This window comes from uncultured Mucilaginibacter sp. (assembly GCF_913773635.1).
Classification (GTDB): domain Bacteria; phylum Bacteroidota; class Bacteroidia; order Sphingobacteriales; family Sphingobacteriaceae; genus Mucilaginibacter.
Map to the genome: position 1 here is coordinate 1 of NZ_CAJYGQ010000010.1, position 115,343 is coordinate 115,343.

Here is a 115,343-nt window from a genome sequence, read left to right on the forward strand (position 1 = left end):
TACCTTTTTGTATAAGGCGCCGAGTATGAAAACAACAGGTATTAAAAATAATAAAAGGTTACTTGCAACTTTTGACACTATGCTTATCTCATCTTTTGATAAGTACGCCGAAAAGTACCAAACTATCAATCCAATAAACGCCGTAAATCCACCTATCCATGCCAGTACAACTTTATTAATCAAATTAATACGTTGTTTGACAGCAACGGCAAGCATACCTACAATGGTGGCTACATATGTGGCTATAATGCATGGTATAAAAATATCTGTTGGGTCGGTAGCTTTAAATATAGCCCTTTGTGCAATAATGCTCACAGGCAACAGGGTAAGCCCCGATGTGTGAAGCACCAAAAACATAATTTGTGCATTTGACGCCGTGTCTTTACTTGGGTTAAGTTCTTGAAGGCTGCCCATGGCTTTTAAACCAAGTGGTGTTGCGGCATTGTCTAACCCCAGCAGGTTTGCCGAAAAGTTCATCATCATTTGCCCTGTAGCCGGATGATCTTTGGGTACTTCGGGAAAAAGCCGGTTAAAAAAAGGGCCAACAATACGAGACAAGAATCTGATCGCACCGGCTTTCTCTCCAATATTCATTACACCCAGCCAAAACGCCATAGTGCCAATTAAAGGCAAGGCAATACTCATTACCGCTGTTTGGGTCGAATCAAACAACCCTTCAACTAAATGCTGAAAGGCATCAACATCGCCCAAAAAAATAAGTTTAGCAAGAGCTACAAAAAATGCAATGATGAATAAGGCAATCCAAATATAGTTTAGGGCCATTTTATGAATAAAGAATGATTAGTTGTAAGCAGTAATATTTCTATCAGACACGATGCGTATGTCGTAATCTTTTTTTATGGGATTGAAAGGCACCTTATCAGTAACCATTATATAAATGTTACCCAAGTCTTTCACCTTGTAATTAACTACGCCCGATGTTTCTTCGGCTCCCAGTAAGTAGGGAGCAATGGAGTTGTTAACGAGATTAAGCTGCTGCAATTCGTCGGTTGCTATGTAAATATATAAGCGTCTGCCATCGGCACGTAACTCAACATCGGTAGATGAATTACCGGGTAAAGCCATATGGTACTTTAGGTTGGTAGCTTTTTTTGATTTTAAAAGAGTGTACCCCTTGCTTTGCATAAAATCATCAGCTTTTTGTAAGTTGTTATTTATAAGATACACAAGGTCATCATAAGACAGCAGATTTTGCTGAGCCATGCATAAAATTGATGATAAACACAGCCCTAACAATAAAAGCAAACTTTTCATGGGAAAACGTGGAGATAAATCTATCATTTTTATAGACTGTAAACAAAACTTTCAACTCAAAATAATAATTTAGCCTTTTTACAAAGCAAGAAGATTATGCCTCAGATAGAATTGGTACGCGTAAGCGGCGATTATGGCTTTGAAGCCAAAGACGAATACGGCCATAGTATTAAAATGGATAGCAGCCCTGAAAGTGGCGGCCAGAATTATGGTGTGCGCCCTATGCAAATGTTGCTTATGGGTTTGGGAGGTTGCTCGGCTATTGATGTGATAAGCATACTTAAAAAGCAACGCCAGGAAGTGCTTGATTACAGCATGAAAATTAATGGCGACCGCGAGGCTGGTGTTGAACCTTCTTTGTGGCAAAACATTACTATTGAATTTCATTTAAAAGGTAACATTGATGAGGATAAGGCTAAACGGGCCGTTGAATTATCTTTACATAAATACTGCTCGGTAGCTGCCACGCTTGAAAAGGCCGGTGCCGAAATATCGTGGAAGGTGTTTATTCACCCTGCCGTTTAATTATTAAAAATCAAACAGATGTCAACAGATCATTTGCATCCCTTAAGTAAAGCAATACGCATAAGGGCTGCCAAAACACTACAACAGGAACACTCAACACCTTTATACTTAACCAGCAGTTTTACGTTTGACGAAGCTGAAGCCATGCGCGCAGCCTTTGCTGATGAAACTGAGGCAAACATTTACAGCCGTTTCAGCAACCCAACGGTTGATGAATTTATTGCTAAAATGTGCGCACTTGAAAATGCCGATTCCGGTTTTGCAACATCAAGCGGCATGAGCGCAGTTTTCTCATCAATGTTTGCGCTGCTGCAACAGGGTGACCATTTAATATGCTGCAGCTCGGTATTTGGAAGCACCTTTACTGTTGTTACTAAATATTTACCTAAGTACGGTATTACCTGCACCCTTGTGCCTGCCAATGATAACGCAGCCTGGGAAGCAGCTGTGCAGCCTAACACTAAAATGGTTTACCTGGAAACACCTACGAATCCTCAGCTCGAAATTTTAGATTTGGAATGGGTAGGACAGTTTTGCAAAAAGCACAAGCTTGTTTTTAATGTAGATAATTGTTTTGCCACACCTTTACTTCAGCGCCCAACCGATTTTGGTGCCGATTTAGTAGTACATTCTGCCACCAAGTGGATTGACGGCCAGGGCCGTGTAATGGGAGGCGTTATCGTTGGACGTGAAGATTTAATTAAGGAGATTTATCTATTTTGCCGTAATACAGGGCCATCATTATCGCCGTTTAACGCGTGGGTGTTAAGTAAAAGTCTTGAAACGCTTGACGTGCGTATGCAACGTCACTGCGAAAATGCACTTCAAGTAGCCGAAGCCTTACAAAGCCATCCGCAGGTTAGCTGGGTGAAATATCCTTTTTTGCCTTCGCATCCTCAATATGAAATTGCCAAAAAGCAAATGGCCGCTGGCGGTGGTGTATTATGCTTTGAAATAAAGGGTGGGTTAAATGCGGGCCGTAAATTTTTAGATAACCTGAATATGTTATCAGTTACTGCTAACCTGGGTGATAGCCGCAGTATAGCATCGCATCCGGCCAGTACAACCCATTCAAAGCTTACTGATGAGCAGCGTGCCGCGGTAGGAATTACCCCGGGTTTGATTCGTATATCAACCGGTTTAGAAAAAGTTGATGATATTATAGCAGATATTAGCCAGGCACTTGAAAAAAGTGCGTTGTAAAGTTCAAAGTGTTTTATGAGTACTCAGGTTCCGATTCCGACACTGCATTTATTTGCCAAGCTTGATCAACTGCTTCTTGATGTTTTAAGGCCATTATCTATTGACGCCTGGGATTCGCCGACTCTTTCACCGCAGTGGACTATAAAAGATATTGCGGCACATTTGCTTGACGGTAACTTGCGTACGTTATCAATTTTACGCGATGGATTCAGAGGTGACCCTCCTGTAAACATCAGCAGTTATCGTGATTTGGTTAACTATCTTAACGACTTAAATACCATTTGGGTATTGGCTTATAAGCGTATTAGTCCGCGGTTGTTATTGCAAATGTTAGAGACTACGGGGAAAGAGTACATTGAATGCCTTGAAAAATTAGAACCCTTTACGCCGGCAATGTTTTCGGTAGCCTGGGCGGGGGAGAGCGAGTCGCAAAACTGGTTTCACATAGCAAGAGAGTACACAGAAAAGTGGCACCATCAACAACAGATACGTGAAGCACTCGGGTTGCAGCAGGAGTTGATGTCGGCAGAGTTGTTTCATCCGTGTATTGAAACTTTCATGAAAGCGTTACCAAACGCTTACAGGTCTGCAGACGCTGTGGTGGGCACCATTGTTAAGGTTGAAGTAATGGGAGAGGGCGGCGACATTTGGTATATTGAAAAGACATTAGCAGGCTGGCGCTTTATAAACAACATGGCTATGGTACCCCCGGCCGCTTACATATGCATGCCCGATCATATTGCATGGAAACTTTTTACCAAGGCGTTAAAGCATGCAGATGTCGAGGGGTTAATCAAAACAGAGGGTGAATTGAGCTTAGTAAGTCCTGTTTTAAATATGCTTACTGTAATGGCTTAAATCCAACTTGTATACTTAAGCACACACCTAAAAGAAAGACAAAAGCCGGAGTTAAAATTCCGGCTTTGTTGTTTTACAACTTTTGGATGTAAATTATAATAAATAATTAAACGTCTCATTTACAGAATTATTGTTCATGATTTTAATCATTTTTTAATATGTTATTTAACATGTTACAACACGTTTAAATAGCTACATGGCATCAATGTTGAATTTAAAATTCCAACAGAGCGACACAAGCGCTCTAAGTAAAAAATCAACATTGTATTTATGAAGCTACATTTAAGAAAAGCCGGACTGCTACTCACAGGAGTGGTAGTTAGCAGCAAATTATTTGCACAAACTCCCGATTCTACTAAAAATTATGTACAGCCATTTTCAGGCGAGAAGAATTTCAGAACATGGTCAATTGGTGCTCATGGAGGTATGATGTCACCTTATACTATTTTCAGAGGAAGCGAAGATTACAAAACACCTAATGAAAGATGGGGATACGGTGGTTATGTAAAAAAACAAATACTACACTCTTTTGGCTTACAAGCTAACTTTTTCAGAGGACACGTACAAGGAACTAACCCTGATGGTATAAATCCTTTTCAACGCTTTGAAACGAAGATTAAATATGCAGTTGACATCAGCGCTAATATTACGCTGGCTAACATCAACTGGAAAAATCATAAAAGCTTTATGCAACCATACCTGAGCGTTGGTGGTGGTAGCATGAATTACAGCACATCATTGTACGCACAAGGTGCATCATCACCAACAACCCGTACAGATGATTACCAACAATTTTATATTCCCCTGGGTGCCGGTTTAAAAGTAAACCTTGCTCCGGGTATAAATTTAGATTTGGGTTACCAGGTTAACTTCGTTCAAAGCGACAACCTTGATGGTTACAACTACGGTGGCCGTAATGACAAGTTTTCATACGCTCACGCCGGTTTAGAGTTTGCTTTAGGCAGAAAATCAAAACCACAATTAGCTACTCACAACCCGGTTAATTCAATGCGCACCGAGTATTTAATGGCCGAACGTGCATTGCAAATGCAATTGGATCAGCAAAAAGCTGAAAATCAAAAACTACGTGAAGATTTAAATACTACTAATTCAAACATCGCCCGTTTAACAGTTGACTCTGATGGTGATGGTGTATTAGATGTGAACGATAAATGTCCTAACACGCCTCCAGGTACTAAAGTTGACGGTTCGGGTTGTCCGCTACCTGCTCCGGTAACTAAGGTTTATGTAACTGAGGAAGATAAAAAAGTAGTTAAAGACGCAATTGCTAATCTTGAGTTTGACTTAGGTAAAGCTACAATCCGTCCTAAATCATTCCCAAGCCTTGATCGTGTAGCTCAATTATTAATCGATAAAAACTTCAGTTTAAAACTTGCAGGCCATACCGATAACACCGGTTCGGCTGAGTTGAACATGAGATTATCAAAAGACAGAGCTGAATCAATCAAAGCTTATTTGGTAAGCAAAGGCGCAAATGCATCACGTATTGAAGCTGTAGGTTATGGTAAAAACCAGCCTATTGCATCAAATGCAACTGCTGCCGGTCGTCAGCAAAACCGTCGTGTAGAGTTTACTCTTTATTAATAGAGAATAAATTCAACACCAAAAAAGGCCTGCTTAATTAAGCAGGCCTTTTTTTATTAAATACTTTCATAAAACTCAGCTATACTGCTGAAGTATACGGTGTTCCAACCGTCCACAATATCATCATAAGCTTCGTCGGGTATGTTTGTATGCCTTAGCTCACATGAGGTTCCGTTTTTGTCGGCGTGCAGTTTTATGGTAACTATTGAAGGTTCGTCCTGCCCGTCAAAGTACCATTGTTGAACAATCTTTTTGCCTTCTTCAAATTCAATGTTTTTGCCAACAATACTGCCGTCCCACATACTAAATTCACTACCTGGCTCGGTTGACATTTCTGCCGGTTCGCCGGTCCAAAGTTGTATGGTTATGGGGTTGGTTATAGCCGCATAAATTTCTTGCGGCGTAGCACCTATCATGTAATATTTTTTGTAATCCTTCACAAGGCAAACTTAACAATAATGTAGCTTATTTTGCTTCAACCGGCCCAATAGGTAATATTGTTTTGCCATATACATCATTAAGTACACCGGCAATGCCTGTATAAATAGCCGATGCACCACAAATTATTCCCTCATAACCGGCCAAATGCTTTATTCCGGTATCTCCACTTGCATCACCCCAAACCAGTAACCCAAACAAAATGACTAATGAGGCAAATACGAATTGCAAGGCTCTGCTAAGTCGCAAGGTGCCAAAGAAAAGACATAATGTAAAAATGCCCCACATGCTAAGATAAGCAACCATGCTGCCGTTGCTTGCAGGTTCGCACCAACCCAATTTTGGCATAACTATGAGCGCTACCAATGATAGCCAGAAAAAGCCGTAGGAAGTAAAGGCTGTAAGGCCAAAAGTGTTGTTCTTTTTAGCCTCAATTATACCGGCAACTACTTGTGCCAGGCCGCCATAAAAAATGCCCATTGCTAAAATCATGGAGCTTAACTCGGTGAAGCCAGCATTATGAATGTTCAGTAAAACGGTAGTAAGGCCAAAAGCACAAAGGCCTAGCGGTGCAGGATTGGCGGTGCCATCCTTTACCACCACATGGGTAGTTGGAATCATAATTTAAACCAGGTTTATAAACGGTTAGTGATGGCAATATAAACTATTAAATATCAAATCACAACAAAATGACAAACCCCTTTAGCTTGCAAGCGTTATGTGGCATATGGCTTTACAATTGGTACTATTAAGGCACGGTGAAAGTGAGTGGAACAAAGAGAACCGTTTTACCGGGTGGACTGATGTTGACTTGTCAGAAGAAGGAGTAAGGCAGGCAAGGCATGCCGGAAAGCTATTGAAAGAACATGGCTTTACCTTTGATGTTGGCTTTACATCGGTGCTCAAGCGGTCAATCAAAACGTTGCATAACGTATTAGAAGAGTTAGATCATTTATGGATACCCGTACAAAAATCATGGCGGTTAAATGAGCGCTTTTATGGTGCATTGCAAGGGCTAAACAAACAGGAAACCATAGATAAGTACGGTGAAGAACAGGTACACAAGTGGCGCCGCGATCCACGTGAACATCCGCCTGCAATAACGGAAGATGATGAACGTTTTCCGGGCCATTATTTGCGTTACAACGATTTAACTTACCGTGAATTACCCCTTACTGAAAACTTAAGTGAAACAATGACGAGGGCTTTACCCTTTTGGCATGAAACCATCGTGCCTGCACTAAGGCAAAACCAAAAGGTTATTATTTGTGCACATGGCAATAGCTTAAGGGCTTTGGTGCAGTATATTGATAATTTAAGTGACGATGAAGTTTCGAAACTAGATATACCTACTGCAACCCCCTGGATATATGAGCTTGATGATCGCTTGAACCAAATCAAGCATTACTATTTGTAACGTAAGCCAAGATTTATCCAGCAGTTATAATTATTGCTATAAAACACAAATGCCCTTTCTGAATGAAAGGGCATTTGTGTTTTATGTGTTTGATGATTACTTGGCGCTATCGCTAATGGCCAAGCCCCAATCTTTGCCTTTATCAACGGCAGGCACACCTTTGTCCATCCATACTGGCATTGGTTTGCCTTTAAGGAAGTGGTCAAAGAACTGTGCTTCACGTATGGTAATGTCTTTACGGTTTTTACGCTGCACTAAATTATGTGCTTCGTCATTATATTGAAGCATCCAAACAGGTTTGCCTAAACGGCGTAAAGCAGTAAACATTTCAATACCCTGGTACCAAGGCACAGCTCCGTCGGCATCGTTAGCCATTACAACAACCGGTGTGTTAACTTTAGGGAAATGGAATAAAGGTGAGTTCTCGATGTACAATTCAGGTTTTTCCCACAAGGTAGCACCAATACGACTCTGAGTTTTTTCATATTGGAACTGACGGTTTACACCGCTTTCCCAACGTATACCACCGTAAGCCGATGTCATATTTGCTACCGGTGCGCCAGCCCATGCTGCTGCATACATGTCATTTTGAGTAATGAGGTATGCAACCTGATAACCGCCCCAGCTTTGTCCTTGTATGCCAATGTGCTTACCGTCAACCCACGGGTTTTTCTTCAGTGCTTCAACACCTGAGTTAATAAACTCAACAGCTGATTGCCCCGGGTGGCCAACTTCATAACTAATATCAGGTGTAAACACCAGATAACCATTACTTGCGAAGTAAGAAATAGGTAGTCGTGATGGGGTAGGAGCCGGAGATTGGTAGCCATACAATCCGTCAGAAACCTTTTCATAAAAATACACCAGCATAGGGTATTTCTTGTTCGGGTCAAAGTCTTCTGGCTTGTAAAGTACACCTGTTGATTTGTAGCCTTTTGGTGTGGTCCAGTGTACAAGTTCTGCGGTAAACCAATTGTAATTGGCTTGCTGCGGATTAATTGCGCTTAGCTTGGTTTCCTTTTTTAAATCAGTTGATACGTATAAGTCGGGCGATTTATCAAAGCTGCCTTTAGTATAAATATATACGTCGGCGTTTTTTGCCTTATTAACGCTGCCGTAGCTAAACGGACCCATCACTACCATTTGCGGTGCTTTTTTTGCACCGAATGATTGCGTGTAATATCCCCATTGCTTACTTTCTTCGTTTTGGACAGAAAGGATTAAAGGTTTTTTGGTAGAAATGTAACGATCATCTTCATCACCGCCGCCAAAGCCACCAAAACGACCTCCGGCTGCATTAGGTGATACATAGCGGAACACTAATTTATTTTTACGGCCGGCGCCATTAGTAACGCTTGTTGAAGCTCCTGTTGCAGGGTCAATGCTCCAAATATCGTAACGATCATAAATCAAAACGTTCTTATCGCCGGTGGTCCAGCCTGCAATTCCATAAGGTGATGGATCATCTGGTACGTCGTTATCCTCATCGCCAACTTTAACCCCTAATGCTTTAGTAAGATTTACTTTTTTGCCATTAGCCATGTTGTAGCTATAGTAGTTTTGATCTTTTGAGTCGAACCAAACAACATAGTTACCGCCCGTTGAAAATTGGTATCGAGCTTTTGTACGGTCAATGATTTTTTTGCGTTCGCCGGTTTTGGTATCAATCAAATACGCTTCTGAACGGCCTCCGCCTTCCCATTGAGATTGTACACGGCTACCAGTATCGGTTACCCCAAGCACGTAACGGGCATCATTGCTCATTGGCTGCGATATGTTTTCAATGAACTGATCGGCAAGTTGAACTACTTTACGGTCGCCTTCATTCGGACGAATAACAGCGAGGTAGTTACGACGCAAATCACGTTGAAGCGTTCTTAATTGTTGCGGTTGTAAGTATTCATCCTTGTAATTCCATACATCGAGTTTTGCAGTCTCAAATTCAACCAGCGAAGTATCTATAGGCTTTGGAATCGGCGCTGTTCCAAAAAATAAATTGTTACCGCTTTTACTAAAGTAAATACGTCCGTCGCCGCTAACAGCCCATTTTGGTTTCATGCCGCCCATATCAGCACCGGCTATTACTACAGCGCTATCTTTTCCAGTGTTGTAGTAGTAAAGTTTATAAGGCTTAACACGCGCACGCTCCGGATTTTTTTCGGCTGCGAAGGCAAGTTGTTTTCCATTTTCGTCAAAAGCCAAAGCTTTATAGGTGCCGCGTCCGGTGCTTATTTTTTTAACAGCATCTTTGTCAATTTCGTAAAGATAAACGCCCGACAGGACATTTTCTTTGTTACGGCGTGGGGCAGTTACGGCGTAGGCTACATATTTACCATCTTTAGATAATTGGTATTCTGTGACATACTTAAACGTACGCTGTTTATTGTTGACTAACTGTTTAATGGTTAAATCGGCACCTTCTCGGGTTGGTGGGGCTATTGTGTTGGCAACGGCCCTGCGTGAAGTATCGCCAGCAGCCGGGCGGCGAACAGTGTCAGAGGGTGCCAGATAAGCAAATACCGGAGCTTTCTCTGCAATTTTGAACGAACGTACACCAGCAACTTTTGTAATAGCGTTACCGCCAAGTGTTAAAATGCCTAGGGTGTCTTTCGGCATTTCATCAGGGCGTTTCTTTTTAATTCGTGCTGCTCTGGTTACTGCGTAGGGAGCGCGTATCAGGAATACAGCATATTTTGAATCGGCAGTGAAACGTGCCGTATCAGCACGTGTAACTGTGAATTTACCGGTGTTTTTTGAGGACGTGATTACCATATTGGCATCACCTTGTTGTGGTTTAACCACATAGGCCACCCATTTGCCATCATTAGTTATAATTTGGTTGGCGACTGCTTGCCAGCCGTCATAAACCGAATGGTCGAGCGGTTTTTTAGCAGCTTTTTGAGCAAAAACGCTCATGCTTGCTGCTGAAAACAAGCTTAAGAGTAAAACTTTACGCATTTTGAGTTTGAGTTTTTGTTTAAATCAATCTAAAAATGCGCAAAAAAGAAAAGAGATGAAAGAGAGCTATGAAAAAGTTACATAACCCCTTTATTATTGAGGAGCAAATAAGCATTGAGTGTAAAGTTTAACACTTTTGTATAAAACTTTACACTCTATGCTTATTGAATTTTGCCTTTAATTATGCCATGCCTTTGTTTAACGCTATAACTGCATTATCAAAGTCTTCGCGGTTTACTAAAAACTGAATATTTACCTGGCGCAGTGCAAACCCTGCACTCTTAATGTTAATACCGTCCTGAGCCAATGCATTGGCTGCACGTGCCAGTAGGCCTGGCTGATCCATATTAGAGCCAATAAGGCAAACTATGGCAACTTTTTCAACGGTCACCTTCTCAAAATTTGTTTGCAGATCCTGGAACAGCTTGTCGGTGTAATCCTTTTCCCAAATCACTATTGATATGCTGTTGGCACTGGTTGCCTTAAAGTTGTAGCTAACACCATTATCGGCAAAAATTTGCATAATGTGTAGGTCGGTGCCCACATTTCCAACCATAAGCGGGTCGTAAATGTCAACCATAATCAGCTTATTGGTGCCCGTAATAACCTCAACCTTTTTCTCAGGAGATATGTATTCGCGTGTAATCAAAGTTCCCGGGTGCTCTGGCTCAAAGGTGTTTTTTATACGCAGGTTGATATTATTTATTTCAAGGGGTTTTGATGCTTTCGGGTGAATAGCTTCCATACCCACATCGGCCAGTTGATCGGCTACGTCATAATTTGTGAAACCTACAGGTGAGCAGTTGTGCACGCCAACCAAAACCGGATCTGCCGAGCAAAGGTGGTATTCTTTGTGAATGATGGCCTCCTGAGGTTGCACTGCAACGGCTATCTTGCTGAAGGTAACCTCAGAATATCCACGGTCAAACTCACGCATAATACCCTCTGTGCCTTTTGTATACCCGGTGGCAATACAAATAGTATTTGCAAAGTCAATATCTTTAAACGCCTGTTTTATACGCTGGTCAATAGTGTATGGCTCATGATCATGAAAGCCGCTTAAATCAACCAAAGTGGCATTAATGCCCATGTTTTGCAGAATATTAGTAAATGCAAAAGCTGAATGAGTTTCGCCAATAGAAGCTAAAATTTCACGCGCTGCTTGTAAAATTCCTTCGGTACTTACATAACCAGAAGCTAGAATACCTGTAAGGTTCTCTAAAAAACCTTCGGCATGGCGTACATGACCTTCAATAAAATTGTTGGCAGTATTCAAATCTAAACCCAAAGGCTCGTATTGCTTGTTAAGCTCTTTAAGCTTCACAATGAGCTCTTCAAGTGCAATCTTAAAGTCTTGATGTTTGGCAATTAAATGGTATACGCCTGGTGCACCGGTTTTCTTATTCTCTAACAAAAGGTTAGTTACACCCGAAAATGCCGATACCACAAATATGCGGTTATAAAGCTCGCTGCCGGTACGGTTATACTGGATGATGTTTTTGATTACATCGCCCAGGGCACTCATTGATGTGCCGCCAATTTTTTCTACAGTTAACATGGATAAGTTAGTATATTTAGAAGGCATCATTCACAGATCAAAGATGTGCTTTGCCTTATATATTCAAATTGTTAAAGGGCCCGAATATAACGCTTCGGAGTTAATTGAACGGTTTTATTATCCGTTTAACCTTCTTTGCTATATAGAACCCCGGCTTTGTCTGCAGACAGCCTTATGCCTTTAATCATTGCCGAACTGAAACCGTGATGTTCCATTTCATTTAAGCCTGCAATTGTACAGCCTTTAGGTGATGTAACCTTGTCTATCTCCTGTTCGGGGTGCGAGGCCAGCTGCAGCAGCAAATCGGCAGCGCCTTTGGCAGTTTGTGCGGCCATTTTAAGTGCATCATGTGCATGGAAGCCAATTTCGGTTCCGCCTTGAGAGGCTGCCCTTATTGAACGCAAAAAGAACGCAATACCGCAAGCGCATAAGGCAGTTGCCGATGTCATGAGTTCCTCATTGATTTGTACGGTAATGCCAACAGTATCAAAAAGGTCTTTTACACGTTGTATGTTTTCTGTAGATGCCTTGTCGGTACCTATACAAGTCATAGAATGGCCAATGGCGATAGCGGTGTTAGGCATGGCCCTTACCACCTGTACATCCATATCCAATTGCTTGCAAATATCATCACAGCTAACTCCGGATATAACGGAGATAAACAGCTGGCTGTTGGCTTTGACAGCCGGCTTAATTTCATTTAGTAATTTATTAAGTTGCTGCGGTAAAACCGCTAAAACCACAATATTTGCATCGCTGACAGCCTGCAAATTATTAGCCGTGGTAATTACGCCAGTTTGTGCTAAATCAGCAAGTGCAGCTACATTACGACGGGTTAATATTACTTCTTCAGGTTTGTACTTCCCAGCTTTAATAAGTCCTTTGGCTAACGAAAGACCAATATTGCCGCTGCCTAATATGGCAATTCTGTTACTCATATTTAATTACTTAATCGTGTGCCAAACGGTTGATTGTTGCCTAGTTTACCTAACTCGTCAGATTTTCCGATAACCACGGCCTTAACACCGCATGATATGGCGGCAAAGGCGTTATCTAGCTTGGGCAACATTCCGCTGTGTATAATTTGTTGTTTTTTAAGCTCATCATAACGTACCGGATCAATTTCACGAATCAACGACTCTTCATCATTAATATCTTTCAATACGCCTTTTTTCTCAAAGCAATAAATCAATGTAGTGTCATAGTAGTCGGCCAGCGCCACGGCAATTGCTGATGCAATTGTATCGGCATTGGTGTTAAGCATTTGGCCGTCGCCATCATGAGTGAGCGCGCAAAAAGCAGGAGTGAAGCCGGCTTCCATCAGTTTGCTTATGTTTTCAGCATTTACTGATTGGCTGTCCAGGTCGCCCACATAACCATAATCTATTGTTTTTACCGGTCTCTTGGTAGCTTTTATAAAATTTCCGTCCGCTCCTGTCAAACCAATTGCATTTGTGCCAAAACGCTGTAACTGCGCAACAATGTTTTTGTTAATTAAACCGGCATAAACCATGGTAACTACCCTAAGTGTTTCAATATCGGTTATGCGCCGGCCGTCAACCAATTTGGCTTCAATACCTAATTGCTCAGACATTTGGGTTGCAATTCTGCCACCGCCATGTATTAATATTTTATGGCCATCTAAGGCTGTAAAATCTTTTAAAAAGTTGTACAGGTTCTCAGAGTTATCAATGACGTTGCCGCCAATTTTTATAACATACAGTAATTTCATGGTGTTGGGGGCTAAAAATAGCATTTTCCGGGTAATTAATCTACTGTTTTTATAGTCTATCAAACATCTGCAAAAAATAGGGGTTGTACTACATAAAAATATTGAAAAGTCAGCATGGCAGAAATGTATTTAGGCAAATCAACCGGTAAGCCCCGCGTTGTTATTATTGGCGGTGGTTTTGGCGGTGTTAACCTAGCCCGCAAACTAAAGGGTGCCAACGTTGAAGTGGTAATGCTTGATAAGCATAACTATCATACTTTTCAGCCCTTACTTTATCAGGTAGCCATAGGTGCCATAGAAAGTGATTCTGTTGCCTTCCCTATAAGAAGGTTGTTTACCAAACAAAAAAATTTCAGCTTTCATATGGCTGAAGTACTGAACATCAACACGACAGGAAATACGGTAAGTACAACCCTTGGCGATGTTCATTATGATTATTTGGCAATTGCAACGGGTGCCGGAACCAACTTTTTTGGTAACCAGCAAATGGAGCATTTCACTATGCCGATGAAAAACCTGCCCGAAGCACTTAATATTCGTAGTCTTATTTTACAAAATCTGGAAAAGGCTGCTGTAACAACTGACCTTGCCGAGCGTAATGCCTTACTAACCTTTGTTGTGGTAGGAGGCGGGCCAACCGGTGTTGAACTTGCCGGTGCCCTTGCCGAAATGCAAATAAATATGCTTTGTAAAGATTACCCCGACTTAAAACCAGAACATATGAAGGTATATCTGGCCGAGGGTAAACCCAAGCTTATTGCAGCCATGTCTGAGCAGGCATCAGTAAAAGCAAAAGAGTTTCTGACGGAGATGGGCGTTATAATTTATAATGATGTACATGTAACCAGTTACAACGGTTTTGATTTGGAAATTGACAATGGCGTAAGTTTGAAAACCCGAAGCGTGTTTTGGGCAGCTGGCGTAAGGGGAGAGGTGCCGCAAGGTATACCTCAGAATGTTGTTTTACGTGGAGCACGTATTCAAACCGATGAATTTAGCCGCGTAAGAGGCTTTGAGAATGTGTTTGCTATAGGCGACGTTGCCGCAATGATTACAGCTCAATCGCCAAACGGGCATCCGGGAGTGGCACCTGTTGCTATACAACAGGGCGGACATTTAGCAAAAAACATTGTTAAAATGATAAATGGAACCGCACCGGAGGCCTTTGTTTATAAAGATAAAGGTTCATTGGCAACAATTGGACGTAACAAGGCAGTTGCCGATATAGGTAAATTGCGCTTTCAAGGATTTTTTGCATGGCTGGTTTGGTTGTTTGTTCACATAATGACGTTGGCGGGCTTTAGTAACAAGCTGGTTGTTTTTTGTAACTGGATAATTAATTATTTTACAAAAAACACCGACAACCGTTTAATAATACATTACTTCAATAACGAAACCATGATGACAGAACAGGTTGCCAAATAAAACGAACAAAATTGATTGCCTGAATGCAGTATTATTGTTTTGACAGCAATAGAAGATCAATTTATAGTGGTTTGAATTTTGCAATTAATGGTTTGAATTGTTTAATGATGTCTGAACATATGTTTTTAATTTTGTTGTAGAATTAAAACGTTTACTATGATACAAACAAAAGGATACGCTGCACAAAGCCCGGAAGTTGATTTGGCACCCTGGGATTTTGAACGAAGGGAAGTAGGTGCACATGACGTGCAAATTGAGATTAAGTTTTGCGGAGTTTGCCACTCTGATTTGCACCAGATCAAAAACGACTGGTTTCCGGGCATATTCCCTATGGTTCCGGGGCATGAAATTGTAGGGCGTATTGTTAAAGTGGGCGACCATGTAAAAGATTTTAAAGTTGGTGAGCTTGCTGGCGTGGGTTGTATGGTTGACTCGTGCCAGGTGTGCGAAAATTGCCAAAATGATTTAGAACAGTACTGTTTGGAAGGAAACACCCAAACCTATAACAATAAAGACCGCCAGGGCGTGCCTACCTATGGAGGATACTCAAATACCATAGTGGTGCGTGAGGAGTTTGTTTTGCATGTTTCAGAAAAGCTTGACCTCGCTGCTACAGCGCCATTGTTATGTGCTGGAATTACTACCTATTCGCCATTGCGTCATTGGAAGGTTGGAAAAGGTCACAAATTAGCAGTAGTGGGCTTAGGTGGTTTAGGCCACATGGCTGTTAAATTTGGGGTTGCTTTTGGTGCCGAGGTTACCGTTTTAAGTACATCAGCTTCAAAGGAACAGGCAGCTAAACAGTTAGGTGCTCATCATTTTGTTGTAACTAAGGATGAAAACCATATAAAAGCCGTTAAGGGTACATTTGATTTTATACTTGATACCGTTTCTGCCGATCATGACTTTGACATGTACATATCGCTTTTAAAAACCGATGGTACGTTGATAGGCGTTGGTGTGCCAAGCCAATATGTGCTACATCCATTCTCATTAATTGGCGGCCGTAAAACTATGGCCGGATCAAATATTGGTGGTATTAAGGAAACTCAGGAAATGCTTGATTTTTGCGCTGAACATAATATAGTTTCTGATATTGAACTAATTGATATTAAAGACATCACCACTGCCTACGACCGTATGCTGAAGGGCGATGTGAGGTACCGATTTGTGATTGATATTGCAACTTTGTAAATATATTCATATAAAAAAAAGGTCCTTTCATTAGTTGAAAGGACCTTTTTTTAGGTTGCTTTAAAAGCCCGACGTTTCAAAATATTGCAGGGAACTTCCCGGGATTGTTGTCATGCATTATAGTGTATATAGCTTCAATTATATCATCAACAGAGGGTTTGGTGAAGTAATCGCCATCCGATCCGTATGGCGGGCGATGTTCTTTGGCACAAAGTGTTTTAGGTGCTGCGTCAAGAAACGAGTAGCCACCCTGCACTTCGAGTACCTGTTGCAATATATAAGCCGATCCGCCGCCAGGAATATCTTCATCTACCACCAGCAGTTTATTTGTCTTCTTAAGTGAATTAACGCAATCGTGGTCTAAATCGAAAGGATAGAGTGTTTGCGGATCAATAATTTCTATATTGATTCCCATTTGGCTTAGTTCAACAGCAGCTTCTTCAACAATGCGTAACGTTGAACCATATGAGACAACCGTTACATCCGTTCCCTGCTTTACCACCTCAGCCTTACCTAATGGTACGGTGAACTCTCCAATGTTTGACGGCATTTTTTCTTTTAAACGGTAACCGTTCAAACTTTCAATCACAATGGCGGGTTCATCTCCCTGTAAAAGGGTATTATACATGCCGGCAGCCTGTGTCATATTACGTGGAACACAAATGTGAATACCCCTTAACGCATTTAATAATGCGCCCATTGGCGAACCTGAGTGCCATATACCTTCTAACCTATGACCGCGTGTACGAACGATTAAAGGAGCTTTTTGGCCACCTTTAGTGCGGTAGCTGAGGCTGGCAATATCATCACTTAAAACAGTTATGGCCCAAATCCAGTAATCCAGATATTGAATTTCTGCGATGGGTTTCAGTCCGCGCATAGCCAGACCCATACCTTGCCCAATGATGCTTGATTCGCGAATGCCGGTATCGGTTATACGTAAATCGCCAAATTTTGCCTGTAAACCTGCAAAGCCTTGGTTTACATCGCCAATGGCACCAACGTCTTCTCCAAAGGCAACAATACGTTCATCGCGTTCAAATGCAGCATCAAATGCAGCGTTAAGTATTTCCCTGCCATCAATCATTTTAGCATCATGCGCATATTGGGCAGCAATAGCTTTAACATGGAGTGGCGATAATGGTGTATCACTAAACAATTTCGAGTTGTAACGTTCCTTATTGGCTTTATTTTCTTCCGTAAGCCAGTCGGTAAGGGCCTTGCGTTCGGGTTGATGTTCTTTAGCTGTTAAGCGTAAAGCTTTGCGTATGGCACCAACTATATCGCGCCGTCCCGGGTCAACGCAGGCACGTAATGATGAAGCAACTTTGCCCAACTCTTTAACTGATGAATGTCGCGCCAGTTGTTCTATCAATGCTGCACCTTCCTTAAGTTCCGCCTTAATTTCGGCCGAAAGCTCGTTCCAAGCTTCTCGTTGACTATTCCGTACATGCTTTTTAGCAGCATCTTCCAAGTCATCAAGTTCTGCCTCGGTGATTACCGCCGAATTGATCATCCATTTGCGCATTTGCAGCAAGCAGTCATGTTCGGTTTCCCAGGCCAATCTTTCGGCAGGTTTATAACGCTCATGTGAGCCTGATGTTGAATGGCCTTGTGGTTGAGTAATTTCGGTAACGTGAATTAACACGGGTACATGTTCCGTTCTGCACATTTCAATGGCAACCGCATAAGTTTCGCAAAGGGCAACATAATCCCAACCGCGAACTTTAAATATTTCGTAGCCATTGGTGCCCGCTTCGCGCTGAAATCCTCGTAATGCTTCTGATATATCTTCTTTTGTTGTTTGCAGGCTTGCCGGTACCGAAATAGCGTAGGCATCATCCCAAACAGAAATAGCCATAGGCACCTGAAGTACACCGGCAGCATTAAATGTCTCTAAAAAAATACCTTCAGAAGTTGCTCCGTTACCAATACTGCCAAATGCCACCTCATTGCCGTTAACCGAAAATTGCTTCAAGCCCTCAAGCTCTTTATTTTGGCGATATAGCTTTGATGCATAGGCCAAACCCAGTAAACGTGGCATATGGCCACCTGTGGTTGATATATCGGCAGAGCAATTCATTGTATCGGCCTGGTTAACCATGCTGCCATCGGGGTTGGCAAAGCGTGTAGCATAATGGCAATTCATTTGCCTGCCGCCTGATGCTGGATCTTTTTCAATATCGGGATGGGCATAGAGCTGTGCAAAAAATTCTTTAAGCGTGCTCATACCTGTAGCAAACATAAAAGTTTGATCGCGATAGTAGCCGGCACGCCAGTCGCCCTTTTTGAAGGCTTTGGCCATTGCCAGTTGTGCAACCTCTTTTCCATCACCGAAAATGCCAAATTTGGCCTTTCCGGTAAGCACTTCACGGCGGCCCAGTATACTGGCCTGCCTGCTTTCGTAACCTATACGATAATCGTTTATAACAATTTGTCTAAAATCGTTAAAACTCAATTCGTGCTCTGTAAAGTTGCCGGTTGCGGGTAGTGTGCTTTCTGGCATATTAAATTTCTTTAGGCGGTAAAATTAACAAATTCTATGTTGAAAATAGTTATTGCCGCGTTTATCAAATTAACGCAAAGTAAGCACGGTTTTTGTTATGAACTTTAAACTATTAAATTATATTTGTGTCATAACTACAATCATTATGAAAAAACTAATCATACTTTGCGCTGTACTTCTGGGCTTTAGTGTTGCCGTACGCGCTCAAAGCGACTCCAAACCTGAATTTAAATTCAACGAAGAGAAACACGATTTTGGTAAAATTGCCAAAGGCAAACCTGTTACAACAATTTTTGAATTCACTAATGTTGGTACCGAACCTTTAATACTTACCGAAGTTAGACCTACCTGCGGTTGTACTATTGCCGATTACACTAAAACTCCGGTTAAGAAAGGTGATAAGGGTAAAATTTCAATTACTTACAACGCCGCAGTAGCATCACCGTTCAGCAAAACAATCGTGGTTACATCTAACGCTAAAACCCCCGTTAAAAACCTGATCATTTTAGGCGAGGTTGTTGAATCGGCGGCAAGCAATACGAAATAGTATAAACTAAATAATTTATAGAAAAGACCGCTTTTTAAAAGGCGGTCTTTTTTGTTTACAACTCTTATACTTTAATAGCTATATATCGCGCTTTGGTGCAAAATTTATATCTGGTTGCTGGATTAAGGGTATTCCAAAGATCTTAATAAGATATATGAGGCTTATGCAAATTAGTTATAAGTTCATGCTTATTGTCAGTACTTTAAGCTGCTATTAAATTTATGTTCTACACAAAATAATGTTTTGTAATTTTGGCGCATGCCAAAAATTTCAAACAAAGGCCAAACTATACCGGCTTCACCTATACGTAAATTAACCCCATTCGCCGAGCAGGCCAAACTTGACGGTAAAAAAGTTTACCATCTGAACATTGGTCAGCCTGATATTGAGACGCCCGAAGGTATGTTGAATGCTGTTAAAGGTATTGATTTCAAGGTTTGGGCTTACACAGCTTCTGAGGGTACTTTGTCGTACCGTAAAAAATTAACGGAGTATTATAATAAGCTTAATTACGGCATAAATTCATCAGACATTATAGTAACTACAGGTGGGTCTGAAGCCATAACTATAGCTATGATGACATGCCTTAACCCAGGCGATGAGGTAATTATACCTGAGCCTTTTTACGCAAACTATAATAGTTTTGCTGTACAGAGTGATGTGGTAGTGAAGCCTATACTATCATACATTGATAATGGTTTTGCGCTACCGGCAATTTCCGAGTTTGAGAAACTGATAACAGAACGTACCAAGGCTATCATTATTTGTAATCCTAATAATCCTACCGGATACCTATACTCTAAAGAGGAGATGGAAGCGTTAAAAGCTTTAGTATTAAAGTATGATTTGTATTTATTCTCTGATGAGGCTTATAGAGAGTTTTGTTACGATGGCCGTGAGTTTATATCGCCTATGCATTTGGTGGGAATTGAAAAAAACGTAATTATAATGGACACGGTAAGCAAGCGTTACAGCGCCTGCGGTGCGCGTTTAGGATGCTTAATTACAAAAAATAAAGAAGTGCTTCAAGCTGCATTAAAGTTTGCGCAAGCAAGGTTAAGCCCCGGTTTGGTAGAGCAAATTGCAGGCGAAGCAGCTGTTGATACGCCTGATGCTTACTTTGAAACGGTTAACGAGGAATATACTCACCGCCGAGATGTTTTGGTGAACGCTTTAAATAAAATGGATGGAGTTTATTGCCCTAACCCAGGCGGAGCGTTTTATGTTGTTGCCAAACTACCGATTGATAATTCAGACAAGTTTTGCCAATGGATGCTCGAAAGCTTTAGCTATAACAACTCAACAGTGATGATGGCGCCGGCAACAGGTTTTTACAGCACTAAAGGTGCGGGCGTAAATGAGGTGCGTATGGCGTATGTACTTAACAGCGCAGATTTGCAAAATGCCATGACCTGCCTTGAAGAGGCTTTAAAAGTTTATCCCGGAAGAGTTCAATAGTATTGCAAAAATGTGATGGTATACTGTGTTAATGTACTCCATCAACATTTTTAGCTAAGCTTCTTACAAAATTACCCGCACAAACACAGTGCTATGATATCAAAATTAAAAAGGGGCTATTCGCCCCTTTTTAATCCAAATTTCTCAATTTTGCTGTATAAGTGACTACGTTGTATGTCAATGTCGTCTGCAGTTTTTGAAACGTTCCAGTTATTTTTCTCAAGCTTGAACTTAATGTATTCACGCTCAGCATAGTCTTTATACTCCTGGAAGTTTTTAAACTTCTCATAATCGGTCTGAGGAGCAGCCGCTACCGGTGCGGAAGCGGTGCCTGCAGCCATAGTAACAGGTGCCGATGGGTTAGCAAATGCTCGCACATCATTATCAGTAATTACCTTATCACTTAATATAATAAGGCGCTCAATCATGTTGCGCAGCTCGCGTATGTTGCCTGTCCATGGCAGTGCTTTAAGGGCATCTAATCCAGCCTCGCTTATGCGTTTGGTTGGCATGCCATACTCGCTGCATATCTCTTCTAAAAAGCTGTTTGCTAATAACGGAATATCATCACGGCGCTCGGCCAGCGGCGGTACGTGTATTAAAATAACACTTAACCTATGGTACAAGTCCATACGGAAATTACCATCTTCAATTTCCTTTAGCAAGTCTTTATTAGTTGCCGCTACAACGCGTACATCAACCTCAATTTCCTTTTCACCACCAACACGGGTAATTCTGCTTTCTTGTAATGCACGCAACACCTTAGCTTGGGCTGAATGACTCATATCGCCAATTTCATCCAAAAATAATGTCCCGCCGTTTGCCGATTCAAATTTACCGATGCGCTGTTTTACAGCTGAAGTAAACGAGCCTTTTTCATGGCCAAAAAGTTCACTTTCAATAAGTTCTGACGGGATGGCAGCACAGTTAACCTCAATAATAGGTGCGTTTGAGCGGTTTGATTTTTCGTGTAACCAACGTGCAACCAACTCCTTACCGCTACCATTGGCTCCGGTAACTAAAACACGGGCATCTGTAGGAGCAACGCGGTCAATGGTTTCTTTGATTTTTAAGATGCCCTGAGATTCGCCCAAAATAGGACGTACTTTCGAAACTTTTCTTTTTAAAACCTTAGCTTCGGTCACTAAGCTACCGCGATCTAGCGCGTTTCTTACCGTAATAAGCAAACGATTTAAATCGGGCGGTTTTGATATAAAGTCAAACGCACCTTTTTTGCTGGCTTCTACAGCCGTTTCAACCGTACCATGACCAGAGATCATGATGAAAGGAAGATCAGGTTTTAGTGCCAAACCATCGGTAAGCACCTCAAGACCGTCCATGCGGTTCATTTTAATATCGCACAGTACTAAATCGTAATCGTTTTTCTGTATCAGTTGCAGGCCGTCAACGCCGTTGTCAACGTCTTCAACCACATAATCTTCGTATTCTAAAATTTCGCGCAGGGTGTTGCGAATTGCGCGCTCGTCATCAATTATTAAAATTTTCGCCATGTTTTTCTATTCAAAGGAGGTAGTAGTAACGGTGCTAATATAGGATTTTGTATAGTAAAACAAACACTTGGCAAATTGTTTGAAAAAAAATAACCCTTTATGCCAAAAGCATAAAGGGTTTAAATACAGCTGCAAAATTATAAGCCGGGTTTTGTGCTGTCTTTCAACAGTTTCTATCATTAATCTTGGCTTGTTATCGCTAACAGGCTCAAACAGCCTACCCATTACAGTTATACGTGAGTATACAAAGCGAGCAACTCTATTACTGTAACCTATTTGGCTTTTCAACTCCTGAGGTTTACCGCAAACATGGTTGCCCATGCAAGCCGTGAGCTCTTACCTCACGTTTTCACCCTTACCGGCTGGGCCGGCGGTATATTCTCTGTGGCACTTGCTGTCGCCCGCTGCGTGGCGCCTTCCCGTTAGGAAGCAGGATGCTCTGTGTTGCCCGGACTTTCCTCCGCCTTTTAAAGGCAGCGATAGAACATTTTGCGTTGCGAAGATACGCATTTAAGGTGCATATCTCTATTCTTTAAGTTGATGTTACGTGAGTATTAAGCATGTTTAACGCTAATTATTTTATTTAGAGTTAAAAACAATAGCAATATATTGATGGTTATTTATATAGCACCATAAACGATAGAACCTATGTTAGCATTTGATCAAGATACCTGGGCTACTGAACAGGATACACAGACCCGATTACGCCGCAGTTCTGATGATGAGTTGGACCGCGAAAGATTATTGAGAGCTGAATCTCCGGATCCTGAAGATGAGGATTACGATGACGAAGATTTAGACCTGGATGAAGATGATGATTTGGATTTAGATGAGGAAGATGACCTGGACGATGATGTTGTACCAGGTTATGACACCGACTTAGATGACGAAGATGAAGATTTGGATGATCCGTTGAGAGCCCAACTGGATGGTGATGACGATCTGAATTCAGATGATAATGAAATTCCTGAGCACGAGGAAACGAATGATCAGGATTTCGGATATCCAAATGAGCAGGAGGTACGTCAGCCTCAGGAAGGCAGCGATGGTTCATACAGCGAACAAACTGATGTTACACCACCACGCCCTCATGAGTTTCCTTCAGAAGGAAGTCCGAAAACTGATTTCAGCTCACGCCCGCAAGGTCGTACCACTGGTCGCATGGTAGGACATGAGCCAGGCACTGAAGGTATTTAAGTGATTTACTAAATAGTTTTTTATAGCCGCTTCCTGTTGGAAAGCGGCTTTTTTTTGTGTTTAGTCGTCAGTCGAGGGTTAAGGAATCTCTGAGAACAAAAAGTGTTTTGAGCTTACTGCTTTGGTTCGCTCATTGCCGCGGTGGCTATTACTTTTGGCATAGCCCCAAAAGTAACAAAAGGGCCTAGCCATGGCAATCCCTGCCACCGCTCAGGCCATACTTCCGGCCGGGTGCCATGGCGGGCCGACGCTCTATTTAAGGCTACAAAGCAGTGCAGCCTATGGTGGACAATTTACAAGGAGCGAACGAAGAAATTAAGGTGCAATTAGCAACTACGCTGTGAAAAAGACGATTAAGAGAATAAGAAATTAAACTTGTCATGCAAAAGCACTGACTCGAATTAACCGTTTTTCGCGGCATCAGTGTTTTGCGGTTAGCACAAACCTAAGTTAAAGAACAGCAGGAACGTAGCAAATAAACGTAGCCGCAAGTTTTCTTTTTGGTACTTGTTCTTTTGTATAAAAGAAAAAGTACATCCACAGGCGTAGGTGTAACCACTTTACCTGTCCTAACAGGGCACTGCAAGGAATTATAGCACCAAGCGACATTTGCCGCTTATTTTTTTCACAAGATTTAAATCGTTTTGAAAAGATTTCTCCTCAGGTCGAAATGACAGTATATATAACGCCCGACTATAATTCTAAATTAAAATACCGTCATTCCCTTCATTTTTCTAATTTTGCGTTTTCATCCATCAAAACACAATATAGTGGAGCAAGACCAACTTACTACTGTTGACACGGCCAAAGATCTTGGCCTCTTACCCGAAGAGTTTGAGCGTATAAAAGAAATACTGGGCCGCGTTCCCAACTTTACCGAGCTGTCTATATTTTCGGTAATGTGGAGCGAGCACTGCTCGTATAAAAACTCTATTAAATGGCTTAAAACTTTACCGCGCGATGGTAGCCGTATGCTGGCCAAGGCAGGTGAAGAAAATGCCGGCGTGGTTGATTTGGGCGATGGTATTGGCTGTGCATTTAAAATTGAATCGCATAATCATCCATCGGCTTTAGAACCATATCAAGGTGCTGCAACTGGCGTAGGTGGTATTAACCGCGATATTTTTACCATGGGTGCACGTCCAATTGCGCAGTTAAACTCACTGCGTTTTGGTGACCTTAACCTCGACCGTACCAAATGGCTGGTTAAAGGCGTGGTAAAAGGTATTGGTGATTATGGTAACGCGTTCGGTATACCAACCGTAGGCGGAGAGCTGTTTTTTGACGAGTGCTATAACGTTAACCCGTTGGTTAACGCCATGTCGGCCGGTATATTAATGGCTGGCGATATGGTGTCGGCTACCTCATATGGTGTGGGTAACCCGGTTTACATCGTAGGTTCGTCAACCGGTAAAGATGGTATACATGGGGCTGCTTTTGCCTCAAAAGATATAACCGAAGATTCGGTGAACGATTTACCAGCTGTTCAGGTGGGTGATCCGTTCCAGGAAAAATTATTATTAGAAGCATCGTTAGAAGTAATTAAAACCGGTGCCGTGATTGGCATGCAGGATATGGGCGCGGCAGGTATCATTTGTTCAAACTCCGAAATGTCGGCAAAGGGAGAGCATGGTATGGTAATTTGGTTGGATAAAGTACCAACCCGCCAGGAAAACATGAAGCCGTTTGAGATCCTTTTATCAGAATCACAGGAGCGTATGCTTATCGTGGTGCAAAAAGGCCGCGAAGCTGACGTACAAGCTGTGTTTGATAAATGGGATTTGAATTGCGTACAAATAGGCGAGGTTACCGATACCAAACGCCTGGAGTACTTTATGAACGGCGAAAAAGTTGCCGACGTACCAGCCGATGATTTAGTGTTAGGTGGCGGTGCACCGGTTTACGAACGCGAATACCGCGAACCAGCTTATTACGCCGAGTATCAAAAGTTTGATATCAACTCGGTGCCTGTTCCAGAAAATTTAGTAGACGTTGCTGAGCACTTAGTTGCTCATCCAAATATTGCCTCAAAACGTTGGGTAACTGACCAGTACGATAGCATGGTTGGCACATCAACCATGACTACCAACCGCCCAAGTGATGCAGCTGTGGTAGCCGTTAAAGGCACTAACAAGGCCATTGCTTTAACGGTTGACTGTAACTCGCGCTACGTAAACGCCGACCCGCAAAAAGGTTGTGCTATTGCCGTAGCCGAGGCTGCCCGTAACATTACCTGCTCTGGTGGCGAGCCGGTGGCTATAACCAACTGCTTAAACTTTGGTAATCCTTACGTGCCTGAAGTATTTTGGCAATTTGTTGGCGCTATTAAAGGCATGGGCGAAGCTTGCCGTAAGTTTGATACTCCGGTAACAGGCGGTAACGTAAGTTTCTATAACCAATCGAGCGATGAAGGTCCGGTGTTTCCAACGCCAACTATTGGTATGCTGGGCGTGCTGGATGATAAAGACAACATCATGACCGCCGACTTTAAACAGCCGGGCGACTTTATTTACCTTATAGGCCAATCGCAAAACGATATTGCTTCATCACAATACCTTGCTTCTTACCATAAAATATCAGCGTCACCAGCTCCTTATTTTAATTTAGATGAGGAGTATAACATGCAGCAGGTGATTAAGCAATTAATCTTGAGCAAGGCTATCCAATCGGCTCATGACGTGGCCGATGGTGGTTTGTACATTGCACTGTTGGAATCATCAATGCCTTTAGGTTTAGGTTTTGATATTGCTACCGATGTTGATTTCCGCAAGGATGCATTTTTATTTGGCGAAGCTCAAGGCAGGGTAGTAGTGAGTGTATCACCGGAAGAGCAAGACCGCTTTACCGAGCTGATGGCTACCAGCGAAGTGGAGTACACGTTATTGGGTACTGTAACCAATGGCGGCTTAAACGTTGATGAGGAGCTTTACGGTCACATTACCGATATTAAATTAGTATACGATAACGTTTTGCACGTAGCACTGGGCGAGTAAATGCTTGAATTAAAGCGCATACATCACATAGCCATTATTTGCTCAAATTATGAGCAAAGCAAACGCTTTTATGTTGAAATACTGGGCTTAACCGTAGTACAGGAAATTTATCGTGCCGAAAGGCAATCATATAAGCTCGATCTGGCTGTTGCAGGACAATACCAGATCGAGCTTTTTTCGTTCCCTAACCCCGCTGCCAGGCCATCACGGCCCGAGGCTGCAGGTTTACGCCATTTGGCATTTGCAGTTGAGGACATAGAAGCATCAATTTCTCACCTTAGCCGCTGGGGTGTAGCTACCGAAGACATTAGGGTAGACGAGCACACCGGCCGCCGCTTTACCTTCTTTGCCGACCCGGATGGCTTGCCACTGGAGTTGTACGAACAGCGGTAGGAGTGAGTGAGATTATCCTGTAAAAGCTGCTTGTCATCTCGAACGATAGTGAGAAATCTTTTCGAACTGACAAGCTGATCGCCTTGAAAAAATTCCTCTAACGTCGAAATGACAAGTTGCTTTTGGTTAGAAACAGCTTTCCCCCATGTCCATATTCCATTTCAAACAATTTAGTGTAGACCAAACTGGTTGCGCCATGAAGGTGAATACCGATGGTGTACTCCTGGGCGCCATTGCAGATGCAAGCCGGGCAGAAACTATATTGGACATTGGAACCGGCACAGGCCTTATTGCATTGATGCTGGGGCAGCGTTTTGAGCAAGCCTACATTAGTGCTGTTGAACTGGACGCTACCGCCGCGCAGACCGCCGAAAGTAATTTTGCAGCTTCGAGCTTTGCTTCTAGAGTTGAAGTGCACGCGCAATCGTTTCAGCAATATTTTACATTGAATCCCGAAAAGCGGTTTGATATTATTGTTTCCAATCCACCATTTTATATACAATCCTTACCATCTGCCGGAGCACAAAAAACCTTGGCAAAACACGCCGATGATAATTTCTTTGGAGAACTGATCAGTAACAGCGCACGTCATTTAAATGATGATGGCGTTTTGTGGCTCATACTGCCTCTTGCCACATCGACACTGGTAAAACAACTGGCTTTGTCTAAAGAATTATACTTACAGTCGGTAGTCAGTATCCATTCTTACCCACATTCAGATGCTCACCGCGAAATCCTTGCTTTCGGCAGGCATCAAACTAATACTGAATATTGGCGTTACAGTATTTACAGCGAGCCGAAACTTTATACTGATGAATACCGGAATTTGCTGAAAGACTTTTTGACTATATTTTAAACAGGGATTCTTATAAGATCCTTATTGTTACTTTGAATGGCAGTGAGAGCACTTTTGGAACTAATAAGTTAATTGCTTCAAAAAGATTTCTTCCCTTTTTTGGGTTAACAAGGTAAGCTAACCATTGTGTTTAAATACATAGCAGCCAGCTCAATCCATTTGACCACCTTATAATTAAACTACATGACCCGTATAGGTTTACTATCTGATACTCACGGCTATTTAGACGATGCCGTATTTAAACATTTTGCCAACTGTGATGAGATTTGGCACGCCGGCGATTTTGGCACTTTAGAGTTGGTTGAGCAATTGGCTGCATTTAAGCCATTAAAGGGCGTTTATGGTAATATTGATGGCAAAGAAATACGACAAACCTTTCCAGAGCATTTGCGTTTTATGTGCGAGGACCTCGACGTTTGGATGACGCACATTGGTGGTTATCCCGAAAAATACAGCCCTGATGTAAAGCGTACTATTTACACTAAGCCTCCCGGATTATTTATTAGTGGACACTCACATATATTGAAAGTTATTTTCGATAAAAAGATAAATTGTTTGCATTTAAACCCCGGGGCGGCCGGAAAACAGGGTTGGCATAAAGTTAAAACATTGATGAAATTTTGCGTTTCCTCAAAAAATATTCATAACTTGGAAGTCGTAGAACTCAAAAATAATATGTAATTAATACACTAAGCCTATGAAAGCAGCAAAAACTTTAGGACAATTTATCATTGAGAAACAGGCCGACTTTCCTTTTGCCAAAGGTGAGTTGTCGCGCTTGCTGCGAGACATAGGTATAGCTTCCAAAATTGTAAACCGCGAAATTAATAAAGCCGGTTTGGTTGACATACTTGGCGAAGCAGGAACCACCAACGTGCAGGGTGAGGGGCAAAAAAAACTTGACGTTTATGCCAACGAGCAGTTCATAGCCGCGCTGCAAAGCGGAGGGGAATGCTGTATAGTGGTATCAGAAGAAAATGATGAGTATGTTTACATAGACTCTGAAATATCAAAAAACGCCAAGTATATTGTGGCTATTGACCCGTTAGACGGCTCATCAAACATTGATGTTAACGTAGGGGTGGGTACCATCTTCTCCATATATCGCCGTAAATCAACGGAGGGCAAAGCTACAATGATTGATGTATTGCAGCGTGGGGTTGAACAAATTGCAGCCGGATATGTGATATACGGCTCGTCTACTATGTTGGTATATACCACCGGTAAAGGGGTGAATGGTTTTACGCTCGATCCTTCAATAGGCGAATTTTGTCTATCGCACCCAGACATGAGCGTACCTAAAGACGGCAATATTTATTCAATCAACGAGGGCTACTATGCGCATTTTCCCGACGGTATAAAAAAATACATTAAGTATTGCCAGGTGGAGGACGATGCCACGCGTCGCCCTTATACTTCAAGGTATACCGGTTCAATGGTGGCAGATATTCACCGTACGCTAATAAAAGGGGGTATATTTATGTATCCTATTACAGCGCAGGCGCCAAATGGTAAACTTAGATTGGTGTATGAGTGTAACCCAATTGCCTTTATAGTTGAGCAGGCAGGAGGCAAGGCAACAAATGGCTATGAACGCATTATGGAGCTTGAAGTAAAGGAATTGCACCAGCGTTCGGCTATTATTATAGGATCAGAAAATATGGTTAAGAAAGCGGAGGAAATGCTGGCCTGTTTTTCGCCTCAAATAACCAAACGCAATTTTGAAGGTGAATTGGTAATTCAATAGTGCTTTAGGCGTTACCTTTAGCGTTTTCCATTTCGAAAACTGAGTCGATTAATAAGTCTTTTTGTTTCGATGCGGCCACTGCAAGTTGGTCGCATCTTTCATTTTCAGGGTGCCCGGCATGCCCTTTAACCCACACAAAGCGCACTTTGTGCAGTTTGCTGATCTCCACGTAACGCAACCACAGGTCTTTGTTTTTTTTGCCTGCAAACCCTTTAGCCAGCCAGCCATTCAGCCAGCGTTTTTCAATAGAGTCAATTACATACTTTGAATCAGAGAAAACGGTAACCTGTTGCCCTGGCGCTTTAAGCGCTTCAAGACCTTTAATAACGGCCAGCAGCTCCATGCGGTTATTGGTGGTTTTACGAAAGCCTTCAGAAAGCTCCTTGTAGTGCTGTCCTGCACGTAAAACTACACCATACCCACCCGGACCAGGATTGCCGCTTGAAGCACCGTCTGTAAAAATCTCTATCATATATTAAGCTACAATGATAGCATGAATTATGCTTATTTAACACGCTTAATATTTTTTAAAAAATCTTTTGCAAATGTTGTTCTAATTTCTACTTTTGTACCCACAAACACGGTAGGTATAGCTCAGTTGGTTAGAGCATCGGTTTGTGGTACCGAGGGTCGTCGGTTCGAGCCCGATTACTTACCCAGTTTTTCTAAAGCCTCTTTCATATCTGTGAAAGAGGCTTTTTTGTATTCATAAGGTTATGATCTCCATAACAAAGCATCCGCAATAATTATTATTCAGCAAGCAATGTATTTACTCAGCAAAAACTGTTTTATTACTATATGACTGATAGCGCTTTTGCAAATAGCTGAAATACTCCTCTACTCAAAAAATTTCATCTCATTAAAATCAAGGGTTTTCCTTCCATATAGCTAAGGCTCTGTTTGGGCTATTGCGCATTGAATTTTCTTAGGTCATCAAGTCACCATTTTGATGATTTTCGAATTTGATAGACCTGATTATATAATTTATGTGATGCAGTTTGATAGTGCTATATGTCTTGATGAACATTCCACACAATATCCTAACGTTCAACTTAAGGCTAGCAAGAACTCGATGAAACTTTAAAATAAACTTTTTGAAAATTTAATTAAAGTAGCTAAACTTACATAAAATTTAACGTAAGTTTAACTTATAATGAGTAAGGTAGAAGGCTACATTAAAAACATGATCAAAGAATTATATTTTGGTCAGGCACTTTCTTGTACAGATATCAGCAGGAAAACGAACAAAAGTTTACCTGTGACTACTAAATTATTAAACGACTGTATTGAGGAAGGATTTGTTTTTGAAACCGGTTACGCTCCATCAACCGGCGGCCGGAGGGCTCAAACCTATTCTTTGAAAGCCGATGTTATCTATATAGTATCAGTTGCTATGGATCAGTTGGTTACCCGCCTGGTTATTATGGACGGCCAAAATAATCATGTAACAGCAATTCAAAAGCTTGATCTTGCTTTAAAGCAAGGACAGGAAGGTTTATTGGTGTTAACCAACGCAATAAGTCAGCTTATTAAAGATTCGGGAGTAAGTAAGGAAAAGATAGTTGGAATTGGAATAGGCATGCCCGGTTTTGTTGATATAGCCAAAGGAATAAATCATACTTTTTTAAATAATGATGGTCAAAGCATTACCTCATATATAAAGAAAGCCACCGGATTACCCGTTTTTCTTGATAACGATTCGAGCTTGATTGCACTGGCCGAACAAAAGTTTGGACACGCTCAAAATCAGCAAAATGTTATGGTAGTAAATATTGGCTGGGGTATAGGTTTAGGTATGCTTATTAATGGCCATTTGTTTCGTGGTGACAATGGGCTCGCTGGTGAGTTTAGCCACATTCCGGTTTTTATAAATAATAAGCTTTGTAGTTGCGGTAAAACAGGTTGTCTTGAAACGGAAGCATCCATGTTGCTCATTGTGGAAAAAGCTAAAAAAGAGATTGAAGGCGGACGCATGTCTATGCTAACGCAAATGAATTTAGGAAGCACTGAAGATGCAGCCAATGCCATCATGGAAGCAGCCCTCAAAGGTGACACTTTTGCGGTAGAACTTTTTTCTGAGGCCGGTTACAACATCGGTAGAGGAGCGGCAATACTTATTCACTTGCTTAATCCTAAGTTGATTGTGTTAAGCGGCCGGGGTGCGGCGGCAGGTAAGTTGTGGCTGGCTCCGGTTCAGCAGGCAATAAACGAGCACTGTATTCCCAAAATAGCTGAGCATACTGAAGTTATAATATCCGAACTAGGTTACCATGCCGAGCTAATTGGCGCTGCAGCACTGGTGATGGAACACTACAACGAGATAAGTCACCATATTCAAAGTCTACGTAAAGCAGTATTAAACTAACAATAAACACACATACACAATTAACCAATCATTATGAGGTATACTATTACCAAAAAAACACTTCTCAGTTTTTTGCTGAGCTTTTGTGTGGCTATAGCATTAGCCCAGCAAAAAAGGACCGTTACCGGTACGGTAAAGGATGAGTCAGGACAGCCTATTGTTGGTGCCATTTACAAAGTAAAGGGTACGGATGTAGGTGGCGCAACAAATGCCGAAGGTCGTTTTACAGTTTCAGTCGAAGGCGAACGACCGGTGTTGGTATTCAGCTTTATAAGCTTCAAAACACAGGAAGTAACTGTAGGGGCCGATAATACCGTTAATGTTACCTTGCAAAACAACAATCAGGCTTTGAGCGAGGTTGTGGTAACCGCATTAGGTATAAAGCGTGAGCGTAAATCTTTAGGTTTCGCCGTACAGGAAATTAAAGGGGAAACTTTAGTAGCCGCGCGCGAACCGAACGTTACCAATGCCTTATCAGGGAAAGTGGCCGGTTTGCAGGTAATTCGTTCAAGTAACGGGCCTGCTGGGTCTTCTAAAATTACCCTGCGTGGTAATAACTCCTTAACCGGTAATAATCAGCCTTTAGTTGTTGTCGATGGTATTCCTATCAACAACTTCATTGGTACACCTAATAATGACTTTTACAACCCTGGACAGGATTTAGGTAACGGTTTGTCCGATATCAACCCTGAGGATATTGAAAGCATGTCGGTTTTAAAAGGTGGTGCAGCTGCCGCTCTGTACGGCACCAGGGCTGGTAATGGCGTTATCTTAATTACAACCAAATCGGGCCGTGCGCAAAAAGGTTTAGGTATCAACGTATCATCATCGGTTGGTTTCGAAACTATATTTATGAAACCGGAGTTTCAGAACGAGTTCGGTCAGGGTACTGAGGGAATTTTTGACAATCGCTCTAGATTAAGCTGGGGACCTAAAATTACAGGTCAGGTATTGCCAAACTGGGATGGGCGTGAGTTACCATTAACGGCATATGACAACCTGGGTGCTTTTTTGCAAAAAGGAATACAAAACACACAAAGCGTTTCCTTGCAGCAACAGTATAAAAGCACGTCTGTTTATACGTCATATAATCGTTTAAATAGTACTAGTATCATTCCGGGTGTTAAATATGAGCGTCAAAATATCTCAACTCGTGCAGTAAGTAAATTCGGTAAAAATGATCGCTGGACGGCAGATACTAAAGTGCAATTTTCAAATACTAATGCTGTTAACCGACCAATTGGCGGTACCCGCACAGATAATCCGTTCTACACAACTTATTTGTTGCCAAGATCTTTAAATATCAAAGATTTCTCTAATGCCGTGGATGCAAACAACAATATGTATTGGTATGGTGATCCGGGACCCATAAACCCTTACTGGACTGTGCGTAACAACAGAAACCAGGATATCAGGGATCGTTTTATCATGAATGCATCATTGAAATATGAATTCACATCATGGTTAAATTTGGAGGCCAAAGCCGGTGCCGATATGTATACTACCGACTATGAAGAGAAGCTTTATGGTGGTAGCCCTATTGCTATGAATGGTAGATATTCAACCGGTAAGCAAACTTTCCAAGAAACTAACTACAGCACACTGCTGAGTGCCCGTAAAGATAATGTATTTGGTAAATTGGGTGGATCGGCTACCTTGGGTGGTAACTTGATGTCCCAAAAATCAACAAATTTACGTGCTTCATCGGGCGAATTAAATGCACGTGACTTTTTTTCATTAACGAATGGAAAAAACAATCCTACGATTGACGATCAGTCTCGTCCGAAACGAGCAATCAACTCTGTGTATGGGTCATTAGGAGTTAACTGGGATGGCTACTTATTTTTAGACGGAACCTTCCGAAATGATTGGTCATCTACGCTAAGTCCGAAAAACCGCTCGTTCTTTTACCCTTCAATAAGTGCATCGTACGTGTTTACCGATATGTTGACCAGATTTGGTAAAACATTGCCTTCGTGGTTAACCTACGGTAAAATCAGAGGATCGTACGCGCAGGTAGGCAATGATTTAGCCTTCAATCAGCTATACAATACCTATAATATTAACAAAGACCCTCTTGGAAACACAACGGCCGGCCGTAAACCAACTTTGTTTGACGAAAACGTAGTTAACGAGCTGATTAAAACTTTTGAGTTAGGTGCCGAAATGCGTTTCTTTAACGGCAGGTTAGGGTTTGATTTCACTTATTATAAAACCAATGCCGTTAACCAGTTACTTACGTTGCCTTTAGACCCATTAAGCGGTTACAGCAACAAAATAATTAATGCCGGTAACATACAAAATAAAGGAATTGAAGCTACAATTGATGGACGTATTCTACAAGGTCAGCGTTCATTAAACTGGAATGTAAGCGCCAACTTCTCAAGAAACGTCAACACCATCGAAGAGCTTTCTCCGGAAGTAAAAAGCTACCAGCTAGGCGGTTTTGATGCGGTAAGTATTGTAGCCGCGGAAGGACAAAAATATGGTGATATTTACGGTAATAGGTTCCAACGCGTAACTGATGCATCTAGCCCGTATTACAATCAATTAATATTAAGCGCTGATGGTTACCCACAAATATTGAATGCGGATGCCGCAAAATTAGGAACACAGCAGCCCTCTGCACTATTAGGTGTCACCAATAGTTTCAGCTATAGAGGATTATCCTTCTCCTTTTTGTTTGATGCACGCTTTGGCGGGCAAATTTACTCGGGTACAAACCTTAATATGCAAAGAGCGGGTACCGCTGCTGTAACCGTTATTAACGGCGACAGGGCTAACTTTGTACCGCAGGGTGTAGTGTTAGTTAATAACGCTTATCAGCCAAATACTAAATCTGTGTTGCCGCAACGCTATTGGGAAGCGGTTACCAGCAACGGAAACTTAGGCGTTATTGAGGCGAATATTTACGATGCCACCAATATTCGTTTAAGAAACGTACAACTTAACTACCAATTGCCGTCTAAGTTGCTTGCCAAATCACCTATACAACGTGTAAACGTAGGTGTGTCATGCAACAACGTTTGGATGATAAAAAGTCATTTAAACGGTATCGATCCTGAATCGGTTTATGCTACAGGTACTAACGCCGTTGGTTTTGAAAACTCCAGTGCGCCAACCACACGTTTATTGTTATTTAATTTAACATTAGGTTTTTAAATAAAAAAATCATGAAAAGCTTTAAAATTAAATCATATATACTGCTTACAGCCGCGCTTCTGGCAGGCTCTTGTAAGAAATTCGACGATGTTAATACAGATCAATTCTCTGCCACCGGCGAACAAGTCCAAATAGAATATTTTATAAATAGCTCAATTATTGAAGCGCAAATGAACCCCGATGTTGCAGAACGTTCATTTGTGTTGTATTGGAAAACAGCTGGGCATCAGCACAGCAATACCACATTTGCACTTGCTAACTATGATGATGGTTGGACCAGCGCTTATTACAATCAGGTTGCAGGATGGTTAAACAGTGCGAATACCGCAATTTCTATAGCCGCAGATAAAAAAGCTGCAGGCTTAGAAAGACCTTATGATAACAACCTTGTACAGGTAGCCCGCATTTGGAGAGCTTACTTGATGAGTGAAATGTCCGACAATTTTGGACCTATACCGGTTAACGGCTTTCAGGGTAAAAATCCTGATTTTTCGGACGTGAAAACGGTTTATGCGTATATTTTGACTGAATTGAAGGATGCGAACGCTAAGCTTAACTTATCGGTAACTAACGTGGCCGGCCTTGAAAAACAGGATCCTGCTTACGGTTACAATTACACTAAATGGAAAAAGTTTGGTAACTCATTACGCATGCGCTTTGCCATGCGCCTTTCAGAGGTAGATGCTACCACTGCCAAAGGCGAATTTGAGTCAGCTGCAGCATCACTAAATGACATTATAACCAAAACGGATGAAACGTTTCAGGTTCAGGAACTTGATGGTTGGAGCCCTTTAACCGGGGTAATGAGCCGTCCTTGGAACACGCAACCTATATCGGCCACGCTAAACAATTTATACTCCGGTTTGGGCAGTATCAAATCTCAGGATCAGCTTGGCGCTGAATTTCAATCTAAAATAAAACCGGCTGATTGGATGGGGCAACGTTACGAAAACCATTTTACTACTTTAACCAACGATCCATCGGCTGGTTACTGGTTTGATGGCTTACCATTTACTATTGACCCAAGGGCTTATAAAACATTTATAATACCGGGAGACATTACCAATCCAAACTTTACCAATAGCGGTACGGCCGCAACAACAACTAAACGTAATTTGATAGATGATGCGGGCGGTATTGTAAAAGAAATTGATGCTAAATATACCTGGAATGCTCGCACCGCCGGAAACTGGGGGACCAAAGGAGCGCGTAACCAGGTACTTACTTACGAAGGAACTATGCCTCGCTTAAGTAATCAATTCAGAACCAGCCGTAGTAAACGCGTATTCTTTGCACCTTGGGAAACTTATTTCTTGCTGGCAGAAGCTGCGGAACGTGGCTGGACAACGCCAATGAACGGAAAAGCTGCTTATGAAGCTGGTGTGGCCTCAAGCTTCGAATACTGGGATTTAACTCAATATTTAGGTACATATCTGGCTTCACAAGACTACAACCGTGTAGGTACATCGGTAAGCTGGGATCATATCACTGAACCTCCGGCTACTTACACCAAAAGATACCAGAACGGATACACCGGTGCAGAAGGTGTGGTAACATTAAGTTATCCTAAAAACGAACTTTATAAAAACGGTACAGTGAAAAATGATCGTTTAACTAAAATTATAACTCAAAAGTTCATTGCTCAAACTCCATGGTTGCCGTTGGAAGCCTGGAGCGATCAGCGAAGATTAGGATTGCCATTTTTTGAAAATCCGGCCATTGAAACGCCTGCACAAACTTTACCGGCCTTAACACCGGCAAATTATACTACCAGCAGCGTAAAATTCTTTCCTCAGCGCTTAAGGTATCCATCAAGTTTACAAAACTCCAATAAAAATGGTTACAACCAGGCCGTTGGATTTTTAAACGGAGCCGATGCTACTTTGACGCCACTTTACTGGGCTAAAAAGCAATAATATTTTATCGGTGACTTAAAGCAAATAAAAGCGGCAAATAGCCGCTTTTATTTTAAATGGATTTTCAGAAAATCTTGAAACTATATGATCAAAATTGAAATATGTGCAGGTTCTGTAAATTCTGCGCTTATTGCACAGCAGGGCGGTGCTTACCGGGTTGAACTTTGTGATAATCTTAAAGAAGGCGGAACCACGCCATCTTACGCGCAGATAGCAATGGCCCGTAAACTATTAAATATAAAGCTATATGTTATTATAAGACCAAGGGGCGGCGACTTTTTGTACTCGGACCTGGAGTTTGAAATAATGCGGGAAGACATAAAATGCTGTCAGGAAATTGGATGCGATGGTGTGGTTTTCGGTCTTTTAAAAAGTGATGGACATATTGACATAAAACGATGCCTGAAATTAAAGGAGGCAGCCGGCAACATGGGCTTAACATTTCACCGGGCATTCGACCGCTGTAAAGATCCGTTAGCTGCATTAGAGGACATCATTGATTTGGGTTTTGAACGCATACTAACATCCGGACTTGAGGAGGACGCTTTAACAGGTGCACGTTTAATATCAAATTTAGTGAAGCAGGCGAAAGGACGTATAAGCATAATGCCGGGTGCCGGTGTTCGCACGAGCAATTTAGCTCAACTTATTCAACTTACCGGTGCAAATGAGTTTCATAGCACCGCAAAAGGTTTTATAGAAAGTAAAATGCTGTTTAGGGATGTGAAAACAGGTAGTAATCAAGATGAGTTTCATTACGAGCAAACCGACTTACAAACAGTAAAGACCCTTGTTAGTATTGCCAAAAGTTTTGATTAAATTGAGCAGTTTATAAAATTTAAAACTACATCTGCATATATAAAATTTATGAGAAGAAATTTAATTGGGTTTTTACTATTAACCTTGTTGACCGGGGCATTGCAGACCAGCCAGGCCCAACAAAAAAAGTTAAAGCAAAAACAAACAAGCCTTACGAAGTATGTTGATCCATATATTGGCACCGGGTTTCATGGACATGTTTTTCTTGGCGCTAACGTGCCATTTGGTGCTGTACAATTAGGGCCTACAAACATTTCGCAGGGATGGGACTGGTGTTCAGGTTACCATATTTCCGATTCTACAATCGTAGGATTTCAGCATACACACTTAAGCGGAACAGGTATTGGAGACTTGGGAGACATATCTTTAATGCCAACAACCGGACCGATCAAAACCATGAAAGGAAGCATTAAAAATATGCAAAATGGTTATGTGTCTACCTTTAGCCATCAGCAGGAAAAAGTAAGCCCGGGCTATTATGCCGTCATGCTTAAACGTTATAATATTGGCGTGCGCTTAACGGCAACCCAAAGAGTAGGATTTCATGAATATACTTTTCCAAAATCAGATCAATCAAACATCATCATTGATCTACAAGAGGGCATAGCATGGGATGCACCTGTAAAAGCATCTATACAACAAATTAATGACAGCACTATAGCAGGATATCGTTTCTCCAAAGGTTGGGCAAATGATCAGCGGGTTTTTTTTACCGCTGTTTTTTCTAGACCCATTAAAACATTTGCCATATATGACAGCACAGCGGTCAAAACAAGCGAAACATATGAAGGCAGGAAGGTTAAAGGTGTCATAAGTTTTAGTACCGAAGCAGGCGAAAAGGTGCTGGTTAAAGTTGGTATATCGCCTGTAAGCGAAGCCAATGCTTTGGCGAATATTAAAGTGGAATTACCTGGCTGGAATTTCAACAACACCCTTAGTGCAGCTGATGCCGCCTGGAACAAAGAGCTACAGAAAGTACAGCTCAAAACCTCCAGTGAAACGAATAAACGAATTTTCTATACCGCTTTCTATCATACCATGATAGCGCCATCTATTTTTAACGATAATAACGGCGACTACCGCGGTACTGATAAAAAAGTATATCAATCACCAAGCTTTACTAACCTTACTACCTTTTCCTTATGGGATACCTATCGTGCCGCAAATCCGTTGTATACAATATTGCAACCTGAGCGGGTGAATGATATGGTTAACTCTATGCTGGCCATTTATAAACAGCAAGGGAAATTGCCTGTATGGCATTTAATGGGTAATGAAACAAATACAATGGTTGGTTACAGCGCGGTGCCAATTGTAGCAGATGCGTTTTTGAAGGGTTTTAATGGCTTTGATAAAAAGTTGGCTTACGAGGCCGTTAAAGCATCTGCTATGCAAGATGCATCGGGCTTAAAGTTTGTTAAAGAACGTGGTTATATACCAGCAGATAGTTTAATAGAATCGGTAGCGATGGGGCTGGAGTATAGCCTTGCCGATTGGTCAATTGCTCAAATGGCAAAAAAAATGGTTAACGCCGCCGACTATCAATATTTCAGTAAGCGCGGAAAGAACTACCAGAACTATTTTGATAAGCAAACCCATTTTATGCGAGGACGACTTTCTGAAAATACATGGCGTAGTCCATTCAGCCCTTTTGAGTCGAGGCATCGTAAAGATGATTATACAGAGGGCAACGGATGGCAATATACCTGGCTGGTACCACAGGATGTTGAAGGTTTGATAGCGTTACAGGGCGGCGATAAGCCTTTTATCAATAAACTGGATTCTTTGTTTACTGTTAAGGGCAGCTTAGGAGAAGAAGGCTCACCTGATATATCGGGCTTAATTGGTCAGTACGCGCATGGTAATGAGCCAAGTCACCATATTAGCTATTTGTATGCCTACGCAGGCCAGCCCTGGAAGACGGCTGAAAAGGTTAGATACATTTTAAAGAACTTTTATACCGATAAAACTGATGGCATTATTGGCAACGAGGATGTAGGACAAATGTCGGCCTGGTACATCTTTTCATCATTAGGTTTATATCCTGTAAACCCGGCTAACGGCACTTATGTATTTGGCAGTCCCTTGTTTGATGAAGCCACCATAAAACTGCCGGGTAACAAACTAATGCACTTTATAACAAAAAACAACAGCGATAAAAACATTTACATACAACGCGTAATATTAAATGGTAAAATTTATGCTAAATCCTACATCTCACATGCAGACTTGATGCGAGGCGGCAAACTGATTTTTGAGATGGGGAATAAGCCGAACTCAGACTGGGGTAAATTACCGCAGAACAGGCCATACTCCGAGAAGAAATAATGTTAGTTCATGTAGCTTCTGTATAACAATGTGTTCATTTGAATATTAAAACCAGGTAGTTTCATTTTTTGAGGGGATAACTAAACAGTTATCCCTCTTTGCGTGGGGTGGGATAGGCGAAATCAATTATACATAATTATGTTTTTTTAGCTCTCAAGGCAAATATTGCAAGCGACCCAATGCACACCGAGGCACTCTCCAAATTAATTACGGGAATAGGAGAGTAAGCTTACTACTGCCTGATAATGGCACAACGGTAACAGCCAACATAAATTAGTCAAGATTTAAACAATGGCTATTTATTTTTAAAGAAAGGCCAAACGCGACCATCAATAAAATATTCTACATGATTTACGTGGCAAAATTCAACCTTATACAAATTCAGTTGATATTGCATATTAATTAAATAGGTATTTAATCATTTTAGAGGTCAAATCCCTATATTAGGGTAACTTAATCTGTGCACCTTGTTAAATAGCAATATTCTTTACTTAAAGTTACTGTTGATATTCTTTGTAGCCGCTACGAATTTTTCATACGCACAAAAAATAGGGCAGGCGCGTATTGATTCTTTGCTAAGCCAGCTACAAATTAGTAAAGAAGACACTGCCAAAGTGGTGCTTTTGGTACGCATTGGTAATAACTATAAAAGGCTAAATTCACCAAACGCCGGCCATTATTACCATCAGGGTATTGCACTCGCTGAGAAGTTGCGCGTTTCAAAGTATATTTATCTTACTTATGAGGCCATGCGATCGCTAAGCTTCGCTAATAAGGATTACCCCGCGGTCGAACGGTATATCTCCCGTTCGCAAGCTATAGCTGATGTTGATCTGCGCTGTAAATTTTTATTGTCAGCGGGGTATGATTATTATCTGGAAGGTGACTATGTACGTGCTCAACGATGTTATATGAAGGCATACAAATTGCCTCATTTATCTACAAAAAACACAGCAATGGTTGATTTTTATATCGGCTCTACGTATTATTCAAAAGGAGATACGTTGGCTATCCGGTATTATGCTGCAGCGTTAGCAGGTTTTACTAAAGTAAACGATCGCAGCTTTATGCGGCGAATTAATCAAAATATTGGTGGCTTGTATTTGTCACTCAAAAGAGATTTGAAAACGGCAATGCAGTACTACCAGCAAGCAGTTGCCCTCAGCCGTAATCTGCCTGAAGATAATTCATCAGCAGGCTTAAATCAAAGCCTTGCATCGGTCTATCAGGCCATAGGCGATACCTTGCGTGCCCTTACTTATTATGCAGAAGCTTTACGAACGGTAAAAAAAATCGGAGATTCAAAAAGCACGCTGTTATTACTTGATCAGATTTCGCTCCTGCATTATCAACAAAAAAGTTATAACCGAGCCTTGGAAGAAAGTCTTGAGGCGTTAAAATTGTCGGCAAACAATGCCACAAAGGAGCAATTGGACAACCGATATAATACTATTGCATGGATTTATTACGCCAAGAAAGATTATACTAACGCTTTAACTTATTTACAAAAAGCGCTTCCTAGTAAAAATATCGGCGTTTTAGGAACACTGGGCAGTATCTATCGTGAAGCGCCCGATGGTGTTCTTGCCGAAGCCGGAGTTGACCCGGCCCATCGGTATTCCCTCGCATTATATAACCTCGAAGAGTCAATGCGATTAGCGGCTAACACTAAGGAGGCAACTCCTTATTTTTACCAGGAAGCATATCAGGAGTTGAGCATGACTTTTGAGAAAATGAAAGACTATCCCAGGGCTTACGCTGCTTTTAGTCGCTATGTATCTATAAAAGATAGCCTGGCCCGCGTTAACAATAATAAGGAGTACATTAAAATAGTTGCCGAGTCAAAGCATTTCCATACCGAAGATTCTTTAAAATTGCAGCAGCAAATAGCGAAAGCCAAACTGGACCGCCAGACACTTATTGCAACTCAACAACAACAAGCTTTATTGCTTAACCGCCAACAGCTTTCATTGGTTAGCAAAGAAAAGGATCTTCAAAAATTAAACTATCTGAAAACACAAGCTTTTTTAGAGCTGGAGCAGGGAAAGCGCAAAGCCAGAGAACAGGAATTAAATACCGCCCGCCAAGCCCAAAAATTAAGCGAAACAAGGCTGCTGCTACAAAAAAGCGAACTAAGCGCACAACAAACCAAAGGCAAACTATTTATGGCTGGTATTGGTGGCCTTATTTTGCTTTCATTGGTCATTGGTAAAAGCTACATAAACCAGCGCCGGTCAAACAGGTTACTTACTAAAGCAAATGCGGAAATCAGCGAAGCGAATGCAAGGATTTCGTTTGAACAACAACGCTCAGAAAATCTGTTGCTTAATATTCTTCCTGCAGACGTAGCAGAAGAGTTAAAAGAGAAGGGAAGTGCGAATGCCCGCCTGTTTGATGAGGTAACTGTTCTGTTTACCGATTTTGTAAACTTTACTACCTTAAGCCAGCAACTTACCCCTGAGGAGTTGGTAGCAGAGTTGCACTTTTGCTTTATGGCTTTCGATAAAATTATTTCTAATTATAGTATTGAGAAGATAAAGACTATCGGTGATGCATACTTGGCTGTGGGCGGCCTGCCAAGCCCCGATAATTTGCATGCAGAGAACGTTGTAAGGGCAGCCCTCGAGATTGCAGCTTTTGTACGCCAGCGTAAAGCAAGTTTAGGCGACAAAACGTTTGATATCCGCATTGGAATTCATTCCGGCAGCGTAGTTGCCGGTATTGTTGGAGTAAAGAAATTTGCGTATGACATTTGGGGCGATACTGTTAATACTGCAGCACGCATGGAACAAAACTCTATGCCTGGCAAAATCAACGTATCTGAGACAACTTATAGGCTTGTTAGAGATAGCTTTACGTTTACCTATCGTGGCAAAATTGAAGCGAAAAACAAAGGATCACTTGACATGTATTTTTTGGATCAATCTGAGGTATTCGATGGTAATTTGACGGCCAACCCATCAGTTGTATTTGACGCAGTTACATTTGAGTAATTTCATTTATTATAGAATAGCTATTAAATTGATAATCAAACTTCAACCACTCTTGCAAAAGGACAAACTCTAAATAAAAACACTCAACAAATGATGTTGAACCTAATTGATAGTGATTTAGCACAAAGTGTTATGTTCAGTCACTATTTAGTCTCAATGTTTAAGACATTTTCGTCAGTATCACTTGGGAATAAATTGTCCTAAATCAATTTTGTAACTATACAGGTAATATTACTAATCGTTCATTAACAATCTGTCAGCTGATGATTTTTAATTTTTACTTTGAACGATAAATTATGAATTAACGCTTACTTTTACCTTTTATCTGCGTTAATCACTGCAGAATTGATACCTCGTATGATTTCTAAAAGTTTCTCTTTTGAAAGATGTGTTCAGCTGCTTGCTGAATCTATAAATTTCTATCTGGTTAAGATTGATACTAAAGGCAACTATGTTTACATGAATGACCTATTCATCAACCGGCACAGCTCATTTTATAATAGATCTGAGATTCGCTCTGCCGCATTAGCCTTGCATCCGGATGATCATGCGACGAGCTATCAGACCTACCAGCGTTGCGTTGCACATCCTGATCAAACGTTTGCCGCTACCTTAAGAAAGTTGGATGGTAAAGGTGGCTATATAATAACCTACTGGGAGTACAAAGCAGACATCAATAGCGATGGAATCATGAGCGGCGTCATTGGGGTTGGCCATGACGTTACCGCATTTGAATCGCGTAAAGAACATCTCCGTTTCCTGACAGAGACACTTAACAATCTGGCTGAGCAGCAATCACATGATCTACGCCGTCCGCTGGCGAATGTGCTTGGTTTGGTTGAAGTGCTTAAAGTACTGGGCGAAGACAGTGAGCAGGTAAATGAAATCGCCGATAAGTTAATTCAAAGTTGCGAACAGCTTAACCAGGAATTTGAAGCCTTTATGATAAGAGACCTTACCGAAAAACCACAATAAGCGTAAACAATCAAAGGCTTTTACTTCATGATAATTACATATTCGTCATGCGAGTAAATGGAATATTGCTAACTATACTGGCTTGATTAACGTCTTAAAACAACGTAACAAAAAGTGCCGCCTGTTTACAGGCGGCACTTTGCATTGTAAGATATTGTTAGATTTTACAGGCTAACTGTGCCTTTGAGCTTAATGTCTCTTGATGAACTGCCTATTATAATATCAAATTGTCCAGGTTCTGTAATCCAGGAATTGGTTACATCATTAAAATATTGAAAAGCATCGGCAGAAAGTGTTAATGTAATCTGCTTTTTTTCGCCGGGCTTCAAATAAACTTTCTCAAACGCTTTCAATTCCTTTTTGGGCCGTGGAAGCAATGATTTTTGCTGATGTATATAAAGTTGTGCTGTTTCAGCTCCCGCTATTTTGCCAGTGTTGGCAATGGTAAAAATCACCGTAGTGTTACTAACGCCTTTCTGTACCTCTAAATTACTGTAAGCGAATTGTGTGTAAGACAAGCCATGACCAAATGAAAACTGTGGCTCCACCTTATAAGTGTCATAGTAGCGATAGCCAACATATATATCGTCAAAATAACATACGTTGTTGCTATCCTTATCGGCCGGAAACTGGCCAAGCTTATGGTCGGGAGCATCAGACAGGTATTTAGGAAATGTCATAGGCAATTTGCCTGATGGATTAACTTTCCCGTACAGTACGCTTGCTATAGCATTGCCGCCTTCCATACCCGGATACCAGGCTTGTAGCACAGCAGGAGTGGAGTTAATCCATTGATTCATTTCAATAGGTCCGCCGCCTAATAATACCACCACGGTTTTGGGGTTTGCTTTAAGCACAGCCTTAATCAATTCATCCTGCCCAAAAGGCATTTTTAAATCGGGTTTATCGGTATCTTCTGCGTCATATGCATTGTCACTCCACTTACTGTAGTCGTAACCATGTGTACTGCCACCAACAATAACGGCAACATCAGCTTTAGCTGCTGCGTTGGCGGCTTGTTTTATAAGGCTTTCATCGGCCTTCGCACCACGCTTAATATTATAACCTTTAGCGTAAGTAATCTTAGTTCCTTTAGCAGCCAGTTTTTTTAATCCCTCTAATGCGGTTATTTCATATAAAGCCTTAACCTGTGAACTACCGCCGCCAAAAGCCTGAGGCCGGTTGGCATTTAAGCCAACAACGGCAATAGATTTAATTGATGACGATAACGGTAAAATATTACCTTGATTCTTCAACAGAACAATACCCTCCTCAGCAATTTGCCGGGCTGTTTGCTGGTGCGCTTTAGTGTTATAAGCCCCTCTGCTGCGTTGTTTATCTATTACATGCGTTTTAAGCATCACATACAAAATGCGCCTCACTTTATCATCAATAAGATACTCCGGAGCTTTGCCGTTCTTAACAAGCGCAAGCACCGTATCGCCCATAAAGTACTTACGATAATCAGGCTTTTCACCTAAGGAAAGATCAGTGCCCATTTCTACATCGGTACCGTTCCAAAGCGCTTGCTGCGTATTATGAACCGCACCCCAGTCGCTTATTACAGCACCTTTGAATTTCCATTCTTTTTTAAGAATCTGATTTATAAGGTAGTTGTTGTGAGTAGCCCATTCGCCCCGTACCTTATTGTACGAGCCCATAAGTGTATACACATTCCCTTGTTGAACGGCGGCCTTAAACCCTGGCAAGTAAATTTCGCGTAGCGCACGTTCGCTAAGCTCAACGTTGATGTTGTTGCGGTTGGTTTCAATATTATTAGCTGCATAGTGCTTCACGCAAGCTGCAACACCCTGATCCTGGACACCCTTGATATACCCAACTGCCATTTGCGATATTAAGTAAGGATCTTCGCTCTGATATTCAAAGTTGCGCCCGTTAAGTGGCGAACGAATGATGTTGATACCCGGACCCAAAATTACGTCTTTACCACGGTAGGCTGCCTCGCTGCCTAATACTGAGCCGAAGGCGTAACCTAGTTTAGGATTCCAGGTGGCTGCCAGGCAAACTCCTGTTGGTAAATAGGTTCCGGCATCGTTTACGCCAACACTGTCTTTATAAGTGCGGCCATGTTCTACACGAACGCCGTGTGGCCCGTCAGACATTACCCACTCCGGAATGCCCAGCCTGGGCACGCCGCCCGAAGTAAATGAGGAGCTGCCATGTATCATATTTACCTTTTCCTGCAGCGTCATTTGTTTAAGCAGGGCATCGGCTTTTTGATAAATTTGTTCATCAGATTGGGCCAAGGCGGCAGTATGTAAAAGCAATAACAAGCCCGCAACCTTACAGGTGCAAATAATTAAACTTTTCTTCATGAAATGGGGCTATATTATTTTTCAATCATTTTATAAACCCTGACGTAATCCACCTCCATAGCTTTCGGAAAAACAGTATCATCAACGCCTTGCGCACCGCCCCAGTTACCACCTACAGCTACGTTAAGTAGCAGGTGAAAGCGTTTATCAAACGGCCAGGTAGATGAGCCTTTGCCATCGTTGACATATTCAAATACTTTTTGGTCGTCAATGTAACCACGAAGTGCATAAGGTGTCCAATCAACCCGGTATAAGTGAAATTCGGTAAACGCCGTTGCTACATTTTTAAAATCTCCTTTTTGCGTTCCCTGGGCGCCGTTGTAAGAATCAGTATGAATGGTGAAATGCACTTTCATAGGATCATAACCCACATGCTCCATAATATCAATCTCGCCCGATTTAGGCCACTGTCCGTAAGCGTTATCAGTAGGTAGCATCCATATAGCAGGCCATGTGCCACGGCCTGATGGAAGTTTGGCTTTTATTTCCATGCGTCCGTACAAAAAGTCGCCCTTGCCTTTAGTAACCAAACGTGCCGATGAATAAGCATTTGTTCCGGAGTTTTCTTTGCGGGCGGTAATGGTAAGTACACCGTTGGCTATGCCGGCGTTGTTCTGGCTGTTGGTATAATTCTGCAGTTCGTTGTTGCCCCAACCTGTGCCGCCTAAATCGTAACCCCACCTGGCTGCATCAGGCGCACCATTAGTGTTAAATTCATCGGCCCAAAGCGGCGTAGTTTCAAAGGCCCAGCCTTTGTCGGTTGGTTTTCCGTCCCCGGTGCCGGTTGTTGGTTCGGTAGGAAGTGGTTTGAGTTCATCGCCGCCGGCGCATGATAACAGAAAACCTGCCATCAGCACTTTCCCAATAAATGATGTATACATTTTTATTTTTTTGCTTGTGTTCATATAAGTTGCTTTACTCACGTGTCGGTAAAAAAGTAGAAAGCATAAGCCGCAACCTACGCTGCGGCTTATGAGTAATTTATTTTGCTAGTTCAAAACTTCCCACGTAGAATATACCCGGTACAGTATGGCCCTCGCTGCCAAGTTGTAATACAATTTGATCATAAATGGTAACAGTTGAGATAGATGAGAAATCAAATTCCAACTCTACCCATTGGTTCAGCGGAACTTGTTTAACCACTTCCGTTTGTGTTTGCCAGGCATTACCACCGGCAAGCGAGTTTTGTAGCTTCACCGATACCTGGGGTTTCAACGTTCCGCTATAATCATTACCACCCGGGAAAAATACTTTCACTTTAAATTTATTACGGGTGCTTAAATTTAAGCGGTAGTCTAAAGTAGTTTGCAAGTTGCCATATTGATTGGCATCACCGGTAAGGCGCTGATAAAAGCCAACCTTGGCTGCAGTATTAGCACCTTGAGGGAACGGGTTGTCAAATGCGTTTTTAAAAGTGATTGCATCAGCACGCCACGCTATGTTACCGGTGCCGTCAAACTTATCAGTAATATCATTAGCCCTAAGTGGCTTTTCTACCACAGGGCGGGTATAACCTTTAGGTGCCAAACGTAAATACCAGGCGTTTGCAGCATTTGCTTTGTCGGCCACACGCAGGTACATTTCGTTTTCGGTTAAGGTGATGATCTGATATTTTGAAACTCCGGTGTAGTAGGCTATAAATCCATTATTTGATATAGTAAGATATTTTTTATCACCTTCTTCTGTAATGCTCCAGCTTAGGTTGGTAGGAGGGGTGTAATTAACCGTAACATCACCACCGGTAGCACCGCCAATACCTGCTGCATTGGCACCATTGGCAAATGTACTGCCATGGTTAATATAGGTGTACTTAAGGTTATTGCTTAGGGTAAATACCATTTCATCATCATAGAAACCTTCCAAAGCCTTTTCATTTGGTGCAGCATTATACCACTCGGCGGTTTGTGAAGTTGCCGGACCTACACCTAAATGACCCGACACGCCCTTTTCAATTACCCAGGTTTTGCCCGCAGTATTGCTGCCGCCACCAGTTAAAAAGTTATAATCAGGACGGTTAAGCATCTCGGGCTTGGTGTTGGCAATTGTTACAGTTTGGGTGCTTGATGCAAAGCCGCCGCTGGTGTAAATGGTAAGCTTAACGGTATAAGTGCCGGCCAAAGGATATGAGCCGGTTATTTCCTCGCCCGAGCCTGTTTGTCCGTTACCCAAATCCCATACAGCTTTTGTTACCGCACCCGACTGATTTTTAAATACAACTATATTGGCATTTGCAGCAGTTGGTGTTGCGTTAAATTTTACCTGAGCATTTTCAGGAGCTGCGCCAAGCTCAGGGTCGTCAACCTTACAGCCCATCCAGGTAAGTACAAGCAGTAAACCTGCAAGTGTTTTATATAAATAGGTTCTCATCTTTTTATGGTTATTGAGATAAATTAAAAATTAGGTTTTAACACACTCGAACATTGGTCAAGCTCGCTTTGCGGAATTGGGAATAAACCGCGTGTAGCTTGATTAAAGGTTACGTTGTAGTCAACCTGATCGCCGGTGTAACCCGGGCCCTTTTTACCGGTTATGGTAATAGCTTGTGCTGCCACAGGTAAGCCCTGGCGAAGTAAATCCCAGTAGCGAACGCCTTCAAGAGCTAACTCAGCCCTACGCTCCTGATAAATGGCGGCTAATGAGACAGTTTTGCTGCCTAAACTAACCCGGTTGCGTACGCGGTTAAGGTAGTTTTGTGCCTGGCTTCCACCGTTAGTTAAGTCAAGTTCGGCAGCCATAAGTAAAACATCGGCAAAACGTATTGAACGATAGTTGTTACCCCAGTTTAATTCGTACTGTCCGGTTGTAGGTCTGTACTCTGCTGTGGTAGTGTACTTTTTGCTAAAGAAGCCTGTGTGCTGATAGCCGGGAGATACCTTGCCTTTCAACTCGGTTTCCATATTGATGATGGTTGCTGCGCGGCGCGGATCGTTAGCCTCATAGCTATTGTAAAGCTCCTGCGTTACCGGTGCAAAGCTCCAGCCTGTGCTGTATAGCGGATCGCCTTCAATACGTGGTGCCTGCATAAGCGGCTGCATATTGCCCTCGCCACCTTGTATGTAATTCCAATCATACCACGGGTTATCATTAGAGTATGATATTTCCCAAACCGATTCTTTGCTAAACTCGTTGGCCTTTGTAAAGTTATCAGCGTAGGTGCTTAACAAGTCATGACCGCTATTAGAAATAAGGTCTTGCAATTGAGTAAGAACATATTGAGCATTTACTGCAGTGCTACCTGCCTGCAATTCGGCTTTGTAAACGCCTTTGTAAAAAAGATAAACACGACCCAGCAAACCTTCTGCCGACCAGCGGGTGGCATGTGCCTTACTGGTACGTAAATCAGATTTGTCTAACACCTGAATGGCATCAACTAAATCTTGCGCTATTTGGTTAAATGTTTGAGCCGGACTAGCATTTGCCACACAATACTCACCTGGGTTTTGCGGTACGGTAATCAACGGAATGCTTCCAAACCACTTAACCAGATCAAAGTAGAAAAACGCTCGCAAAAATTTACATTCTGCAGCCATTTTGGCTTTCGCTGCTGCAGGCATATTAATATCGGGCAGTTTTTGCAGCAGCAGGTTTGCACGATAGATACCAGTATAGTGATTACTCCAGTAAACACGGATTAAGGAATTGGTAGCAGCTATCTTTTGCTGATCAACCTGTATCATATCAGGTGAATCGGAACGGCTGGCGCCCCCTGCATAAGAATCATCAGAAGCAATATCAGCCAGCATCGGATCAGGGCTAAAGCCGCCGCCTCCGGCGTTAGTGTGCCACTGTAATGCATCATAAACGCTGTTCAAGGCTTCATTAGCGTCTTTTTCAGTTTTATAAAAGTTTTCAGCAACCCGGTTATCTACAGGTTTCATTTCCAAAAACTTTTTGCAGCCGCTACCTGCAACGGTGAGCAGGCCGGCTAATATAATGGTGGAGGTGTATTTAATATTTTTCATTATAACTGGTCAATTAAAATGTTGCACTTAAACCTAAGCGGTAAATACGGGCCTGTGGATATATACCACGGTCAATACCAATATCAAGACTGCTGCGTGCACCAATCTCAGGATCGAAGCCAGAGTATTTGGTGAAAGTTAACAGGTTATCGCCCGATACATAGATGCGCAAGCCCTGCAGCTTAATTTTTGACATAAGCGCTTTGTTGAATGAATACCCCAGCTGTAAGGTTTTAAGGCGTACATAATCGCCTTGCTCTAAATACAGGTCAGATATTTTACTGTAGTTTCCGTTGGTATCGTTCCAGGTAAAACGCGGGTTAGTATTTGTGCTGCCCTCGCCGCTCCAACGGTTTAGGTAAAGCGTTTGCATGTTGGCAGTAGGAAAGTCATGACGGCGTGTACCGTTAAAAATTTGATTGCCAAATGCACCGGTAAAGAAGCCATTAAGGTCAAAGCCCTGATAAGCTAAACCAAAGGTAAAACCACCTGTAATTTTAGGGGTAGGGTTACCAATAATGGTACGATCCTCGGGGTCAATAACACCATTGCCATTCAGGTCCTTAAACCTAACATCGCCAGGTACCGCATCAGGTTGGATTTTTGTGCCGTTGAGGGTATATGCATTTACTTCGGCTACGTTTTGGAATATGCCATCGGTTTTATAACCGTAAAAGTATGAGAACGGCTGACCAATGGTACTGCGCTCAACCTGTCCGTAGGTTGATATACCTGCACCACCTAAAATCCTTTCGGCGTTGTTGATCTCGGTAACGGTGTTTTTATTAAAGCTACCGTTTATACCGGCATTAATTTTAAACTTACCAATGTTTTGCTGATAGTTTAACGTTAACTCAATACCCGAGTTGCGTACAGTACCACCATTGGCAGTTCCGGGAGGTACGCCTACGCTTAGTGGGATTGGTACCTGCAATAGCCAGTCTTTAGTGGTTTTTACATAATAATCGGCAGTAAAGGTAAACATGTTACGCAGGAAGGTTAGGTCTAAGCCGATATCACTTTGTACCGATTCTTCCCAGCGGATGTCAGGGTTAGCTATGAACGATGGTGAAGCGCCGCTAATGTAGCCATTGCCGCTTCCGTTATAATAAGTATAACCACGACCTACACCAATTATGGCCGCCCAAGGGTAATTGCCTATGCGGTCGTTACCGTTTTTACCCCACGATGCACGTATTTTACCAAACGTGATAAAGTCATTTTTAGGTATGAAATTTTCCTCGGTGAAAATCCAGCCGGCAGATACAGCCGGGAAGTATCCAAATGGGTAATTTGAACCAAATTTCGACGAACCGTCACGGCGTAAAGAAGCAGATAACAAATATTTATTATCGTAGTTATAGTTCACCCTTCCAAAAAGTGAGAACAAAGCATTGCCGCCTGCTCCGCCTGTAGCTTTAGCTGTGCCTGCATCAACGGCAAGGTCAAGGTAAGCCATGTTAGGATCGGTAACAACAAGGCCGGTATTGGAACCGTAAAGCGTTTCAGAGTTTTCGCGACGATGAGTGGTACCCAGCGTAACACCTAACGTATGTTTGCTGAATGTTTTATTGTAATTTAAAACGTTCTCAGCTTGCCAGGTATAGTAGCGATCAGTACCTTTTGATACGCTGGAGTTATTGTTTTGCTGCGCTGCGTTTAGGTAAAATATAGGACTGTAATTATTACTGTTAACGTAAGCCAAATCAATACTGAAAGATGAACGGAACGTTAGTTCTTTCAGGATGTTGATTTCAGCATAGGTATTTCCCACTAATTTGTCAACACGGGTAAGTCCGTTGGTAACAGCAAGGCGCGCAAGCGGGTTTACAATTTCCTGAGCTACATAGGGTGAAATACCATAAAGATTGCCGTTGCCATCACGTACAGCATTAGCGTTATATGTTGCCGCCCGGGTAGGGTCGTTCTCAATAACCGGTGTAATAGGGTCAAGGTTAATGGCGTTATTTAAAAGACCGCCAAACTCCTGGTTAGGGTCAATCGCCGTACGTCGGATGTGAGAGTAAGCTACGTTAGCACCAACCTTAAGGTAATCTTTAATTTTGTTGTCACTATTAGCGCGGAAGGTGTATCGTTTGAAGTCAGATTTGTCGCCGCCAATCAAACCTTTTTGGTTGAACAACGAAAAATTGATAGCATAGTTGTTTTTGTCGGTACCACCGTTTACGGCAAACTGGTGATTATACGTAGGCGCATTTTTTTGAAATAAGGCGCGTTGCCAGTCGGTACCCGTACCCGCCGGATATTTACTCAAATCGGGATAAGGGATAGAGTTGCCTGCGTTGGCAGCTCCCTCATTCATCATTACTGCATACTCACGGGCATCAAGTAACTTCATGTAACGCCATGCGTTTTGTATACCCATGTAACCATCATAAGTAAGGCGTGTTCTTCCGTCTTTCGAGCCGCCCTTTGTAGTAATAAGTACCACACCATTACCACCGCGCGCACCGTAAATTGCAGCAGATGCGGCATCTTTCAGGACATCCATCGACTGAATGTCGGCGGGGTTTAAGTAATCAATTCCACCTACCTGGAAGCCATCGACGATGTAGATAGGGGAGGCGTCGCCATTGGTGCCAATACCACGTATGCGCACTGTTGGTGCATCACCCGGTTGTCCGGAAACATTGGTTACCTGCACACCGGCTATCCGGCCCTGCATGGCTTGCTCAATACGCTGCACAGGGGTTTGTGTGATTTGATCGGGCTTAATTGATCCAATAGCGGATGATACATTCCGGCGAACCTGGGTACCATAACCAACTACAACCACATCACTAAGATTGGTTGATTTTTCAGACATTACAATTTGAATGAAATTGGTTGAGTTTACAGTGTAGCGCTGCGGCTCCAATCCAATTTGGTTAAATACCAGCACCGAGCCTTGTTTGGGCACCTTAATACTGAATTCACCGTTGGGGCCGGTTGCTACACCGTTCAATCCGCCTTCAACAGATACGGTTACTCCTGGTAAAGCAGCTCCGTCGCTTTTTAGAGTAACCTTGCCTGACACTTGCAGCTCCTGAGCTTTAAGCCCAAAGGCATGCAATAGCAGAACTAATAGAAAAAAAGTAATTTTTCCTTTCATAGAAGATCATAAAATGGTTTACAAAATGGTTTAATTGGTACAGGCGGGTGCCTGTTGGTTGAGGCAAATATAAACTCACAATTAACTACACCTAATTTTTAACGCACTATATAACCCATACAACGGTATTTTTACCCCTCAAAATGCCCCTACTTTAACACTACAGGAGAGTGATGGGTAACTTGCAATTATCTGTTTGTGAGGTATTTGAATTTTATTGTCAAGCCTACATTTAAAATAAATTTGACACTACACGATGTTGAACAAAATCTATTATTTAGTTTTACGCTTATTCAATGAAAAAAGCATTACTAACCATAATAACCTGCTTTTCATTTATCTTTTTCCTGTATGCTCAAAACCCGGTAGGACTGCCCCAAATTGTTAATTATACCAATTTGGAATACAAAGGCGGTATCCAAAACTGGGCTGTTGATCAGGACAAGGATGGTAGGGTATACTTTGCTAATAATGAAGGTTTGCTATCATTTGATGGTAAGCATTGGAGACTATACAGGTTGCCTAACCGTACAGTTGTGCATGCCTTAAAAATTTTTAAGAATGGAAAGATATACGTTGGCGGACAAGATGAAATAGGTTACTACAAACCTAATAAGGAGGGTATACTAACATATCAATCATTAAAACCACTTATACCTCAGCCAAGCAGGCAATTTGCTGATGTGTGGAATATATGCGAAGCCAATGGTGAGACTTTTTTTCGTACAGTAGAAAAAATCTTTTATTTAAAAGATGGAATTATAAGCGTTTACAAAACCAATACCGAGTGGACTTATTTGGGATGTGCTCAAAAACGTATCTATGCGCAACAAAAACATAAGGGGTTAATGGTTTTTGATAATGGTATTTGGAAAACTGCTTGCGAAAATTCGATACTTAAAGAGGGTATAGTCACCTCTGTTTTGGATTATGAACCCGGAACGCTATTGATAACAACTCTTAAAAATGGGTTGTTTTTATTAAAAGATGGTGTTCTTACGCCGAAAATAACAGCTGCAGATAATATCCTTAAATCAAGTTATGCCTATTGTGCAATTGCCGTCAATAAAGACTGGTTTGCCATCGGCACTACTACTTCTGCATGTTATATCATTGATAAAGAGGGGAATATAATTCAGCACTTTTCGAGTGATGAAGGGTTGCAGAAAAATTATATACGTAATCTCTTTACTGATAAAGCTAAAAACCTTTGGCTTGCTTTAGATGATGGTATTGATTTTATAGCGTTTAATAGTGCTATTAAGCAAATCTTTCCCGACAATAAAAAGCAGATAAGCAGTTATACATCATGTGTGTTTAAGAATGAGTTATATGTGGGTGCATCAAACGGTCTTTTTAAGCTTCCGATCGATATACAAACTATAGACCTAAGCTATTCACGCGGTCATTTCAAAGAGGTAGGAAAATTACGCGGTCAGGTGTGGGGGTTGAATGAAATTAACCGTAAACTGTTGCTCGCCCATGAAGACGGTGCTTTTGAAGTACAATCCCTCAATTTAAAACCCCTAAGCCAAAGCACTGGTAACTGGTTGTTTGAACCATTATCACCTATTGAGCCCGCCCCTGTAGCTGTTGCAGGTACATATGAAGGATTACAACTACTTAGCTACAAAGATGGTAATTTCATTAATGACGGCCCAATCAACGGCATAGATAAACTATCGTTACGTTTTTTAGCCTATGATGATAACAGTAACATTGTTTGGACTTCGCATCCTTACAGGGGAGTATTTAAGTTAACACTATCAGCAAACCACAAGCAGGTGATTAAACGGGAAGTGTTAGGCGTTAAACAAGGCTTACCGGAGGCATTAGGAAATTACATTTTTCGAATTAAGAACAGAATTGTAGTTGCCACCTTAAAGGGCATATATGAATATAACGATGAGACAAGGCGCTTCCAGCGTTCAACTTTGTTTGAACCTTACACGCATACTACAGCTATACACTACCTCCATGAAGATGCTGCCGGAAACGTATGGTTTGTAAATGGAAAAAAACTTGGAGTTATTGATTTTTCCAGTAATGAATCTCACCCTACGGTAGTTTATTTTCCTGAGCTTACTTCCAAGCTTGTATCAGGTTTTGAACATGTTTATCCGTACAACCAGCAAAATATTTTTGTAGGTGCGAACAAGGGTATTTACCATATCAATTTCCTAAAGTATCGCGAGCAAAGTCGTTTACCTATTAATGTTCTACTTACGCAGGTTAAGCTAATAAATGATAAAGATAGTGTAGTTTTCGGTGGCTATTCTCGAATAAAAGGCAATGCGCAAATTAAATTGCCTCACGAGCTTAATTCACTACAGTTTGAATTTGCGTCTACTTTATATGAACAGCAAAATACGCTGGAGTTTAGCTACCAGTTGGAGGGATTTGACAAGCAATGGTCGGCTTGGAACACAAAAGCCGAAAAGGAGTATACCAATTTGCCTGCGGGTACTTATACTTTCAAAGTAAAGGCCCGTAATAATATGGGTAACGAATCGGTACCTGTTGAGCGGCAGTTTGTTATTGAAGCAGCCTGGTACCAAAGTTGGTGGTTTTATGCGCTATGCATGGCTGTGGTTACGGGCGGCGTTCACGTGTTTATTCAAAAACAACAGCGTAAACACATCAAAGAACAGGAAAAGCTCAAGTATTTGCATCAATTGGAATTGGAGCACAATGAGCGCGAGATAATGAAGCTGCAAAATGAAAAGCTGGTAGCCGATGTTAGTTACAAGAATAAAGAACTGGCCTCAACTACCATGCATTTGGTACAGCGTGGTAAACTGCTTGCTAAAATTAAAGATGAACTTTTACCTTTGGTTGCCAATGGTAAGAGCGAAAAGTCAACCGACTTTAAACGCGTTATACGCTTGCTAAATGAAGCTGAACGTAATGATGGCGACTGGGAGCAGTTTGCTATGCACTTTGATCATATACACTCCAATTTTTTAAGCCGGCTCAAAGAGCGCTTTCCTGAGCTGAGTTCAAATGATTTGAAGTTGTGCGCTTACCTTAAAATGAATCTTACTTCAAAAGAAATAGCGCAGTTAATGAGTATTACCATCAAAGCAGTGGAGGTGAGTCGATACCGTCTTCGTAAAAAAATGCAGATACCGTCAGACGTACCGTTGTTTGATTATTTAATTAAAGCAATAGCTCAACCAGTCAAGCCGGATGTACTTAAGTAAATAGTATCATTACCTTCAATACTTACATAGTCTTCTTAAGTTTATAAGGCGCAAAATTGCTCCATTTTCTATCTTTGCTCATCAATTCATAAGTACTGTGATTAACGTAAACAATATTTCCGTTTCATTTGGCGGAACGACCCTTTTTAGTGATGTTACCTTTTCAATTAATGAAAACGACAAAATAGCCCTTATGGGCAAAAACGGTGCAGGCAAGTCCACAATTCTTAAAATAATTGCCGGTGCAGCCAAACCCACTACGGGTAACGTAACCGGGCCCAAAGAGGCTGTAATTGCTTACTTGCCGCAGCATTTGTTAACGCAAGATAACGTAACGGTTTTTGAGGAAACCATGAAAGCTTTTGCAGAGGCTAACCAAATGCAAAAGGAACTGGATGAAGTTAATGAGCAGCTTAACATCCGCACCGATTATGAAAGCGATGAGTACATGAAACTCATTGAAAGAGTATCGGAATTAAGCGAAAAGGTATATACAGTAGAGGAAACTAATTATGATGCAGAAGTTGAAAAAGTACTTAAAGGACTAGGTTTTGAACGGAAAGACTTTAACCGGCAAACTTCTGAATTTTCGGGCGGATGGCGCATGCGTATTGAGCTGGCCAAAATTTTATTGAAGAAGCCCGATCTAATATTACTGGATGAGCCCACTAACCACATGGATATTGAAAGTATACAGTGGCTGGAAGAGTTTTTACTAAACTCAGCAAAGGCTGTAATGGTAATATCACACGACCGTGCCTTTGTTGATAATATTACCAACCGCACCATAGAAGTAACTATGGGGCGCATATATGACTACAAAGCTAAATACAGCCACTATCTTCAATTACGTGCCGACCGCCGTTTACATCAGCTGAAGGCTTACGAAGAACAGCAGCGTTTCATTGCTGATAACCAAGAGTTCATCGACCGTTTTAGGGGCACGTATTCAAAAACTCTGCAAGTGCAATCACGCGTTAAAATGTTAGAGAAGCTGGAGGTAATTGAAATTGATGAGGTAGATACATCAGCTTTACGACTCAAGTTTCCTCCATCGCCACGCTCGGGACAGTACCCGCTTATGGTTGAGGAAATGAGCAAAAGCTACGGAGATCATGTGGTTTTTCAAAACGCATCGTTGGTTATTGAGCGTGGTGAAAAGGTAGCCTTTGTGGGTAAAAATGGTGAAGGTAAATCAACCATGATTAAAGCTATCATGAATGAGATTGATTTTGACGGAAGCCTAAAAGTTGGTCACAATGCTAAGATTGGCTACTTTGCCCAAAATCAGGCGGCCCTGCTTGATGAGAATCTTACTGTATTTGATACCATCGATCAAATTCCTTTATCTGACAATACTGTTAAAATCAAAGATTTGTTAGGTGCATTTATGTTCAGCGGTGATGATACCACCAAGAAAGTCAAAGTGCTATCAGGAGGGGAGAAAACCCGTTTGGCTATGATCAAATTACTTTTGGAGCCCGTAAACCTGTTGATTTTGGATGAGCCTACCAATCACCTGGATATGAAAACAAAAGACATCATCAAAGATGCCTTGCGCGATTTTGACGGTACATTAATTCTTGTATCTCACGACCGTGACTTCTTAGACGGCCTCGTTACCAAGGTATTTGAATTTGGCAACAAGCGGGTACGTGAACACTTTGAAGATATCAAAGGATTTTTGGCTTATAAAAAGATGGATAGTTTGAAGGATATTGAACAAAGCTAACATTAGTTTAACTTTGAATATTTACTTAATAGGTGCTGATATTCCTGACGCATAATAGTATTATGTTTTGAGGGTTTTGCAGCACCTTTTTTTATGGCCGAATCTGAACTTAGCTTATTAGTCAACAATTAAAAGGTTATGCTCAATTATAAAATTTACAGCTGCTACCTGCTTATACTGGCAATTATAGCGCTAACATGTAATAATGCTGTTGCAAGTAAGTTAGTAAGCCCACCGCGCCATAAGCAGCTAAAAAATATTGTTTTGATTGCCGGTACTAAAAGCCATGACCCTGGCGAACATGAGTATGTAAAAACGGTAAAGCTTATAAAGGTAATGCTTGATCGCTCAAATGTTAAAGGCATCAAAACAAGGTTTTATTTAAACGGCTGGCCGCCTGCAGATTCATTACTTAACAAGGCCGATTTAATTTTATTTGTGACTGATGGTGCAGATGGTATAAATTTCAAAGACTCACCATTTTTGACAACCGACCGTATGGCGGTTTTGCAACAGCAAGTAGATAGGGGATGTGGTATAGCATTACTACACTTTTCTACGTTTGCTGATTATGAAAATGGCCAAAAACTTTTGGAATGGGCCGGAGGATATTATGATTGGCAAGACTCTACGGGCGATAAACGTCATTATTCAGATTTAAAGGTTGCCAATGCACAGGTAACACTTGCCAGTCCAAAGCACCCAATAAGTAATGGAGTAAAGTCTTTTAATATTAAGGATGAGTTTTATTACAATATGCGTTTTATGGCCGAACGAACGTATATTATTCCTGTACTTAATGTGCCCTCGTTAGGAGGTAGTGAACCACTGGGCAATGTAGTTGCCTGGGCTTATAAGCGTAAAAAAGGCGGAAGGGCATTTTGCGCTACTATGGCACATTACTATTCAAATTGGCATAATGAAAACTTTAGAAAAGTACTTTTAAACGGATTGATTTGGGCTGCGGGCATAAAAGTTCCAACTAATGGCATGAGTTCAGTTTTTTATACCGACGAAGAAGTTGCCAAATTTCTGCATACAGCCGATTGATCTGTCGGGGTAAAAAAGTATTATAAACTGGCAAAAAAAAGTAAACGCATTTTTAAAGATTTTCATTGCTTTGCATATCACCAATTCAAAGCTAAATGAAAGTTTCTTACCTCGGGTTAACATTACTGGCGGTAGTGTGTAAAATCGGAGTGGCCATTGCCCAGCCTGGTTTGCAAAGCAACGCCATAAAAAAAGACTGGTGGCATATTGATGCCATAAAGCCCTATAAGCTTCCTGCCACTGCAAGTAAAATGTCTTACATAAAAGTTCAGGGTAATTCTTTTGTTAACGATAAAGGCAAGGTAATCGTTTTTAAAGGGTTGTCCATTTCCGATCCCGATAAGCTGGTAAAAGACGGGCATTGGAACAAAAAGCATTTTGATGTAATCAAAAGCTGGGGCGCAAATTTAATACGTATCCCTGTACACCCTGTGGCCTATCATCAGCGTGGGGTAGAGGCTTACATCAAACTCTTAGACGAAGCCGTTAACTGGTGTTCAGAATTAGGTATTTATGTGTTGATTGACTGGCATGCTATTGGCAACCTGCAAATGGAGGTGCTATCGCAAGACATGCATAAAACCACTAAAAGCGAAACATTTAACTTCTGGAGAAACATTGCAGAACATTACAAAGATATTCCAACCGTAGCATTTTACGAGTTGTTTAATGAGCCTACCACTTATGATGGGCAATACGGCACCGCCAGTTGGGATGGTTGGAAAACGCTAATGGAGCAAATGATTGATTTGATTTACGTTTACAACAAAAATGTAGTTCCGTTGGTTGCCGGCTTTAATTGGGCATATGATCTTACTCCCGTAAAAGACAACCCAATTGCCCGCCCCGGTATTGGTTATGTAACACATCCTTACCCTGGTAAACGCGCTGTACCGCGTGAAGATAAATGGGAGCTGGACTTCGGCTTTGTGGCCGATAAATATCCGGTTATAGCAACCGAGCTTGGCTTTATGCCCGGAGATGAAGATGAGAACTTGAAGGACGATGGCATTTACGGGCCGTCAATTATGAAATACTTTAATAAAAAAGGAATATCATGGGTGGTTTGGGTTTTTGACCCCGATTGGATACCACAAATGATTAAGAACTGGAATTATGAGCCTACATCACAAGGTAAGTTTTTTAGTGATGTGATGAAAGGTAAGTAATATGTTGGTTATACATTTTTTTGGTTTGGCCGCCGGTAATTTACCGGCGGCTTTTTTTGTTGATATGTTTACGACTCAAAAAACAATATTATTAAGCTAAAAAAGTATTAGTGTCATTTTGCTAATAATCACACATTTACGTATACCTAAAAGGCGCTTATTTTTCTCATTTATCAAGTGTCTGCTTACATCTAAACCAAGTTATTTAACCAATTAATAAATCAAATTATGAATGTTGGAATTGATAGTTACTGTTACCACCGGCTTTTTGGCGAGGTGTATCCCGGCCAGGATAGGCCCGAAAAAGAGCTTTCATTTGATGCTTTTCTAAAAGATATAGGCAAGCTGGATATAAAGGGCATATCACTGGAGTCATGTTTTATTCCCCGGTTTAATAAAGAATACTTACTTGATGTAAAACAGCAACTTGATGATAACGATTTGGATAGGGTTTACGCGTGGGGGCACCCTGACGGTTTGGAAGGTGGTAAAAATGAAGCTGCATTTGATGAAATGCTTGAGCACATTGAGTACGCCAGTTATATAGGTGCAAATGTAATGCGTGTAGTAGGCAGCAGCCTTCAGTTCAGGTTTGAAGATCATACTCCACAGCTTGAAAAGTTAAGCCACATGTTTACTGAAGCCGCTAAAGTTGCCGCACGTTACAATGTAAAGCTGGCGGTGGAAAATCACATTGATTACAACTCCGACGAAATACTTCAATTAATTAAAAACGTTAACTCGCCATATTTCGGAGTTAATTTTGATACCGGCAATTTTTTAAGAGTACTTGATGATCCTATTCAAGCTATGGAGAAGTTGGCACCTTATGTTTTGGCTACTCATATTAAGGATCTTAAACCGGTTAAAGGCGTGCCTGTAAATGAATGGTATTTCTTTTCATGCGTACCAACGGGCGAGGGTTTAATAGATAATGCCCGGCTTGCTCAAATTTTAAAGCAGCACAATTACAAAGGCTTCCTGGCAGTTGAAATTGACTTTTTACACCCCGATTATACCAATCAGGAAGAAGACGTTGTAAAAGAGAGTGTTGCTGAATTATGGAAAATAGCCGGAAGATTAGAGTATGCTTAAAACATTGAACGTAGGTATTGTAGGCTATAAATTTATGGGCAGGGCGCACAGTAACGCCTGGCTTAAAGCACCGTTGTTTTTTGATGTTGCGGCAAAACCTATTCTGAAGGTTGCCTGCGGAAGACACGAACCCTCACTGAAAGAATTTGCCGAGCGCTGGGGTTGGCAGGAAACGCAAACTGATTGGAAAAAACTTATCAGCAGACCTGATATTGATATAGTTGATATTGCCCTGCCACAGCACCTGCATTATGAAATTGCCATTGCTGCAGCTAAAGAAGGTAAGCATATTTTTTGCGAAAAGCCGTTGGCCATGAGCGTTAAGCAAGCCGAGGAAATGCTGCGCGTGTGTGAAGATAACAAAGTAATACACTATTTAAATCACAACTATCGGCGTGTGCCTGCTGTAGCATTGGCAAAAAAAATGATTGATGATGGTCTGCTGGGTAGGCTGTTTCACTGGCGCGCTGCCTACCAGCAAGATTGGATAGTTGATCCTGAGTTTCCACTTACATGGCAATTGCGCCAGGAAACTGCTCAGGCGGGTCCGCACTGGGATTTAAATTCGCATTGCGTTGATTTGGGGCATTATCTGATAGGGCCAGTTGATTCGGTGACAGCAATGAGCACAAACTTTATTACCGAACGGCCTTTAGCCGATGAAGCAAGTACAGGAAATTTACAGGCCGAAGTGAAAGGTAGCGAACGCGGACAGGTAACCGTTGAAGACGCTGCTTTAATGATTGTAAAATTTGCAAACGGTGTTATGGGTTCATTTGAAGCCACACGTTTTGCAACAGGTCGTAAAAACAAGCTTTCATTTGAAATATACGGAAGCAAAGGGAGCCTGACATTTGATCTAGAGCGAATGAATGAACTCATGTTTTTCTCCTCAAATGATGCTGGCGATACACAAGGCTTCCGAAAAATTATTGCTACTGACCAACAGCACCCATACATTAAAAGCTGGTGGCCACCCGGCCATATAATTGGCTACGAGCATTCCTTTGTTCACGCGGTAGTTGATTTCATTGATGCCATTGAGAAAAAGAAGCAGGTAACTCCCAATTTTAATGACGGACTCAATATCATGAAGGTGCTTGAAGCAGGACTGCTATCGGCTCAAACCAAACAACAAATAACTTTGAATATATAGCGTATGCAAACCCTTAAAGAGAAGTTTTTACAAGATGGATACGTAATAATAGACGTATTAACGCAACAAGAGATTGACGACTTCAGGCAAATAATGGATGCCCTTATCAGTCCTCAGGTAAAAGCCGGTAATAATGAAAAGAAGAGTTCCTCATTTCAGCACTTAGGCGATGAACTGAGCGATTTTGGTAAAGAAGCCCGACAGTATTATTTCCATTTGCTAACAAAGCCGGGTACCGAACCAATACATCACGCTTTTCATCACCCGGTAATTTTAAAAGCCGTTGAAGAGATTATTGGTCCTAACCTTATCGTTAATAACGCCTCAATACTTGCAGCTAATGAAGGTACGGAGTATTCATTAGGCTGGCATCGGGATATTATCCAAATACCTCAGGATGAAATTGCCGATTGGCTTTTCTCACCGGAGCGTTTTCATAACAGCGTTCAAATCAATCTCCCGCTGGTTGATGAAAATTCTTTATGGATTGTTCCTGCAAGTCATAACCGCCCAAACACAGAAGCGGAAAATGCAGCATTTAATGGATCTAAGCACTATGCACCAGTAGGAGCTGAAATGCCTGGAGGTGTACCTGTTAAGTTGAAAGCTGGGCAGGCAGTGCTGTATAATAATAACCTTATACACAGAGGGTTTACTGAGAAAATGACTATACCACGTCGCACCTTGCACATGGGGTATCATAGCGCTGCATATCCTCCAACCTGGCATTTTTATCTACTAAACGGAGATCTGCTTACTCCCCAATACCTGGAAACTTTAAGCCCCACAATGCGCACAATGATGCAAGAGTATCTTGAGTGCCGTGCCCAATATCCCAACATGGCCGAAACCTGGAAATGGGAGTATAATTTTCCTGAAAAAGAATATACCGCTTAGTATTTGAGGCGGATGCACAGCTCTATGCATCCGCCTTGAAAATTTAAGTCGGCTTAATTTCAAATGATGGTTATCTAATAGGTTGCAAATATTAAAATTCAAGCTAAAAAAGTATCATTAAAGTAAAGCTTGATTACGGAATTTTTAAATTTAAATAATCGCTCAATATTAAACTTATAAGTTGTCAGCACTTTTATTGCCAATTTATTTTGTAACCGTTATTGAAATTTTAAACCGCACTTATTGAATATGCTACGTATTTTAGATAAAAAAGTATTAGAAATGCGTATAAAAAACTTCCATTTTTAGTGATTATAAACCAAACGCTTTTTTGTATCAAATAAACCAATGATGATACACGCCGAAGCGAATTTTGATAAACCAGCAAGAGCTCGAGACTTGTTGCCCTAAAATGTAAATTATGAAGAAACAAACTTTTACTCCATCTCAGAATAGCGGTATAAGTTGCGGTTAATTTAAAGCTCCATCGAAGCATTAACTGTAATTTTTTAATACCGACTAACCAATTAAACACATGAACTATTTAAGTCACAAATTTGATGGCATTGCTGTTTGCGGCCCAATCTCGCCGCCTAAAAGCAACTTCCGGTCAAAACTTTACGAACGTAATTTGCTCAAATCTTTACTCATTTTATTTTTAGCTATAGTAAGCGTGGTATATCCATTTACCGGTGCCTTTGCACAAAACGCTGCTGCCGGCATAAGCATCACCGGTAAAGTCACCGATGAAAAGGGAGAACCACTTGTTGGTGTAAGCGTGAAGGTAAAAAACGGCCAAACCGCTGCACAAACAGATGTAAGGGGTCAATATACAATCAAAGTCCCCAATCAATCGGCAGTGCTTGTTTTTATTTACATGGGTTACGGCACAGCCGAAAAACCTGTGGGTGCAAACAAAACTATCAACGCGCAATTGGCGGTATCAAGCAGCAGGCTTGATGATGTCGTTGTAATAGGCTACGGAAGCGTTGCCCGCCGCGATCTTACAGGTTCGGTTGCCTCCGTAAAAGGCGAAGACCTTACCCGTAACGTGCCCATAAGTGTAAACCAGGGTTTACAGGGTATGGTAGCTGGCGTGCAGGTAAACCGTAATGATGGTGCTCCCGGAGCAGGTATCAGTATCACAGTTCGCGGCGCAAACTCTTTTACCGGTAGCGAGCCATTGTATGTTATTGATGATATTCCGGTAGTATCGGCACCTACACCCGGTGGCGCCGAGGATAACTTTCAAACCATCAACGGTCTTTCGTTTTTGAACCCGCAGGATGTTGAAAGCATTGAGATATTGAAAGATGCGTCGGCCACAGCTATTTACGGTTCAAGAGGTGCTAACGGTGTTGTATTGATTACCACTAAAAAAGGCAAAGCCGGAAAAGATAAGGTTAACCTTATAGCTAATACAAGCTGGGCAACAATATCTAAAAAGGTTGACATGCTTGGAGCCTATGAGTACGCGGTGTTACAAAACGAGGCGGCTCAAAACCTAACCACCTATTACGGTTCTCCGTTGTCTCTGCCTTTCCCAGGTAACTTCGGACGTGACCCTATTACTCTTGCAAACAACGTATACCGCCCTAAGCCGGAAGATTACATCAACGGTTTACCCGCAGGTAGCGTTTATCCGGAAGGCTTTAAAGGTGAAGACTGGCAAGATCAGGTATTCAGAACTGCAATGACCAAAGACTATACTTTGCAGGTTGCTGGAGGTAATGAAAAAGGCAGTCACCTCATTTCAGGTAACTACCTCGATCAGGAAGGTATTATTAAGCGTACCGGTTTCAAACGTTATGGTTTGCAGCTAAACATAAACCGCAACGTAAGCCGTTTTTTCCAAATTGGAACAAACAGTAACGTTACTTACACCAACTATGTATTAGGTAAAACCAATACATCAGGTGCACAGCCAAGCTTAATAAGCTCAGCGTTGTTTTTTCCGCCAACGTGGCCTTTGGATGATCCTTATGCCGATGCCAGGCAGCAATACGTAAATGCTTCAGGCCTAAGTAACCCAATATTGTCGATTGATAATTCAGATGACCGTACAAAATCTGTGCGTGTGTATACAACCGGCTATGCGCAGTTGAACTTTACGCCGTGGTTAAACTTTAGGCAGCGTATTGGTTATAACTACAACACCAATATGCGTCAAACTTATTACAAACGTAATATCCCTGAAGGTCGCATTCCTGGTGGCCAGGCATCTGAGGCAAATAACAGCTACGCCCAATTAACACTTGAGTCATTGTTAAATTTCAAGAAAACCTTTAATAAAGTACATACAATTAATGCCGTAGCAGCCTTCACTTATGAAAAAGGACAGGCATATTGGAATGAACAGCGCGCAAATGGTTTTCCTAACGATCTTACTGGTTACTGGAACCTTGCAGCCGGACTAAACCAGGCATTACCTTACAACTATCGCGAAGACAATGCGCTGATGTCTGTATTAGCACGCATAAATTATAGCTATAAAGGCAAGTACTTGTTCACTGCAAACTTCAGACGCGATGGCTCGAGTAAATTTAGTGAGCTTAATAAGTTCGCAAACTTTGGTGGCTTGGCTTTCGCCTGGACCGCAAGTGAGGAAGAATTTATACGCAATCTCAATACATTTTCAAACCTGAAAGTTCGTGCAAGCATTGGAGGCACAGGTAACCAGGGTATAGGTCCTTATGGTACGCTTAACAGAGTAGTATCAGCAAATGCAATCGTTGATAAGGATGGCTCTATCGGTTCGGGCTATCGTTTGGATGATGGCCGTGGTATAGTTGATCCCAATTTGAAATGGGAAACAACACTACAAAGCGACGCAGGCATAGATATGGGTTTCTTGAACAACCGCTTAAACGTAACAGTTGATGTTTACTACAAAAAAACTAAAGATTTGTTGCAAAGCATCAACGTGGCCCCAAGTACAGGATATCGCACCAAGCTAACCAACTTCGGTACAGTTATAAACCGTGGTTTAGAAGTAAGCGTACAAGGCGGCATTATTCAAAGCAGTAAGTTTAAGTGGGGGGTAAATGCTAACATAGCATTTAATCGCAACAAAATAATGGACTTACCAGCCGATCAATTTGCACAGCGTTTGTATCACGGTGTCGATCAAGTGCTTATACAACGTAACGGGCAGCCAATTGGTGCAATCTATGGTTTAGTTGAAGACGGCTTTTATGATAATATAGCTGAGGTACGTGCCGATCCGCGTTGGGCAGGCTTAGATGACGCTCAACTTAATCAGAAGCTGGGAACCATCAAATACAAAGATACCGATGGTAACCGCGCCGTTTTAAGCCAGTCTACCGACCGTTTAATAATTGGTAGCACCCAGCCCGATTATACTTGGGGTATTACTAACACCTTTAATTACAAACGTTTTGACTTTAGCTTCTTCATACATGGGGTGATGGGTGCTGACGTTATCAATACTAACTTACTTAAAGTTAGGTTGAGCAACACAGGTAACTCTACGGTGGCTGCTTTCAATGGTCGCTGGACACCGGCAACTGCGGCAACCGCAACCTGGCCACGTGCTGATGCATCTTCAACTATGGAGTACTTGTTTTCAAACAGATATATTGAGGATGGAACCTTCATCCGTTTAAAAACAATTAATCTTGGTTACACCTTTAAAACTCCTGCTAAATTCTTAGGCGATATAAATGTGTATGGCAACGTAAGCAACGTGTTTACCATTACCAACTATAGCTGGTTTGACCCTGATGTGAACTCGTTTGGTGGTGATGCCTCACGCCGTGGTGTTGATATGAACTCGTATCCTAACGCCCGTACATTCACTTTAGGTGTAAGAGCTTCATTTTAATCAATAAGGAACCTACAAAATGAAAAGAAGAAATATTAAAATAGCTTTCGTTGCTTTCTGCGCCGTAATGATGTGCGGCTCATGCCGAAAAGCCCTGGAAGAAACTCCATATTCATTTATTGCGCCTGAGCAACTTGGCGATTCAAAAGAAGCTGCACAATTATGGGTTAACGGTGTAAAAAGCTCGTTTACCACGGGAGGGTTTTTTGCCTACGCTATATTTAACCGCGTTTATGACGTTGATAGTGATGATTCATCGGGACCAAACTGGGCTTTTGCTGCCACAGGTGCCGGTAACTTCCAGGAGAATACCGATATCAGGGCTTACTGGTTTGACCTTTACAACTTAATATCAAGGTCAAACAATGCCATAAGCCGCATTAACGCAATGACAGCTATTGACCAGGCATCAAAAGATAATGCCTTGGGCGAACTAAACTTTTACCGTGCGTGGGCATACTTTACTTTAGTAAGAGGCTTTGGTCCGGTTCCGTTATATAAGTTTTCGGTAACAGATGGTGAAGATCCTGATCAACCACGTGCACCGGTAGCTAGTGTTTACGCGTTTATTGTCGAGTGCCTCAAGCAATCAGAAACCCAATTGTTTAGCCGTAAAAATGCTGCTTACAAAGCCGGTACCCTTAGTCAGGAAGCTGCGAAAACACTGTTAGCCAAAGTGTACTTAAACATGGCCTCGGGTGCCCTGGCCGGTGCGCAGGTAACTGTTTACGGTGGCCCGCAGGGCTCTCGTGGTGCAAGGCGTAATCCGGTTGCTACAACCTACACAAAATCAGTAGTGGCCGGTCATGAGGGTATCAACGCCCGTGAGTACTTTACACTTGCCCGCAACAAAGCTAAAGAGGTAATGGATGCGGCTGACGGTAATTTAGGTCTTTTTTCAACCTGGGAGCAGGTTTGGCAAAAAGGTAACCGCGGTGGCAAAGAGCATCTTTGGATGATGTATGGCAAAAGCAATAGCGAAGACTTTGGTAACTTTTTAACTTACCATTACTCTGGTATTGAAGGAGCTAACGGAGCGCGCGTGCAAAGTGGTGGAGGCTTCTATGGCTTGTCTGACCATTGGTACAATTTGTTTGAAACAAAAGATGCACGTATAAGGCAAGGTGTAACTCATAAATGGCTTAACTATCGCGGTGAAAAACAGTGGTACCCGGCCAAAGAAGTTGGCAGTACTGATCCGGCAGTTGGATATGACCCAACCTATATGTACTCTGATGATGACAGCCATATTGCCTTGGTTACCAAGTTTTATGACGTAGCCGACCGTACTGTGTTCCGTACTGATGCAGCATACCCTTGGTTGAGGTTTGCCGAAACACTTCTAATATTTGCTGAAGCCGATAACGAAGTTAACGGCCCTACAACCGACGCGCTTAATGCTGTAAATCAGTTACGCACCCGTAGCAATGCCACCCCGGCAAGCGTAGCCGATTTTAATCAGCAAAGCCTGCGTTCATATATACTCGAAGAGCGCCGCCGCGAACTGGCAGCAGAAGGAAGCCGCGCCTGGGATTTACGCCGTTGGGGAATTTATCTGCAGGTCATGAATGCAATTGGCGCTGTTGATGCAAACGGTATTGTAAAAAGCCGCCAGCAAAGACACCTGTTGTTCCCGTTACCAATTGATGAGATTAACGGTAACAAAAACATTGACGGCAATAACCCGGGTTGGTAAACAACTCAGCAATTAACTACTGTAACTTTTAATAGTACACGTTATTATGAAAAAATTAAGATTTACCAATCATATTGTGGCTTTGAGCATGGCTTTTGTAAGCCTGCACTTAGCCGCCTGTAAAAAAGACAAGGATAATAGCGGTAATTGTGATGGCACACCAACCATTACAAAGGTTGTAAAACCCACCGATAGAACAATAACCGTTACATCAGGCAATTTACGTGAGTTTGTTACTATCCAGGGTACCAATCTATGCGGTGTTCAGGAAGTAATGTTCAACAACATTAAAGTAACCTCAGCCGATTTTTATGCCACGGCTGACGAGGTAACAGTACGCATCCCGACAAGCGTGCCAAACCCTGATCAGATAACCAATAAGTTAACGGTAACTACGCCAACGGGTAACGCTACAACAACTTTTGCTGTTAACATACCGGCCATAAGTATAACCGGTGTGGATAATGAATATGCGCCGGCAGGTACAACCATGACGCTGTTTGGACCAAGCTTCGGCATTTACGGGTTTACCGGTGGTAAGGGTAAGGTATTCTTTGGCAATACAGAGGCAACCATTACAAAAGCAACTGCAGATACATTGCAGGTTACCGTACCGGCAGGCGTTGCGCAAAACTCGCCTATAAAGGTTGTAGCTGATAACGGTAGCAATGCTACTTACGCCTATCCATATATGGACAACACCAACATGATGTTTGATTTTGATACTAAAACCGGTACTGCTGCCGGCTTTATTACAAACAGTGCAACACCTGGTGCCATAAGCGGAAAGTATATGCGAATTGCGAAAAGTACCGGTACATGGGCTGCGGATGAAATTGTTAGAGGAACGGCCAAATTACCGCAAGATGTGGTTGACCATCCTGATCAGTATCTCTATAAGTTTGAGATTAATACACAGGTGCCGTTTAACCAGCAAGGTATACGTATGTGGGCTGATTATGGCGATAGTGGTACTTATTACTTATGGAATCCTACCGTGTCACCGTTTGATACCCGGGGTAAATGGATAACCTATTCAATACCGTTACTTGATATTGTGAAGAAACCAACTATAGTGGCACGTACCAATAACGATTATACCTTCAGGTCAATTGTTTATGGTCCAACGCCTTTTACTATTGATTTATCAATGGATAATATACGCATAGTGCACAAATAACCCCTAGTAAATTTAAACATGAAAAAAGCTTTAAGTTTAACCGGCATGATGCTGGGTGGCCTTGCCATGGGCTTTGCGCAAAGTAGTTCGTTTACGCTTACCAAAATGCTTAACGAGTATGCACCCGTAGGTAGTAACATGGTAATTATAGGCTCCCAGTTAAAAAGTAATGTTGTTCCCGGTAAAGCAAAGGTGCTGTTTGGTAGCACCGAGGCAGCCATTGTAAGGTTGACCGATGATAGTTTATACGTTAAGGTGCCTGAAAATGCACAGTCAGGCAACACCATCAAAGTACTAGCAGGCGGCACTGAAAAAACAGTTCCTTATCAGTATAAAGATAAGCGTAACATGATATTTGATTTTGAGTCGGGTTCGGTAAGTGAGTTTACCACTAAAAGTTCCAAACCAGGGGCTATTGATGGTAAGTACATCCGGGTGGAAAAGGAGATACCATCATGGTCGGTAATTGACTTCGTACAGGGTAATGTGCCTTTACCTGCAGATGTAGTAAAAAATCCGGAAAATTATGTGTTTAAATTCGAAGTAAACACACTTAAACCATTTGACGCCAACATGATCAAATTTATGATTGACGGCGATTATCATGAGGTAAACACCTACTTGTGGAAAAGCAGGCAGACGTTTGATACACGCGGGCAGTGGCAAACCTTTTCTATTGATTTAGGCAAAATGATCAATACTCCGCTTAAGGAGTCGTCAGCCAAGCACAAGGTTAAGTTTTCGTATCACGGCAATGGCATTTTGGATGCCGATATGTCGTTCGATAATTTCCGCATAGTACCTAAAGAAGATTAATATTTTTACACAGGGGCATATCAATGTCCCTGTTTTACTTTTTACCATGTTTAAAAACATCAAATCAAATACACCTGCGCTATTCGTTGCACTTTTAGTTCTAATAATAGGTGGCTTTGCCAGCAACACGCAGGCTCAGGATCAAAAATCTTATTACTGGAATACTATACGCAACTTCCGTAAGCAAGACAGTTTGCAGGCATTGCCGCAAAACGCTATACTGTTTGTAGGCAGTTCATCGTTTACCAACTGGCATAACGTGCAGCAAATGTTTCCTGATTACATCATTGTAAACCGGGGCTTTGGTGGTTCGCAACTGCCTGATGTTAAGCAGTATTTTGAACAAACGGTTTACCCCAAAAAACTCAAACAAATTGTGCTTTACGCCGGCGATAATGACATTGCAGCAGGCGCTAAGCCTGAAGAGGTATTTGACCGTTTTAAGCAGGTTTACAGCTTAATACGGAAAGATCAGCCAACATTGCCAATAGCATATTTGTCTATTAAAGGCTGCCCAGGCCGCGCACGTTCGATACGTACCGTGCAAGAAACTAATGCCCTTATTAAAGCATTTTTAGTTAAGGAAAAAAATGCAGCCTATGTTGATGTTTATACGGCAACTATGGATAGCGAAGGCCAGCCACTTAAACAAATATATGTGGAAGACGGCGTTCATATGAACCAGCAGGGATATGACATATGGGCCAGGGTGCTGAAACCATACCTTAAAAAATAATCTGCTTTACAAACCTGCATTATGCTACCGTTGACCTGGTAGCATAATGTTCAAATAATTTGCATAATATGAAAAAGCAAGTGTTGTGCTTATTGGGCATTGCTATGTCCGTATTTTTTGCTTCCTGTAAAAAGAAATCGGCCGAGGGCGAAAGCAAGCCCAAGCCTGAGCCTCAAACCTACACAGCACCCGCACAGCCTTTTGGTGTAAACCTGGCCGGTGCCGAATTTGGAAACACCTATCCGGGTACCATTAATCAGCATTATGGTTACCCAACTGCTGCAGATCTTGATTACTTTAAGTCCAAAGGCTTAATGCTTATCCGTTTCCCGTTTAGGTGGGAACGTATACAGCGTTCGCTTTACGCGGAGTTAGATGTTACAGAGCTGGCGCGTATGAAAACCTTTGTTGATGCCGCAAAAGCACGTAACATGTTTGTTTTGCTAGATATGCATAACTATTGCCGCCGTAAGGTAGGCGATGTATTCGAGGAAATTGGCTCAACCGCTGTTCCGTTGGAGTCAGTAGGCGATGCCTGGGCAAAGCTGGCAGCAGCGTTTAAAGGTTACGATAACATTTGGGGTTACGGTATTATGAACGAGCCATACGGCTTAACCAAACTTACCTGGTTCAACATAGCGCAATCTATCATCACCAAAATCCGGGCAGTTGATAACAAAACAACCATTGTGGTGGGCGGAGATTCATTTAGTTCGGCATCAAGGTGGCCCGAAGTGAGTAATAATTTAAAAGACCTCAACGACCCGTCAAGCAACCTTTTTTACGAGGCACACACGTACTTTGATAATGATTCATCAGGTAATTATGACCAGTCATATACCGACGAGAAAGCCAATGAAAATACCGGTGTGCAACGAGTAACCCCGTTTGTACAATGGCTAAAAAATAACAACAAACGCGGCTTTGTAGGCGAATACGGCGTACCGCGCAATGATGCCCGCTGGCTGGTGGTGCTGGAAAACATGTTGAAGTATCTTAACGCCAACTGCGTTAACGGCTGCTATTGGGCCGCGGGACCACGCTGGCCCGAGGATGAGCATCTTTCTATCCAACCATGGCATGGTGATTTGCCTCAAACTGCTATATTGCAAAAGTACCCAAAAACCAATCCCGAAAATTGTAAATAGCCATTTGGCAGACCGAAAATGATAAACAGACTTTTTTTACTGCTTGCTTTCTGCATTTTCTCATCGGTAGTGAGTGCCAATGTAACTTTACCAAAGCTTTACAGCGATGGTATGGTATTGCAGCGTAATAAGCCTATCAGTTTGTGGGGTTGCGCAAGCAAGGGGGAGAGAATAACGGTAAATTTCAAAAATCAAAAGAAAGCAACGGTTACCGGTAATGATGGCAAATGGAAAATCATTTTAGGTGCCGAACCCGCTGGCGGACCATTTGTGCTTACCATAAAAGGTACTAATGTTATAACCGTTAGTGATGTTTTACTGGGTGAAGTTTGGGTATGTTCCGGTCAATCAAACATGGAATTTTCGGTAAGGGGGAGCATTAATGCCAGCAGAGAAATACGCGAGGCCGATTACCCGCAAATACGTCACTTTAAAATACACAACACCATTGCCAAGCAACCACAAGATGATTTTAAAGGCGGCAATTGGAAGAGTGCAACGCCCGAAAATGTGGGCGATTTTACAGCCGTAGGTTACTTTTATGCACGCGAATTATATAAAAAGCTTCAGGTGCCTATTGGCTTAATTAATGCCAGTTGGGGCGGAACAGATATTGAGCCCTGGGTAAGCCGCCCTGCATTGGAAAACAGCGAAATTTTTAAAGCTATGGCGCAATCGCTTCCGCCTGCGGCTAATCTTGATGTGATTATTAAGGAACGAAAAGTACAGCTGATGAGAACTATCAACCGCCTTCAGGGAACTTTACCTAAAGACTCGGCTGCAGCTTCGGTTTGGCGCAATGCAGATTTTGATGACTCAAAGTGGACTGAAAGCCCGGTGCCTGCCTTTTGGGAACAATCGGTAGAAAACTTTGACGGAACCGCCTGGTTACGCACCACATTCAGCATCAGTCGTAAAAATGCTGGTAAGCTTGCCGAATTGCATTTAGGTATGATTGATGATGCCGACATAACTTACCTGAACGGTATTAAAGTAGGCGGTATGAAAGATGGTTACAACACACAACGTATATACCCAATAAATGCCGGTATGCTTAAAGAAGGCATAAATACGATAGCCGTACGCGTAGAAGATGCAGGCGGTGGCGGTGGTATAACCGGTAAGCCCGATGATATTAAACTTTTAGTAGGAGAAGACACCATCAACCTGGACGGTAAATGGAAATTTCAAATTGAATCATTGTGGAAGGGTAGCAGCAACGCGGCAGATCCGAACTTGTTTCCAAGCTTGCTGTACAACGGCATGATCAATCCGCTTGTGGGTTATGGAATTAAGGGTGTGCTTTGGTACCAGGGCGAAAACAACGCGCAAAGGGCTTACCAGTATCGGGCGGCCTTGCCTTTACTCATAAACGACTGGCGCAAAAATTGGCAGCAAGGCAATTTTCCATTTTACATAGTTCAAATTTCGAGCTGGAAAGCCTCTGGTGGCGATAGCCGTATTGGCAGCCAATGGGCAGAACTGCGCGAGGCACAAATGCAGGCGTTAAAACTACCCAACACCGGCCTGGCTGTTACCATTGATGTTGGCGAAACCAATGACATTCACCCAAAAAATAAGCAGGATGTAGGCAAGCGGCTGGCAGCTATAGCATTAAATCAGTCGTACGGTCAAAATGTAGCTTTCAAAGGGCCATTATATAAAAGCATGGAGGTTAAAAACGGGGAGGTTGTTGTAAGCTTTAACGATGATAATGGCGGCTTGTGGATAAAGGATAAATACGGCTATATCAAGGGGTTTGAAATAGCAGGTGCCGACCAAAAATTTCATTACGCCAAAGCAATTTTGAAAGAAGGTAATATTATATTAGCTAACGATAGTGTTAGCAATCCGGTTGCTGTGCGTTACGCATGGGCCGATGATGCCTTAGAGGCTAATGTTTATAACAAAGATGGGTTTCCGCTTATGCCTTTCCGCACTGATGAATGGAAGGGCGTAACAGAAAATGTAAAGTATACCATAAAGTAAATGAAGTGGATTAGTGCAATTGCCGTAGTTGTTTCGGTTTTGGGTGCATCAAATGCAGGTTTTGCGCAGTGCAAACCAGCGCATTTGCAGTGTGAAAACCTTACCAGCCCATTAGGGATTGACGTGCAGCAGCCGCGTTTAACCTGGAATTTGTTGGGTTGTACGCCTGGTGCTCGGCAGGAATCATACAACATTGTGGTTGGTACAGACTCAGTAGCAGTATCGGTAGGTAAAGGCAATGTTTGGCATTCGGGCAGTATCAATAAGGATGATATGCTTGCCGTCGTACCCGTGGGCTTATTGAAATCGTTTACGCGCTATTACTGGCAGGTAACGGTTAATAATAATGGAGGTGCCTCATCATCGTCTGCTGTATCCAATTTTGAAACTGCTTTAATGAGCAGCACCGATTGGAAAGGTGCATGGATTACCGACGGAATTAACGTAAATGAAAAACCTGCGGGATACTTTCGTAAAGCGTTTAAACTTTCCAAACCAGTAAAAAGTGCCAGAGCCTACATTGTAGCCGCTGGTTTGTATGAACTTTACCTTAACGGCAAAAAGGTAGGCAACCATCGCCTCGATCCGATGTTTACTCGTTTCGACAGGCGCAACCTTTACATCACGCACGATGTAACTGCAATGTTAAACAACGGTCAAAACGCTCTAGGCGTATTGTTGGGAAACGGCTGGTACAATCATCAATCTACAGCGGTATGGTTTTTTGATAAAACGCCATGGCGTGCCCGGCCAAAGTTCTGCATGGATGTGCGTGTAACTTATGCCGACGGTACAACGGAAATTATTTCTACTGATAATACCTGGAAAACATCACATGGTCCGCTCACATTTAATAGTATTTACACGGCAGAACATTATGATGCCCGGCTCGAACAAAACGGCTGGAACACCACGTCTTTTATTGATACCGCCTGGAAAAATGCCATTTTTACTTCGGCACCATCCAAAAATATTGTTGCTCAGCAATTATATCCCATCAGGGATGTGCAGTCGCTTAAACCGGTAAGTATAAAAAAGTCGAATACCGGATCATATGTTTTTGATTTTGGTCAAAACATGGCCGGAGTAAGCGAGATAAAAGTTAAAGGTAATGCCGGTACTACGTTAAGGTTAATACATGGCGAACGTTTGAAACCTGATGGTCATGTTGATCAGTCAAACATTGATTATCACTACAGGCCAACTGATGATAAAGATCCGTTTCACCAAGATATTTTAATTCTTTCAGGCAAAAAGGAAGATACGTTTCGGGCAACGTTCAATTACAAAGGGTTTCAGTATGTTGAAGTTGTGTCAAGTGAACCTGTAAATCTGACCAAAGAAAGCATGATAGCCTATTTCATGCACAGCGATGTACCCGCTGTGGGTAAAATACAATCGTCAAGCACTTTGCTTAACAAGATTTGGCAGGCAACTAATAACTCATATCTATCTAACTTTTTTGGTTATCCAACCGACTGCCCTCAACGAGAAAAAAACGGCTGGACAGGTGATGCTCATATCGCCGTGGAAACTGGTCTATATAACTTTGATGGTAAAACCGTTTATGAGAAATGGCTGGCCGATCACCGTGACGAACAGCAGCCTAATGGCGTGCTGCCGGCTATAATACCAACGGCAATGTGGGGCTATGATTGGGCAAACGGCCCCGACTGGACAAGCACCATAGCTATTATACCTTGGAATTTGTATTTGTTTTATGGTGATAAACGTCCGTTAGAGCAAAACTACGAAGCGTTAAAAAAATACGTTGACCATATTGAAAGCCTGAGCCCGGCAGGCTTGACTGACTGGGGGCTGGGCGATTGGATACCCATCAAATCACAATCTAACAAAGAGTTAACATCCTCAATTTATTACTTTATTGATGCGGGTATATTAGCCAAGGCTGCGAAAGTTTTAGGTAAACAGTCTGATTATGAAAGATATCAGGCACTGGCAGATAAGATAAAGAACAGCGTTAACAAAAAATTCTATGATCAAGCTACCGGCTTGTACTGTTCGGGCTATCAAACAGAGTTAAGTGCGCCGCTCTACTGGGGCTTGGTGCCTGATGGTGAGAAAGCTAAAGTTGCCAAAAACCTTGCATCAAGAGTACAGGCAGATGGTGGGCTGGATGTTGGCTTGTTAGGGTCAAAAACTATCCTTAATGCGCTAAGTGAAAACGGCTATGCAGATTTAGCTTACAAGCTAGCTTCTAACGAAAAATATCCGTCTTGGGGATGGTGGATTAAGAACGGAGCAACCACCTTGTACGAAAACTGGAAGATAGAAGGCAGTTCGGATATCTCCTTAAACCACATTATGTTTGGCGAAATAAGCGCATGGTACTACAAAGCCTTAGGCGGTATTTTCCCCGATTCAAATGCTCCAGGTTTTAAAACTGTGACCCTGAAACCAAATTTTGTAAACGGCTTAACACAGTTCAGCGCAACACACACTGGCCCCTATGGAGACATAGTATCATCATGGAAGAAAAAGGATAATAAAGTAACCTACGAGGTAATTGTTCCGGCCAATAGTAATGCGGTTTTAGAAGTGAAGGCAACTGACATCAGGTCAAAAACACCGGCTTCAGGGCTAAAAATCAATCAGCCATCGGCCGGTTTGTATTCGGTACAGCTACAGTCTGGCAGTTACAAATTTGATATTCAATTATAATTTAAACAAATACCCTCACCCCTGAGAAGTTTTCACGAAACTCTTTAGGGGTGCAGCCCTTTTTCTTTTTAAATAAACGGTTAAAGTTTGACATATTATTAAAGCCGCACTGGTAAGATATTTCGGTAACAGAGTGTGTGGTATCAATCAGCATGCGCGATGCATGGCCCAGCCTTATTTCATTTAAGCTGTTAATGAAGGTATTACCTGTACGTTTTTTAATAAAGCGGCTAAATGATTCATCTGTCATGTTGACCAGCTTGGCCACATCATTAAGTGATATTTGATTATGGTAATTGGTGTTCATAAATTCAAAAGCTTTTTCGAGCCGGCGACTGTTATAGCTGAAGTTTTTGCTGTTTAAGAACGACGTATCCGAAAGCGAGAAAATCTTCCTTGAAGTTGACAAATCATGCAATAGGCTAATCAGATCCATCACCGAATCAAAGCCGCTGCGCTGGCTTAACGTTAAAATACGGTCGCGCACAGCTTCAATAGTTTTTTGAGGGAATGACACACCGCGAGCGCTCATATCAAACATTTTTTTGATGAAGCTTAACTGATTACGTGTTAAAAATTTCTCATCAAAAAGGTCTTTGTGCCACTGTATGGTTACCTCCGTTATTTCGGTAGTGCACTGGTGGGTAAGCCACACATGGGGTGTGTTTGGTCCAATGAGTACCAATTCAAGGTCATCTATCACGTCAATATGGTCGCCTACAATACGTTTAGCACCTTTGGCATTCAGTATCAGGTTCAGTTCATATTCATCATGATAATGCAGCGGAAAATTAAACTCCTTTTTCACTCTCGAAAAAATGGTGAAGCAATCAAAAGGCGTTAAAGGAGTGATCTCCTTAAAAACATTTTTGTGCAGGTTTTGCATGGCAGTAAATGAAAAATATATTCAGGTTTATAGGTTAAATGTATTTTAAAGTTATGCCATTGCAAAAAATAATGTAAAAAATAGCCGTGTTTGGCTAAAAAAGTATTAGTACTAATTGGCGGCTTTAAGCAATTTTACATCATATAAACCTGAGTAAAGTAAGCATGTGTTTTTAAGGAAGATTATTGCGGAGGTAAGCCGTTTACGTTCAATTAATCTGTTTTGACAGCGTTAGAATAGCTTTTCATTCGCATAATCAATTCAAGCACATCGGTACTTTCATTATAATTTTCAAATAATTAAATAATACATCCTTAAGCCCCTAATGAAGTTACAGGCGATAGATATAAGCATCATCATTTTCTACCTGGTTATGATGGTTATGATAGGTTGGTTTTACAAAAATAAAGCCCGCCAAAACAAAGAAAGCTACCTGATGGGAGGTAAAAAACTACCATGGTACATGCTTGGATTGAGTGATGCATCAGACATGTTTGACATTAGCGGCACCATGTGGATGATTTCACTATGCTTTGTGTATGGTTTAAAAAGTATTTGGATACCATGGCTATGGCCGGTTTTTAATCAGGTATTTAATATGATGTTTTTGGCTAAATGGTTGCGCCGGTCGGGTGCAAATACAGGCGCCGAGTGGCTGGCTACCCGTTTTGGAGTAAGCGGCAAAGGCGTTAAAGCATCACACAACATTATTGTAGCGTTTGCACTCATTAGCTGTTTAGGCTTTTTGGCTTATGGTTTTGTAGGCCTTGGTAAGTTCATCGAAATTTTTGTACCGTGGAATCTGGTAAAAGGTTATATACCATTTGAGGTTCCGGCGCAGTATGTAGCTCATTTCTACGGTATCATTTTTACCTTATTTGCCATGTTCTACTCCATTCTGGGAGGAATGCACAGTATAGTAGTGGGCGATGTGATCAAGTACATCATCATGACGGTGGGGTGTGTTGCCATAGCTATTATTGCATTTACCCATTTAAACGGCCGTCAATTAAACGTGCCTGCCGATTGGCAAAACCCGTTCTTCGGCTGGAGGCTTGATTTGGATTGGAGCAACATTATAGACGATGCTAACCGTAAGATAAAAGAGGACGGATTCAGCCTTTTCGGTATATTTTTTATGATGATGCTGTTTAAAGGTGTCTTTGCAAGCCTTGCCGGTCCGCCGCCAAGCTATGATATGCAAAAGGTGTTGTCTACAAGCAGCCCCAAGGATGCCTCTAAGATGACAGGGTTTGTTTCAATCGTGTTGCTGCCCATCAGGTACTCTATGGTCATTGGTCTTACGGTGCTGGCGTTACTATATTACAATCAAATCAACATCAAAGTAAACGGTACGGCCGATTTTGAACGCATACTACCGGCCGCCATTAACACCTTTCTACCTGTTGGTATTTTGGGTCTTGTACTTACCGGCTTGCTCGGCGCATTTATGGGCACATTTTCAGGCACGCTGAACGCGGCCCAGGCTTACATTGTAAACGATATATACCTCAAGTATGTAAACCCCGATGCTCCGAATAAGAAAATCATAACCCTCAATTATATTGTTGGAGTTGTGGTGGTTTTTGTAGGCGTTTTGCTGGGCTTTTTTGCCAAAGACGTCAACAGTATTTTGCAGTGGCTTGTAGGTGCATTATATGGTGGATACATAGCAGCAAACATGCTTAAATGGTACTGGTGGAGGTTTAATGCCAATGGCTTTTTCTGGGGAATGGCATCGGGCATTGTAGCCGCCTTAGTGTTTCCTTTCATTTTCGATGGCATACTGCCGCTTTACGTTTGGCCCCTATTGTTCGCAATATCAGTAACCGGTTGCATAGTTGGAACCTATACTGCACCGGCAACCGACGAAGCCATTTTAAAGAAGTTTTACAGCACTGTTAAGCCCTGGGGTTTTTGGCAGCCGGTGCATCAACTGGTGGTGGCTGATACGCCGGGGTTTGAACCTAACAAACGGTTTGGGCTCGATATGTTCAACGTAGCGCTGGGCATCATATCACAATGTTGCTTAACCATTTTGCCTATGTATGCAGTTTTATGGATGAAACTGCCCCTGATAGTAACCATCGGTATTTTGATAGTGGTGCTAAGCATCCTCAAAAAAACCTGGTGGGATAAACTCGAAGATTAACCTTATTAAAGTGATAGATCACATGAATACAAGCTTTAAAAGCAGACTTGACAGCCTTGAGCGCGAGCACACGTTGCTTATTGAAAGAAAGAATTTGAAGAAAACATCATCTAACGGAATATTTGATCGTTACGAGTACCCTATACTTACTGCCGAGCATGCGCCGCTTGAGTGGCGGTATGACTTTAATCCAACAAGCAATCCGTACTTAATGGAGCGTTGCGGTATTAATGCCATTTTCAATGCCGGTGCTATCAAGGTAGATGAAAAGTATTTGGTAGTGGCCCGTGTGGAAGGGTTGGACCGTAAATCGTTTTTTGCAGTGGCCGAAAGCGATAACGGTATTGATGGCTTTAAATTTTGGGACTACCCGGTTGAGATGCCCGAAAATGAGATGCCTGATACCAACGTATATGATATGCGTGTAGTACAGCACGAAGACGGTTGGATTTACGGCTTATTTTGTACCGAAAGGCGTGACCAATCGGCACATGAAGGCGACCAGTCTGCCGCTATAGCACAATGTGGCATTGCCCGTACCAAAGATTTAAAAAGCTGGGAAAGGCTTGCCGATCTTAAAACGCCATCACCTCAGCAACGCAATGTTGTTTTACATCCCGAATTTGTGGATGGTAAATATGCATTTTATACCCGCCCGCAAGATAGTTTTATTGATGCTGGAAAGGGCGGCGGCATAGGCTTTGGACTAAGCAGTTCAATTGAAGAGGCTGTGGTTGAACAGGAAATTGTGATTGATAGAAAAGTATATCACACCGTTTACGAAGCTAAAAATGGTTTAGGCCCGGCGCCAATTAAAACTGAGCATGGTTGGTTACATCTTGCTCATGGTGTACGTAACACTGCAGCAGGCTTAAGATATGTGCTTTATATGTTTATGACCGATTTGCATGACATCACCAAGGTAATTCATAAACCGGCAGGTTATTTTATGGCACCGGAAGGTGAGGAGCGAATAGGTGATGTGTCAAACGTGCTGTTTAGCAATGGTTGGATAGCTGACCAAGACGGAACTGTATTTATATACTATGCATCTTCAGATACTCGTCAGCACGTTGCCACATCAACCGTTAACAAGTTGGTTGATTATGTGATGAATACGCCTGAAGATCAATTGCGATCATCAAAAACTGTTGAGGCTATAGCTGCTATGGTTGATAGCAACAAAAAACTTAACGGAACAGCCGAGCCTGTAAGTATTTAAATATGAATAGCGGTAAACATAGTAGTTACAGGCATAACCCTTTGTTAAGTTTTTGTGCGTTGCTATGGCTAATTGTGTTGTTTGCCAGTTGCGACAGGATAGAGTTGTACAAGAACACCGTTGACTGGTCAAACCCAGGTGGAGATGCAGGTCAAACCAAGTACTCAACGCTTGACCAGATCAACGCCACCAACGTAAAAAACCTCAAGGTTGCGTGGACTTTCAAGTCGGGCAATAAAGATGGTAATGTGCAGTGTAACCCGTTAATTGTTGGCGGAATTATGTTTGTAACAACCCCTTCGCAAACTCTTTTTGCCGTAGATGGAACAAACGGTAAAATGCTCTGGCGTTTTGACCCATCGCGCAAAGGTGAAAAGCTTGGTGGCCTCAATAGAGGTGTTGTTTACTGGCGCTCGGGCAAGGATGCTTTCTTGTTTTACACGGCAGGCAGTTTCCTGTACAAGGTTGATATGTATACCGGCTATGCCGATAAAGCTTTTGGAGACGAAGGTCGTATTGACCTGAACAAAGGTTTGGTACGCTCATCCGATAAAATGGCTATAACTTCTCCGGGAGCACCAGCCATTTATAAAAACATGGTTATTGTAGGCGCATTAAGCTGGAGTGCACCGGCCAACGTTAGCGCATTTGATGTGCATACCGGCAAGCGCTTATGGAAATTTAATACCATACCACAGCCCGGCGAATATGGTTACGAAACCTGGGGTAACAAAAATTTTTGGAAGGATGGTGCAGGCATTAACTCTTGGGGAGGCATTACGGTTGACAACGAAACCGGAATGGTTTATTTCCCTACCGGGCAACCAAAAGATGATTTTTACAGGGCCGATAATAAAGGAGCGCAGTTATATGGCAACAGCATAGTCGCAGTAAATGCCAATACCGGTAAACGAGTATGGCACTATCAGGCCATTCATCACGATTTATGGGATTTGGATATGCCGTGTGCGCCAACATTGGTAACGCTTAACATGAACGGCAAACAGGTAAAAGGCGTTATGCAGCTTACCAAAACAGGTAATATTTTACTGTTTGAACGATTAACGGGTAAACTGCTGTCAAATGTAGTTGAAACACCTGTGCCGCAATCAACATTATCGGGAGAGCATTCATACCCAACGCAACCTAAAGTATTATGGCCGCAATCATTCACAAAGCAGGTGGTTACAGCCGATGATGTTACTAACCGCACACCCGAGGCACATAACGCTGCAAAGAAAATTATTGCCGAATCGGAAACCGGTTGGTACTTGCCACCATCGAAAAAGGGAATTTTATACTATGGCATACACGGTGGAGCAGAGTGGGGTGGTGGGTCATATGATCCGCAGGAAAACATGCTTTACATAAATGCCAACGAGCTGGCCTGGCTCATTAAAATGAAAGATATTAATGAAGCCGGTAAACAAGGTGGCAACAAGGGTGAGCCAATGAGTGCAGGTAATGCCGTATTTTTGAAAATGGGTTGTCCAAGTTGCCATGGCGCTAACCGCGAAGGGCAGGGAGCTGCCCCGGCGTTAACCCATCTGGACCAAAAATATAAAGAAGCAGATATTGTAAACATACTCAAGAGCGGCCGTGGAGCTATGCCTGCGTTTCCGCAAATAGAGGAAAAGGATAGAAAAGACATTGTAGAGTTTCTGCTTAATAAAAAAAGCACTTCGGCATCAGTGGCCGTTAAAGGAAAGCCTGAGTTCCGTTCGTTAGGATATAACAAATTTCTAGATGCAGATGGTTACCCGGCCACTGCACCGCCATGGGGCACACTAAATGCGGTTGACCTTAATACTGGTAAAATAAAATGGAAAGTGCCTTTGGGAGAATACCCTGAGCTTACTAAAAAAGGTATGCCAATAACCGGTACGGAAAACTTTGGCGGCAACCTGGTTACTAAGGGTGGCTTAATTTTTATTGGAGCAACGCGCGATGAAAAGTTCAGAGCGTTCGATAAACACACAGGTAAAATATTGTGGGAAGTAAAGCTGCCTTATGGCGGATACGCTTCGCCAAGTACTTATGCCGTTAACGGCAAGCAATACATTGTGATACCTGCTACAGGCGGTGGCAAGCTGGGCGGACCGACCGGCGATACCTATGTAGCCTACGCTTTACCTTAACCGTTTTAGACTATGAAGAGATACCAGTATTATACCTTAATAATTGTTTGTGCGCTAACAATTGCCACGGTTGCATTTACGACTAAGGTCCCGTCAAAAAAAGGCGTTTTTGCAAAGAGCAATTTGGTAGCCTGGTGCATTGTGCCTTATGATGTAAAGAATCGTAACGCCCAAGAACGTGCGCAGATGCTTAATCAATTAGGCATAACTAAAATGGCGTACGACTGGCGCGAAAAGCATATTCCTTATTTTGCCGATGAACTGAAAGCGCTTAAAAAGCATCACATTAAGCTACAGGCATTCTGGTACATGTCTGGACCTAATCCGCAACGGGATACCAACTTAAAAATCATATTGGATGTGCTGAAGCGCAATAAAGTTAAAACGCAAATTTGGCTCATGATGGTTGGGGTTGACATGGAAAAAATGACCCAGCAGCAAAAGGTAGATACGCTTAGCAAACCGGTAAAGTATATTGCTGAGCAAGCTGCAAAAATTGGTTGCCAGGTTGGATTGTACAATCATGGAGGCTGGTATGGCGAACCTGAAAATCAGTTGGCCATCATCAACGAACTGAAGATGCCTAACGTAGGTATGGTATACAATTTCCACCATGCGGAAGAACAGGCTTCACGGTTCTCAAAGTTTTATCCAAAAATATTGCCGCATTTGCTAACGCTAAATATCTCGGGCCTTAAAGGCGTTGATCCTGCAAAGGTAGTGCCTGTTGGCGAGGGCGATACTGAATATCAGTTAATGAAGATGGTGCTTAAAAGTAAATACAAAGGCCCTGTAGGTATCATTAATGAGGACACTCATCCCGATGCAGAAACCGGCCTGAAAATAAATATGGACGGTGTTGCTAAGGTGCTCAAATCCATTGGAGATGAAACTGATTTAAAAACATATCAATAACATTATGCTGCTTTAATTATGAAATCAATTTATTTATTACTGAGCTTTGTACTCAGTGCAGCTGTTACTATTGCTCAACCTAAACCTTATAGCGGTGTGCTCAACGGCAACCGCTTTCTTACTTTTAACGCCATTATAAGGGTTAACCAAATTGAGGCAACCCGCACCCTTAACCTGGGCGAGGATGAACGTAGCCTGCACACGCCTCAAAGGGTCATAGCCTTTCGTAAGGGGGTAGAAGATGGCTTTCCGGGCGCACGTATTACCTGGGCATTAAGCTGGCTGGCTTTGCATGATACTACAGCCAATTACATGGCAATCAAAAAGCTGGTCACGCAATATCACAAGCAATATGGCGATGAGATAACGTTTATACCGGGTGCGTATTTCTCGAATGCACACAATACCCGCAGCCAGGTAAATAGAGATTTGCACGATGGGCTGGCAAAGGTATCGGCAATTGTAGGTAATAATTACCGCCCAAAATGTGTGGTTGCTGGTTTTTTGGCAGCAGCTAATCAAAAGTATTTGGCCGCTAACGAAAACATTCATGTGTGCCAGGGAAACATATGGAGCCAATATGCTATTGATAATCAGGATGGGGAAGGTTCGGTAGTTTACCCATATTACCCGTCTGTTGACCACTTTTGTAAGCCGGCACAATCTAAAGCCGACTTCATTGACTGTGTAAACCTTGACGGTTGGACAATGGATTTTTTGGCGGCTAGGCGAGAAGGTTATGCCGACGGATTTAATAGCCGCCTAGGAGTAGGGCCAATTGAAACATTAGGTAAGTATGGCGAAACTACCGGTATTAAAGAAATGATCCACGCCACGGCAGCACATTTTGATGAAGGCTTTAAGCTTAACAAGTTTGGTTGGGTGACGGTGAACTGGGAAGTATCGCTTGATATACCGGTGAGCGGTTTAACCGAATGGTTACACCAAATTAAACAACGCTGGCCGCAAACACAATTTATTACTATGGGAGAGTTTGGCCTTACCTGGCGCAAAGCTTATAAAACCAATAATTTCAATTACCAATTCATCCAGCGCGGAAGCGGTATCGGAGGTTCAGACAAGCCATTGGAAATAAAATGGTTGATGAATAAATCTTTCCGCCTTGCATTGTTACGCAACTGGCAAACTAAAAGCCCATGGCAGGTAATTGACTTTACTAAATACGATGGAAACATCAAAGAACCAGATACACTTACCCGCAACTGGAGCATTTTAGGCGCCATCAATCAAAAGCAAACACGCCCACAAGACAAGCCTGTAAGTTTAAGCAAGCTGTCGACAACCGATATTAAGCTTATCCACAAATACTATCCCGGGTTAAAATAAAATCCGGGATTTTGCAGAGCCATTTACAACTTACTTTTCAATAAAAGCACCCAGTCGTTACCTGGTCCTGCAGTCGGTGGAGTGAAACGTTCAATGCCGGCATGTTTGAAAGTATTTATATATGATTTTTTCCCAAGCCGTGGGTCATACCAGTAAGCCTTTAAAGGATATTTCAGCTGTTTAAGGTCAAGCACGGTTGATTGCCCCAGTGCCATATAAACTATAGCTGAAGTATGTTTACTGTTGGATGCCGCAGCTATGTAGGTGCTGTCGGCAGCATTTTTTCCTTTTATTAGTTTTGTATTTGGTATTAAATCGTAAAAGCAGTTTGCAAATAGTTTATTTAAGTTTTTAATCTGCCGGGCTCCGGGGCTGTTCAATGCTTCTTTCCAGTCGGTAAGGGTGGGTATTACGAAACTGCCACCCTTTTTAAACATTTGCCAAACGGCGTTATGGCCGTAAGTATAACCGCATGCTCCCGATAAAAGGTTCCAGTAGGCATGTACACGAACATCATAATCGGTAAAAAAACCATTTTTAAAATGTAATTTATCTGCCAGTGTATTGTCTTTATTCAATATAGAAGATGGCACGGTTTGCTGTTGATCCAATTTCATAAACGCCCAAAATTCAACAGGTATTTCCTCATAAGCGGGCTCGGCATCTAAAAATGGCTTTACAGGTTTCTTATAATAATCGGCTTGTGCAAATTTAAAGACCGGCATAAAGTGATGTGCATGACCGCTTTGATAGGTGTTAAAATCAATCCATTCGTCATTTTGAAACCAACGTGATGATGAGCTTTCGCCTGCGGGATGGTAAGTTATAAGCTGCCTGCTATTGCCTTTTTTCAACCCTGCTGCCATGGCCTTCCATATGTTATAAGCAGTCGGGCCGTTTATATCCCTGTCGCCGCCGAGGACCCAAATTATTGGTTTTTTAGCGTAACGCCGGGCTAAAAATTCACCATATATCAAGGCATTACTTTTATCAAAAATAACCGAGTCTTTACCAGCCCGGTTTGATGGCACCTTATCGGCCCATGTAGGCAGCACAGCCATGTATAATCCAAGCGATGCCGCCTTATTGATTACGTGGTCTATATGTTTAAAAAAAGCATCGTTAGGTTTTAAAGGCGATAAACGGGTAAAAGGCAAATGACCGTAAACATCGGGTTTAGTTAAGCCGCTATCTTCAGATATAATTACGGCCTGTATAACCGTAAACCCTTGTTTAGCCCGGGTTTCGAGGTAATGGTCGGCTTCATCGTCGCTCAGCTTGTGGAATAATTCCCAGGCAGTATCGCCCATCCAAAAAAAGGGTTTACCTTTTGCGTCAATCAGATATCTTTTATCAGCGCTTACTTTGAGTGTTTGGCCTTTAATTGATAGCTGGTAAAAAGATAGAATAAATAGCAGTATAATTAATCGCATAATTAAGCTTAAAATTGGAGCTTTAAATGTATTAACCATTTTATATAATTGCGATATAATGCCAGTTAAAGATAAGCCTCGGTTAAAAAAGTATTACAACCCGCAAACAGGTAAATGTACTTTTGAAATGTTTACTAATGCAGGCTCATTTACTTTGAGCCAAGTTTAACCATTATACCAATTTATGAGAATAGTTTGTACAGCATTGCTTGCCTGCGCATGTTTCGTATCTGTAAGTGCACAATCATTAAAGTCGTTGAAAGCGGGTGCTGCGCCATTTGGTGTGAATTTGGCAGGGGCCGATTTTGGGCAGATACCGGGCACTTATGAAAAGGATTACGATTATCCCACCGCTAACGATGTTGAGTATTTAAAGTCAAAAGGTTTCAGGCTAATCAGGCTTCCATTTTTGTGGGAACGGTTGCAGCCGCAGTTAAATGGTGAGTTAGATACTTTTCAGGTGAACAAACTTGTAAAGGTGATTGATGTAGCTGCTGAAAAAGGCATGCTTGTGATACCTGATATGCACAACTATTGCCGCCGCATGATTAATGGAGAACTTACCCTCATTAACACCAAAGGTGTAACTATTGATATGGTAGCCGATGCCTGGAAGAAGCTGGCTGTTAAATTGAAAGATAAAAAGAACATATGGGGCTACGGAATTATGAACGAGCCTCATGATATGCCCGATAGTACCGCCTGGTTTAATATAGCACAAGCCATCATAACTCAGATTAGAACCGTAGACCAAAAGCACCCGATAGTTGTTGGCGGCGATAACTGGAGCTCGGCAGCCAAATGGCAAAACGGAAGCGATCACCTCAAAAATCTTAAAGATCCGGCTAACAACCTGGTATTTGAAGCACACCTTTATTTTGATAATGATGGATCGGGTACTTACAAAGTGAGCTACGAAGATGAAAAGGCAACCCCTCAAACAGGTGTGGAACGTGCGCAGCCATTTGTAAACTGGCTTCAAAAAAACAAACTTAAAGGCTTTATAGGTGAGTACGGCGCACCTGATGATGATGAACGCTGGCTGGTTACTTTAGATAACTTTTTAAAGTATATACAAGCAAACGGAGTTAACGGTACTTACTGGGCAGCCGGTCATCGTTGGGGCGACTATAAATTAGCAGTACAACCTATAAACGGAAAAGACAGGCCGCAAATGAAAGTGTTAACTAAGTACACTTTTGTAAAAAAGTAAAAACTTATTGATCCGTTTTGATTACAAAACTGGGGACATTGGCTTACTTATCTAGTCGATGTCCTCAGTTTTAAGAGTATCATTGTCTGGGTTGTAAACCAGCTCTTTTTTTTTGCCTGATGCGTCTAAAACATACCATGAGCCTTTAGTGTAAAGTGCAGCGGCCCTGTCGCCTTTATGCTCATTAACGTCAAGCCCAACCACTTTTCCACCGTAATATAAACCAATATTTTGTTTAATTATGGTATGGCCAACAACAATGTATTTTACTTTATATTGCTTTAACGTGGCATCAACAGTTTGCATGCTTGCTCTTGATTTTGTGAAGTACCCCCTGTACCAAAATACGCCCTGATTTCCTAAAAAAGGCTTTAAACTATCAGGAGTTACTTTGGAAGATTTATCAAGGTATGGCCGCGATGCGTTATTAATTTCGTCTACCGTTAGGTTTTGCTCAAGAGCATCGGCAGACATACCTCCATGCATAACCAGCATATCGCCAATTTTTTCAATTATATTTTTACTTCTCAGCCACCTGCCAAGCTCGGTATCGGCGTTGTGTAAGTCGCTGTATGATTCATGCATGAGCTTAGCGTTAGCCCAGTATAAAGGCTGCACGTAACGGTAATCGCCTTTAAAGTTCATAATGTCATGATTACCTAATATCACGTTTACATCACCACCTTTGGCCCTTGCATCATCTTCTAATTTGTAAAGCAGCCACAAGTAGGGCGTTACCTGTTTACCACGATCAAATAAGTCGCCCGCAATCACAAGACGGCCTTTGCCAAACAACCAGTTATAGTTAGAGTCAATAACATTGTTAGCCAACAAAATTTCACGGAATGCGGTAAATTCACCTTCTATGTCTGACAGAAAAAGCATAGGTTCTGAACCTGAAAAACTTGCAGACCGTGGTGATATCTTTTTTTTAAGCTTAACTGTAAAACTCCAGTCGGGGTGACCATCTACATCTACCCTAAACATTGTTTTAGCTCTGTCACTTACTTTAAAACTGTCAATTTTAAGCATTAACTTTTTACCTCTTTTTTCAATACGCTTGGCGTAGCCATAGTCGCCCTTGTAAAAAATATACGGTCCATCAACAGTAGGATGACTTGGCTGAGCTGTGACACAATGGCTGATACCGCTGAAAAGTCCTGCAAACAGGATCAAAAAAACTAGCTTCATTGAATTCAAACTGTACAAATTAATAATTCACTTATCCACTTCAGCTACTAATGTAACTGCCGTGTGTAGTTGTAACAGTAAAGCTTATGGATTGTGAGTTGCCGGTTTGTAAAATAGCATTTCACAAACCTCAGTTACTTTATAATTTGGAACAAACTGTATTTATAAAGATGTTGAGTTGCTTGCCAGCATCGCTTCCGAAACCTTACTTGTACGGGAAGGTTTATAGTTACGCTCTTGCGTTTCACTCCAGCCACTACGCTTTTGTTTTTTATCGCCTTTCTTTTTAAACTTACGATTATACCATACTAAAAATCCGGTGACTGGCAGGCTGGCACCAATTAGCGATGCAAAAAAAGCAAGCACTTTACCCGGAAATCCCAAAATGCTGCCAACATGAATATCGTAGTTCATTTTTCGTAATTTTTGTCCAAATGAAGCTTGCTCATAAGGTACAGAGTAGGCGTCTTCTCTAATGAACTCTTTTAGCGTATGTTGATCAAACGAGTAACCCCTGCTATTATAAAATTGACCTTTATTAGGGTAAACTGTAATATCAATGGCTGCCTTAGGTTGGCTGGCATCGGCAAAGCTGTAATAAAAGCCCATTGATTTAGGATGCCTTGATATTACCTTGCTCCAGGCTAAATCCATTGCTTGGCCAGTTGTATAAAATTTTCCTTGTTGTAGAGAGTCAGACTGCATACGCTTATATTCAGCTAATTTTTCGCCGCCTGATGTTACCCAGTAAACACTTTCGCTGTACCATTTAATGCCATATACCATACCGGTTAATGCAATACACGCAAGGAATATCATGGCGTAAAAGCCCAAGACGTTGTGCAAATCGAGATTGAGCCGCTTGAACGATGCATTCCATTTAATGGTAAAACTTTTTTCGCGGGTATTTTTATTCCATTTTTTAGGGTACCACCAAATAAGGCCTGTTATTAAAATTACCACAAAAACCAGCGTAGCATAGTTTACAACGGGGCGACCGATCTCTACAGGTAGCCACAAAAAGCGATGCCCGTTCAAAATAAATCTGAAAAAATCTGTTTCACCTTTTTTATGCTCCTCCCGCGCCAAAACCTCTCCTGTGTATGGATTTATTTTTAATACGGTGTTGCCGCTTCTTCTATCTTTTGGCTTGGCATCGGCAAGGCGTAAGCTTAAATTAATTGCTCTGCCTTGCTGGTAATTTGCATAAGAGGGAATTTTATCGGGGTAAAGACGGGATGCTATCTTAGTTAATTCAGATGGCTTAAGCACTGGCTTGTCCTGCCACTCAACTTTGGTTTGCGGTTCAAGCAAACCGGTAATTTCTTCATTAAATACCCAAATACAGGCGTTTACACATACTATAAACACAATGATGCCCGATATAAGGCCCAGCCACAAATGCAGCCAGTTGTTAATCCGTTTAAATACCGAATCTTTATGCTTTTTTGCGTTTAAGGACTTGTTAGCGGTCATCATTGCGTAGTGTTAGGTTGGTGATTATTTAAAACGGTAAGCAATAGTTATTCTGCCATTTCTTGGATACTCGTATATGTAAGTATAGTAAGAAACAGAAGTTGCAGTTTCCTGTGCCAACTTAGTATATGAGCCTTGAGTGAGCAAACGACGGTCGAGCAAATTATTTACCAGGGCTGAAATTGTTATTCTTCCTTTCTCGTAAGATGCACCGGCGTCAAAGCGATAGTAGGCAGGTAGTCTCATTGGAGAGGTTGTTGACCCTGCATTTCTACCAAGCTGGATTTGGTATCCACCTGATAGTCCAAAACCCTTGAATATTGAATTTTCATCATCAACACGAAATGACAACCAGCCGTTTGTTATATGTTTAGCTGAGTTAGGCACGCGGTTGCCTACCAATACCGGACGTGTATCTTCAAGTACCTTTGCATCGGTATAGGCATAATTTAAAACCAAATTCAAACTTTTAGTCAATTCACCATTAACATCGAGTTCAATACCTTTTGATCTTATTTTACCCAGTTGAATCTGTGCGTTTGGATTTATACCAATGTTATCAAAGTCGGTAGCAAGCACATTACTTTTAGTGATTTGATAAATTGCGAATGTTGTATTCCATCTACCCTCAAACCAATCCTTCTTCAAGCCTAATTCAACGTTACTTCCTCTTATTGCCCTGAAAGGAGTACCAGTATAATTATTTGTATTGGCTACAGGCAAGTAGCTTTGATCATACAAAGTGTAAGCACTGAAATCGTTAGTAATTGAGTAGCTCAAACCAAATCTCGGAGTAAAAACATTATCAGATATTTGCTGACTATTTGTTTTGCCTACAGTTACCGAATGGGTGAAACGACCGGCAAGGGTTAAGCGCAACTTTTCGTCAAGCATGCGAATTTCATCCTGTAAATAAGCACCGGTATAAGTAAGATTGGTTGCGTAAGTGTTTGAACCAGATCTTACCTGCAAACTTCTCGATCTATCAAAAAAAGGAATGTTTTTAGTGGGTATACCGTATTCAGGATTATAAATATTGAACGTTCGGTCGTCAGTTAATTGAAGATCGGCAAGCGTGGTGCTCGAAAAATCGCCCCAGGTTTTAAGGTTACCCATATCAATACCCGTTAATATGCGGTGTATCACTTTACCGGTAACCAAATCGCCCATTACGCTTAACTGTGCGTTTTTGTTTATGGCAAGTTCTTCACTAATATTCAGGTATCTGCGCATGTTACCATTAGGCGCAATTGACGATGGCCATGGTGAACCACCAAACATCCCATATCGTACATAATTTGCCTGGCCGTTAAGCGTCCAGTCTTTATTGATTTTATGCCTTAAATAAAAAGTAACGTTGTGGTCATTCAGCTTCACCGGGTCTAGCGAAGGATCGCCTAAAAAGAAGCTAGGGTCCGTATCGGCGAAACCCTTTGGTGAAAAGCCGTATGAGCCTAAAGCTTGTGCTTCAACGTGCTGTGTGGTATACTCTGCGGTAACCAGGGTGTTGCTGTCAATTTGATAGCTAATTACCGGGGCTATAACGTACTTATCAGTGTAATTGTACTTATTATAGCTGCCCTTGGTTTGCGCTGCTAAGTTCAGGCGAAATAATAATTTTCCATCGCGGGATAACTTTCCATCAAGGTCAACCGCGGCACGGCCCAGGTTGTAACCACCACCGCTAAGGCTAACCGAACTGCGGTTTTGGCCTGTAGGCTTTTTAGTAACAATGTTGTAGATACCTCCCGGTTCGCCGTTAGCCATCATAAAACCTGATGGGCCTTTTACAAACTCAATACGGTCAATTGTGGCAGCATCGTCAGCAAGCGGTCCCCAAGGCATTTTTTGATTCATGCCGTTACGGAACGCCGGAATATTGGTGCCACGCATGAAAATGTTTGCGTATTGCGCATCCCAGTGGCCAACGCGGGTGGCACCGCTTACGTTGCGGGTTATACCATCAACAATGTCAAACACCTGCTGATCGGCCATTAACTGGCTGGTAACAACCTGTATATTTTGAGGCACCTCAATAAGAGGCGACTGTAACCTTAATGAAGAGGAGGGACGTTCAACCTTGTATTTCTTTTTTACAGTTTTTACCTGTACCTCGGCCAACTCCGAGCGATTTTCATTTAGCGAGAAATCGGCAATAACGGTGCTTCTGCCTTTTACATGTACGTTTTTTTCTTTAGGATAAAGACCAACGGCTGTAACCACAATAGTGTAATCGCCTTCGGGTACGCGTTTAATCTGGTATTGTCCGTCTTCGTCGGTAATGGCGCCAAAGCGGGTGCCTCTCAGCGTAACAGATACCATTGGTGCAACTGTACCGTCAGAAGTGGTAATGCGACCGCGGATTGTACCGGTCTGCTGATCGTCGTCATTTAAAGTACCATGTAGAGTTTTTACATACGCAACAGTGTTGGTTTTGTGTAAGTTGTTTAGTGTTGCCGCATTTAAAGATAGCGCGGCGGTGCAGGCTGCACCAATTAGCAGAAAATTTTTAACTTGCATTACTTTTAATTCAACGTTAAGAGTAAGCCGGGTTCTCCGGCCAGCCACACAGGGTGAGATCCTGTGTGGCATTTTTTTACAAAGCTAAGTTTATTTAGAATAAATCCAAATAAACTTAGCTTTCGATTTTAAATCTTTGCGATTTTTTAAAAGATCAGCAGAATAAACGTCTTTTTTTAAATATTACACGCCCGTTTGTCGGAATAATTTTTTGAAAGATGAGCTTCGATAATAGAAGTAACCACATTCTTTACTACAGTGAATTTCGGGGTACATAATGGAATTCTTGTGGATAAATTACGTTAGCTCTTACGACAAAATTCAAAAGAAAAACCCAACTCACCAGGTTAAGGCTAAGTTGGGTTTGATTTAGCTACAGTTATAGTAAAGCTGAAGAATTGAGCTGACGGTTTTTATTGCGTGATGTTGTTGTTTGCGGTTGTGTTCATTATGCTGTAAAACTCCTTGATAAATCTATCAATACTTTTTTCACGGAAGAGTGAAGCAACGGTAAGCGGAACTTCCTTGTTATTCTTTTCCGGAAGAACAAATATGAGGTTTACCGAAGTGCGTACGTAAATCAAGTTCACGGTGTGACGTATGGTCTGAATGCCGGCATAGTTTACAAAGCTGTATTCTTTGTGTAAAAAGCTAAACAGGCCTGTGCGTTTCACCGTTCCGTTTTGTGGGTCGAATAAAAATTGCGTAAAGGCTGCGTTGATAAATACCACGCCAAATAAAAACAACAGGCCAATGCAAAAGAGTATAGCTATGAGGCTATCGGCAGGAATTGTAAACAGCCATAAGCCTATGCCAATTAAAACAATACCTGTTATCAGTGCTCCAATTTTATTGCTTTTCACGGCGTACACGTTCCCTTTTAGCTCAAAGTATTTGTAAGACGTAATTGGTTCGCTTACAAAGTCGGCGGGGCTATCGTATTTTTCCAAATAGCCGTGTATTATTGGTACAGCCTCTTCAACAAAAGCTATAGCGTTAGGATCGTCGTTTTTAGTATAAGCCGATGAAACTACAATCCCTTTGCCATATCTTGAATTTTTACGAAACAAACTGTAATTGTAGCTGCCCGTAGTGATGCCGCTTACCACATCAATGCCATGCAGCTGTGCAAACGGAATGTTTTTAGTAGGGATAAAACCCATAAACATTTTGCGCATGCGGGCCTGTCGGTTATCAAATTCAATATAAGTGTTGGCGGCACCCCAAAACAGTACTACTATAAGCAATATGAGTAACACAATGGGCATTGATTGGCTTATGGAAACATTTTGAGTACTGGTATACATGTATAAAAGACCAATGCCTAAAATGGCCATTATAGGTACAAAAATGTAAAATACACCGGTTGGGTATATGATAACGCGTTCGGGTTCAATTCTCCAGCGTGTTTTTGCCAGGCTTTTAAATGACATGGGGTTGTTGTGTTGATTTATGCACTCAACAACGTTAAACAGATGAAGTTTGCAGGATAGTTGCTTAGCGGTTAAAAACATTTTGTTTGACCGCTGTTTATAATTCAAAATATTAACAATTACACATCACTTAAATGCGCTTACAAATTTCTTTATTGTTATTGATGTTAGCATCAGGCTTGCACGTTATGGCCCAAACACCAAAGCTACCAGTTAACGTTCCGGCAAATATGAAGCAGTTTGTAACTAAAGGATACGAAGTGCTTGATATAACTAAAGGCGACCTTAACCGAGATGCTTACCCTGATGCTATTATGGTGCTTTACAAAAAAGGTGAAGAAAAGACATCGAACGTTATCGATAATCCTGAAAAACGACCTTTACTAATATTACTGGGGCAGGCTAATAAAACTTACAAGTTTGCCAACCGTAGCGATAACGCGGTATACTGTGTTGACTGCGGCGGTCAAATGGGTGATCCTTTCACGGGCATAACTATAAAAAACGGCTATTTTTCGGTTGAGCATTACGGAGGATCAGGCCAACGCTGGACGCGCATTATAACTTTCAAATACAATCCGACCGCAAAAAACTGGTTGTTGCATAAAGACGGTCATGAATACTTTCGTGCCACCGAACCTGAAAAGGTTGAATCGAAAATAGAAACAGTAAAAAACTTTGGAAAAGTTCCCTTTGAAAAGTTTAATATTTATAGTGAGCGTTAGTATACACTGAACGTAGAGTTTCAAGATTTGATGAAGAAACTATACGTTAAAAAGTTGGTAAACACATTACCAGCTTCCTCCTGCGCCGCCTCCGCCTGTGCTGCCGCCTCCCCAGCTACTTCCTGACGAGGAGGAAGAACTACTTCTACCAGAGCTGGATGATGACGCACTGCTGGACGATTTCACCAGCATGGGTAATGTAATATACTCAATAAAATGCTCATAGCTGCAGTTACGACATATGCGTACACGTTTTGCTTTTCCTGTGCGCGTATATGTGGCCTTTTGTTCGGTTATTTCAAGCGGTTTAGTAAAGGTTCTGAAATTACAATTAGGGCAAGGCTCAAAATCTTTATAACAGTAGCCATGGTAGGGTACTACATTAACTGTTTTTGTATCTTTTTGCCACCATATGTCGTAAACCATGCTGCCTAACTCTTCTTCCTTCAACTGACCGGCAGATAAGTGAATTGAAGCCTTTTTTTCTGCATCGCGGTTAAGGCGCTGCATTGGCTGGCCATTATCATCCATAAGTGGTTGTAAGCGTTTGCCAATTTGCGTGCTTTTGTAGTACTGTACAAGTAACCATATAAGTGATAGTGGCGACAGTAAAACATGCCACCAGGCCTTACGATAAAAAGCCTTGCTTTGCTGTATAAAATTAACTTCGTCTACATAACCCCGGCGCATTTTATTAAGCACGCCCAAGTGCGCAAAAAATATATATAGCATGCATACAATTATCCCTGTTGTTAAAATTGAACCTGTAAGCCCTTTGAATAAATCTCCAATGTGACCGGTTACAAGAACAATTAACAGAAACAGCAGTATTAAAATTGTTATGGATACCGCCAACCAAATGGTAATGTCAGAATACAGATTTACAGTATGATTGCGGTTTTTAGGGACTTTACCTTTTATTTTACTTATTTGCAGGCCTGCAGCTATTGTTAACAAAAGAATAGTAAAAAAAGAAATGAGCTTTGTCGATACTGCCTCATCATTAACGCTTTGTTTTTGTAACAGCATGTCAAGCTCTTTTTTATTTGCCGGCTGTTGCAAATAGGCACTAATTACTTCCATTGTACGTAACACACCTTCACCATAATTTTCGGCCTTAAACGCCGGGATCAACGTGCGGCTTCCAATTTTTGACAGTTTTTCATCGGGTAGTAGTCCCTCCAGGCCATAGCCCGTTATAAAGCGATATTGCCTGGTATTAGTAGCTATAAATAATAAGAGCCCGTTGTTTGCCTGCCTTTTACCAATGCCCCATTTACGAAATAACTCCGTTGCAAATTTAAAGTCATCAGCTTGCTCATCAAAGTTATTAGTAATAACAACAGCTGCTTCAACACCTAGTTTATTATCGAGTATTGCTAGTAAGCGGTTTAAACTGTCAGCTTCGCTTGGCGCAATCAAACTTTGAGGATCGCTGATATAGCCACTGCCATTAGTTTTAGGGTTAGGTACCTGGTCAACCGAATTGTATAGAATGTTTTGTATTGAATAGGATGGAGAAGTTACATGCAGAAACGTAAAGGTGAGTAAAACACATAAAAGGTAGCTTGACTTACTTTTTGAGAAGTACCAAATTTTATTGTTTACGTTATTAAACGGCATTATGATGGGCTTTGATTATTAAAAATCCGAAATGTTACGGCTACTTATCTTCTTGCTCTACAAACAAATGTTGCTTAAAATGTTTTATGGCTAAAAGCTAATATTATTGTATGAATATATATTTTGGTATACTGAACATCGTCAAAACAAAAGCAACTTTGCTTTCACTACTGGCTACGATTTGTGTAGAAGCGCTAAGCGCTCAAACCGGAACTTACCAAAGGAAGATAGCTAACGGTGCATATAGCGTTATTTCATTTAATAAAACAGGCGATAAGATAAATGCAGAAATATTTTCCTGGTGGAATACACATAACGGGCAAATGGGTTATTATGCAGGCACTGGACTACTTAAAAGCAACATTTGCGTTTTACAAAGCGTTGAAAATGATCCGGACTGCAAAGTTACGTTGGCAATAGCAGGTAATAAATTGAAAGCAAAGTTTTCTGATTGTGCTGTTGACCACTTGACAGAAGACTTCAACGGCTTGTATACAAAGTTTACCAATGCAGTAGCGGGCGACTATCTGGTAATTGTTCGCAAAGCATATTTTTATAAAGAGCCGGATGCGGCTGCTAAGCTTAAAACTTATGTGTTGAAAGGCGATAAGGTTACACTTGATATGGACAGGATAGGGGTCAGCAAAAACGAATGGCTTTACGTGTATTTCACCAACAAAGCCGGAAAGGAAACCTCAGGCTACATCAACATGAATGATCTAAAGTTGATTAAATAAATGCTATATTAAGTTAGCCTTCAATTAGGCTTTTGGATGTGCACGGTTACCGGCTTTATTGTTGTAATTGCCGCTATCATTTTTTAAAAATGCACCATAAACAACAATCAGTATCAGGGAAGTAATCCCTAATATAGCCAGTGTAACGCTACTTCTTGCAATTGTTTCAAGGCTCAAAATTTCAATATCCCATACTCGTAAAATAAGCAAGCCAATAAATGCAAGTGTGATAAGTGCAGCAAGTATTCCAATCAATGTTTTCATGATAATTAATTAAAGCTTATCCATCCATTCTTTTTTCTTATTGTCAAACTCTTCCTGGGTAATAATGCCTTCGTCAAGCAGTAGCTTCAATTGCTTTAACTTTGATACCGCATCTGTTGATTGAGCGTTAAGATGTTCATCTTTAGCTGTGTTGAACGTTTTACCTAAATCCATACCTACGCCAAGTTGTAAACCAGCACCTGCTAAGCCGCCTTCATTACGTGCGGCGTCACGCAGCGCCTTCAACTTTTGCATTTCGACGTAAGTTAAACCTCCCTCGCCAGCAGCCATAGCTTCGGCAGTAATGTTGGCTACTTTACTTATGCGCTCTTTTGTAGCATCGTCAAAAATGGTCCCGTTTAGTTTAAAATCAGTCAACTCAAAGCCAAGTTTGTCCAATTCAGCGTTGAGTTGTGCTTTAATACTAGCTGAAAGTACAGGTAGTTGCGCATCAATTTGCTGATAAGACGCGCCACTTTGCGCTAACACTGCCGATAAACTTTCCGGAAAGCGGCTTTGCAGCAACAGGCGAGCTTCTAAAATAGTAAATGTGTCTTTTGCTCCAACAACGTTTGAAAACAAATAAAGTGGGTTTGATATACGAAATGAGAAGGTGCCATTAGCACCCAATTCTACTGGGATTTTATAAACCGGGTCCATGTACTTAATCATTTGCGCCGTTCCCCAGCCCTGATTAACGTTTTCGGCCGTACGATAAAACCATATCTTCAACTTATGTTCGCTTTCAAAGTTGGTGCGCAATTTCAATAACGTTGTTATAAATGGGTGGTTATCGGTTTCAAGGTCATAAATGCCCTCGGTGGCTAAATTGTCGGTAACTTTACCTTCGTAAACCAAAATAGCACCCTGCCCGGGAGATATAATTAATTTACTGGCATTTTTAATCTCATCTTTTTCAGAGGGGAATTTCCAAACCAGCATATCCGGCTGCTGATTGTTCCACTCTATTACTTGTGAGAGCTGATTTCTAAAAAAGCTTCCGATACCCATGTTAGTTAATTATTTTAAATTCGTTTACTGTTTTACCCGTCATGTCAGTAACATACACAGCCTCGTAAGTTTCAAGCATAAAGCCTTTGCTGTATTTATAAGCTACACGGTCTATTGATTTGTCGCGGTCAATGGGTTTTGTAAACACGATGCGCCCGTCGGGCACCGAAAGGCACTGAACGTTAACGTTTGAATTTGCCGCAGCTGTTGCCCGGTACATGATCAACACATATTGGTTGTCGCTATACAATACTTCGGGCGAAAAATAAAATCGTCCGGGTGTTAAATCTTTGTAGCTTATAACGTACTTTTCGCCTTGCCTAAAATCCGAAACCGTGTTTTTGCCAAAGAATGAGTAGTCTCTTTTTTGAAAGAAGGGGCGGGTATTAGGGCCTCCTTTGTTGTCTTTTTGCGTATACATCATGAGCTTAATAGGCTCGTCGGGGAAATCGTCGCTTTTTTCACTAAATAAAAAGTAAGTCCTTGTTTTGGCACCGGGTTCTCTTTTTTCAAGTGCGCGTTCGGCAGGATATATTTCCTTTTCTGTGTAAACCTTATCGGCAATAGGAAAGTAAGTGCGGTTTTTTCCATCATTGGTAACGAGCTTCAATCCGTCGCCCCAACTTGTTCCAATAAATTCAATTTGAGCAATACCCGCTGCTAATTCTTCGTGATGCGTGAAAAAATCGGCTGGCACATTCACCAGGCGAGTGTTTGTCTTATCTATTTTATACAGTATGCTCTTATTGCCTATTGCATAGATATCACCATTTTGGAATATGCTGAAATCTGCATTGTTGAGCCGCTCCTGGGGCAATTCAGTTAATCGTTGCTTACTTAGTTCTTTACTATTTAACGCATTGTAAAAAGCAATATAGTTGCCCGATTTTTGTTTCTTATCATCATTATTGTAATCACGGAATCCCATTATTGCAATAATTGGTACACCTGCGGTATTTTCAAATGCCACAACCTCTCTGTCACTCCAGTGAAAGCTGTCATTTTTTTCGTTGGCAAGAGGTATTACAGAATTACTTGTGTTGGACGGACCCGAATCAAACAGCCTGGGAATTATTATTGCCGCCAAAAAGAAAATTATGACTATACCAAATATAACGAGTATTGACTTTGGGGTAGGAGATGAGGCATTTGAGGGCTGATTTTTGTAATTGATATTATGATTGATAGTTATATCATCGTTATCTAAAAAATATTCTGTATTGCAGTTATGGCACCTGAAATAATCTGGTCTAAGTTCAGCCTTTTGCGTTGAACCACATTTGGGGCATTGAATTGCTTTAATTTCTTTTGCCATGAATTTAATAAGGTATACGTTTTTAGTAACAGCAAATAAGTTGTTTAGTTTATGGCGAGTTATTCAGTACGTCCTAACTGGTAATTGTTGACCAATTTGCCTTCGTTTGATACCACTACTACGCCATGAGCATAATCAGCCTCCTCATCCTTACGGTACTCAATGGCAAAACCCTGCTTACATTTGGTGGCGCTATACAAGTAATACCTATCGGGTGGTAACGCCCAGTTAAGTTTACCGCTTTTTACATTAATGCTTTGTATAGAAATAGGAGAGTTGTTGGCCGCCGTTGTATTCACTTTGATGAGTAAGTTCTCTTTATCCTGGTAAAGAATTTCGGGATTAAAGTACTTCCGTCCGGGAGTTAGGTCGCGCTGGCTTAACTTTTGTATTTCAGACAAGTAGCGGTTTTCAATCAGTTGATTGAATTTGTTATCATCTGTCCAATTACCCAGGTAACCGAAACTGTAATAATACCTGTCAAACTTCGATTCCCAGATTTTACTGGCTTCCTCATCACTATTCACAAGCACTTTCAGAGTAGGAAAATAATGAAAGCTGGTACCCTCATTATTCATGATATTGATCATGGGCTTGGAGTAGTCAAACTCAATTTGAGCAATACCTGAGCTTAGTTCAGGAAAGGCATCAAACAGGCTGTTTGTTACATCGGTAATCTGGTTATTGCGGGTATCTAACCGGAAAATGGTGGTGTTGCAGCCAATGGCATAAGTCATATCAGGCTGAAACGTTTTAAATCTAAGATCGCATTTCAAACTTTTACGGTAATCACCGTCCATAACTCTGTCTTCAATAATCTTTCCTGTAGCGGCATTTACGTATTGTGTGTGCATTTCAAACTCACTTTTATTATTGTCACTGTAAATTTGATCGGCTCCAATGCGAAGATATATCGGGTCGCCCGTGGCGGTATTTTCGTAAACCACGTTGCTATAGTGCATGCGTGGCGTTTTGAAATTGGTGTAATTAGTATATGACTTTTCTTTTTTTGGACTAAACAGCATTACGCCCACAAATGCTACAGCAATGAATGCTATAGTGCCTATCAAAATATAAATGGGCAATTTGCTGTTTGACTCAGCTGAACTGACGTATGGTTGGCCCTGCCTTGTATGATGATGATAAATGTGTACATCATCACTATCCAAAAAGTACTCGGTGCCGCAATTTTCGCAGCGATAAAAGTCTGGCTTGACTTCCGTTTTTTGCACACTGCCGCAATGCGGGCACTTAATTGCTTTAATATCTTTAGCCATTTGCCTCATAACATACAATAGCCATGATGAGTTTTAATAAGTACTGTTACAGTCGCTAAAACAGTGATTTAACACCCATTGAAGTCTATAAGCTGGGCTCAACTTATTAATTGCTTTTTGGCAATATGCATGAGCAACCACAAAGTTGCTGTAGAATCAAACAGAATTTTATGGCCCAGGTTACTTGCTATAAAGTGATTTTTGTATGAAGAACAGAATATATATGCTGGCAGGTTTAGCCGGACTTACCGTACTTGGTTTTAAGCTTTCATCATGTGTTTCCATACCCAGGGGTGCTACGGCGGTTAAGCCGTTTAACGAGCAAAAGTATCTTGGAACTTGGTACGAAATTGCAAGGATGGATTTTAAATTCGAGAAGGGGTTATCACAGGTCACTGCAAATTACTCAATGAATAATGACGGTACAATAAAGGTTAAAAACCGGGGATTTAAGAATAAAGAACAGGAGTGGAAGGAAAGCATTGGCAAGGCAAAATTTGTCAAATCTCCAGACGAAGCAAGGCTTAAGGTTTCATTTTTTGGACCTTTCTATGCAGGTTACAACGTTATTGCTCTTGATGATGATTACAAGTATGCTTTGATTGCCGGCAACAATCTTAAATACTTGTGGTTGCTATCAAGAGAGAAAACCATGCCCGATTATATAAAGCAACGTTACCTTGAACATGCAAAAGTACTGGGCTATGCTACGGAAAAGTTAATTTGGACCAAGCACGATTAGCTATTATTAAGATTGCAAGCCATTCTCTGTTAATTTGGGTTGACGATCCATTCGCCCCTAACAACGCTATTGATTTGCTTTAAATTTTTGATATCAAGTAAAGGGTTAGCGTTTAATATCACAACATCAGATTGTTTGCCTTTTGCAATACTTCCAGCCAATGCATCAGTTTTCATTACCTTGGCTGGAACTATTGTAGCACTGCGTATTGCTTGTACAGGGCTCATGCCTGCATTCACGTAATTATAAAGTTCATCGGCAATGGTCCCTTCATTATCGGTACCGGCTACTATGGGTACACCGTAATCAAACAGTAACTTCACTATCTTACTGTAATAGGGCAGTTTTACGTCTCCGGTTAAATTATAAACATTTAAGGTTGGGTCTACGTATATTTTTTTAGACAACAAGGTTTCAAGGATGGCTTTATTATCCTCTTTTAAGTTGCCACCCCACTTAAGGCTATTCATAAAATAGTGAACATGACTTATGCTATTCATCCCATTATTGATAAATGAACTCAATGTATAGCCAAAAGGTAAGTGCCCAACTACCGGCATGTTATACTTAGCAGCTTCCTGAACAATTGTATTGAAGTCGTTTTTTTTAACGTAGGTGTACACTTTAATCTGGTCAAAACCGGCGTCATGATATCGCTTTATACCTTTTTCAATCTCCTGTTTATTGCCGGCATAAACCGTTCCTAAACTGTTTTCTGATTTCCCGTCTATCAACCCGGCACTATAAATATGCGGTAGAAAGCTATCCGCCGCATTTGCTTCCTTAAGCAGCAAAACAGAGTTGTCAAACTCATTGCCCATATCTCTAACAGAAGTAACGCCCGAGAGTAGCTCCTTTTTCAAATATTCAGGGTGAAATAGATGTGCATGCATATTCCACAATCCGGGTATAATGAACTTACCTGATGCGTCTATAAATTTTGCGTTAGCAGGGATCACCGATTTATCATACACGCCGACGTAGCTTATTTTTCCATCGATAGATACCAGTAGGCTATTGGTAATCATGTTCCCATCATTCTCCACATCGATAATGTTGCCACCTGTGATGGCTATAATCTTATGGTGCTGGGTTTTTAAGCTTTTGTTGCTTAAAATTGTATTTAGCAGAACGCTGTTGGATTTTTTATTTAAATCAGAAAAAAAGCGTTCGTATTTAGCGTCGATAACTTCTCTTTTGTCTCCTTCTGAGTCGCAGTAGCTCAAAAAAACAGCGTTATATTGATCATCCAGCCAAAGTAGTTCATCCAATCCGTTATTAATTTTATATAGGAATAATTCGCTTCCTTCAAGTTTGTTATTCTCAAAATCAATTAACTCAACACCAATTTTGGCACCTGTTAAAGCGTTGGTAATAAATTTCGGCTTGCCTTGTTGTTTCCAAAAATCAATCAATGATTTCCTCAATGCAATGGAGCCGTTGTTGGTTAGAGGAAAGGCATTTCTAACAGTAACGGTAGTATCTATACTTTCTGTTTTAAACCGAGATGTGTTACCTTTAGATGAGTATCTGATGCCGCCGGCTTTTAAGGATATACCTGCGCTTAGCTTCATTTCTGTACCTCGATCTTTAGTTTTAATCTGAGTGGAGAAATCAGTCAAGTCGCTTGGAGTGCCCAAGTGGACAACTTCATTACCAATGTTCCTTTCAAGCTTGTAAACGTTATACTGTTTTACTGATTGAGCTGTCGTTGTTAAAAATGAGACAATCAATGCTGTAGTAATTCTGAGGGCCAAAAGTCTGTTCTTCATCCTGATTAATTACTTCAATAATAAGTAAAAGAGTCAAACTCCTAAAAGTCGCATTGAAAAATGTGTAACAATGCTTGCGAAATTTGTCAACCAAGCAGGTTGTTCCACTTGATTAAACACATTACTATAAAAATGGTAATACAGACACTGAAAAGCTGCCGAAGAACGATGGATTTACCTTATTGCGCAAAAAGTAGTCATTGGCTTTTGAGTTTACTTCAAACTCGCGCGATTGAAGATTGGTTAAAAATCCAGCGTTCAGTCCAAAAATTAACTTTTTTGCAAAACGATATTCAATGCCGGGGCCGGTTTTAAGGTCAATAGTACTAAAGTTTCCGTCTTGTGGAATACCAGGCTGGTTGTGCCTGAAAAAGGCAATGGAACCTGATAATGATGTGCCTAATGTTGCCCATAACTTTGGTGAAAGCCCTTTGCGCAAGGTTAATTGCTGTGGCAAGTTTACGTTGAGCTCTAAGTCATCATTAAATTTACGCCAGTAGGTGAAAAAGGGCACAACGGGTACATTAATAGACGGATCAATATTAATGAAAAGGCCAACGCCGGTGCGCACCTTAGGCGTTTGCTTAAGCGAAAATATAATTGCGCCAAGGTAACTGAGCTTTTGTATTGAACTGGCCCTGCTGGTAAGGCCCGATATGCTGGCTGAATAGACAACTTGGTGCCCGAACAGTGAATCGACACGTAGGAAGGTACCGGTAAATCCAACCGTGAATTTGTTGAATACTTTGCCCTCCAAATCAGGCAAATTACTTTGATAAGGCATAATATTGGTCAAATGAAAACGCTGCTGAAAGGCACTTAAAGTAGTACTAATGCTGTTTTTACCCCATTGATGCACAGGTACGTTAAATAAGGCGCTCGTGCGCAACACCTGCATTCTGCCATCAAACGTTTTATTTCCGTGCACAAAATTTTCAATATTGCTTCCGGAAGTAACATCGGTGGTGATGGAAGCCTGCCTTAAAGCTGGATTACGTATGGCCGCTTCTGTAAGATAAATGTTCTTTATCGAATCCATCATACGTTTACGATAAGCATCGGCACGGCTTTGTGCAAACGCGCCATTTGTTAAAATAAAAAACAGGAGAATGTAGTTGTTGTAAATTTTCATGTGGTGGAGGTAGGGTTGAAATAAGACCGGAAAATGCAGGCATGGCAAGCCCCTGTGACCCTCAGGGCGGGCAGGTAAGCCTATAGTTACCTGCCTGCCTTTAGCCGGTCTTTGTTTATTTATTTGTTAAGTAAAGGGATTTTAAATTGCCGGATGAACGGAAGTTTGCTTTTTGGAGAAACGGCTTTTTAACTTCTCAATAATGAGATACATAGCCGGCACTACAAATAACGTTAAAATCATGGAACTTGTTAAGCCGCCAATAATTACCCAAGCCATGCCATTTTTTACTTCCGAGCCGGCACCACTTGCAATGGCTATAGGTAACATACCTAATATCATGGCCAAGGTGGTCATTAAAATAGGGCGCAGGCGTTCTTTACCTGCTTCAATCAGGGCATCAACCACGCTACGGCCTTCAGCTTTTAGCTGATTGGTAAAGTCAACAATGAGGATGGCATTTTTTGAAACTAAGCCCAGGAGCATAATTACGCCAATAATTGAAAATATGTTAAGCGTTTCCATTGACAATGCCAAAGCAAGCAATGCCCCGATAAGTGCAACCGGGATAGAGAAAAGAACTACAAACGGATATATGACACTTTCATACAAAGCCACCATAATGAGATAAACCAGTAGTATGGCAATAATCAGTGCTAACGCTAAGCTGCCAAAAGCATCAGCCTGGTTTTTTACGTCGCCCAGGTATTCAACAGTTATGCCTTCGGGTATTTTTATCTTTACGGCTTTCGCTTTAATATCGTTGGCCACGGTACCGGTAGGCCTGCCGGCCACGTTGGAATTTACTGTTATCGAACCCATCCTGTCGCTGCGTTGCAATACGCTTTCACCCAACCCTTCTTTAACTTCGGCAAACTGGCTTAGTACAAAGCTTTTGCCATCACTGTTTACAAAATTTAGATTGCGCACATCATTAATATTGGAACGATTGTATCGGTCAAGTCCAATCAAAATATCGTACTCATTGCCCGATTGTTTAAACTTACTTTGATCATTGCCGCTAAAGGCATTTTGCAAGGCTGCACCAACCTGACCCGCATTTATGCCAAGCAACGTCATTTTCTCGCGGTTGAGCTTCACCTCAACCTGCGGCTTGCGGTCTTTTACTGAAAGTTGCACAAACTGCGTTCCGGGTACGGTTGAAACCAGCTGCATGTATTGCTCGGCCACCGAGCGTACTGCATCTAAGTCAACACCTTTTATAGCAATTTGGATAGGTGCCTGGCTGGCATTACCAGTTATTGACGTTGGAGAGGCCGTGATTTTGGCGCCAGGTATGGCCTCGCTTAATTCACGTTGCATCATAATGCCAAATTCTTCAGAGGTGATGCTACGCTCTTTAGCGTCTTTAAGACTCACAGTAAGTTCAGCCCGGTTAGCGTTATTACCTGCTCCAACCACGCCTCCGCTCACAAAGCCAATGCTCGAAAATACCTTATCAACTTCAGGGCGGGCCATTATCTTCTTTTCTACCTGCTGCGTTAGCATATTGGTTTGGTATATTGATGCCGCTGGCTCAAGCTCGAGATTGATAAGTAGTTCGCCCTGATCTCCAGCCGGAATAAATGATGCACCGATAAAGCCTTTGGCAACCAGCATTAATGAGCCAATGATAAGTACAATAACGCCAAACAGTAACCAGCGTTTTTTGTGTAGCGCTGTTGCCAGCATTTTCCCGTAATGTTCTTTAATTACGTCAATAATATGTTCAAAGCCTAAATTTATTCTACCCCATAGTGTGTCTTTGCTCAAATGCTCTACGCGGCCAAAACGGCTGGCTAACATAGGCGTAATAGTAAATGATACGAACAAGCTCATCAAAGTAGAAAATACTACCACCAGTGAGAACTCGCGTAAAATGGCACCAATAATGCCGCCCGATAAGGCAAGCGGAAGGAACACTACAACATCCACCAGGGTAATAGCCATAGCAGTGAAACCAATTTCGCTCCGGCCTTCAATGGCAGCAGTACGGCGGTCCGAACCCATTTCGAGGTGACGATATATGTTTTCGAGCACTACAATTGAATCATCAACCAAAATACCTACAACTAACGACATCGCCATCAGCGTCATCAAGTTGAGCGAGAAGCCCATGAGCATCATTGCAATAAAAGTTGGTATGATAGAAGAGGGCAGGGCCACCATAACAAACATAGAGCTACGGAAGCTATGCAGGAAAGCTAACATAACCACACCAACTATTATCACAGCCAGCACAAGGTCTTCCATTACGGCATCGGCCGAGCGCAACGTATAAGTAGATTGATCACTTGATACGGTAAATTTTAAATTTTGGCTTTTATACTGCTGCTCAATGCGGGCAAAGCTTTCTTTTATGCCTTTACTTACGTTTACGGCGTTGGCGTCGGTTTGCTTAATAACCTGTATACCAATTGATGGTATACCGTTAATGTGGTTAATGGCTGTTTCTTTAGCAGTGGCATCAACTACCTCGGCAATGTCGCGCAGGTATACGCTGCCGCTTCCGGGACGTTGCTGCACAATTAAATTACGTATCTGATCTACCGACGCAACGTTAGCATCATATTGTATAGAAACCTGCTGCTCGCGTGTTTCAATGCTGCCCGCGGGGAATGACTGGTTTGCGTTTCTAACCGCCTCAGTTACCTGGGTAATGCTCAACCCATAAGCCTTAAGTTTACTTTGATCAATATTTACCTGTATTTCGCGTTCATCGCCGCCAATAATGTTTACCTGGCCTACACCACTTACGTTTTGTAATATTGGCCGTAATTGCAGGTCAACCATATCATATAAAGCCTTAGGCGCAAGGTTTGAGGTAACACCGGCTCTTATAACAGGAACCTCTTCTAAATTGATTTTATTAACCACCGGGCGGTCAATATCATCCGGCAAATCATTTTGAGCCTGATCGGCCTTGCGCTGTATATCGCGTTCGGCTTTGTCAATATCAACGCCGCTTTTAAGTTGCACCACAACCTGTGATACACCTTCTTGCGAAGTAGAGCTTAACTTATCCAAGCCTTCAACAGATGCAAAGGCATCTTCCAGTTTTTTAGTAACCGATGTTTCCACTTCGGCTGCCGAAGCACCGGGGTACACAGTACTTACCGATACCGTTGGAACCTCAATAGTAGGAAGGAGTTTATAATTGAGTTTGGTATAACTAAGTGCACCAAACAGTATAAGCACCGTAAATATAACAATGATCAGTAATGGCCGTTTAACGGCTACTTCAGCAATAGACATGGTTGCGTATTTTTATTTGTAAGCACGGCATGTGTTACTTTAACTTTAAAACCTGCCTGAACTAAAAGTATCAGTACAATCACGAACACAATCATAGCGTTTAGCCGGTTTTGTTGCATGCTGCCGTGCATTAGTGTAATTTTAATTAAGCTTACTTAGATACACTTACCTGGGTGCCATCTTTCAAATTAATTTGGCCGGAGGTTACCACCTGCTCGCCGGCGCTGAGGCCTGAGGTTACCTGTACCATAGTGCCCATTTCGGCACCGGTTTGAATAGTTCTGCGTTTGACTATGCCATTTTGTATGACGTAAACGGCAGCATCTTTTATACTCTCGGTAAGTGCCTCGCGCGGAATCACCAGCACCTGCTGACGAGTTTTCTTACTAAAATCAGCATATACAAAGGTGCCCGAACGCAAGATGGAACGCTGTGTGTTATCAACCAGTATTTCTACCAAGTAATTATGCGTAGCATCGGCCTGTGGACTAATAAAGCTTATATTACCGCCAAACACCTTACCCGGATATACCTCAGTTGTAATTTTTACTTTTTGCCCCTGCTCAACTTTGTAAACCTCAGCCTCGGTCAAGTAAACTTGTACTTTAGCTCTTGACAAATCAACAATGGTAGCTACCTCGCTACCCGCATTTACAAAAACACCTTGTTCAACGGGTTTTGATGAAATTATTCCGCTTGTGGGTGCCTTAATGGCGGCATCAGCCAGGTTTTTACGGCTTAGGTTAACCTGCGTTACGGCATCCATATAGTTTTGGCGTATATCATTCACCTTTTCTTGAGTGGCTGCTTTGCCTTGCAGTAGTTCTTTATAGGTATTTAAGTCGTTGCGCAATTTGGCGGCATTGCTTTCGGCTTTTTGCAGGTCCAGCCGGGCACTTTGATTATCAGTAACGGCCAATACCTGGCCTTTGCTTACACGGTCGCCCAGTTCAAAACGCACCTGTAGTAAATTGCCTCCGGTTACAGCAAGTGCTTTAGCCTCTTTAAATGGTGCAAGGCTACCGGTTTTCATAATATTTATTTCCTGTAACTGCTCTTTGGCAGTGGCTGCTTTAACCGGTATGCGTACATTGGTAACCTGTACAGGCTTATTCTTCTCGTCAAGTTTTTTTTTGTTAGATGCCAGTTTGTAAACTATTAAGGCAACAATGGCAATACCAACAAGGGTAATAATGTATTTAGTTTTCATTTGCTGAGTTATAGGGCAGAGTAAAAGGTTTTTAAGGTGCCGCCTGCTTTTTCAAGCTCTACTTTGGCAAGGTAAAATTGATATAGTGAGTTGAGATAATTGTTTTGAGCCTCTTTGAGTGAGTTTTGGGCATTTAGCCAGTCGGTGAGGTCAGTAGTACCCTTTTGGAACTGCAAATCTGTTGTGCTGAATACGGAACGAGCCAATTCAATATTGCGTTTGTTATTATCAACATTGGTTTGTTCTTTCAGCATTTTGGTACGGGCATTTTCGTATTGTAGCTGATATTTGCCTTCGTCGAGCTTAAGATTTTCCTGAGCGTTGAGCCGTTTAAATTTGGCCTGGTTGTACTGAGCACTGCGTTTAAAGAAATCAAAAATGGGAAAGCTCAGCTTTAGTCCAACTGCTGAATACGGAGTCATGGATGAAAACGATTGACTAAGGTTATCTCCAAATCCAATTGTACCATACCGGGCATAAGCAGTTAGCTTCGGTAATCCGCCGGCTTTTATACGGCTTTCATCTATTTCCAACAATTTGGCGTTAATTTCAGATATGCGATAGTCTGTACGGTTGTTTAAGGCGAACTGTGAAATATTTGCGGCCAAAGGTGCGGGTGTCTTATCAGCACTCATGCTTTCAACGGTAAGCACATCAGTAATAGGGTATCCCATTTCATACTTTAGCTGGTTTTCGGAAAGAGTAAGGTTACTCTCGGCCACCCGCATTTGTGATTCTGCGTTGTTCAAATCAACTGTCACTTTATCGAGGTCTTTTTGCAGGGCAACTCCCTTTTTTACTTTAAGCGCCGATATGTCTATCTGTTTCTGATAAGTCTCCCGGTTTATTTTGAGCAAAGCGAGTTGTTCACGGTAAACCATAATTTGATAATAGGCCGTACTGATGTTGTAGATAATGGCTTCATCATTTTGCTGTTGACTGAGTCCTGCCTGTTCAACGTTATACTTGTTTGCCTTCAAACCGTTAATCAGTGATTGATCATACAGCGTTTGATCGAGCTGTGCAACACCATTTGTGTTGAACTTTTTGGTAAACGCAACCCTAATATCATCCGGACCGAAAATACCGCCGGGAATTACTGTTTGCTGTACTTTTAAATTGTCATCAACCGTTCCGTTAAGGCTTATTTTAGGTAAATAATCTGCCAGTGCTTCTTTAGCCTGAGCATCAGCAATGCGTTTTTGATTAGCATATACCGCATTGCTGCGATGATTTTTTAAACCATATTCAATGCACGTTTTCAGATTCCAGGTTTGCTGGGCCATGAGTTTTAGCGGCATTAAAAAAATAATAGCTATTATTAATTTCCTGTTCATAACACAACGGCTGTTAAAACCGATGATACAAAACTATAATGCTCGCGTTTGCTTTTAGTTATTAAGTGCCTGAACCGTGCAAAATTGATAGCGAAATGTACCAATGCCAAGCTGAAATGTCACGCATGTTTTACAGCAATGGCTGTGTTTAAAGCCAAGTTTATTGCTCAATCCAGCGCAAAAAATCGTTGGCTTTAAGGCGGCTTACAATAATGGTTTCGGGCGTTGGGCAGGCGGTATGAACAACCAGCCTGCGGTTAAAGTAATGCTCAATGTTTTGTACCGTGTCACGGTTAATGATGAATTGACGGTTAGCTCTGAAAAAGTGCTGTGGGTTAAGCATGTTTTCGAGCTGCTCTATCGTATATTGAACGGTATACTGTTGCTTGTTGCCCATGTGTAGGCTCACTAACCCGTTAGCTGCATACACCAGGCATATATCAGTAACCTTTACCGGAATAATCTTTTCACGGTAATTTACCAATAGCGATTGTTTATACTGCCGGGTAAGTTGGCTTATGGCTTTTTCTAAATTATTCGCCGTACTGTAATGTCCCTTTATACGATCATATTTTTGCAGACTTTTTTCAACACGTTCTTCTTCTATGGGCTTAAGGAGGTAATCAATACTGTTTGACTCAAAAGCATCAATTGCATATTCATCAAACGCAGTACAAAAAATAACGGGCGAATTAATTTGTACCTCTTTAAATATTTCAAAGCTTAGGCCGTCACCCAGTTGAATGTCAGAAAAAATGAGCTCGGGTGCCGGATTGTTTTGTAGCCAGGCAGTTGCAGTACTAACTGATGGTAGTATGGCCAGCACGTTGATCGAATTATCAAGACTTACTAAGGTGGCCTTTAAATCGTTTGCGGTACGGGGTTCGTCTTCAATAATGATCACGTTCATGGGCTACAAGCGGTAGAGTTACAGTAAATACTTCGTTGCTTTTTTCTACTTTAATCTCTTTGTTAAATAAAAGCCTGAAACGGTCATTTATGTTTTGCAAGCCAAGTCCTGTACTTTCAACCGGAACTTTCTTAGGGCGATAGTTATTACTCACAACCAATTGTAGTTCGTTGTTTACTTCTATATTTAGCGTCAAAGGCTTATCGGGCGATAGTGCGTTGTGCTTAATTGCATTTTCAACCAGCAATTGCAATGACAAGGGGGGGATTTGATAGTTTAAATACTGCTCTGGTACGTTAATGTGAATATTAAGCGCGCTCTCAAACCGCTGATGAAGAATGTATAAATAGGAGCGTATAAAGGCCAGTTCTTCAGAAAGGCGTGATACCTGCCTGTCATTAAAGTTAAGCAGGTAGCGGTACACATGCGCCAATTGCACAACAAAGTTCTTAGTGTCGGCATCAGTAGCAATGGTTTTTAAAGTGCTAAGCGAATTAAACAAAAAGTGCGGACTGATTTGCTGTTGCAGTGAAATTAGTTGCGCCCTAAGATGCGCCTGCTTAAACTGTTCATTTTCAAGCTTGGTTTGCTGCAACTTGTCATTAGTATCAAGGTTGTTGTAAGAAATGTAGCATGCCATACTTAGAAAGAATGAACCTATCAGTCTGCGTACCAAATCAACGTAACCGTAACCCAAATGATTTTCGGGGAAAAAATAGCGTTCAGGGATGAAAAATGTTAATGTTGAGCCTACAACAAATGATGCTATTATACCACAAACTATACTAATGATGGATATTGCATAAGTTGTATATCCGGCAAACGTTCTTTGTTTAAAATAACCCTGAATAAACCAGCAACTTAGTATTGAAGTTGAAATGGAAAGCAGGTGTACAAAGTATTGGATCCAGTTGTGGGTAGAAAACAAACCAGGCCGCATAAGCAAGGTGCCTATGGCCAGTATGCCTATCATGGTGAAACACCACTTTAAATGGTATGCACGAAACATATATATAAAGATAAGCAGATTACAACTGCACCGGCAATTATTTGAGCCACATGTACAATAATCAAGTTGAAATGTACACAACCTACTTTAGGGCCTCTGAAAAAAAGGCGCCGGTTAACGCTGTTTAGTATGGCTTGCTACTGAAACCTGCTCAATTACAAGTTTGATTTTTGAGTCAAGTTCTTCCACAGTTTGTTCAAGATATGTAAACTCCGATTCGGAATTTTCAAACTTATTTTCTTTTATTAAGCTCATCAAACCTAATATGGTAGCTACAGGTCGGCGTAGTTCATGGGCTTGTAAAAAAGCTATGTGTTCGAGTGACTTGTGCTGCTCATGTACAATGTGTTCTTGCTTAACCCGTCTATTTACATCTGTGGTATTTATGGCTACGCCAATCACTTTTCCATCGGTATCAAAAGCCGGTTCAAATTTAACGATACGCCAGGCTTCTTCACCTTCGGTGCCTAAATTACGTTCGTCATAAATAGCAGTTCCTTTTAAAGCATGTAAATAATCCTGGTAAAACCTGCTTAAATTTGCCGGGTGCACATAATCGGCCATTGAAGCTCCTCTGGTTAAATTTTTACCGTAAGCTGCAAGTACATGACTTTCCCACGCACGATTAAAGGCAAGCACTTGAAAATTTAGCCCCAAAAGCAAATGATGATCTATTGTGCTTTCAAAAAAGGCCCTTAATTCAATTTCAGATTGTTTGGCAATAATATATTGCGATCGTAATATTTGTAAGCTCATGTCAAATTCAAGTAATTGAATTACTTGTTTGGCCAGTGCTATGAGCATTTGCTTCTGTAGTTCAGATAGCTTATTCATTGCCGTATCAATAACACACAAACTGCCCAAACTCATACCATCTTGTGTTGTCAACGGTGCACCTGCGTAATAACGGATATCGGGCTTACCTATTACTAAAGGGTTGCGGTTAAACCTTTCATCCGTAAGCGCATTTTGAACCTCAAAAAATGATTCTGAACTTACAACGTGATCACAAAATGCGTCAACACGTTTGGTGTTGTCTAATTGGATGCCGGTTTTAAACATAACGTTCTGTGTGTCGGCATCTAAAAATGTTATAAGTGCTGCGTTAGTGCCACAAACTTTGGCAGCCAATTCAACAATTTCCTGCAATTCCGTTTCCTTGCTAATTTCAAGTTTTAAAAAGCGGTTAACTGCCTTAATCCTCTCCAATTCCCTTAAAGGCATCTTAATAATATTATGATTATAACTTACGAAAAAGTAATCCGGAAGGTTGCAGTAGCATACTAATAATACTACACTTTTTTTCAAGATTGCACACTATCGTATAAACCTATGTGATAT

At 41.7% G+C, this 115,343-nt stretch carries 81 protein-coding genes, 1 tRNA gene and 1 other RNA gene; 47 read left to right on the forward strand and 36 right to left on the reverse strand.

Features of this window, described 5'->3' with window-relative positions:
* Positions 1–783: nucleoside recognition domain-containing protein (locus tag QZ407_RS12315; protein ID WP_295771488.1), on the reverse strand; the 783-nt coding region annotated here is incomplete at its 3' end.
* 18 nt (positions 784–801) lie between these two features.
* Entirely contained in the window at positions 802–1,224 is a 423-nt protein-coding gene (locus QZ407_RS12320) for a hypothetical protein (protein WP_295771490.1), read from the reverse strand.
* Positions 1,225–1,371: 147 nt separating this feature from the next.
* On the opposite strand from QZ407_RS12320, the gene QZ407_RS12325 reads away from it, so the two are divergent.
* From QZ407_RS12325 to QZ407_RS12340, 4 genes are all read left to right on the forward strand, one after another.
* Complete coding sequence (locus QZ407_RS12325) at positions 1,372–1,800, forward strand: OsmC family protein (RefSeq protein WP_295771493.1); 429 nt, start codon at positions 1,372–1,374, stop codon at positions 1,798–1,800.
* 18 nt (positions 1,801–1,818) lie between these two features.
* Positions 1,819–3,003 carry an aminotransferase class I/II-fold pyridoxal phosphate-dependent enzyme gene (locus tag QZ407_RS12330; RefSeq protein WP_295771496.1) on the forward strand — a complete coding sequence of 395 codons (1,185 nt, stop codon included), beginning with the start codon at positions 1,819–1,821 and terminating at the stop codon, positions 3,001–3,003.
* 15 nt (positions 3,004–3,018) lie between these two features.
* The gene (locus QZ407_RS12335; protein ID WP_295771499.1) at positions 3,019–3,861 is read left to right on the forward strand and encodes a maleylpyruvate isomerase N-terminal domain-containing protein; all 843 of its coding nucleotides are present in this window, start codon (positions 3,019–3,021) and stop codon (positions 3,859–3,861) included.
* Between the two features lie 270 nt (positions 3,862–4,131).
* Positions 4,132–5,466 (forward strand): DUF6089 family protein, encoded by a 1,335-nt coding sequence (locus QZ407_RS12340; RefSeq protein ID WP_295771502.1) that lies wholly within the window; start codon positions 4,132–4,134, stop codon positions 5,464–5,466.
* 56 nt (positions 5,467–5,522) lie between these two features.
* Here the strand turns inward: QZ407_RS12340 and QZ407_RS12345 are convergent, their stop codons facing one another.
* Together QZ407_RS12345 and QZ407_RS12350 are read right to left on the reverse strand one after the other, a co-directional pair.
* The gene (locus tag QZ407_RS12345; RefSeq protein ID WP_295771505.1) at positions 5,523–5,906 is read right to left on the reverse strand and encodes an SRPBCC domain-containing protein; all 384 of its coding nucleotides are present in this window, start codon (positions 5,904–5,906) and stop codon (positions 5,523–5,525) included.
* 25 nt (positions 5,907–5,931) lie between these two features.
* On the reverse strand, positions 5,932–6,525 hold the full coding sequence (locus tag QZ407_RS12350; protein WP_295771506.1) for an acetate uptake transporter: 594 nt from the start codon (positions 6,523–6,525) through the stop codon (positions 5,932–5,934).
* A gap of 106 nt (positions 6,526–6,631) precedes the next feature.
* Here QZ407_RS12350 and gpmA point away from each other — a divergent pair, with 106 nt between their 5' ends.
* On the forward strand, positions 6,632–7,321 hold the full coding sequence (gpmA, locus tag QZ407_RS12355) for a 2,3-diphosphoglycerate-dependent phosphoglycerate mutase (RefSeq protein WP_295771508.1): 690 nt from the start codon (positions 6,632–6,634) through the stop codon (positions 7,319–7,321).
* A gap of 96 nt (positions 7,322–7,417) precedes the next feature.
* Here gpmA and QZ407_RS12360 read toward each other — a convergent pair whose 3' ends face one another.
* The 4 genes from QZ407_RS12360 to argB form a co-directional block, all read right to left on the reverse strand.
* A complete protein-coding gene (locus tag QZ407_RS12360) occupies positions 7,418–10,279 on the reverse strand; it encodes a prolyl oligopeptidase family serine peptidase (protein WP_295771511.1) in 2,862 nt (953 codons plus the stop codon).
* 181 nt (positions 10,280–10,460) lie between these two features.
* The gene (locus QZ407_RS12365) at positions 10,461–11,867 is read right to left on the reverse strand and encodes an aspartate kinase (protein ID WP_295771514.1); all 1,407 of its coding nucleotides are present in this window, start codon (positions 11,865–11,867) and stop codon (positions 10,461–10,463) included.
* 95 nt (positions 11,868–11,962) lie between these two features.
* On the reverse strand, positions 11,963–12,775 hold the full coding sequence (proC, locus tag QZ407_RS12370; protein WP_295771517.1) for a pyrroline-5-carboxylate reductase: 813 nt from the start codon (positions 12,773–12,775) through the stop codon (positions 11,963–11,965).
* 2 nt (positions 12,776–12,777) lie between these two features.
* A complete protein-coding gene (argB, locus tag QZ407_RS12375; RefSeq protein WP_295771519.1) occupies positions 12,778–13,569 on the reverse strand; it encodes an acetylglutamate kinase in 792 nt (263 codons plus the stop codon).
* A gap of 114 nt (positions 13,570–13,683) precedes the next feature.
* On the opposite strand from argB, the gene QZ407_RS12380 reads away from it, so the two are divergent.
* A complete protein-coding gene (locus QZ407_RS12380; RefSeq protein ID WP_365335180.1) occupies positions 13,684–14,994 on the forward strand; it encodes an NAD(P)/FAD-dependent oxidoreductase in 1,311 nt (436 codons plus the stop codon).
* 156 nt (positions 14,995–15,150) lie between these two features.
* A complete protein-coding gene (locus QZ407_RS12385; RefSeq protein ID WP_295771521.1) occupies positions 15,151–16,188 on the forward strand; it encodes an NAD(P)-dependent alcohol dehydrogenase in 1,038 nt (345 codons plus the stop codon).
* 76 nt (positions 16,189–16,264) lie between these two features.
* Here QZ407_RS12385 and QZ407_RS12390 read toward each other — a convergent pair whose 3' ends face one another.
* Positions 16,265–18,694: an alpha-ketoacid dehydrogenase subunit alpha/beta gene (locus QZ407_RS12390; RefSeq protein WP_295771523.1), complete on the reverse strand. Its 2,430-nt coding sequence runs from the start codon at positions 18,692–18,694 to the stop codon at positions 16,265–16,267.
* 145 nt (positions 18,695–18,839) lie between these two features.
* Between QZ407_RS12390 and QZ407_RS12395 the strand changes: the two genes are divergently transcribed.
* A complete protein-coding gene (locus QZ407_RS12395) occupies positions 18,840–19,241 on the forward strand; it encodes a DUF1573 domain-containing protein (protein WP_295771525.1) in 402 nt (133 codons plus the stop codon).
* Between the two features lie 258 nt (positions 19,242–19,499).
* Positions 19,500–20,699: a pyridoxal phosphate-dependent aminotransferase gene (locus QZ407_RS12400; protein ID WP_295771527.1), complete on the forward strand. Its 1,200-nt coding sequence runs from the start codon at positions 19,500–19,502 to the stop codon at positions 20,697–20,699.
* Between the two features lie 116 nt (positions 20,700–20,815).
* On the opposite strand, the gene QZ407_RS12405 is transcribed toward QZ407_RS12400, so the two are convergent.
* Both QZ407_RS12405 and rnpB read right to left on the reverse strand, forming a co-directional pair.
* The gene (locus tag QZ407_RS12405) at positions 20,816–22,210 is read right to left on the reverse strand and encodes a sigma-54 dependent transcriptional regulator (protein WP_295771530.1); all 1,395 of its coding nucleotides are present in this window, start codon (positions 22,208–22,210) and stop codon (positions 20,816–20,818) included.
* A gap of 124 nt (positions 22,211–22,334) precedes the next feature.
* An RNA gene (rnpB, locus tag QZ407_RS12410) (RNase P RNA component class A) lies at positions 22,335–22,706 on the reverse strand.
* Between the two features lie 152 nt (positions 22,707–22,858).
* Between rnpB and QZ407_RS12415 the strand changes: the two genes are divergently transcribed.
* The 6 genes from QZ407_RS12415 to fbp all read left to right on the forward strand — a co-directional run bounded on the left by QZ407_RS12415 (position 22,859) and on the right by fbp (position 29,396).
* Positions 22,859–23,407, forward strand: a complete 549-nt coding sequence (locus QZ407_RS12415; protein ID WP_295771533.1) for a hypothetical protein — start codon at positions 22,859–22,861, stop codon at positions 23,405–23,407.
* Positions 23,408–24,177: 770 nt separating this feature from the next.
* Positions 24,178–26,400: a phosphoribosylformylglycinamidine synthase subunit PurL gene (gene purL, locus QZ407_RS12420; protein WP_295771536.1), complete on the forward strand. Its 2,223-nt coding sequence runs from the start codon at positions 24,178–24,180 to the stop codon at positions 26,398–26,400.
* Positions 26,401–26,793, forward strand: a complete 393-nt coding sequence (locus QZ407_RS12425) for a VOC family protein (RefSeq protein ID WP_295771539.1) — start codon at positions 26,401–26,403, stop codon at positions 26,791–26,793.
* A gap of 145 nt (positions 26,794–26,938) precedes the next feature.
* The gene (locus QZ407_RS12430) at positions 26,939–27,649 is read left to right on the forward strand and encodes a methyltransferase (protein ID WP_295771541.1); all 711 of its coding nucleotides are present in this window, start codon (positions 26,939–26,941) and stop codon (positions 27,647–27,649) included.
* Positions 27,650–27,832: 183 nt separating this feature from the next.
* The gene (locus QZ407_RS12435) at positions 27,833–28,330 is read left to right on the forward strand and encodes a metallophosphoesterase family protein (protein WP_295771543.1); all 498 of its coding nucleotides are present in this window, start codon (positions 27,833–27,835) and stop codon (positions 28,328–28,330) included.
* 16 nt (positions 28,331–28,346) lie between these two features.
* Complete coding sequence (gene fbp, locus QZ407_RS12440; protein ID WP_295771546.1) at positions 28,347–29,396, forward strand: class 1 fructose-bisphosphatase; 1,050 nt, start codon at positions 28,347–28,349, stop codon at positions 29,394–29,396.
* 4 nt (positions 29,397–29,400) lie between these two features.
* Here fbp and rnhA read toward each other — a convergent pair whose 3' ends face one another.
* On the reverse strand, positions 29,401–29,868 hold the full coding sequence (gene rnhA / locus QZ407_RS12445) for a ribonuclease HI (RefSeq protein ID WP_157542151.1): 468 nt from the start codon (positions 29,866–29,868) through the stop codon (positions 29,401–29,403).
* 111 nt (positions 29,869–29,979) lie between these two features.
* Here rnhA and QZ407_RS12450 point away from each other — a divergent pair.
* From QZ407_RS12450 to QZ407_RS12485, 8 genes are all read left to right on the forward strand, one after another.
* A tRNA-His gene (locus QZ407_RS12450) sits at positions 29,980–30,053 on the forward strand.
* Between the two features lie 496 nt (positions 30,054–30,549).
* Complete coding sequence (locus tag QZ407_RS12455; protein WP_295771551.1) at positions 30,550–31,761, forward strand: ROK family protein; 1,212 nt, start codon at positions 30,550–30,552, stop codon at positions 31,759–31,761.
* 33 nt (positions 31,762–31,794) lie between these two features.
* The gene (locus tag QZ407_RS12460) at positions 31,795–34,923 is read left to right on the forward strand and encodes a SusC/RagA family TonB-linked outer membrane protein (RefSeq protein WP_295771553.1); all 3,129 of its coding nucleotides are present in this window, start codon (positions 31,795–31,797) and stop codon (positions 34,921–34,923) included.
* 11 nt (positions 34,924–34,934) lie between these two features.
* Positions 34,935–36,839, forward strand: a complete 1,905-nt coding sequence (locus QZ407_RS12465; RefSeq protein WP_295771555.1) for a SusD/RagB family nutrient-binding outer membrane lipoprotein — start codon at positions 34,935–34,937, stop codon at positions 36,837–36,839.
* 84 nt (positions 36,840–36,923) lie between these two features.
* The gene (locus QZ407_RS12470; protein ID WP_295771557.1) at positions 36,924–37,658 is read left to right on the forward strand and encodes a copper homeostasis protein CutC; all 735 of its coding nucleotides are present in this window, start codon (positions 36,924–36,926) and stop codon (positions 37,656–37,658) included.
* A 48-nt stretch (positions 37,659–37,706) separates the two neighbouring features.
* Positions 37,707–39,986 carry a GH92 family glycosyl hydrolase gene (locus QZ407_RS12475; protein WP_295771560.1) on the forward strand — a complete coding sequence of 760 codons (2,280 nt, stop codon included), beginning with the start codon at positions 37,707–37,709 and terminating at the stop codon, positions 39,984–39,986.
* A 503-nt stretch (positions 39,987–40,489) separates the two neighbouring features.
* Positions 40,490–42,979, forward strand: a complete 2,490-nt coding sequence (locus QZ407_RS12480; RefSeq protein WP_295771561.1) for an adenylate/guanylate cyclase domain-containing protein — start codon at positions 40,490–40,492, stop codon at positions 42,977–42,979.
* 459 nt (positions 42,980–43,438) lie between these two features.
* Entirely contained in the window at positions 43,439–43,954 is a 516-nt protein-coding gene (locus tag QZ407_RS12485; protein WP_295771564.1) for a histidine kinase dimerization/phospho-acceptor domain-containing protein, read from the forward strand.
* Between the two features lie 164 nt (positions 43,955–44,118).
* Here the strand turns inward: QZ407_RS12485 and QZ407_RS12490 are convergent, their stop codons facing one another.
* The 5 genes from QZ407_RS12490 to QZ407_RS12510 all read right to left on the reverse strand — a co-directional run bounded on the left by QZ407_RS12490 (position 44,119) and on the right by QZ407_RS12510 (position 53,364).
* Positions 44,119–46,290, reverse strand: a complete 2,172-nt coding sequence (locus tag QZ407_RS12490) for a glycoside hydrolase family 3 C-terminal domain-containing protein (protein ID WP_295771566.1) — start codon at positions 46,288–46,290, stop codon at positions 44,119–44,121.
* A gap of 14 nt (positions 46,291–46,304) precedes the next feature.
* Positions 46,305–47,195 carry a glycoside hydrolase family 16 protein gene (locus QZ407_RS12495; protein WP_295771568.1) on the reverse strand — a complete coding sequence of 297 codons (891 nt, stop codon included), beginning with the start codon at positions 47,193–47,195 and terminating at the stop codon, positions 46,305–46,307.
* 76 nt (positions 47,196–47,271) lie between these two features.
* Positions 47,272–48,657: a PKD domain-containing protein gene (locus QZ407_RS12500; RefSeq protein WP_295771571.1), complete on the reverse strand. Its 1,386-nt coding sequence runs from the start codon at positions 48,655–48,657 to the stop codon at positions 47,272–47,274.
* 23 nt (positions 48,658–48,680) lie between these two features.
* Entirely contained in the window at positions 48,681–50,252 is a 1,572-nt protein-coding gene (locus QZ407_RS12505) for a RagB/SusD family nutrient uptake outer membrane protein (RefSeq protein ID WP_295771573.1), read from the reverse strand.
* A 13-nt stretch (positions 50,253–50,265) separates the two neighbouring features.
* Entirely contained in the window at positions 50,266–53,364 is a 3,099-nt protein-coding gene (locus QZ407_RS12510) for a TonB-dependent receptor (protein ID WP_295771576.1), read from the reverse strand.
* Positions 53,365–53,660: 296 nt separating this feature from the next.
* Between QZ407_RS12510 and QZ407_RS12515 the strand changes: the two genes are divergently transcribed.
* The 15 genes from QZ407_RS12515 (at position 53,661) to QZ407_RS12585 (ending at position 77,757) form a co-directional block, all read left to right on the forward strand.
* Entirely contained in the window at positions 53,661–56,567 is a 2,907-nt protein-coding gene (locus QZ407_RS12515) for a triple tyrosine motif-containing protein (protein WP_295771578.1), read from the forward strand.
* A 97-nt stretch (positions 56,568–56,664) separates the two neighbouring features.
* Complete coding sequence (locus QZ407_RS12520) at positions 56,665–58,299, forward strand: ABC-F family ATP-binding cassette domain-containing protein (RefSeq protein WP_295771580.1); 1,635 nt, start codon at positions 56,665–56,667, stop codon at positions 58,297–58,299.
* A gap of 138 nt (positions 58,300–58,437) precedes the next feature.
* The gene (locus QZ407_RS12525; RefSeq protein WP_295771583.1) at positions 58,438–59,349 is read left to right on the forward strand and encodes a ThuA domain-containing protein; all 912 of its coding nucleotides are present in this window, start codon (positions 58,438–58,440) and stop codon (positions 59,347–59,349) included.
* Positions 59,350–59,444: 95 nt separating this feature from the next.
* Positions 59,445–60,518 (forward strand): cellulase family glycosylhydrolase, encoded by a 1,074-nt coding sequence (locus QZ407_RS12530; protein WP_295771585.1) that lies wholly within the window; start codon positions 59,445–59,447, stop codon positions 60,516–60,518.
* 228 nt (positions 60,519–60,746) lie between these two features.
* On the forward strand, positions 60,747–61,613 hold the full coding sequence (locus tag QZ407_RS12535; protein WP_295771588.1) for a sugar phosphate isomerase/epimerase family protein: 867 nt from the start codon (positions 60,747–60,749) through the stop codon (positions 61,611–61,613).
* On the forward strand, positions 61,606–62,769 hold the full coding sequence (locus QZ407_RS12540; protein WP_295771590.1) for a Gfo/Idh/MocA family oxidoreductase: 1,164 nt from the start codon (positions 61,606–61,608) through the stop codon (positions 62,767–62,769). The genes QZ407_RS12535 and QZ407_RS12540 overlap by 8 nt, the downstream gene beginning before the upstream one ends.
* A gap of 3 nt (positions 62,770–62,772) precedes the next feature.
* Positions 62,773–63,666 carry a phytanoyl-CoA dioxygenase family protein gene (locus tag QZ407_RS12545; RefSeq protein ID WP_295771593.1) on the forward strand — a complete coding sequence of 298 codons (894 nt, stop codon included), beginning with the start codon at positions 62,773–62,775 and terminating at the stop codon, positions 63,664–63,666.
* A gap of 535 nt (positions 63,667–64,201) precedes the next feature.
* The gene (locus QZ407_RS12550) at positions 64,202–67,510 is read left to right on the forward strand and encodes a TonB-dependent receptor (RefSeq protein WP_295771595.1); all 3,309 of its coding nucleotides are present in this window, start codon (positions 64,202–64,204) and stop codon (positions 67,508–67,510) included.
* A 19-nt stretch (positions 67,511–67,529) separates the two neighbouring features.
* Positions 67,530–69,206 (forward strand): RagB/SusD family nutrient uptake outer membrane protein, encoded by a 1,677-nt coding sequence (locus QZ407_RS12555; protein WP_295771597.1) that lies wholly within the window; start codon positions 67,530–67,532, stop codon positions 69,204–69,206.
* A gap of 46 nt (positions 69,207–69,252) precedes the next feature.
* Complete coding sequence (locus tag QZ407_RS12560; RefSeq protein ID WP_295771599.1) at positions 69,253–70,386, forward strand: glycan-binding surface protein; 1,134 nt, start codon at positions 69,253–69,255, stop codon at positions 70,384–70,386.
* 18 nt (positions 70,387–70,404) lie between these two features.
* A complete protein-coding gene (locus QZ407_RS12565; protein ID WP_295771601.1) occupies positions 70,405–71,202 on the forward strand; it encodes a glycan-binding surface protein in 798 nt (265 codons plus the stop codon).
* 46 nt (positions 71,203–71,248) lie between these two features.
* Complete coding sequence (locus QZ407_RS12570; RefSeq protein WP_295771603.1) at positions 71,249–71,938, forward strand: GDSL-type esterase/lipase family protein; 690 nt, start codon at positions 71,249–71,251, stop codon at positions 71,936–71,938.
* 68 nt (positions 71,939–72,006) lie between these two features.
* Positions 72,007–73,086, forward strand: coding sequence for a glycoside hydrolase family 5 protein (locus tag QZ407_RS12575; protein ID WP_295771605.1), 1,080 nt, complete (start codon positions 72,007–72,009; stop codon positions 73,084–73,086).
* 18 nt (positions 73,087–73,104) lie between these two features.
* The gene (locus QZ407_RS12580; RefSeq protein ID WP_295771607.1) at positions 73,105–75,075 is read left to right on the forward strand and encodes a sialate O-acetylesterase; all 1,971 of its coding nucleotides are present in this window, start codon (positions 73,105–73,107) and stop codon (positions 75,073–75,075) included.
* Positions 75,076–77,757, forward strand: a complete 2,682-nt coding sequence (locus QZ407_RS12585; RefSeq protein WP_295771609.1) for an alpha-L-rhamnosidase — start codon at positions 75,076–75,078, stop codon at positions 77,755–77,757.
* Between the two features lies 1 nt (position 77,758).
* Here QZ407_RS12585 and QZ407_RS12590 read toward each other — a convergent pair whose 3' ends face one another.
* Positions 77,759–78,643, reverse strand: coding sequence for an AraC family transcriptional regulator (locus tag QZ407_RS12590; RefSeq protein ID WP_295771610.1), 885 nt, complete (start codon positions 78,641–78,643; stop codon positions 77,759–77,761).
* 325 nt (positions 78,644–78,968) lie between these two features.
* On the opposite strand from QZ407_RS12590, the gene QZ407_RS12595 reads away from it, so the two are divergent.
* The 5 genes from QZ407_RS12595 to QZ407_RS12615 are packed head-to-tail and all read left to right on the forward strand — an operon-like array spanning position 78,969 to position 86,417.
* A complete protein-coding gene (locus tag QZ407_RS12595; protein WP_295771612.1) occupies positions 78,969–80,795 on the forward strand; it encodes a sodium:solute symporter family protein in 1,827 nt (608 codons plus the stop codon).
* A 22-nt stretch (positions 80,796–80,817) separates the two neighbouring features.
* Complete coding sequence (locus QZ407_RS12600) at positions 80,818–82,017, forward strand: glycosidase (protein ID WP_295771614.1); 1,200 nt, start codon at positions 80,818–80,820, stop codon at positions 82,015–82,017.
* 2 nt (positions 82,018–82,019) lie between these two features.
* On the forward strand, positions 82,020–84,155 hold the full coding sequence (locus QZ407_RS12605; protein ID WP_295771615.1) for a PQQ-binding-like beta-propeller repeat protein: 2,136 nt from the start codon (positions 82,020–82,022) through the stop codon (positions 84,153–84,155).
* Between the two features lie 12 nt (positions 84,156–84,167).
* Complete coding sequence (locus tag QZ407_RS12610; protein WP_295771617.1) at positions 84,168–85,070, forward strand: TIM barrel protein; 903 nt, start codon at positions 84,168–84,170, stop codon at positions 85,068–85,070.
* 18 nt (positions 85,071–85,088) lie between these two features.
* Complete coding sequence (locus QZ407_RS12615) at positions 85,089–86,417, forward strand: DUF3863 domain-containing protein (protein WP_295771619.1); 1,329 nt, start codon at positions 85,089–85,091, stop codon at positions 86,415–86,417.
* A 23-nt stretch (positions 86,418–86,440) separates the two neighbouring features.
* Here QZ407_RS12615 and QZ407_RS12620 read toward each other — a convergent pair whose 3' ends face one another.
* Positions 86,441–87,850: a DUF4038 domain-containing protein gene (locus QZ407_RS12620; protein ID WP_295771621.1), complete on the reverse strand. Its 1,410-nt coding sequence runs from the start codon at positions 87,848–87,850 to the stop codon at positions 86,441–86,443.
* 184 nt (positions 87,851–88,034) lie between these two features.
* On the opposite strand from QZ407_RS12620, the gene QZ407_RS12625 reads away from it, so the two are divergent.
* Positions 88,035–89,063 carry a glycoside hydrolase family 5 protein gene (locus QZ407_RS12625; RefSeq protein WP_295771624.1) on the forward strand — a complete coding sequence of 343 codons (1,029 nt, stop codon included), beginning with the start codon at positions 88,035–88,037 and terminating at the stop codon, positions 89,061–89,063.
* 51 nt (positions 89,064–89,114) lie between these two features.
* Here the strand turns inward: QZ407_RS12625 and QZ407_RS12630 are convergent, their stop codons facing one another.
* From QZ407_RS12630 to QZ407_RS12645, 4 genes are all read right to left on the reverse strand, one after another.
* On the reverse strand, positions 89,115–90,254 hold the full coding sequence (locus tag QZ407_RS12630) for a metallophosphoesterase (RefSeq protein WP_295771626.1): 1,140 nt from the start codon (positions 90,252–90,254) through the stop codon (positions 89,115–89,117).
* 162 nt (positions 90,255–90,416) lie between these two features.
* On the reverse strand, positions 90,417–91,733 hold the full coding sequence (locus QZ407_RS12635; protein WP_295771628.1) for a PepSY-associated TM helix domain-containing protein: 1,317 nt from the start codon (positions 91,731–91,733) through the stop codon (positions 90,417–90,419).
* A gap of 21 nt (positions 91,734–91,754) precedes the next feature.
* The gene (locus tag QZ407_RS12640; RefSeq protein ID WP_295771630.1) at positions 91,755–94,250 is read right to left on the reverse strand and encodes a TonB-dependent receptor; all 2,496 of its coding nucleotides are present in this window, start codon (positions 94,248–94,250) and stop codon (positions 91,755–91,757) included.
* Between the two features lie 413 nt (positions 94,251–94,663).
* On the reverse strand, positions 94,664–95,683 hold the full coding sequence (locus QZ407_RS12645; protein ID WP_295771632.1) for a hypothetical protein: 1,020 nt from the start codon (positions 95,681–95,683) through the stop codon (positions 94,664–94,666).
* A 188-nt stretch (positions 95,684–95,871) separates the two neighbouring features.
* Between QZ407_RS12645 and QZ407_RS12650 the strand changes: the two genes are divergently transcribed.
* Positions 95,872–96,408 carry a hypothetical protein gene (locus QZ407_RS12650; RefSeq protein ID WP_295771634.1) on the forward strand — a complete coding sequence of 179 codons (537 nt, stop codon included), beginning with the start codon at positions 95,872–95,874 and terminating at the stop codon, positions 96,406–96,408.
* A gap of 66 nt (positions 96,409–96,474) precedes the next feature.
* Here the strand turns inward: QZ407_RS12650 and QZ407_RS12655 are convergent, their stop codons facing one another.
* Positions 96,475–98,031, reverse strand: coding sequence for a TPM domain-containing protein (locus QZ407_RS12655; protein WP_295771636.1), 1,557 nt, complete (start codon positions 98,029–98,031; stop codon positions 96,475–96,477).
* A 110-nt stretch (positions 98,032–98,141) separates the two neighbouring features.
* Here QZ407_RS12655 and QZ407_RS12660 point away from each other — a divergent pair, with 110 nt between their 5' ends.
* Positions 98,142–98,768: a hypothetical protein gene (locus QZ407_RS12660; protein WP_295771638.1), complete on the forward strand. Its 627-nt coding sequence runs from the start codon at positions 98,142–98,144 to the stop codon at positions 98,766–98,768.
* Between the two features lie 24 nt (positions 98,769–98,792).
* On the opposite strand, the gene QZ407_RS12665 is transcribed toward QZ407_RS12660, so the two are convergent.
* Genes QZ407_RS12665 through QZ407_RS12680 form a run of 4 tightly spaced genes read right to left on the reverse strand, consistent with a single transcriptional unit; the run spans position 98,793 to position 102,635 of the window.
* The gene (locus QZ407_RS12665; protein ID WP_295771640.1) at positions 98,793–99,032 is read right to left on the reverse strand and encodes a hypothetical protein; all 240 of its coding nucleotides are present in this window, start codon (positions 99,030–99,032) and stop codon (positions 98,793–98,795) included.
* Between the two features lie 9 nt (positions 99,033–99,041).
* Positions 99,042–100,043, reverse strand: a complete 1,002-nt coding sequence (locus QZ407_RS12670; protein ID WP_295771642.1) for an SPFH domain-containing protein — start codon at positions 100,041–100,043, stop codon at positions 99,042–99,044.
* A 1-nt stretch (position 100,044) separates the two neighbouring features.
* Positions 100,045–101,358: a hypothetical protein gene (locus QZ407_RS12675; protein ID WP_295771644.1), complete on the reverse strand. Its 1,314-nt coding sequence runs from the start codon at positions 101,356–101,358 to the stop codon at positions 100,045–100,047.
* Positions 101,359–101,417: 59 nt separating this feature from the next.
* Positions 101,418–102,635, reverse strand: a complete 1,218-nt coding sequence (locus QZ407_RS12680; RefSeq protein WP_295771646.1) for a hypothetical protein — start codon at positions 102,633–102,635, stop codon at positions 101,418–101,420.
* A 205-nt stretch (positions 102,636–102,840) separates the two neighbouring features.
* Here QZ407_RS12680 and QZ407_RS12685 point away from each other — a divergent pair, with 205 nt between their 5' ends.
* Positions 102,841–103,377 (forward strand): lipocalin family protein, encoded by a 537-nt coding sequence (locus QZ407_RS12685; protein WP_295771648.1) that lies wholly within the window; start codon positions 102,841–102,843, stop codon positions 103,375–103,377.
* Positions 103,378–103,406: 29 nt separating this feature from the next.
* Here QZ407_RS12685 and QZ407_RS12690 read toward each other — a convergent pair whose 3' ends face one another.
* The 8 genes from QZ407_RS12690 to QZ407_RS12725 all read right to left on the reverse strand — a co-directional run bounded on the left by QZ407_RS12690 (position 103,407) and on the right by QZ407_RS12725 (position 115,226).
* Positions 103,407–105,149, reverse strand: coding sequence for an amidohydrolase family protein (locus tag QZ407_RS12690; protein WP_295771650.1), 1,743 nt, complete (start codon positions 105,147–105,149; stop codon positions 103,407–103,409).
* A gap of 124 nt (positions 105,150–105,273) precedes the next feature.
* Positions 105,274–106,281 carry a DUF6268 family outer membrane beta-barrel protein gene (locus QZ407_RS12695; protein WP_295771652.1) on the reverse strand — a complete coding sequence of 336 codons (1,008 nt, stop codon included), beginning with the start codon at positions 106,279–106,281 and terminating at the stop codon, positions 105,274–105,276.
* A gap of 141 nt (positions 106,282–106,422) precedes the next feature.
* Positions 106,423–109,536, reverse strand: a complete 3,114-nt coding sequence (locus QZ407_RS12700) for an efflux RND transporter permease subunit (RefSeq protein ID WP_295771654.1) — start codon at positions 109,534–109,536, stop codon at positions 106,423–106,425.
* A gap of 151 nt (positions 109,537–109,687) precedes the next feature.
* Entirely contained in the window at positions 109,688–110,746 is a 1,059-nt protein-coding gene (locus QZ407_RS12705) for an efflux RND transporter periplasmic adaptor subunit (protein WP_295771655.1), read from the reverse strand.
* A gap of 8 nt (positions 110,747–110,754) precedes the next feature.
* The gene (locus QZ407_RS12710) at positions 110,755–112,083 is read right to left on the reverse strand and encodes a TolC family protein (protein ID WP_295771657.1); all 1,329 of its coding nucleotides are present in this window, start codon (positions 112,081–112,083) and stop codon (positions 110,755–110,757) included.
* Between the two features lie 160 nt (positions 112,084–112,243).
* A complete protein-coding gene (locus tag QZ407_RS12715) occupies positions 112,244–112,993 on the reverse strand; it encodes a LytTR family DNA-binding domain-containing protein (RefSeq protein ID WP_295771659.1) in 750 nt (249 codons plus the stop codon).
* The gene (locus QZ407_RS12720) at positions 112,974–114,002 is read right to left on the reverse strand and encodes a histidine kinase (RefSeq protein WP_295771661.1); all 1,029 of its coding nucleotides are present in this window, start codon (positions 114,000–114,002) and stop codon (positions 112,974–112,976) included. Before QZ407_RS12720 ends, QZ407_RS12715 begins: the two co-directional genes overlap by 20 nt.
* Positions 114,003–114,116: 114 nt before the next feature.
* Entirely contained in the window at positions 114,117–115,226 is a 1,110-nt protein-coding gene (locus QZ407_RS12725; RefSeq protein ID WP_295771663.1) for a GAF domain-containing protein, read from the reverse strand.
* Positions 115,227–115,343: the final 117 nt, after the last annotated feature.

Bases quoted from the DNA above. Each gene is read 5' to 3' on its own strand.
- QZ407_RS12565 (WP_295771601.1), top strand. From the start codon at position 70,405: ATGAAAAAAGCTTTAAGTTTAACCGGCATGATGCTGGGTGGCCTTGCC.
- QZ407_RS12695 (WP_295771652.1), bottom strand. From the start codon at position 106,281: ATGAAAATTTACAACAACTACATTCTCCTGTTTTTTATTTTAACAAAT.
- QZ407_RS12650 (WP_295771634.1), top strand. From the start codon at position 95,872: ATGGCCCAAACACCAAAGCTACCAGTTAACGTTCCGGCAAATATGAAG.
- QZ407_RS12630 (WP_295771626.1), bottom strand. From the start codon at position 90,254: ATGAAGCTAGTTTTTTTGATCCTGTTTGCAGGACTTTTCAGCGGTATC.
- QZ407_RS12685 (WP_295771648.1), top strand. From the start codon at position 102,841: ATGAAGAACAGAATATATATGCTGGCAGGTTTAGCCGGACTTACCGTA.
- QZ407_RS12330 (WP_295771496.1), top strand. From the start codon at position 1,819: ATGTCAACAGATCATTTGCATCCCTTAAGTAAAGCAATACGCATAAGG.
- QZ407_RS12535 (WP_295771588.1), top strand. From the start codon at position 60,747: ATGAATGTTGGAATTGATAGTTACTGTTACCACCGGCTTTTTGGCGAG.
- QZ407_RS12455 (WP_295771551.1), top strand. From the start codon at position 30,550: ATGAGTAAGGTAGAAGGCTACATTAAAAACATGATCAAAGAATTATAT.
- QZ407_RS12560 (WP_295771599.1), top strand. From the start codon at position 69,253: ATGAAAAAATTAAGATTTACCAATCATATTGTGGCTTTGAGCATGGCT.
- proC (WP_295771517.1), bottom strand. From the start codon at position 12,775: ATGAGTAACAGAATTGCCATATTAGGCAGCGGCAATATTGGTCTTTCG.
- QZ407_RS12395 (WP_295771525.1), top strand. From the start codon at position 18,840: ATGAAAAAACTAATCATACTTTGCGCTGTACTTCTGGGCTTTAGTGTT.
- QZ407_RS12470 (WP_295771557.1), top strand. From the start codon at position 36,924: ATGATCAAAATTGAAATATGTGCAGGTTCTGTAAATTCTGCGCTTATT.
- QZ407_RS12545 (WP_295771593.1), top strand. From the start codon at position 62,773: ATGCAAACCCTTAAAGAGAAGTTTTTACAAGATGGATACGTAATAATA.
- QZ407_RS12460 (WP_295771553.1), top strand. From the start codon at position 31,795: ATGAGGTATACTATTACCAAAAAAACACTTCTCAGTTTTTTGCTGAGC.
- QZ407_RS12680 (WP_295771646.1), bottom strand. From the start codon at position 102,635: ATGGCTAAAGATATTAAAGCAATTAAGTGCCCGCATTGCGGCAGTGTG.
- gpmA (WP_295771508.1), top strand. From the start codon at position 6,632: ATGGCTTTACAATTGGTACTATTAAGGCACGGTGAAAGTGAGTGGAAC.
- QZ407_RS12405 (WP_295771530.1), bottom strand. From the start codon at position 22,210: ATGGCGAAAATTTTAATAATTGATGACGAGCGCGCAATTCGCAACACC.
- QZ407_RS12555 (WP_295771597.1), top strand. From the start codon at position 67,530: ATGAAAAGAAGAAATATTAAAATAGCTTTCGTTGCTTTCTGCGCCGTA.
- QZ407_RS12360 (WP_295771511.1), bottom strand. From the start codon at position 10,279: ATGCGTAAAGTTTTACTCTTAAGCTTGTTTTCAGCAGCAAGCATGAGC.
- QZ407_RS12415 (WP_295771533.1), top strand. From the start codon at position 22,859: ATGTTAGCATTTGATCAAGATACCTGGGCTACTGAACAGGATACACAG.
- QZ407_RS12500 (WP_295771571.1), bottom strand. From the start codon at position 48,657: ATGAGAACCTATTTATATAAAACACTTGCAGGTTTACTGCTTGTACTT.
- QZ407_RS12435 (WP_295771543.1), top strand. From the start codon at position 27,833: ATGACCCGTATAGGTTTACTATCTGATACTCACGGCTATTTAGACGAT.
- QZ407_RS12525 (WP_295771583.1), top strand. From the start codon at position 58,438: ATGCTCAATTATAAAATTTACAGCTGCTACCTGCTTATACTGGCAATT.
- QZ407_RS12720 (WP_295771661.1), bottom strand. From the start codon at position 114,002: ATGTTTCGTGCATACCATTTAAAGTGGTGTTTCACCATGATAGGCATA.
- QZ407_RS12320 (WP_295771490.1), bottom strand. From the start codon at position 1,224: ATGGCTCAGCAAAATCTGCTGTCTTATGATGACCTTGTGTATCTTATA.
- QZ407_RS12585 (WP_295771609.1), top strand. From the start codon at position 75,076: ATGAAGTGGATTAGTGCAATTGCCGTAGTTGTTTCGGTTTTGGGTGCA.
- fbp (WP_295771546.1), top strand. From the start codon at position 28,347: ATGAAAGCAGCAAAAACTTTAGGACAATTTATCATTGAGAAACAGGCC.
- QZ407_RS12530 (WP_295771585.1), top strand. From the start codon at position 59,445: ATGAAAGTTTCTTACCTCGGGTTAACATTACTGGCGGTAGTGTGTAAA.
- QZ407_RS12380 (WP_365335180.1), top strand. From the start codon at position 13,684: ATGGCAGAAATGTATTTAGGCAAATCAACCGGTAAGCCCCGCGTTGTT.
- QZ407_RS12515 (WP_295771578.1), top strand. From the start codon at position 53,661: ATGAAAAAAGCATTACTAACCATAATAACCTGCTTTTCATTTATCTTT.
- QZ407_RS12705 (WP_295771655.1), bottom strand. From the start codon at position 110,746: ATGAAAACTAAATACATTATTACCCTTGTTGGTATTGCCATTGTTGCC.
- QZ407_RS12550 (WP_295771595.1), top strand. From the start codon at position 64,202: ATGAACTATTTAAGTCACAAATTTGATGGCATTGCTGTTTGCGGCCCA.
- QZ407_RS12485 (WP_295771564.1), top strand. From the start codon at position 43,439: ATGAATGACCTATTCATCAACCGGCACAGCTCATTTTATAATAGATCT.
- QZ407_RS12620 (WP_295771621.1), bottom strand. From the start codon at position 87,850: ATGCGATTAATTATACTGCTATTTATTCTATCTTTTTACCAGCTATCA.
- QZ407_RS12725 (WP_295771663.1), bottom strand. From the start codon at position 115,226: ATGCCTTTAAGGGAATTGGAGAGGATTAAGGCAGTTAACCGCTTTTTA.
- QZ407_RS12660 (WP_295771638.1), top strand. From the start codon at position 98,142: ATGAATATATATTTTGGTATACTGAACATCGTCAAAACAAAAGCAACT.
- QZ407_RS12625 (WP_295771624.1), top strand. From the start codon at position 88,035: ATGAGAATAGTTTGTACAGCATTGCTTGCCTGCGCATGTTTCGTATCT.
- QZ407_RS12590 (WP_295771610.1), bottom strand. From the start codon at position 78,643: ATGCAAAACCTGCACAAAAATGTTTTTAAGGAGATCACTCCTTTAACG.
- QZ407_RS12465 (WP_295771555.1), top strand. From the start codon at position 34,935: ATGAAAAGCTTTAAAATTAAATCATATATACTGCTTACAGCCGCGCTT.
- QZ407_RS12635 (WP_295771628.1), bottom strand. From the start codon at position 91,733: ATGATGACCGCTAACAAGTCCTTAAACGCAAAAAAGCATAAAGATTCG.
- QZ407_RS12430 (WP_295771541.1), top strand. From the start codon at position 26,939: ATGTCCATATTCCATTTCAAACAATTTAGTGTAGACCAAACTGGTTGC.
- QZ407_RS12540 (WP_295771590.1), top strand. From the start codon at position 61,606: ATGCTTAAAACATTGAACGTAGGTATTGTAGGCTATAAATTTATGGGC.
- rnhA (WP_157542151.1), bottom strand. From the start codon at position 29,868: ATGATAGAGATTTTTACAGACGGTGCTTCAAGCGGCAATCCTGGTCCG.
- QZ407_RS12325 (WP_295771493.1), top strand. From the start codon at position 1,372: ATGCCTCAGATAGAATTGGTACGCGTAAGCGGCGATTATGGCTTTGAA.
- QZ407_RS12505 (WP_295771573.1), bottom strand. From the start codon at position 50,252: ATGAAAAATATTAAATACACCTCCACCATTATATTAGCCGGCCTGCTC.
- QZ407_RS12675 (WP_295771644.1), bottom strand. From the start codon at position 101,358: ATGGCAAAAGAAATTAAAGCAATTCAATGCCCCAAATGTGGTTCAACG.
- QZ407_RS12595 (WP_295771612.1), top strand. From the start codon at position 78,969: ATGAAGTTACAGGCGATAGATATAAGCATCATCATTTTCTACCTGGTT.
- QZ407_RS12575 (WP_295771605.1), top strand. From the start codon at position 72,007: ATGAAAAAGCAAGTGTTGTGCTTATTGGGCATTGCTATGTCCGTATTT.
- QZ407_RS12690 (WP_295771650.1), bottom strand. From the start codon at position 105,149: ATGAAGAACAGACTTTTGGCCCTCAGAATTACTACAGCATTGATTGTC.
- QZ407_RS12425 (WP_295771539.1), top strand. From the start codon at position 26,401: ATGCTTGAATTAAAGCGCATACATCACATAGCCATTATTTGCTCAAAT.
- QZ407_RS12350 (WP_295771506.1), bottom strand. From the start codon at position 6,525: ATGATTCCAACTACCCATGTGGTGGTAAAGGATGGCACCGCCAATCCT.
- QZ407_RS12365 (WP_295771514.1), bottom strand. From the start codon at position 11,867: ATGATGCCTTCTAAATATACTAACTTATCCATGTTAACTGTAGAAAAA.
- QZ407_RS12665 (WP_295771640.1), bottom strand. From the start codon at position 99,032: ATGAAAACATTGATTGGAATACTTGCTGCACTTATCACACTTGCATTT.
- QZ407_RS12335 (WP_295771499.1), top strand. From the start codon at position 3,019: ATGAGTACTCAGGTTCCGATTCCGACACTGCATTTATTTGCCAAGCTT.
- QZ407_RS12610 (WP_295771617.1), top strand. From the start codon at position 84,168: ATGAAGAGATACCAGTATTATACCTTAATAATTGTTTGTGCGCTAACA.
- QZ407_RS12605 (WP_295771615.1), top strand. From the start codon at position 82,020: ATGAATAGCGGTAAACATAGTAGTTACAGGCATAACCCTTTGTTAAGT.
- QZ407_RS12580 (WP_295771607.1), top strand. From the start codon at position 73,105: ATGATAAACAGACTTTTTTTACTGCTTGCTTTCTGCATTTTCTCATCG.
- QZ407_RS12700 (WP_295771654.1), bottom strand. From the start codon at position 109,536: ATGTCTATTGCTGAAGTAGCCGTTAAACGGCCATTACTGATCATTGTT.
- QZ407_RS12390 (WP_295771523.1), bottom strand. From the start codon at position 18,694: ATGCCAGAAAGCACACTACCCGCAACCGGCAACTTTACAGAGCACGAA.
- QZ407_RS12490 (WP_295771566.1), bottom strand. From the start codon at position 46,290: ATGAAGAAAAGTTTAATTATTTGCACCTGTAAGGTTGCGGGCTTGTTA.
- QZ407_RS12600 (WP_295771614.1), top strand. From the start codon at position 80,818: ATGAATACAAGCTTTAAAAGCAGACTTGACAGCCTTGAGCGCGAGCAC.
- QZ407_RS12655 (WP_295771636.1), bottom strand. From the start codon at position 98,031: ATGCCGTTTAATAACGTAAACAATAAAATTTGGTACTTCTCAAAAAGT.
- QZ407_RS12475 (WP_295771560.1), top strand. From the start codon at position 37,707: ATGAGAAGAAATTTAATTGGGTTTTTACTATTAACCTTGTTGACCGGG.
- QZ407_RS12615 (WP_295771619.1), top strand. From the start codon at position 85,089: ATGAAATCAATTTATTTATTACTGAGCTTTGTACTCAGTGCAGCTGTT.
- QZ407_RS12645 (WP_295771632.1), bottom strand. From the start codon at position 95,683: ATGTCATTTAAAAGCCTGGCAAAAACACGCTGGAGAATTGAACCCGAA.
- QZ407_RS12495 (WP_295771568.1), bottom strand. From the start codon at position 47,195: ATGAACACAAGCAAAAAAATAAAAATGTATACATCATTTATTGGGAAA.
- QZ407_RS12570 (WP_295771603.1), top strand. From the start codon at position 71,249: ATGTTTAAAAACATCAAATCAAATACACCTGCGCTATTCGTTGCACTT.
- QZ407_RS12400 (WP_295771527.1), top strand. From the start codon at position 19,500: ATGCCAAAAATTTCAAACAAAGGCCAAACTATACCGGCTTCACCTATA.
- QZ407_RS12670 (WP_295771642.1), bottom strand. From the start codon at position 100,043: ATGGGTATCGGAAGCTTTTTTAGAAATCAGCTCTCACAAGTAATAGAG.
- QZ407_RS12710 (WP_295771657.1), bottom strand. From the start codon at position 112,083: ATGAACAGGAAATTAATAATAGCTATTATTTTTTTAATGCCGCTAAAA.
- argB (WP_295771519.1), bottom strand. From the start codon at position 13,569: ATGAAATTACTGTATGTTATAAAAATTGGCGGCAACGTCATTGATAAC.
- QZ407_RS12640 (WP_295771630.1), bottom strand. From the start codon at position 94,250: ATGCAAGTTAAAAATTTTCTGCTAATTGGTGCAGCCTGCACCGCCGCG.
- QZ407_RS12715 (WP_295771659.1), bottom strand. From the start codon at position 112,993: ATGAACGTGATCATTATTGAAGACGAACCCCGTACCGCAAACGATTTA.
- QZ407_RS12340 (WP_295771502.1), top strand. From the start codon at position 4,132: ATGAAGCTACATTTAAGAAAAGCCGGACTGCTACTCACAGGAGTGGTA.
- QZ407_RS12385 (WP_295771521.1), top strand. From the start codon at position 15,151: ATGATACAAACAAAAGGATACGCTGCACAAAGCCCGGAAGTTGATTTG.
- QZ407_RS12510 (WP_295771576.1), bottom strand. From the start codon at position 53,364: ATGAAAGGAAAAATTACTTTTTTTCTATTAGTTCTGCTATTGCATGCC.